General features: G+C 68.7%; 96 protein-coding genes and 1 pseudogene. 58 read left to right on the forward strand and 39 right to left on the reverse strand.

All coding sequences use genetic code 11. The features are described from left to right. Positions 1-15: 15 nt before the first annotated feature. Positions 16-411 carry a c-type cytochrome gene (locus LR948_RS13615; protein WP_232754623.1) on the reverse strand — a complete coding sequence of 132 codons (396 nt, stop codon included), beginning with the start codon at positions 409-411 and terminating at the stop codon, positions 16-18. Positions 412-646: 235 nt separating this feature from the next. Here LR948_RS13615 and LR948_RS13620 point away from each other — a divergent pair, with 235 nt between their 5' ends. Continuing rightward, positions 647-1,063 (forward strand): helix-turn-helix transcriptional regulator, encoded by a 417-nt coding sequence (locus tag LR948_RS13620; protein WP_232754624.1) that lies wholly within the window; start codon positions 647-649, stop codon positions 1,061-1,063. 393 nt (positions 1,064-1,456) lie between these two features. Here the strand turns inward: LR948_RS13620 and LR948_RS13625 are convergent, their stop codons facing one another. After that, positions 1,457-1,762 (reverse strand): methyltransferase, encoded by a 306-nt coding sequence (locus tag LR948_RS13625; protein WP_232754625.1) that lies wholly within the window; start codon positions 1,760-1,762, stop codon positions 1,457-1,459. Between the two features lie 178 nt (positions 1,763-1,940). After that, positions 1,941-2,876 (reverse strand): cation diffusion facilitator family transporter, encoded by a 936-nt coding sequence (locus LR948_RS13630; RefSeq protein ID WP_232754626.1) that lies wholly within the window; start codon positions 2,874-2,876, stop codon positions 1,941-1,943. A gap of 71 nt (positions 2,877-2,947) precedes the next feature. Between LR948_RS13630 and LR948_RS13635 the strand changes: the two genes are divergently transcribed. Both LR948_RS13635 and LR948_RS13640 read left to right on the forward strand, forming a co-directional pair. After that, positions 2,948-3,376 (forward strand): helix-turn-helix domain-containing protein, encoded by a 429-nt coding sequence (locus LR948_RS13635; RefSeq protein ID WP_232754627.1) that lies wholly within the window; start codon positions 2,948-2,950, stop codon positions 3,374-3,376. Positions 3,377-4,104: 728 nt separating this feature from the next. Further along, the gene (locus LR948_RS13640; RefSeq protein ID WP_232754628.1) at positions 4,105-5,361 is read left to right on the forward strand and encodes a hypothetical protein; all 1,257 of its coding nucleotides are present in this window, start codon (positions 4,105-4,107) and stop codon (positions 5,359-5,361) included. A 1,398-nt stretch (positions 5,362-6,759) separates the two neighbouring features. Here LR948_RS13640 and LR948_RS13645 read toward each other — a convergent pair. Then, on the reverse strand, positions 6,760-7,449 hold the full coding sequence (locus LR948_RS13645) for a hypothetical protein (RefSeq protein WP_232754629.1): 690 nt from the start codon (positions 7,447-7,449) through the stop codon (positions 6,760-6,762). 233 nt (positions 7,450-7,682) lie between these two features. Between LR948_RS13645 and LR948_RS13650 the strand changes: the two genes are divergently transcribed. The 6 genes from LR948_RS13650 (at position 7,683) to dctP (ending at position 15,451) form a co-directional block, all read left to right on the forward strand. Further along, entirely contained in the window at positions 7,683-8,633 is a 951-nt protein-coding gene (locus LR948_RS13650; RefSeq protein WP_232754630.1) for a site-specific integrase, read from the forward strand. Positions 8,634-8,726: 93 nt separating this feature from the next. Continuing rightward, a complete protein-coding gene (locus LR948_RS13655; protein ID WP_232754631.1) occupies positions 8,727-9,212 on the forward strand; it encodes a flavodoxin family protein in 486 nt (161 codons plus the stop codon). A gap of 402 nt (positions 9,213-9,614) precedes the next feature. After that, complete coding sequence (locus LR948_RS13660) at positions 9,615-12,158, forward strand: AMP-binding protein (RefSeq protein ID WP_232754632.1); 2,544 nt, start codon at positions 9,615-9,617, stop codon at positions 12,156-12,158. Positions 12,159-12,507: 349 nt separating this feature from the next. Further along, positions 12,508-13,011: a TRAP transporter small permease subunit gene (locus LR948_RS13665; RefSeq protein ID WP_232754633.1), complete on the forward strand. Its 504-nt coding sequence runs from the start codon at positions 12,508-12,510 to the stop codon at positions 13,009-13,011. Continuing rightward, a complete protein-coding gene (locus tag LR948_RS13670; RefSeq protein ID WP_232754634.1) occupies positions 13,001-14,326 on the forward strand; it encodes a TRAP transporter large permease subunit in 1,326 nt (441 codons plus the stop codon). Before LR948_RS13665 ends, LR948_RS13670 begins: the two co-directional genes overlap by 11 nt. A gap of 30 nt (positions 14,327-14,356) precedes the next feature. After that, positions 14,357-15,451, forward strand: a complete 1,095-nt coding sequence (gene dctP / locus LR948_RS13675) for a TRAP transporter substrate-binding protein DctP (protein WP_232754635.1) — start codon at positions 14,357-14,359, stop codon at positions 15,449-15,451. Between the two features lie 870 nt (positions 15,452-16,321). On the opposite strand, the gene LR948_RS13680 is transcribed toward dctP, so the two are convergent. Then, positions 16,322-17,704 (reverse strand): MFS transporter, encoded by a 1,383-nt coding sequence (locus tag LR948_RS13680; RefSeq protein ID WP_232754636.1) that lies wholly within the window; start codon positions 17,702-17,704, stop codon positions 16,322-16,324. Between the two features lie 1,189 nt (positions 17,705-18,893). Between LR948_RS13680 and urtA the strand changes: the two genes are divergently transcribed. The 5 genes from urtA to urtE all read left to right on the forward strand — a co-directional run bounded on the left by urtA (position 18,894) and on the right by urtE (position 24,933). Next, positions 18,894-20,180: an urea ABC transporter substrate-binding protein gene (gene urtA, locus LR948_RS13685; RefSeq protein WP_232754637.1), complete on the forward strand. Its 1,287-nt coding sequence runs from the start codon at positions 18,894-18,896 to the stop codon at positions 20,178-20,180. A gap of 63 nt (positions 20,181-20,243) precedes the next feature. Beyond that, the gene (gene urtB, locus LR948_RS13690; RefSeq protein WP_232754638.1) at positions 20,244-22,181 is read left to right on the forward strand and encodes an urea ABC transporter permease subunit UrtB; all 1,938 of its coding nucleotides are present in this window, start codon (positions 20,244-20,246) and stop codon (positions 22,179-22,181) included. Positions 22,182-22,191: 10 nt separating this feature from the next. Beyond that, complete coding sequence (urtC, locus tag LR948_RS13695) at positions 22,192-23,448, forward strand: urea ABC transporter permease subunit UrtC (protein ID WP_232754639.1); 1,257 nt, start codon at positions 22,192-22,194, stop codon at positions 23,446-23,448. Then, a complete protein-coding gene (gene urtD / locus LR948_RS13700) occupies positions 23,445-24,203 on the forward strand; it encodes an urea ABC transporter ATP-binding protein UrtD (RefSeq protein ID WP_232754640.1) in 759 nt (252 codons plus the stop codon). Before urtC ends, urtD begins: the two co-directional genes overlap by 4 nt. Beyond that, positions 24,184-24,933: an urea ABC transporter ATP-binding subunit UrtE gene (urtE, locus tag LR948_RS13705; protein ID WP_232754641.1), complete on the forward strand. Its 750-nt coding sequence runs from the start codon at positions 24,184-24,186 to the stop codon at positions 24,931-24,933. Before urtD ends, urtE begins: the two co-directional genes overlap by 20 nt. 103 nt (positions 24,934-25,036) lie before the next feature. Here the strand turns inward: urtE and LR948_RS13710 are convergent, their stop codons facing one another. Continuing rightward, on the reverse strand, positions 25,037-26,425 hold the full coding sequence (locus LR948_RS13710) for a cell wall metabolism sensor histidine kinase WalK (protein WP_232754642.1): 1,389 nt from the start codon (positions 26,423-26,425) through the stop codon (positions 25,037-25,039). Positions 26,426-26,749: 324 nt separating this feature from the next. Here LR948_RS13710 and LR948_RS13715 point away from each other — a divergent pair, with 324 nt between their 5' ends. Then, positions 26,750-27,334, forward strand: a complete 585-nt coding sequence (locus tag LR948_RS13715) for an acyl-homoserine-lactone synthase (RefSeq protein WP_232754643.1) — start codon at positions 26,750-26,752, stop codon at positions 27,332-27,334. 40 nt (positions 27,335-27,374) lie between these two features. Here LR948_RS13715 and LR948_RS13720 read toward each other — a convergent pair whose 3' ends face one another. Further along, complete coding sequence (locus LR948_RS13720) at positions 27,375-27,731, reverse strand: hypothetical protein (protein ID WP_232754644.1); 357 nt, start codon at positions 27,729-27,731, stop codon at positions 27,375-27,377. A 194-nt stretch (positions 27,732-27,925) separates the two neighbouring features. On the opposite strand from LR948_RS13720, the gene phnC reads away from it, so the two are divergent. The 5 genes from phnC (at position 27,926) to LR948_RS13745 (ending at position 32,626) form a co-directional block, all read left to right on the forward strand. Then, positions 27,926-28,735 carry a phosphonate ABC transporter ATP-binding protein gene (phnC, locus tag LR948_RS13725; RefSeq protein ID WP_232754645.1) on the forward strand — a complete coding sequence of 270 codons (810 nt, stop codon included), beginning with the start codon at positions 27,926-27,928 and terminating at the stop codon, positions 28,733-28,735. Between the two features lie 64 nt (positions 28,736-28,799). Further along, positions 28,800-29,711: a phosphonate ABC transporter substrate-binding protein gene (gene phnD, locus LR948_RS13730; RefSeq protein ID WP_232754646.1), complete on the forward strand. Its 912-nt coding sequence runs from the start codon at positions 28,800-28,802 to the stop codon at positions 29,709-29,711. Between the two features lie 107 nt (positions 29,712-29,818). Then, positions 29,819-30,697 (forward strand): phosphonate ABC transporter, permease protein PhnE, encoded by an 879-nt coding sequence (phnE, locus tag LR948_RS13735; protein ID WP_232754647.1) that lies wholly within the window; start codon positions 29,819-29,821, stop codon positions 30,695-30,697. Continuing rightward, positions 30,694-32,007 carry a phosphonate ABC transporter, permease protein PhnE gene (gene phnE, locus LR948_RS13740; protein ID WP_232754648.1) on the forward strand — a complete coding sequence of 438 codons (1,314 nt, stop codon included), beginning with the start codon at positions 30,694-30,696 and terminating at the stop codon, positions 32,005-32,007. Before phnE (LR948_RS13735) ends, phnE (LR948_RS13740) begins: the two co-directional genes overlap by 4 nt. Position 32,008: 1 nt before the next feature. Beyond that, positions 32,009-32,626, forward strand: coding sequence for a chloramphenicol acetyltransferase (locus tag LR948_RS13745; protein ID WP_232754649.1), 618 nt, complete (start codon positions 32,009-32,011; stop codon positions 32,624-32,626). A gap of 46 nt (positions 32,627-32,672) precedes the next feature. On the opposite strand, the gene phnF is transcribed toward LR948_RS13745, so the two are convergent. Continuing rightward, positions 32,673-33,410 (reverse strand): phosphonate metabolism transcriptional regulator PhnF, encoded by a 738-nt coding sequence (gene phnF / locus LR948_RS13750; protein WP_232754650.1) that lies wholly within the window; start codon positions 33,408-33,410, stop codon positions 32,673-32,675. A gap of 82 nt (positions 33,411-33,492) precedes the next feature. Between phnF and phnG the strand changes: the two genes are divergently transcribed. The 3 genes from phnG to LR948_RS13765 are packed head-to-tail and all read left to right on the forward strand — an operon-like array spanning position 33,493 to position 35,614. Then, on the forward strand, positions 33,493-33,948 hold the full coding sequence (phnG, locus tag LR948_RS13755) for a phosphonate C-P lyase system protein PhnG (protein WP_232754651.1): 456 nt from the start codon (positions 33,493-33,495) through the stop codon (positions 33,946-33,948). Further along, positions 33,948-34,511 (forward strand): phosphonate C-P lyase system protein PhnH, encoded by a 564-nt coding sequence (gene phnH / locus LR948_RS13760; protein WP_232754652.1) that lies wholly within the window; start codon positions 33,948-33,950, stop codon positions 34,509-34,511. The genes phnG and phnH overlap by 1 nt, the downstream gene beginning before the upstream one ends. Further along, the gene (locus LR948_RS13765; protein WP_232754653.1) at positions 34,511-35,614 is read left to right on the forward strand and encodes a carbon-phosphorus lyase complex subunit PhnI; all 1,104 of its coding nucleotides are present in this window, start codon (positions 34,511-34,513) and stop codon (positions 35,612-35,614) included. Before phnH ends, LR948_RS13765 begins: the two co-directional genes overlap by 1 nt. On the opposite strand, the gene LR948_RS13770 is transcribed toward LR948_RS13765, so the two are convergent. Next, positions 35,611-35,781 carry a hypothetical protein gene (locus LR948_RS13770; RefSeq protein WP_232754654.1) on the reverse strand — a complete coding sequence of 57 codons (171 nt, stop codon included), beginning with the start codon at positions 35,779-35,781 and terminating at the stop codon, positions 35,611-35,613. The genes LR948_RS13765 and LR948_RS13770 overlap by 4 nt on opposite strands. Before the next feature lie 113 nt (positions 35,782-35,894). Between LR948_RS13770 and LR948_RS13775 the strand changes: the two genes are divergently transcribed. The 7 genes from LR948_RS13775 (at position 35,895) to LR948_RS13805 (ending at position 41,810) form a co-directional block, all read left to right on the forward strand. Further along, complete coding sequence (locus LR948_RS13775) at positions 35,895-36,752, forward strand: alpha-D-ribose 1-methylphosphonate 5-phosphate C-P-lyase PhnJ (RefSeq protein ID WP_232754655.1); 858 nt, start codon at positions 35,895-35,897, stop codon at positions 36,750-36,752. Next, positions 36,749-37,573, forward strand: a complete 825-nt coding sequence (phnK, locus tag LR948_RS13780) for a phosphonate C-P lyase system protein PhnK (protein ID WP_232754656.1) — start codon at positions 36,749-36,751, stop codon at positions 37,571-37,573. The genes LR948_RS13775 and phnK overlap by 4 nt, the downstream gene beginning before the upstream one ends. Before the next feature lie 19 nt (positions 37,574-37,592). Beyond that, positions 37,593-38,276, forward strand: a complete 684-nt coding sequence (phnL, locus tag LR948_RS13785; RefSeq protein ID WP_232754657.1) for a phosphonate C-P lyase system protein PhnL — start codon at positions 37,593-37,595, stop codon at positions 38,274-38,276. Next, on the forward strand, positions 38,273-38,917 hold the full coding sequence (phnN, locus tag LR948_RS13790; RefSeq protein WP_232754658.1) for a phosphonate metabolism protein/1,5-bisphosphokinase (PRPP-forming) PhnN: 645 nt from the start codon (positions 38,273-38,275) through the stop codon (positions 38,915-38,917). Before phnL ends, phnN begins: the two co-directional genes overlap by 4 nt. Positions 38,918-39,011: 94 nt before the next feature. Beyond that, entirely contained in the window at positions 39,012-40,199 is a 1,188-nt protein-coding gene (locus LR948_RS13795; protein WP_232754659.1) for an alpha-D-ribose 1-methylphosphonate 5-triphosphate diphosphatase, read from the forward strand. A 201-nt stretch (positions 40,200-40,400) separates the two neighbouring features. After that, positions 40,401-40,733, forward strand: coding sequence for a helix-turn-helix transcriptional regulator (locus LR948_RS13800; protein ID WP_232754660.1), 333 nt, complete (start codon positions 40,401-40,403; stop codon positions 40,731-40,733). A 27-nt stretch (positions 40,734-40,760) separates the two neighbouring features. Further along, a complete protein-coding gene (locus LR948_RS13805; protein ID WP_232754661.1) occupies positions 40,761-41,810 on the forward strand; it encodes a permease in 1,050 nt (349 codons plus the stop codon). Positions 41,811-42,022: 212 nt separating this feature from the next. Here the strand turns inward: LR948_RS13805 and LR948_RS13810 are convergent, their stop codons facing one another. The 3 genes from LR948_RS13810 to LR948_RS13820 form a co-directional block, all read right to left on the reverse strand. Further along, positions 42,023-43,312: an O-antigen ligase domain-containing protein gene (locus LR948_RS13810; RefSeq protein ID WP_232754804.1), complete on the reverse strand. Its 1,290-nt coding sequence runs from the start codon at positions 43,310-43,312 to the stop codon at positions 42,023-42,025. A 164-nt stretch (positions 43,313-43,476) separates the two neighbouring features. Continuing rightward, positions 43,477-44,940: a hypothetical protein gene (locus LR948_RS13815; protein ID WP_232754662.1), complete on the reverse strand. Its 1,464-nt coding sequence runs from the start codon at positions 44,938-44,940 to the stop codon at positions 43,477-43,479. A 118-nt stretch (positions 44,941-45,058) separates the two neighbouring features. Beyond that, the gene (locus LR948_RS13820) at positions 45,059-45,676 is read right to left on the reverse strand and encodes a response regulator transcription factor (RefSeq protein ID WP_232754663.1); all 618 of its coding nucleotides are present in this window, start codon (positions 45,674-45,676) and stop codon (positions 45,059-45,061) included. A gap of 342 nt (positions 45,677-46,018) precedes the next feature. Between LR948_RS13820 and LR948_RS13825 the strand changes: the two genes are divergently transcribed. The 4 genes from LR948_RS13825 to LR948_RS13840 all read left to right on the forward strand — a co-directional run bounded on the left by LR948_RS13825 (position 46,019) and on the right by LR948_RS13840 (position 51,833). Beyond that, positions 46,019-47,314, forward strand: coding sequence for a WecB/TagA/CpsF family glycosyltransferase (locus LR948_RS13825; RefSeq protein ID WP_370634965.1), 1,296 nt, complete (start codon positions 46,019-46,021; stop codon positions 47,312-47,314). Between the two features lie 112 nt (positions 47,315-47,426). After that, the gene (locus LR948_RS13830) at positions 47,427-48,311 is read left to right on the forward strand and encodes a UTP--glucose-1-phosphate uridylyltransferase (RefSeq protein ID WP_232754665.1); all 885 of its coding nucleotides are present in this window, start codon (positions 47,427-47,429) and stop codon (positions 48,309-48,311) included. Between the two features lie 106 nt (positions 48,312-48,417). Next, complete coding sequence (locus tag LR948_RS13835) at positions 48,418-48,930, forward strand: molybdopterin-dependent oxidoreductase (RefSeq protein ID WP_232754666.1); 513 nt, start codon at positions 48,418-48,420, stop codon at positions 48,928-48,930. Between the two features lie 41 nt (positions 48,931-48,971). Beyond that, a complete protein-coding gene (locus LR948_RS13840) occupies positions 48,972-51,833 on the forward strand; it encodes a PAS domain-containing hybrid sensor histidine kinase/response regulator (RefSeq protein ID WP_232754667.1) in 2,862 nt (953 codons plus the stop codon). A 59-nt stretch (positions 51,834-51,892) separates the two neighbouring features. Here LR948_RS13840 and LR948_RS13845 read toward each other — a convergent pair whose 3' ends face one another. Further along, positions 51,893-53,119 (reverse strand): polysaccharide biosynthesis/export family protein, encoded by a 1,227-nt coding sequence (locus LR948_RS13845; protein WP_232754668.1) that lies wholly within the window; start codon positions 53,117-53,119, stop codon positions 51,893-51,895. A gap of 202 nt (positions 53,120-53,321) precedes the next feature. Between LR948_RS13845 and LR948_RS13850 the strand changes: the two genes are divergently transcribed. The 4 genes from LR948_RS13850 (at position 53,322) to LR948_RS13865 (ending at position 57,549) form a co-directional block, all read left to right on the forward strand. Beyond that, positions 53,322-54,557, forward strand: coding sequence for an oligosaccharide flippase family protein (locus tag LR948_RS13850; RefSeq protein WP_232754669.1), 1,236 nt, complete (start codon positions 53,322-53,324; stop codon positions 54,555-54,557). Positions 54,558-54,560: 3 nt separating this feature from the next. Then, positions 54,561-55,484, forward strand: a complete 924-nt coding sequence (locus LR948_RS13855) for a glycosyltransferase family A protein (RefSeq protein WP_232754670.1) — start codon at positions 54,561-54,563, stop codon at positions 55,482-55,484. Positions 55,485-55,496: 12 nt separating this feature from the next. After that, on the forward strand, positions 55,497-56,486 hold the full coding sequence (locus LR948_RS13860) for a glycosyltransferase family 2 protein (protein ID WP_232754671.1): 990 nt from the start codon (positions 55,497-55,499) through the stop codon (positions 56,484-56,486). A gap of 61 nt (positions 56,487-56,547) precedes the next feature. Continuing rightward, positions 56,548-57,549 carry a glycosyltransferase family 4 protein gene (locus LR948_RS13865; protein ID WP_232754672.1) on the forward strand — a complete coding sequence of 334 codons (1,002 nt, stop codon included), beginning with the start codon at positions 56,548-56,550 and terminating at the stop codon, positions 57,547-57,549. A gap of 184 nt (positions 57,550-57,733) precedes the next feature. Here LR948_RS13865 and LR948_RS13870 read toward each other — a convergent pair whose 3' ends face one another. From LR948_RS13870 to LR948_RS13915, 10 genes are all read right to left on the reverse strand, one after another. Next, the gene (locus LR948_RS13870) at positions 57,734-59,179 is read right to left on the reverse strand and encodes a TRAP transporter large permease (protein WP_232754673.1); all 1,446 of its coding nucleotides are present in this window, start codon (positions 59,177-59,179) and stop codon (positions 57,734-57,736) included. Between the two features lie 3 nt (positions 59,180-59,182). Further along, entirely contained in the window at positions 59,183-59,869 is a 687-nt protein-coding gene (locus tag LR948_RS13875; RefSeq protein ID WP_232754674.1) for a TRAP transporter small permease, read from the reverse strand. Positions 59,870-59,965: 96 nt separating this feature from the next. Next, complete coding sequence (locus tag LR948_RS13880) at positions 59,966-60,991, reverse strand: DctP family TRAP transporter solute-binding subunit (RefSeq protein ID WP_304621977.1); 1,026 nt, start codon at positions 60,989-60,991, stop codon at positions 59,966-59,968. A gap of 213 nt (positions 60,992-61,204) precedes the next feature. Continuing rightward, positions 61,205-62,536, reverse strand: coding sequence for a sigma-54 dependent transcriptional regulator (locus LR948_RS13885; protein ID WP_232754675.1), 1,332 nt, complete (start codon positions 62,534-62,536; stop codon positions 61,205-61,207). Between the two features lie 7 nt (positions 62,537-62,543). Next, a complete protein-coding gene (locus tag LR948_RS13890) occupies positions 62,544-64,430 on the reverse strand; it encodes an ATP-binding protein (protein ID WP_232754676.1) in 1,887 nt (628 codons plus the stop codon). 43 nt (positions 64,431-64,473) lie between these two features. Further along, positions 64,474-65,316 (reverse strand): 3-keto-5-aminohexanoate cleavage protein, encoded by an 843-nt coding sequence (locus LR948_RS13895; protein WP_232754677.1) that lies wholly within the window; start codon positions 65,314-65,316, stop codon positions 64,474-64,476. Beyond that, entirely contained in the window at positions 65,309-65,518 is a 210-nt protein-coding gene (locus LR948_RS13900) for a hypothetical protein (protein WP_232754678.1), read from the reverse strand. Before LR948_RS13900 ends, LR948_RS13895 begins: the two co-directional genes overlap by 8 nt. A gap of 209 nt (positions 65,519-65,727) precedes the next feature. Then, entirely contained in the window at positions 65,728-66,999 is a 1,272-nt protein-coding gene (arsJ, locus tag LR948_RS13905) for an organoarsenical effux MFS transporter ArsJ (protein ID WP_232754679.1), read from the reverse strand. Then, positions 66,996-67,994 (reverse strand): ArsJ-associated glyceraldehyde-3-phosphate dehydrogenase, encoded by a 999-nt coding sequence (locus LR948_RS13910; RefSeq protein WP_232754680.1) that lies wholly within the window; start codon positions 67,992-67,994, stop codon positions 66,996-66,998. The genes arsJ and LR948_RS13910 overlap by 4 nt, the downstream gene beginning before the upstream one ends. Then, positions 67,991-68,836, reverse strand: coding sequence for a helix-turn-helix domain-containing protein (locus LR948_RS13915; RefSeq protein ID WP_232754681.1), 846 nt, complete (start codon positions 68,834-68,836; stop codon positions 67,991-67,993). The genes LR948_RS13910 and LR948_RS13915 overlap by 4 nt, the downstream gene beginning before the upstream one ends. A gap of 173 nt (positions 68,837-69,009) precedes the next feature. On the opposite strand from LR948_RS13915, the gene LR948_RS13920 reads away from it, so the two are divergent. After that, the gene (locus LR948_RS13920) at positions 69,010-70,155 is read left to right on the forward strand and encodes an iron-containing alcohol dehydrogenase (protein WP_232754682.1); all 1,146 of its coding nucleotides are present in this window, start codon (positions 69,010-69,012) and stop codon (positions 70,153-70,155) included. Here LR948_RS13920 and LR948_RS13925 read toward each other — a convergent pair. Further along, positions 70,147-71,040 carry a hydrogen peroxide-inducible genes activator gene (locus tag LR948_RS13925; RefSeq protein ID WP_232754683.1) on the reverse strand — a complete coding sequence of 298 codons (894 nt, stop codon included), beginning with the start codon at positions 71,038-71,040 and terminating at the stop codon, positions 70,147-70,149. The genes LR948_RS13920 and LR948_RS13925 overlap by 9 nt on opposite strands. Positions 71,041-71,292: 252 nt before the next feature. Between LR948_RS13925 and katG the strand changes: the two genes are divergently transcribed. Next, positions 71,293-73,509 (forward strand): catalase/peroxidase HPI, encoded by a 2,217-nt coding sequence (katG, locus tag LR948_RS13930; RefSeq protein WP_232754806.1) that lies wholly within the window; start codon positions 71,293-71,295, stop codon positions 73,507-73,509. 341 nt (positions 73,510-73,850) lie between these two features. On the opposite strand, the gene LR948_RS13935 is transcribed toward katG, so the two are convergent. Then, positions 73,851-75,029, reverse strand: coding sequence for a pyridoxal phosphate-dependent aminotransferase (locus LR948_RS13935; protein WP_232754684.1), 1,179 nt, complete (start codon positions 75,027-75,029; stop codon positions 73,851-73,853). Between the two features lie 336 nt (positions 75,030-75,365). Between LR948_RS13935 and LR948_RS13940 the strand changes: the two genes are divergently transcribed. The 3 genes from LR948_RS13940 (at position 75,366) to LR948_RS13950 (ending at position 78,555) form a co-directional block, all read left to right on the forward strand. Continuing rightward, the gene (locus LR948_RS13940; RefSeq protein WP_232754685.1) at positions 75,366-76,334 is read left to right on the forward strand and encodes an ABC transporter substrate-binding protein; all 969 of its coding nucleotides are present in this window, start codon (positions 75,366-75,368) and stop codon (positions 76,332-76,334) included. A 115-nt stretch (positions 76,335-76,449) separates the two neighbouring features. After that, positions 76,450-77,484 (forward strand): proline/glycine betaine ABC transporter permease, encoded by a 1,035-nt coding sequence (locus tag LR948_RS13945; protein ID WP_232754686.1) that lies wholly within the window; start codon positions 76,450-76,452, stop codon positions 77,482-77,484. 12 nt (positions 77,485-77,496) lie between these two features. After that, positions 77,497-78,555 carry a glycine betaine/L-proline ABC transporter ATP-binding protein gene (locus LR948_RS13950; RefSeq protein WP_232754687.1) on the forward strand — a complete coding sequence of 353 codons (1,059 nt, stop codon included), beginning with the start codon at positions 77,497-77,499 and terminating at the stop codon, positions 78,553-78,555. Between the two features lie 851 nt (positions 78,556-79,406). Here LR948_RS13950 and LR948_RS13955 read toward each other — a convergent pair. Next, a complete protein-coding gene (locus LR948_RS13955; RefSeq protein ID WP_232754688.1) occupies positions 79,407-80,483 on the reverse strand; it encodes an NAD-dependent epimerase/dehydratase family protein in 1,077 nt (358 codons plus the stop codon). Positions 80,484-80,749: 266 nt separating this feature from the next. On the opposite strand from LR948_RS13955, the gene LR948_RS13960 reads away from it, so the two are divergent. The 4 genes from LR948_RS13960 (at position 80,750) to LR948_RS13975 (ending at position 86,892) form a co-directional block, all read left to right on the forward strand. Beyond that, complete coding sequence (locus LR948_RS13960; protein ID WP_232754689.1) at positions 80,750-81,211, forward strand: (2Fe-2S)-binding protein; 462 nt, start codon at positions 80,750-80,752, stop codon at positions 81,209-81,211. Between the two features lies 1 nt (position 81,212). Then, positions 81,213-83,453 (forward strand): xanthine dehydrogenase family protein molybdopterin-binding subunit, encoded by a 2,241-nt coding sequence (locus tag LR948_RS13965; protein ID WP_232754690.1) that lies wholly within the window; start codon positions 81,213-81,215, stop codon positions 83,451-83,453. Between the two features lie 564 nt (positions 83,454-84,017). Then, on the forward strand, positions 84,018-85,505 hold the full coding sequence (glpK, locus tag LR948_RS13970; protein ID WP_232754691.1) for a glycerol kinase GlpK: 1,488 nt from the start codon (positions 84,018-84,020) through the stop codon (positions 85,503-85,505). 145 nt (positions 85,506-85,650) lie between these two features. Continuing rightward, the gene (locus LR948_RS13975) at positions 85,651-86,892 is read left to right on the forward strand and encodes a lytic murein transglycosylase (protein WP_232754692.1); all 1,242 of its coding nucleotides are present in this window, start codon (positions 85,651-85,653) and stop codon (positions 86,890-86,892) included. Positions 86,893-87,107: 215 nt separating this feature from the next. On the opposite strand, the gene LR948_RS13980 is transcribed toward LR948_RS13975, so the two are convergent. Further along, positions 87,108-88,229, reverse strand: a complete 1,122-nt coding sequence (locus tag LR948_RS13980) for an N-acetylglucosamine-6-phosphate deacetylase (RefSeq protein ID WP_232754693.1) — start codon at positions 88,227-88,229, stop codon at positions 87,108-87,110. Continuing rightward, positions 88,226-89,077 (reverse strand): BadF/BadG/BcrA/BcrD ATPase family protein, encoded by an 852-nt coding sequence (locus LR948_RS13985; RefSeq protein WP_232754694.1) that lies wholly within the window; start codon positions 89,075-89,077, stop codon positions 88,226-88,228. Before LR948_RS13985 ends, LR948_RS13980 begins: the two co-directional genes overlap by 4 nt. Positions 89,078-89,176: 99 nt before the next feature. Between LR948_RS13985 and lexA the strand changes: the two genes are divergently transcribed. After that, complete coding sequence (gene lexA, locus LR948_RS13990; RefSeq protein WP_232754695.1) at positions 89,177-89,875, forward strand: transcriptional repressor LexA; 699 nt, start codon at positions 89,177-89,179, stop codon at positions 89,873-89,875. On the opposite strand, the gene LR948_RS13995 is transcribed toward lexA, so the two are convergent. Beyond that, a complete protein-coding gene (locus LR948_RS13995) occupies positions 89,832-91,946 on the reverse strand; it encodes a ComEC/Rec2 family competence protein (RefSeq protein WP_232754696.1) in 2,115 nt (704 codons plus the stop codon). The two genes, lexA and LR948_RS13995, sit on opposite strands and share 44 nt — an antisense overlap. Positions 91,947-92,028: 82 nt before the next feature. On the opposite strand from LR948_RS13995, the gene gltX reads away from it, so the two are divergent. From gltX to LR948_RS14015, 4 genes are all read left to right on the forward strand, one after another. Then, positions 92,029-93,441 (forward strand): glutamate--tRNA ligase, encoded by a 1,413-nt coding sequence (gene gltX / locus LR948_RS14000; protein WP_232754697.1) that lies wholly within the window; start codon positions 92,029-92,031, stop codon positions 93,439-93,441. A gap of 89 nt (positions 93,442-93,530) precedes the next feature. Then, entirely contained in the window at positions 93,531-94,826 is a 1,296-nt protein-coding gene (gene gltA / locus LR948_RS14005; RefSeq protein ID WP_232754698.1) for a citrate synthase, read from the forward strand. 204 nt (positions 94,827-95,030) lie between these two features. Then, the gene (locus tag LR948_RS14010) at positions 95,031-95,543 is read left to right on the forward strand and encodes a hypothetical protein (RefSeq protein WP_232754699.1); all 513 of its coding nucleotides are present in this window, start codon (positions 95,031-95,033) and stop codon (positions 95,541-95,543) included. Between the two features lie 28 nt (positions 95,544-95,571). Beyond that, positions 95,572-96,357, forward strand: a complete 786-nt coding sequence (locus LR948_RS14015) for a hypothetical protein (RefSeq protein ID WP_232754700.1) — start codon at positions 95,572-95,574, stop codon at positions 96,355-96,357. A gap of 117 nt (positions 96,358-96,474) precedes the next feature. Here the strand turns inward: LR948_RS14015 and LR948_RS14020 are convergent, their stop codons facing one another. The 5 genes and pseudogenes from LR948_RS14020 to LR948_RS14040 all read right to left on the reverse strand — a co-directional run bounded on the left by LR948_RS14020 (position 96,475) and on the right by LR948_RS14040 (position 101,163). After that, a complete protein-coding gene (locus LR948_RS14020; protein WP_232754701.1) occupies positions 96,475-97,251 on the reverse strand; it encodes an enoyl-CoA hydratase-related protein in 777 nt (258 codons plus the stop codon). 75 nt (positions 97,252-97,326) lie between these two features. Beyond that, on the reverse strand, positions 97,327-97,797 hold the full coding sequence (locus LR948_RS14025) for a cytochrome c-type biogenesis protein (RefSeq protein ID WP_232754702.1): 471 nt from the start codon (positions 97,795-97,797) through the stop codon (positions 97,327-97,329). After that, positions 97,794-99,758 carry a heme lyase CcmF/NrfE family subunit gene (locus LR948_RS14030; protein WP_232754703.1) on the reverse strand — a complete coding sequence of 655 codons (1,965 nt, stop codon included), beginning with the start codon at positions 99,756-99,758 and terminating at the stop codon, positions 97,794-97,796. Before LR948_RS14030 ends, LR948_RS14025 begins: the two co-directional genes overlap by 4 nt. Before the next feature lie 326 nt (positions 99,759-100,084). Beyond that, positions 100,085-100,549, reverse strand: a pseudogene (locus tag LR948_RS14035) (holin family protein); the annotation flags it as partial. After that, positions 100,540-101,163: a holin-associated N-acetylmuramidase gene (locus LR948_RS14040; protein WP_232754704.1), complete on the reverse strand. Its 624-nt coding sequence runs from the start codon at positions 101,161-101,163 to the stop codon at positions 100,540-100,542. The gene LR948_RS14040 and the pseudogene LR948_RS14035, both read right to left, overlap by 10 nt. 559 nt (positions 101,164-101,722) lie before the next feature. On the opposite strand from LR948_RS14040, the gene LR948_RS14045 reads away from it, so the two are divergent. Next, positions 101,723-102,148 (forward strand): cupin domain-containing protein, encoded by a 426-nt coding sequence (locus tag LR948_RS14045; RefSeq protein WP_232754705.1) that lies wholly within the window; start codon positions 101,723-101,725, stop codon positions 102,146-102,148. Between the two features lie 381 nt (positions 102,149-102,529). On the opposite strand, the gene LR948_RS14050 is transcribed toward LR948_RS14045, so the two are convergent. From LR948_RS14050 to zwf, 4 genes are all read right to left on the reverse strand, one after another. Next, a complete protein-coding gene (locus LR948_RS14050) occupies positions 102,530-103,093 on the reverse strand; it encodes a PRC-barrel domain-containing protein (protein ID WP_232754706.1) in 564 nt (187 codons plus the stop codon). Positions 103,094-103,266: 173 nt separating this feature from the next. Next, on the reverse strand, positions 103,267-104,856 hold the full coding sequence (gene pgi, locus LR948_RS14055; RefSeq protein ID WP_232754707.1) for a glucose-6-phosphate isomerase: 1,590 nt from the start codon (positions 104,854-104,856) through the stop codon (positions 103,267-103,269). Positions 104,857-104,860: 4 nt separating this feature from the next. Then, the gene (gene pgl, locus LR948_RS14060; protein ID WP_232754708.1) at positions 104,861-105,538 is read right to left on the reverse strand and encodes a 6-phosphogluconolactonase; all 678 of its coding nucleotides are present in this window, start codon (positions 105,536-105,538) and stop codon (positions 104,861-104,863) included. Continuing rightward, entirely contained in the window at positions 105,535-106,986 is a 1,452-nt protein-coding gene (gene zwf / locus LR948_RS14065; protein ID WP_232754709.1) for a glucose-6-phosphate dehydrogenase, read from the reverse strand. The genes pgl and zwf overlap by 4 nt, the downstream gene beginning before the upstream one ends. 289 nt (positions 106,987-107,275) lie before the next feature. On the opposite strand from zwf, the gene LR948_RS14070 reads away from it, so the two are divergent. The 3 genes from LR948_RS14070 (at position 107,276) to LR948_RS14080 (ending at position 109,369) form a co-directional block, all read left to right on the forward strand. Next, complete coding sequence (locus LR948_RS14070; RefSeq protein ID WP_232754710.1) at positions 107,276-108,217, forward strand: nucleoside hydrolase; 942 nt, start codon at positions 107,276-107,278, stop codon at positions 108,215-108,217. Further along, positions 108,214-108,828, forward strand: coding sequence for a glutathione S-transferase family protein (locus LR948_RS14075; protein ID WP_232754711.1), 615 nt, complete (start codon positions 108,214-108,216; stop codon positions 108,826-108,828). Before LR948_RS14070 ends, LR948_RS14075 begins: the two co-directional genes overlap by 4 nt. Before the next feature lie 91 nt (positions 108,829-108,919). Then, positions 108,920-109,369 (forward strand): GNAT family N-acetyltransferase, encoded by a 450-nt coding sequence (locus tag LR948_RS14080; RefSeq protein ID WP_232754712.1) that lies wholly within the window; start codon positions 108,920-108,922, stop codon positions 109,367-109,369. Positions 109,370-109,395: 26 nt separating this feature from the next. Here the strand turns inward: LR948_RS14080 and LR948_RS14085 are convergent, their stop codons facing one another. After that, complete coding sequence (locus LR948_RS14085) at positions 109,396-109,938, reverse strand: cyclic nucleotide-binding/CBS domain-containing protein (protein ID WP_232754713.1); 543 nt, start codon at positions 109,936-109,938, stop codon at positions 109,396-109,398. A 100-nt stretch (positions 109,939-110,038) separates the two neighbouring features. Here LR948_RS14085 and LR948_RS14090 point away from each other — a divergent pair, with 100 nt between their 5' ends. After that, positions 110,039-111,460, forward strand: coding sequence for a YdiU family protein (locus tag LR948_RS14090; RefSeq protein WP_232754714.1), 1,422 nt, complete (start codon positions 110,039-110,041; stop codon positions 111,458-111,460). 50 nt (positions 111,461-111,510) lie between these two features. After that, positions 111,511-112,458 (forward strand): CorA family divalent cation transporter, encoded by a 948-nt coding sequence (locus LR948_RS14095; protein WP_232754715.1) that lies wholly within the window; start codon positions 111,511-111,513, stop codon positions 112,456-112,458. The last annotated feature ends 535 nt before the right edge of the window (positions 112,459-112,993 follow it).

Genomic DNA, 112,993 nt, shown 5'->3' on the forward strand with positions numbered 1-112,993 from the left:
CGGCGGGTCCGCATCTCACTCGAAGGCGGTGGTCACATAGACCGCGATGTTGAGGATCTCCTCGTCCGACAGCTCCTTTGCATGCGGGATCATGAGCATCGAGTTCGGGCCGATCTTCTCGCCCGAGCGATAGGTTTCGAGCCGATCGACCAGATAGGCGACCTCCTTGTCCGACAGGCGCGGATAGCTCGCAACGCCCTGGGCCTTGGGGCCGTGGCAGTTGCGGCAGACCGCCTGGTAGGCCTTCTCGCCCTGGGCGGTATCGGCTTCGGAGACGTCGATGTCCCGAATTTCGGCGGTCTCCGCGCCGGCGGCTGCGCCTTCCGCCCCGGCGGTGTCGGATGTGTCGCCGGCCTGCGCCGCGCCCCCGCCGAAGGCGGCGAGCGCCGCTAGAAGCAGTGGTAGTCTCATGGGGTCCTCCTCCTGATTTGGCCCCACCGAGCCGGCGCCTTGTCGGGGTCCGGACCTGGGCGGGCCGCTCAAGGAATTAGTGCTACGCATTCGGCCACACCGTTCAAGCCGCTTCTGCCCGACCGGCCGACCGCCAAGGTCGACCGGCCGAAGACCTCTCATCGGGATGCGCCCGAGAAGGACTTCACAGCGCCTCATAAAATCAAGCATCAAGATACCAGCTTCAGAGGATCACATGACCAACAGCCCAACCGCCCGCCTGATCGCAGAAGCCGTCGATGCTTCGGGGAAAACCCAGCGCGAGATCGCAGAAGAAGTCGGCTTCCCTCGACAGAATGTCATCAGCATGCTGCGCTCAGGCGAAATGCGCCTGCCCGTCGATCGCGCCCCTGCCCTCGCCCGTGTGCTTGGGATTGATGAGAAGCTCCTGATCAGCACCGCGATGACGGAATACATGCCTGAGACTTGGAATGCGCTCACAGGCGCAGGCTCAGCCTTTCCCGAAATCCAGATTAACGTGAAGGGCCCCGCGCCCGTGATGGAGCGGTTCAAGGCGATCTGCGCGGCCGAGCGGCGCACGTATGCCGGCATGCTAGAACGGTTGATGTCCGGGTATGATCCTGAATTGGATAAGCTTCTGGATGAGATCTGACGCTACTGAGCTTGCGCGGGGGAGGCACATCGCCTTCCCCGCGCCTTTTCTGAGCAGCCTGACAAGGCTCCACATAATAGGCACCACGCTCAGCATACTCCTCGAAAGCCCATCAATAGAAATTACTTTCCGAGCGGCATTCTGAGAGCAGCGCAATCCGCGCGCCTTTCCTGGGCTGAGGCATCATACGCGTGCTAGTTGTTACCTGTGTGGAGCTGGTGCTTTGAGCGGACAGCCGTCCTTCGCTGCGATCTGAACCAAAGACCGCTCCGCGGACAAAACTGCCGTCGGTGCAACGTCAGCTTTCGGTGTCAATCATAGCACGCCATATAAGTGTGGAACGCGGTTGAGGGATCGCCGGTATGGCTTCCCGTAGATCTTTTCCATCCACCGCTATTCTGCGAACGGAGTGAGCGCAAAGCCGACCACGCCGCCCATCGCGATGATCCATACGGCGGGAGAAGCGGACAGGATTGCCCACCCGACCAGGATACCCATATCAGCCACGTATTGCGGATTGCGCACCCAGCGGTAGAAGCCGTCGGTTTTCAGCTCGGCTTCTGCGCCGCTGGTTGCATCGAGGCCAATGCCCAAGGCCGCAGGCCAGACCTCGGCGTTACCTGCCAGGAGCAGCGGCCGGCAAATGCCCCATCGAAGCCAATGCGGCCAATCCAAGACATTCCAGTCGCCGCAGCCCACGACAATAGCGCCTCCGAAAACCGCAAGGGGCGGGGACCAGACCATGAACTGCCTGAGCCAGTTCACCCGTTGTGATGGCCAGAGACGGCGAGACGGAATATGATCGACCAGACCAGCATTGCGATCAGAACGGTTTCACAGAAAAGCGCGACGGCCAGCGCAACGGACGCAAAGTCGCTCATCCGTGCCGCTCCTCGCCATGTCCACGCCCGCCGAACTCGGACGGGTCATCGCACGTGTGGCGCGCGCATTCCAGTTCCAGCGTCGTATGCTCGATGTCAAATCTCTCGAACAGTGCGGCCTTGATCCGCTCCTTGACAGCGTCGGCGTCGGACCAACGGCCCTCGGATATGACGACATGCGCGTCCAGTGCAGTTCGGTGTTCGTCCATCTGCCAGAAATGCGTGTGGTGGATGCCGGTCACGCCGTCGATCCCGCGCACTGTATCCAGAACCGCATCCGTCTCGGTCTCGGGGGGCGAACCGAGCATCAGAATGCGGATCACCGGGCCGATCCCGCGAAACGATTGCCACAAGATGTAGCCCGCGATCAGGATGGTCACGAGCGGGTCGATCAGCCGCCAGTCGTAGAGCAGGATCAGCGTGCCCGCAACGATCACGGCGAGCGAGCCGAGCGCGTCGGCCACGTTGTGCAGGAACGCCGCGCGAATGTTCACGCTGGATCTGGACATGGCATAGGTCAGCGCGGCCGTCACCGCGTCCACGACCAGCGCGACCCCCGCGATGATGACGATCAACCAGCCCTCGACCGGCTGCGGATGGGCAAAGCGCACCGCCGCTTCGTAGAGCAGGACGAGACCGATCACGATGAGCGTGGTGTAGTTGATGAGCGCGGCGACCACCTCGACCCGACCGTAGCCGAACGTCATGTCAGCATCGCGGGGTCGCCGCGCGATCTTGCGCGCCGCGAAGGCGATGATCAGCGAGATCGCATCGGAGAAGTTGTGCAGCGCGTCCGCGATCAGAGCGAGTGAGCCGGAGGCGATGCCGCCGAGAATTTGCGCGACCGTCAGACCAATGTTGACCGCAATGGCGGCGAAAACCCTGCGGTCGCCAGCCTCGGGATTGACGTGATGATGATGGCCGTGACCCATGACGGCTCCTTTCGACTCGTATCGTTTCAGGGTAGATACGATCTACAGCGACTGTAGGTTCAAGAGGCGACATGAAGGAATATTCCATCGGGCAGATGTCGCGCCGGACGGGCGTGAAAGTGACGACGATCCGCTACTACGAAAGCCGGGGCCTGATCCCTTCGCCCGCGCGGACCGAGGGCGGGCAACGCCGCTATGATGACGCGGCACTCGAACGGCTCACGTTCCTACGTCACGCGCGGGAACTGGGCTTTGGTCTCGATGATATCGCCGATCTGATGGCCCTTGCCGAAGCTCCGTCGGAGGACTGCACGCCCGCCCACGAGATCGCACGGAAGCAACTTGCGGCGGTTGACCGGCGTATGAAAATTCTCGCGCAGCTTCGGGAAGAACTGGGACGAATGGCCGATGCAGATGATCCGGGCCAATCCGGAAAATGTCGTGTAATCGAAGTTCTGGGGGATCACCGACTCTGTATTGGTGCGCATACTACGCCATGAGCAGGACGGTGTCTGCTCACGGGTATGCAGACGAATGTCCGTAACCAAACGTTTGCTGCGCTCTGACGAAGGAGCAGGTAGGGCTCGAAGCTGGCGTTCGCTACACCAGCGCGTGAACGTCGGGTCCGGGCCGAAATTGCAATCGTGCGAAGCCAGGACTCCAAGGTTTCGATGCTACTGCTGGTGTGCAACCGAAGTGGCCCTTAAGGCAAGCCCATCCTCACCTAGGACTTCCTGTTTTAGGCTCCGCGGCCCTGTTTCCTTCCCGTCTCCGTAGACAGCGCATTTCACACCGTGCAGGGTGACCAGCGGGTCGTCGCAGCTTCGCCTCCCCCCCCCCAACCAAGTGGATAGTCTCTCAGCCCCGCGTGGCGCAGGTCAGCGCTGTTGCCAAGGCTCTGGTGCAACTTGATCAAGCTAGAGCAATGCGAGGCGGACCAAGCATCACCAGCCGATCTTGCGCTTCACGGGCTAAGCAGCTTGCATGACCGGAGGCAACCAGACCACAATGCCGCTGAGGCGCTGTCAAAGCTTCACTGAATGCGACGACCGGCAACCAGCGCGGTGTTGTCCGCCCGGAGCGAAAAAAGCACTCAGTGAAGCTTTCTACGTGATTGACGTTTCAGCAAGGCATTCTCTACCACCCGCGAGAGAGACGAAGAAAGCTACTAAGCCTCGTGTAGCGGCCGCGTCAGATTATCTGTCCCATACGCAGGTCAGGAGAAAAGATGAAGCCCGACTTCGACATACCGATCGAGACTAACGTGCGACGCGATGTCGACAGACTCGCGGCGGACGAGCTCCAGCTCCACTATTTACTTGTAGATGCGTCTGGCAGGCAAACGGTCACCAAGGGCCGTCTTCTCGCACTGCCGATGATCGATCTCAACCAATACCGGTGCCGGGCAGTGTTCGATTGGATCGAATTCAAGGTGACCTTGGGACGCGAGCTCTACGCCGTCCACGTCGGGAACAGCTTGAACGGCGCAATCAACGAGCCCAAGCTTGGCAAGGCTTACGTTTACGGACCCAACCTCGAACGACATCATAGTGGGAATACTTTCAGGATCCGGATGTTCGACCCGAGCAGTCGGCGCATGAATGCCGCGCTGCAGCATCTGAGGTGGAAATACGGGTCGAGAACAGCATCGCTACGTCTGGGACATAAGATCACAGGAGTCGAAATCTCTATCGATTTTTACCCGATCCCGACCCATGCCGAGACAGACGATGGTATGCTGTTGCTTCGAGCGCAGGCATCAGAGTTACTCAGGAAGCACTTCCGGCTCGACCCCTCGTTCCGCACGAGGGGAGATTTCGATCATTTCGACGAAATGCCCCGATACAGAGATGACGTGGGCACGAAGAAGATGGTTTCCGCTCCGCCCGGCTTGATCCCCGAAAATCTCAAAGAGTTCCCGAAGGCCCTGCTCGGTGCAGATCGCGTGAAGATGCACCGAAAGCCGCCGTTAGACTCAACAGTCTACGTCGGAGCCAAGACAGTAAAAAGCGTGCAAAGACCGATCTTGTTCCGACTGCAAGACAAAGTTGCAGATCAGCGGGGAGTGGGTGACGACAACTTCATCGCTCTTGAACTGAGGGACCGGCGCTCTCGGATCGAGATCTGTCTGCTTGACGTTCCCGATTACGACACGATGAAAGATTTCGGCATCCAAACGATGGATGACCTCACTAACAAAGACTGGGGGAAGCTGCGCAAGAAGTTCTTCAACTTCCAGTTCCCGACGCTTGCCATGGAAGATGACGGAACCGCAAACGGCGACGAGCTCGAGATCTTCAAGAGAACCGGCGTAATCGGACTGGACCTTCACCACCGCAGCGTCATCGAGAAGACGAGAGCAAACTGGGATCGCCAGAACGGACATCGTCCTAGAAAGATGCGGGAGAACGGGCACTGCCGTGCCTTCTCGGAACTCAACCAGAAGATCACGAGAGCGATGGAGAAGCTGGGTGCCAGCCTCTAAGGATTGATGCCCACGTATTACAGCGCGATGCAATTCGCCCTCCCCGTCTATGGTCTCTGAAATAGGCTGGCGCCCGTTTCGACCGAACACTTGGGCATAGCCACGGAAGCTCGAGCACATGTCTGAGCGCGCGCCTATGCCTGAGATTGGGATCTTCACTGAAGGAGGCTGCGCACGCGACGTGTTCGCGAGCAAGAGATACGGGTCGATGAAGTGACGCAGGAGGATGGTGCCAGCATCTTGATGGTTGCTCGCTGGAGTGGCGTTCTGCCGACCCGGTGGTATCGTTGGTGCCGTCTGATGTCGGATGGAGGAACAATAGAGGTGTCGGAGGATGACGAGGTGACCGGTAATCGCACCGTCCGGCAGGTGGAGGAACGCGGCAGCGAACTCGAGCGGCAGCCTGGCCGCACTACAATGAGGGTCGGTTCTTCTTGAAGTTGCCGGACAAGACGCTCCAAGAGACCGGGCGTGGCGTGCGCAGTGGCAGCTGAAGGTCGGTTCCCGAAGAGGTTCGTGGCTGAGACCCTCGGCGACTTCCATCGAACCTGCATCCTCAGTCAAACGGGAACACGAAGCCGCGTTGGCGATGCCACAAGGTGCAACACGCGGCTCTCCTTCCGTTGATCGATACGCCGGTCGCGAAGCGTCCGACCTAGGGCTACTACCGGATCACGGTAATGCTAAGCCGGCGCCTTGGAGCTACAGGTGCTGCGCCCGTGAACCACAAGCGCGTCTATCGCATCATGATGGCTCGCAATCTCCTGCTGACGGGCAGATGCACCGAACGTCCAGACTTGGCCCACGAGAGGAAGTTGATCACGCGACGCTTGAACGTCCCCCGACATTCCAACGGCTTCAAGTTCGCATGGTGGAGAGAGGAAATCACCCCCCTGCATACGTCCCTTAACTCAGTTAATAGGAGAGCACGTTTGGGATCTCTGCCGCGCAGGCTCACACGAGGACTTGGTCCTTGCAAGGAAGGGTTACCCCGCACGGTTCGGTCAGGAGACGGTAGTAGCGCAGACTAATCGGGCCGTGAAAAAAAGTGGCGGAGCTTCCTGTCGGCGAACTGTGCGAGGACACCGTTCGAAGGCCTTGCAGGCACTTCCCGCCGCGGCAAAGAGCTGTGAGCATCGCGACGCGTCCAAGGACAGCCGGCACGACGTGAGCGTTTAAAACAGCGACGCGTTCGGGCCCAACCACTCCTTGGACCAGCATGGCTCCCGAATTGAGCTATCAGTCAAGGGCGCAAGCAAGCATGAAGTCAATCGCCCGCCCTCTAATGCGATGCTCGCCAGGGCGGCAGGCAGCTTCACTGGCTGGCTCGGTGAGATTTGTGAAGTCGTGGTGTGCGCGATTACTCTCGGAGCGCGCCTGTGCGCAGCATAGCCAGCCTTAGGGACTGGTGCGCTTTAGGGCTCGTGATACCGTATCCGCTCTCCAGAGATTGCCACGTGTCGTTCGTAGTCCATCCGCGTTGGCGCGTTCGGCTAGCTTGGCGAGCGTCACGGTCTGACCTCCTGCCTCGAGAGTGCTCTTCAGTCGCTTCAATGGCTGCGCTGCTTCATCGGCGGCCTTACCGCGTGATTTCGCAGATGCAGCATTCGCCGCCTCTGTCTGCCTATCTTCTGACGATCGACGCTTCCGTTTCGGAGCATTACCCACAATGACGAAGCGCGGGTTCAACTGACGAGAAACGAGAGTCGAGACTGCACGCGAAGACAAGCCGCCCAGGTTCATCTTCTGGCGGATGCCGATGATATTCTCTGCGTGCGGTTCGAGCTCAAGATAAAGCTCTTTTGCAGCTTGAACGCTGCCACATGGGCGGAACAGACGACTGAGATCATCCAGCATGACACTGCTGCCTTCTTCCAGTAGATCCTGCAAATTTGGAAGATCACCCAAGCCGCCTATCCTGCGCGCGTAGTCAGATCTGAAATCGATACTCGCCTTACCGTCATTTGCCGCTTCCCAAGCTTTGAGGTTAGCTATCTGCTGACGTATGGCAGGATGATCAAAACTGAGCTTACGCACACCGTGGGTCGCAAGCAGGTATCCAACGAAGTGCTTTCTCAACTGCGTCATTGCATTTGCGTATCTACTACATGGGCTAATTGCAATATCCAGCTTCCAGCCGGACTAAAACCCCTAAAGCGAACATGCGATTCAGATACGGGATACGTATGGGAACCGTTGGGGTTGACGTCAGACTCATGGGCGACGCACAGAAATATTTTTCAGAATTTACAGGACATTGAGCCCGACGGACGTGTTTCCCGATGCTATAATAGTCGAGCAAGCAACAACAAGAGGTGCCCATGCCCCGCATCGAGAATCCTACCATCGCTGACGCCTGTGACACCTGGCTCAAGACCTGCAAGCGCAACCAGCTCGAAGCCGCGACGCTGAAGGCGTATCGCAGCCACGCCAAGGTCCACATCGAGCCACGGATAGCTGAGAAACTGGTCGCGGATCTCACACGCGGCGATGTGCGGGATTTCATGGACGAGATGCTCGATGATGGCTTGTCGCAAGCGATCGTAAAAAAGGTCATGGTCAGTTTGCGGGCGATCTTGTCGGAGGCTGTCGAGCGGGAATGGGTCGATCACAATGTCGCCGCCGAGGTGAAGATGAAGCGGCGGCGCAGGACAGATCAGGATGAACGCATCATCCCCACGAAGGACGAGATCCGGCTCATCCTCAACAACGCCCCTGCTTCGCATCGCGCGATGTTCGTCACTGCGATTTTCACGGGCATGCGCATCTCAGAACTTCGCGGCCTGACTTGGGATCATGTCGATTTCGGACGTGGTCTCATTCTTGTGCGGCAGCGAGCCGACGAGAGCGGGCAGATCGGCAAACCCAAGAGTCAGGCTGGATACCGCGACATACCGATGACCCCGCTCGTTCGGGGAACACTGGAAGAATGGCATTCGACAGTTCCGGCGGCGGCGCAGCGGCTCGTCTTCCCTAATGGTGCCGGCAAGGTTCAGAACTACGCCAACATCTACAATCGAGTTTTCAAGCCGATGTTGATCGCGAACGGCATCGTGGGCGAAGACGGCACCGCGAAGTTCGGCATTCACGCGCTGCGGCACGCGGCGGCATCGCTCTTCATCGAGCAGGGCTGGAACCCCAAAAAGATCCAGACGCTACTGGGGCACGCATCGATCAACATGACGATGGATGTCTATGGCCATCTTTTTGAGAATGCAGAAGAAGACGTCGCAATGTTCGAGAAACTCGAGACTGATCTTCTGGCGGCGTGAGCAACGCTCAAGTCTTGGCCGACGGTTGGCACGCGAACACGCAAGCTTAAGCGCCTCATTTGACACGACCGAAGCTTGGATTAACGTGCGGACATGACTGAACTTCTTGTGGTGTATCACTCGAAAACCGGTGGAAGTCGACAGATGGCGGAAGCCGCCGCGACCTCGGCGAGAGATGAGGTCAAAACGGTCGTGAAGACTGCCCATGACGCGAGACCCGACGATTTACTCGCCTCCGACGGCTACATCTTCTGTGCACCCGAGAACTTGGCAGCGATCGCCGGGGTCATGAAAGACTTCTTCGACCGCTGCTACTACCCGCTCCTGGGAAAGATCGAGGGACGCCCCTACGCACAAATGGTTTGCGCCGGTTCAGACGGTGAAAACGCCGCGCGACAAACCGCCCGGATCGCGACAGGGTGGCGCCTAAAAGAAGTGCAAGCTCCGCTCATCATCTGCACCCACGCACAAACTCCTGAGCAGATCTTGGCAGAGAAGACCATCTCGGACGAAGATCTAGCGCGTTGTCGCGAACTCGGCTCAGCCATGGGCGCCGGGCTTGCTATGAAGGTGTTTTGAGCTGCAGGAAGCGTGTTGGCTGTTCCGCAGAAGCCCGGACCGACGCCTCCTTCGATGCTCGCTGCCGCTTGCAGAGGACCACCCAAAGTCCCGTGCAGATCTCAATGCCCAGCCTGCCCCTCCTTGGCTCAGGACAGGATTGAAAATCCTCGTGTCGGTGGTTCGATTCCGCCCCCGGGCACCATTTTTCCTACAGCAGAAAAACTTAGCGCAGCGCCGCCCGACGTGCGTCCTGCGCGGCTCGATCAGCCGCTCGCCGCCCCCCTCCTTTGCACAGCATCTCACCACCCAAAGCGCTTGCGCCCCCCCACCTGCCCCTCTCTCCCCCGACCCCAATACTTGACTAAAACACTCTGACGCCGTAGCGGGCGGCGCAACCGATCCTGTTGCGAAGGCCGCCCGATGTTCTACGACCCCGACGCCCTTGCCGCGCATGGCGCGCGGACGGCGCTGATCGCCGGTGACGGCGCCATGAGCTACGCCGAGCTCAATGCCGCCGCGGGGCGCTTTGCGGCGCGGCTGCCGAAGGGGCGCGGGCTGGTGGCTGTCGAGATGACCGCCACGAAGGAGTGCATCGCGGGGTATCTCGGGGCGCTCCAGGCGGGGCATGCGGTGTTGCCGCTGCCGGCGGGGGAGCGCGAACAGGCGACCGCGCTCGAGGCGCGGTTCCGGCCGGTCGCCTCCTGGCGGCGAAGCGGCGGGCGAATGCGGCTGCTGACGCATGCCATCCCCGTCGAGCCGCACGAGGAGCTGGCGCTGGTGCTGATGACCTCGGGCTCGACCGGCCAGGGGCGCGGGGTGCGGCTGTCGCGCGGGGCGCTCGCGGCCAATGCGGAGGCCATCGCCCAATACCTGCAGATCACGCCCGAGGACCGCGCCGCGCTTGTCCTGCCCTTGCATTATTCCTACGGGCTCTCGGTCCTGCATTCGCACCTGGCGCGCGGCGCGAGCCTCTGGCTCTCCGAGACGCCGATGCTCGACCCGGGCTTCCTGCCCGCGCTCGAGGCGGCGGAGGCCACCAACCTCGCCGGGGTGCCGCACAGCTTTCGGCTGCTCGAGGCGGCGCTGGAGGGCGGCGCCCTGCCCGGCACGCTCTCCTGCCTGACCGTCGCGGGCGGGGCCATGCCGCCGGGCGAGGTCAGCCGCTGGCAGGCCCGCATGGCGGCGCGCGGCGGGCGCTTCGTGGTCATGTATGGCCAGACCGAGGCCACCGCGCGCATCGCCTATCTGCCGCATGAGGCCGCGGCCGAGGCACCCGAAGCCATCGGCCAGGCGATCCCCGGCGGCGCGCTGTCGCTCCGGGACGAGACCGGACAGGAGACCGAGGCGCCCGGCGCCGAGGGCGAGCTGATCTACCGCGGGCCCAACGTGATGATGGGCTACGCCGAACGCGCCGAGGACCTGAAGCGCGGGGCCGAGACCGAGGCGCTTGCGACCGGCGACATGGCCCGGCGCGGCACCGACGGCCTCTACCGGATCACCGGGCGGCGCAGCCGGATGTCGAAGATCGCGGGGCTGCGCATCGGCCATGACGCGCTGGAACAGGCGCTGGTCGCGCGCGGGCACGAGGCCGCGGTCTGGGGCGACGACGCCCAGATCTGGGTCGCGGCCCCGGCCCCGGACGAGGAGCTGCGCGCCGAGGTGGCAGCACTGGCGGGCATCGGCGCGCAGCATGTGGCGCTTCTGGACTGCCCCGAGCTGCCCCGCCGCGCCAACGGCAAGATCGACTATCCCGCGCTGAAAGCGCAGGCCCGCCCGGCGCCCCGGGGCGGCGACCTGCTGGCGCTCTTCGAACGCAGCTTCCCGAACCGCAACATCCGGCGCAGCGATAGCTTCCACAGCCTCGGCGGCGACTCGCTGCGCCACGTCGAGCTCTCCCTGGCGCTCGACACGCATTTCGGCGGGCTGCCCGAGAACTGGGAGCGCCGGCCCATCGCCGAGCTCGAGGGCGCGCGCTCGGCCAAGGGCAGCTCGGTGCCCATGCCGCTTCTGGCGCGGGCGCTGGCAATCCTCGCGGTGGTCGTGGCGCATCAGACCTTCTGGCCGGTCTACGGCGGGGCAGCGGCGATGATCGTGCTCCTGGGCATGTCGGTGGCCGAGCACCGCGCGGGCGCGCTGGCGCGGCGCGACGTGACGGGCTTTCTCGCGCCGCTCTCGCGCGTGCTGATCCCCTATTTCCTGGTGCTCGCGGGCTTTGCGCTGGCCTGGCAGCAGGTGCCCTGGGCCTCGGTGGCGCTGATCGGCAATTTCGCCGTCACCGTGCCCGAGACCGGGCTGATGCTGCCCTATCTCTACTGGTTCGTCGAAGCCTATGTGCAGATGTGCCTGCTGCTGGTGCTGCTCTTCTGGCCCGCACCGATGCGGCGCTGGCTCTCGCGCTCGCTGTTCGGCACCGGCCTGGCGCTTCTGGCGCTGGGGGTGGCGCTGCGCATCACCCTGCCCGAGGTCTGGCCCCTGCCCGCCGGGCGCTCGCAGTTCTCGGTGCCTTGGGTCTTCTACCTCTTCGCGCTTGGCTGGTGCATCGCGGCGGCGGAGAGCCTGCCCCGGCGTCTCCTGGTCCTGGGCGCGGCGGCGGTGATCCTGCCCATGGCTGCCTGGCTCGGGGGGAACTGGTATGGCTCCTGGTCGAAATACCTCGGCCTCCTCGGGCTGACGGGGCTGCTGCTTTTCGTGACCAGCGTGCCGCTGCCCCGGATGGGCGTGCGCGGGGTGATGCTGCTCGCGCAGGGGGCTTTCCCGATCTACCTGCTGCACCGGCTGGTGCCCGAGGTGCTGATGCCGCCCTTGGCGCCTTACCTGTCCAAGGAGGTCTTCGACCTTCTGGCGGTCCTCGGCGGGGTGGCGCTGGGGCTTGTCGCGGCGCAGGCCCTGAGCTGGGCAACGCGCCGGGTGACGGGCTGGTCGCTCTACCGGAGGGAGAGCGGGCCTGTGACGCAGGGCGGCTGATCCTGTGCGCTAGAGGTTGGGCGACGGGGGCCGATCGGGAGGCCTGCGCCCGGCTGGTTCGGCACCTCGCGCGGCCCTACAATGCACTGCTATGGGCGCGTCTGGCGCCGCTCCAAGCGGATCGCGCGGGCCCCCGCCCACCGGCCAAACCGCCGCCTCACCAAGCCCCGCACCCCCGCGCCAACCTTCCCTCACCGGAAGCTCCCAAGCGCCTCACGCAAAGCGCGAGCACGGGGAAATCAACCCCGGAAATTCGCAAACCTGACCTCGCGTAATCCTTTAGACACATCGAGTTGCACGCCGTTCTTATTGCTGACAGCTTGCGCGCAATTTCAAGGAGGAGACCCCAGTGCGACGGGCCATCGACGCGCTCAACGAAGCCGTGGGCCGGGTCATCGCGACCCTGGCCATCGTCTTTGCCGGCATCATCATCTTCGACGTGGTGATGCGCTACGCCTTCAACGACCCGACCCGCTGGGCCTTCGACGTCTCGAAGCAGGTCTACGGGTTCTATTTCATCCTGCTGGGCGGCTATGCGCTGCGCCACCAGGCGCATGTGCGGGTCGACCTTCTGACCGAGCGCTTCGGGCCGCGGCTCGCCAAGGTTGTGGACCTGGCGGGCTATGCGATCTTCTTTTTCCCCTTCACCTGGGTCTTCACCACCCGCGCCTATGACTTCGCCATGACCTCCTGGGCGCAGCGCGAGGTGACCTATGGCGCCGTGGCGGTGCCGGTCTACCCGCTGAAGGCGGCGCTCTGCCTCGGGGCGGCGCTTTTGATGATCCAGGGGGTGAGCGAAGTGCTGAAAATCGTGCTCGGAGACCGCAAGGAGGAGCTGACCGATGGGCGGTGAGACGATTGCAGTGGTGATGTTCGGGCTCCTGGTGCTGGGCCTGATGATGGGCCACCCGCTGGCCTTCGTCCTGGGCGGCACCGCGGTCCTGGGCGCGGTGATCGCCGGCAAGACCATGGTGCTGGGCATCGTGATCAACCGGATCTTCGGCGATGTGCTCGACAATTACACCCTGATCGCCATCCCGCTGTTCGTGTTGATGGCGCAGTTCCTGTCGAACTCGGGCGTGACCGACAAGATGTTCGAGAGCCTGCGGCTCCTGATGTCGAACGTCCGCGGCGGGCTGGCGCTGGCGGTGGTCTTCATCTCGATCCTGCTGGCCGCGACCACCGGCATCATCGGCGCCTCGATCACCGTCATGGGGGTCATGGCGCTGCGCCCGATGCTGTCGAACGGCTATTCCCCGACGCTGACGACCGGCGTAATCGCCGCCTCGGGCTGCCTCGGCATCCTCATTCCGCCGTCGATCATGCTGATCCTCATGGCCAGCTATTCGCCGCTTTCGGTGGGCGAGCTTTTCGCTGGCGCGATGATCCCGGGCGTGGCGCTCGGCATCCTTTACGCCGCCTGGGTGGCGATCCTGGCGATCATGCGCCCGGACATGGCGCCCTCGGTGCATCCCGACGACATGCCGCCGCGCCGCGACCTCTACCTGATGCTCGCCAAGGAGGCGCTGCCGCCGCTCCTCTTGATCTTCGGCATCCTGGGCTCGCTCCTGGCCGGGATCGCCACGGCGACCGAGGCCTCGGCCATCGGCGCGGCGCTGGCGCTCTGCATCGTGATCGCGCGCGGCCGCTTCAGCCTGCCCTCCTTCTACGAGGCGCTGCGCGAGACCGGCAAGACCAGCGCGATGATCCTCTTCATCGTGGTCGGCGCCACGGCCTTTACCGGGGTCTTCAACATCACCGGCGGGCTGCGCGCCACGCAGGAGCTGATCCGCAACCTCGACATGGCGCCCTGGATGCTGCTGACGGTGATGATGCTGATCGTCTTCGTGCTGGGCGCCTTCCTCGACTGGACCGGCATCGTGCTTCTGAGCTTCCCGATCTTCCTGCCCATCGTGCAGGAGATGGAGGGCGTGAACCTCTTGTGGTTCGTGGTGCTCATGGCGGTGGTGCTGCAGACGAGCTTTCTCACCCCACCCTTCGGCTATGCGCTCTTCTACCTGCGCGCCATCGCCCCGAAGGAGGTCCGCACCTCGCATATCATCAAGGGCGTGCTGCCGTTCATCGGCCTGATCGTCCTGATGTGCCTGGTGGTCGCCCTGGTCCCCGAGACGGTGACCTGGCTGCCCCAGGTCCTCTACGGCCAATAGCCGCCAAGTCATTCACCAAGGGAGATAGAGATGACCGCCACCTTCAAGCCGCTTGCCGCCGCCACGGCGCTGGCCACCTGCTTCGGCGCCGCCGCCGAGGCCCAGGAAAGCTGGACCATGACCACCACCTGGCCCTCCTCGCTGGAGCTGATCGAGTTCGACCGGCATTTCGTCGATCTGGCCAACAAGCTGGTAGGCGACGAGCTGACCATCGAGTTCTTCGAGGGCGGCAGCCTGGTGCCCTCGGGCGAGGTCTTCAGCGCCGTGCAATCGGGCACCGTGCAGGCCGGCGCCGACTGGCCGGGCTACTGGGCCGGCCGCGACGCCGCCTTCACGCCGCTGGCGACCACGCCGTCGCTCTTCAACGCCGTCGACTACGTGAACTGGATCAACGAATGGGGCGGCGACGAGCTCTATGACGAGGTCTACGGCCAGTTTGACATGGTCTACCTGCCCTATGGCGTGACCAACAACGAGAGCGGCTTCCACACCAACAAGGAGCTGGTCACCCTCGAGGACCTGCAGGGCATGCGCCTGCGCGTCTCGGGCAACGAGCAGGGCCGCATCCTCGAGCGTCTCGGCGGCAGCCAGGTCTCCATGGCCGGCGGCGAGGTCTACCAGGCGCTCGAGCGCGGCGTGATCGACGGCGGCGAGTTCTCCACGCCCAACGTCGACTGGTCGGCGGGCTTCCAGCAGGTCACCTCGAACTGGTCGACCCCGGGCTGGCACCAGTCGGCCTCGGTCTTCGGCGTGATGATCAACAAGAGCGCCTGGGACGCGCTGAGCCCCGAGACCCAGGAGAAGCTCGAGATCGCGGCGGATGCCACGATGATGTGGTCGCTGGCCTTCACCGAGAAGCGCGCCACCGAGGCCTATGCCAAGTGGGACGAGGCGGTGCAGATCGACCGCTATTCCGACGAGGCGCTGGAAGAGGTGCAGACCGTCGCCAATGAGGTGATCGTCGAGGTCTCCTGCGAGAACCCCTCGGCCGCCAAGGTCTACCTGTCGATGGTGGAATACCTCGACAACTACAAGCAGTGGCGCGAGGCCTCGGCCCCGTTCAACCTCGGCCGGACGCCCAACGGCCCGGCGATCGAGGACCTGCAGAACTGCGCCAACGGCTGAGGCCGGTTGGCGTTGAGAGTGAGGCTGGGGCCGCCTTCGGGCGGCCCTTTGTTGTTGGGGGGGTGGTGTGGGGTGCCCTGCACCGTTGGTGCTATTTGGGCGGCGGGTGGCGCGAAGTCATCTCAGGATGCTCCGGGTTCTGGGCAGGCTGCCTGAGACCCCATCCGCGCGCGCCGTGACACCCAAGAAGGCGTCACCGCCTCCCTTTCTCTTGCCAGCTTTCCAACCCGCCCCCTCCCACCTCAACGCTCTCGCACCACAGGGCGCGCGCCGGACCGGGGGCCGGCGCTGCCGCCCTCTGAGCGAGGCGCTTTATCCCAGCAAGGTCAGGACTAAAGGCGAACTAGGCACGCCACCCCAAGGAGCGCCGGCCCAAGGGGCCGGTCCGGCGCGCGCCCGGCACCTTCGGTGCTATTCGGGCGCAAGTCGGGCGCAGCTACCTAAGGCTGGTCCGAGTTCTGCGTGGGGTTTGTGGGTCCCCATCCGCGCGGCGCAACAGCGCAGAAAGCGGCACCGCCTCCGAGGCTCTTCCCAGCCTGCCAAACCGCCCTTTTCCCGCTCAAAGCTCTCGCAACACAGGGCGCGCGCCGGACCGGGGGCCGGCGCTGCTGCCCTCTGAGCGAGGCGCTTTATCCCAGCAAGGTCATTGCTCACTGTAAGCTATGCACGCCATCCCAAGGAGCGCCGGCCCATCGGGCCGGTCCGGCGCGCGCCCGGCACCTTTGGTGCTATTCGGGCGCAAGAGGGGCTCGGATGGTCACATTGGGGCGCTGTTTTCACGGGACAGCGGCTTTGTTGGGCTCGGGGAGAGAGTGTCCGAAACCGAAGGTGGACGTTTCAGCGGAATGAGCGTGCCAACACCACTTCGGGCTAGCGGCTTTCGCCATCTTGCTTGTCCTCTTGGCTCTCCGCTGTCTCTGCGGCGTCTTCTGACCGACCATCGGACGCACCCCGCTCCTCCGCAACGCGCTCGGCCCGCTCCGCCTCCTCAGCCTCAGCCTCCGCAGCCGCCGCCGCCTCGCTCTCCTCCGCGCTCCACTCCTGCGCGGCGGTCACCGCCACGGCGGACGCCGTCGGCACGAGGTTCACGTAGTCGCCGGCCTCCTCGACCGAGGGCGCCTCGCGGCGGGTCATGCGGAAGAGGCACCAGCCCGCGATCCCCGCGAAGACCAGGCCCAGGAACAGCCAGAAGCCCTCGTTGCCAATCCACTCCATGATCTGGCCGGTCAGGAGCGGGCCCAGGACCGCGCCGAGCCCGTAGATGAACAACAGCCCCCCGGCGGCCGCGGGCATGTCCTCGAGCTCGAGATAGTCGTTGGTATAGGCCATCAGCAGCGAATAGAGCGGGCTCGCGGTCCCGCCCATGACGAAGCCCGCGACCAGGAGCCCGCCGAAGCCCGGCTGCAGCACCCAGGGCGTCAGGCAGGCCAGCGCGCCGATCGCCGAGACGCCGAGGATCATGAAGCGCCGGTCGATCCGGTCCGAGAGCCAGCCGATCGGCACCTGGAAGACGATGGAGCCGATGAAGATCATCGCGATGAAAGTGGTGACCCGCGCGGTGCTCAGCCCCGCCGCGGCGCCATAGACCGAAGCCATGCCGAGCTGCGCCGCAAAGACGCAGCCGAGAAGCAGCGTGCCCACCGTGCCGAGCGGCGACTTGCCGTAAAGCGCCCGGAGGCTCATCGGCTTGATCGCATCCGCCGCGGGCACCGGGCTCGCCGACAGAAGGATCGGCGCGAAGGAGAAGGAGACCAGGATCGAGGCCAAGACGAAGGGCGTGAAGCCATTGGCCTCGGCCACCCCCACGAGCCCCTGCGCGCCCACCATGCCCAGCGTCTGCGCCAGCATATAGGCCGAGAGCACCGTGCCCCGCGTGCGGTTCGTCGCCTTGTTGTTGAGCCAGCTCTCCGCCGAGACATAGACGCCCGAGAGGCAGAACCCCAGCGCCAGGCGGATCAGCACCCAGGCCCAGGGCTCGACCAGGAGCGGAAAGGCGATGAGCCCCGCCGACATGAAGGAGCCGAGCGCCGCGAAAACCCGCACGTGGCCGACGCGCCGGATCAGCACCGGCGCCACCCGCGAGCCCACGAGGAAGCCCAGGAAATAGGCCGAGGTGACGACGGAAAGCTGGGTGGTCGAGAAACCCTCGAGCCCGCCGCGGATGCCCATGAGCGTGCTCTGCATGCCGTTGCCGATCATGATCAGCAGGATGCCGAAGAGCAGCGCCCAGACGCCGAGAACCGTTTTCAGCATGGCAGTCCTTTCACCGGCGCGATTGGCTGACCTTCCGTTGCGCCAAGCAAAACCGAGCGTGGAGGGGGTTGCAACCAGTTCGCGCGGGCGGGGGTTGGCGAGCTTTGTGCGGCGCTCCGGCTGGTGTGCGGCGTCTCTCACCGGCGCCACGCTCTACGCCTCTCTCACTAAGCCGCACCTCTCGCCCGTAGCCCCCGGCAGCCACGCCTATCGCTCATAGCTCCCCGGCAGCCACGCCTCTCGCCCGTAGCTCCCGGGCGGCCACGCCTCTCGCTGATAGCCCCCCGCAGCCATGCCCGCGCAACGGATGCCGCCCCGCCGACACCCCGCGCACTAAAGGGCGCGCTGCGACGGCACAGAATGCCTCACCCTCTCATGCCCCTCTCCCAACCTCCTAATCCACTCCCCCGCCCCGCTCGAAACTCTCACAACAGAGGGCGCGCGCCGGACCGGGGGCCGGCGCTACCGACCTCCGAGCGAGGCGCTTTATGGCAGCAAGGTCAGGACGAGCGATGACTTAAGCGCTTCGCCCACAAGAGCGCCGGCCCAAGGGGCCGGTCCGGCGCGCGCCCGGCACCTTCGGTGCTGTTCGGGCGCAAGAAGAGAGGGCGTGGTCTCGGCTCTCTCGAACCGCACACCACGCGAGCCATCCCCAAGCCCCAGCCGCTGCGCCCCGACAAGCTCACCCTCTGCCCCGTCCACAAGCTCACCCGCGGCCCCGACCACAAGCGCATCCGCCGCCACGGCCACAATCGCACCCGCCGCCACGGCCGCAAGCGCACCCTCCGCCCAGGCCAGAAGCTCACCCTCCGCCCAGACCACTAGCGTTCCCTCCGCCCTCGCCACAGGCTCACCCGCCGCCCCGACCACAATCGCATCCGCCGCCCCACCCAAAACCTCCTCACCCCCCCCAACCCAAAAACTTCGCACTCTGCCTCAATGCCGCGCGCGGCCCTAGGCATTTGGCCAATGTTTGGGCATCCGGCCCCTCTCCCACCCCCCGAGCCCCTCGCCGCGCTGGGAATGCCGCGCGGCAAGGCGGCCTAAAAAGCGGGTCCGGGCGACACCGCGGGCGGCAAGGCGCCGCCGCGGTGCCTGGACGGCGCCCCCAAGGCCCGGACAGATGTCCCCGCCCGAGGGCAAGCGCCGGAGCAATGGCCCTCGGGCCCCATATCCGCAGGGGGATAGGATGACTGCACTCAGAACTGGATTGATCGCCGCCGCGCTGACCGGCGCGGCACTGCCCGCACTGGCCCAGGAGACCAGCTGCCCGGTCAAGGTGGGCGTGCTGCACTCGCTCTCGGGCACCATGGCGATCTCGGAGACCACGCTGAAGGACACCATGCTGATGCTGATCGAGCAGCAGAACGCCGCGGGCGGCGTCCTGGGCTGCGAGATCGAGCCGGTGGTCGTCGACCCGGCCTCGGACTGGCCGCGCTTCGCCGAACTGGCGCGGCAACTGCTGACCGTCGACGAGGTCGACGTGATCTTCGGCAACTGGACCAGCGTCAGCCGCAAGTCGGTGCTGCCGGTCATCGAGGAGCTGAACGGGCTCCTGTTCTACCCGGTGCAATACGAGGGCGAGGAAAGCTCGAAGAACGTCTTCTACACCGGCGCCGCGCCGAACCAGCAGGCGATCCCGGCGGTGGACTACTTCCTCGAGGAACTGGGCGTGGAGAAATTCGCCCTGCTCGGCACCGATTACGTCTACCCGCGCACCACCAACAACATCCTCGAAAGCTACCTGCAGGACGCCGGCATCGCCGAAGAGGACATCTTCGTGAACTACACGCCCTTCGGTCATTCCGACTGGTCGACCATCGTCTCGGACGTGGTGGGCCTGGGCGAGGACGGCTCCATGGTCGGCGTGATCTCGACCATCAACGGCGACGCCAACGTCGGCTTCTACACCGAGCTCGCCGCCCAGGGCGTCAGCGCCGACGACATCCCCGTGGTGGCCTTCTCGGTCGGCGAGGAAGAGCTGTCGGGCCTCGACACCTCCAACCTGGTCGGCCACCTGGCGGCCTGGAACTACTTCATGTCCGCCGAGACCGAGGCCAACGCCGAGTTCATCGCCGCCTGGCATGACTTCATCGGCGACGCCGAGCGGGTGACCAACGACCCGATGGAAGCCCATTACATCGGCTTCAACATGTGGGTGAACGCGGTCGAGGCCGCCGGCACCACCGAGGTCGACGCCGTGCGCGAAGCCATGTGGGGCCAGGAGTTCCCGAACCTCACCGGCGGCACCGCGGTCATGGGCACCAACCACCACCTCGCCAAGCCGGTGCTGATCGGCGAGATCCGCGAGGACGGCCAGTTCGACATCATCTCGGAGACCGAGGAAGTGCCGGGCGACGCCTGGACCGACTACCTGCCGGGCTCGGCGCCGCTGACATCGGACTGGGAAGGTCTCGAGTGCGGCATGTACAATACCGAGACCGAAAGCTGCGTGCAGCTGACCTCGAACTACTGAGGCGACTTGCGGGGGCGCGCGACAGGGCGCGCCTCCGCACCCCAAGAGGAAGGTTTTCCCCGCATGTTGCGCGCATTCGTCCTGGCGCTGGCGCTTGCCTTTGCGCTGCCCGTCGCGGCCCAGGCCCAGACCCCGGACCTCGGGGCGGTCCTGAGCGAGAACGCCGAAGAGATCGCCAAACCCTCGCGGCGCAGCGTCGGCCCGGTGATCGAGGCGCTGGTGGCCTCGGGCGCGCCCGGCGTGGCGGAGTTCCTGGCCCGTTGGCAGGAGCGCGAGGTCTACCAGCGCGAAAGCGACGGGCGCTTCGTCTACATCGAAGACGGCCGGATGGTCGGTGTCGCCGATGGCGCCGACCTCGGCGCCGCGCCCGAGGACGGGCTCGACCAGATCCGCCCCAACGGCGGCGTCCGCCGCGAGATCGCGGGCGCGCTGGTGCAGTTCCAGCTCTCCGCCCCCGACCCCGCCGAGAGGCGCGCGGCGCTCGACGCGATTTCCTCGGACATGGCGCGGGACCAGATCGCCCCGCTCGAAGCCTCGATCCCGGGCGAGGAGCTGGCCGCGCTCAAGGCCCGGAAGACCCGGCTTCTCGACATGCTGACCGCGCGCTTCGGCAGCGACACCGAGGCCCGCACCGCGGCCATCGCGCGGATGTCGAGCGGCGTCTCGGTCGAGCTGCGCGGCGTGTTGAACCAGATCCTCGAGGTCGAAGAGGGCCGCGGCGCCACCCTGCCCCCAGACGCCAACCTCGCGCGGCTGCGCGTGCCCGGCAGTGACCTCGGCATCGAGGCCGCCTATGCCGAGCTGGTCAAGGCGGACCTCGCCCCCGCGCCGCAAAGCGCCGAGGACCTGCGCCAGGCGCTCGCCGCCCATATCGAGGGCGGCAGCGTCGGCGGCCTGCCCCTGGCGCGGCTCTCCGATCCCGAGGCCCGGCGCGCGGCCTATGACGCCCTGGCCGCCGAGGGGCGCGTGGCGCCTTTCGTGGGCCCCGCCGAAATGATGGCCGCGGTCGAGGCGCATGTCTTCTACGCGCTCTACGAAGAGCCCGACGCCGCGGTCACGACAGCCGCCGCCGAGGCGCTCGCCGCGGTCGAGACCCGGGTGGCGCTGAGCGAGGCGGTGGACATCTCGCTCGACGCGCTGTCGCTCGCCTCGATCTACTTCCTCGCGGCCATCGGCCTGGCCGTGACCTTCGGGGTCATGGGGGTGATCAACATGGCCCATGGCGAGTTCATCATGATGGGCGCCTATACCGGCTACGTGGTCCAGCAGGTGATCCCCGATTACACCGTCTCGATCCTGGTCGCCCTGCCCCTGGCCTTCGCGGTGACCTTCGCGGCGGGCGTCGCCATGGAGCGGCTGGTGATCCGCTGGCTCTATCACCGCCCGCTGGAGACGCTGCTGGCGACCTTCGGCATTTCCATCGCGCTGCAGCAGCTCGCCAAGAACATCTTCGGCACCCAGGCCCGCCCCTTCACCGCGCCGGACTGGCTGGCGGGCAGCATGGTGATCTCGGACGTGATCTCGATCTCCTACATCCGCATCGCGATCTTCGTGCTCGGCCTGCTGTTCCTGGGGCTCCTGCTGTTCATCCTGAACCGCACGCGGCTCGGGCTCGAGGTGCGGGCGGTGACCCAGAACCCGCGCATGGCGGCCTCCATGGGCATCAACCCCGGGCGCATCAACATGCTGACCTTCGGGCTCGGTTCGGGCATCGCGGGCATCGCCGGGGTCGCCATCGGGCTCTACGCCCAGGTCACCTCGGAGATGGGCGCCAACTACATCGTGCAAAGCTTCATGACCGTGGTCGTGGGCGGCGTCGGCAATGTCTGGGGCACGCTCGCCGGGGCCACGCTGATCGGCTTCTTCCAGAAGGGCATCGAATGGTTCAATCCCTCCAACACGCTGGCCGCGCAGACCTACATGATCCTCTTCATCATCCTGTTCATCCAGGTCCGGCCGCGCGGCATCGTCGCGCTCAAGGGCCGGGCGGCGGGGCAATAGGCGCATGGGCATGACTCCCTCTTCCCGCCCCTCGGGCCTGGCCGCGCTGATCCGCGCCACGCCCTCGCTGCCCTGGTTCCTGGGCGCGCTGACGCTCTTCACGCTGCTCGTCACCACCCTGTCGGAGGCCCTGGGCACCGGGCTCGTCTCGACCTCCTTCCTCAAGGTGCTGGGCATGACGCTCTGCTTCTGCCTGGCGGCGCTGGCGATGGACCTGGTCTGGGGCTACTGCGGCATCCTGAGCCTCGGCCACATGGCCTTCTTCGGGATCGGCGGCTACGCCATCGGCATGTGGCTGATGTATGCCCGGACCGAGGCCATCGTCGCCGAGAGCCTGGCCAACCAGCTCATCCCGCCGACCGAGGCCGAGATCCGCGACGCCATCGGCGCGCAGATCTTCGGGGTCGTGGGCGCCTCGGAGCTGCCCTGGATCTGGGGCCTCGCCCATGCGTTGCCGCTGCAGCTCCTGATGGTGGTCCTGGTGCCGGGCCTTCTGGCGCTGGTCTTCGGCTGGCTCGCCTTCCGCAGCCGCGTCACCGGCGTCTACCTGTCGATCCTGACCCAGGCGATGACCCTGGCGCTGTCACTCTGGCTGTTCCAGAACGACAGCGGGCTGCGCGGCAACAACGGGCTCTCGGGCCTGCAGAACATCCCCGGCTTCGAGGCCCTGCCGCAGGCGCAGGTGGCGCTGTTCTTCTTCTGGGCCTCGGCGCTGGCCTTGGGCCTCGGCTACCTGCTCTTTGCCTGGGTGGTCGCGGGCAAGATGGGCGGGGTGATCCGTGCGATCCGCGACGACGAGACCCGGGTGCGGTTCCTGGGCTACCCGGTCGAGGGCTTCAAGCTCTTCGTCTTCACCCTGAGCGCCGTGGTCGCGGGCATCGCCGGGGCGCTCTATTACCCGCAGGCGGGCATCATCAACCCGGGCGAGATCGCGCCCATCGCCTCGATCTACCTCGCGGTCTGGGTGGCCATCGGCGGACGCGGGCGGCTTTACGGCGCGGTCCTCGGCGCGGGCTTCGTGAGCCTGGTCTCGACCTGGTTCACCGGCGGCGGCGCGCCGGCGATCGACCTCGGCATCTACCGGATCGACTGGGTCGACTGGTGGCTGGTGCTCCTGGGCCTGTCCTTCGTGCTGGTCACGCTTTTCGCGCCCAAGGGGCTGGGCGGGCTTGTCGACCTCTGGACCGCGCGCCAAGCGCCCGAGCGCCACGGCAGCGACCTCGGCCCCGACGAGGGCGCGCTGCGCGAACCGGAGGCCGAGCGATGAGCACCGCGCATCCCAAGGCCCAGCTTCTCGAGGTCTCCGGCGTCTCGGTCAGCTTCGACGGCTTCAAGGCGATCAACAACCTGTCCTTCTCGATCGGCCCGGCCGAGCTGCGCGCGGTGATCGGCCCCAACGGGGCGGGCAAGACCACCTTCATGGACATCATCACCGGCAAGACCCGGCCCGACGCCGGGCGGGTGATCTGGGGTCCGCGCAGCCAGTCGCTCCTGGCGCTCTCCGAGGCGCAGATCGCCCGCGCGGGCGTCGGGCGGAAGTTCCAGCGGCCCACCGTCTTCGAGGACCAGAGCGTCGAGGACAACCTGATGATGGCGCTCAAGGCCGACCGCCGCCCCTTCCGGGTGCTCTTCTGGCGCCCCGAGAGCCGCGACCGGGAGCGCATCGCCGAGCTGGCCGAGACCATCGGCCTTGCCGGCATGCTGGGCCGCCGCGCCGGAGAGCTGAGCCACGGCCAGAAGCAATGGCTGGAGATCGGCATGCTGCTCGCGCAGGACCCGCAGCTCCTGCTGGTCGACGAGCCCGCCGCGGGCATGACCCCGGCCGAGCGCGAGCACACCACCGCGCTGCTGCGCAGCCTCGCCGAGCAGCACGCCATCGTGGTCGTGGAACACGACATGGAGTTCGTCCGGCGCCTTGGCTGCAAGGTCACCGTGCTGCACGAGGGCGCGGTGCTGGCGGAAGGCTCGCTTGACCATGTGACCCGGAACCAGGAGGTGATCGATGTCTATCTCGGCCGCTGAGCCCCGGACCGACGCCCGCGCCGAGGCGGCGCCGCTTCTCGCGGTCTCGGACCTGGTGCTGCACTACGGGCAGAGCCGCATCCTGAACGGCATCTCGCTGACCGCCCGCGCGGGCGAGGTCACCTGCGTCATGGGCACCAACGGCACCGGCAAGACCTCGCTTCTGAAGGCGATCAGCGGCAGCCACCCGGCCAGCGGCGGTTCGGTCATGCTCGAGGGTCAGGAAATGCTGCGCCTGCCCGCCTATCGCCGCGCCCGCGCCGGGATCGGCTATGTGCCGCAGGGCCGGGACATCTTTCCGCTGCTGACCGTGCGCGAGAACCTCGAGACCGCCTTTGCCTGCCTGCCCGCGAGCGAACACGCGATCCCCGAGGAGGTCTTCACCCTCTTCCCGATCCTGAAGGAGTTCCTCGGGCGGCGCGGCGGCGACCTCTCCGGCGGGCAGCAACAGCAGCTCGCCATCGCGCGGGCGCTGATCACCCGGCCGAAGCTCCTGCTGCTCGACGAGCCGACCGAGGGCATCCAGCCCAACATCATCCAGCAGATCGGCGAAGTGATCGACTACCTGCGCGCCCGCGGCGACATGGCGATCGTGCTGGTCGAGCAGTATTTCGACTTCGCCTATGGGCTGGCCGACCAGTTCACCGCCCTGCAGCGCGGCAGTGTGGTGCTCTCCGAACGCGCCGAGGCGGTGGATCGGGCGGAGCTTCTGCGGCTGGTCTCGGTCTGAGGCTCCGCGCGGGGCGCCGACCCCGCGCGCAACCTTTCCCCGGAATGACAAAAAGGCGCCGCGGCGCCCTGCCCTTTTGGCCCTGTCAGATTGTGTCGTCCGCTCAGGCGGCGACGACGCTCGAGGATTCGATCGGCTCGGGCTCGCGCGCCAGCTCGATGAAGAAGGTCGTGCCCCGCCCGGTGCTGGTGGTGAACCAGATCCGCCCGTCGTGGGCGTCGATGATCCGCTTCGACAGGCTCAACCCCAGCCCGGTGCCTTCGTGGCGGCGGGTCTCCAGCGGGCCCGCCTGCTGGAACTCCTGGAAGACCTTGTCGCGGAACTCTTCGGGGATGCCCTCGCCGTTGTCGGAGATGGCGATGCGGATCATGTCGCCGCTGGGGCGCAGCGCCACGTTCACCTCGCCGCCATCCTTGCGCGAGAACTTGGTGGCATTCGACAGGATGTTGGCGATCACCTGGTTGAAGCGCGTCTTGTCGATGCGCGCCCAGAGCTGGGCATCCGGCACATCGACCTTCAGGGCCACCTCGAGGTTCTCGGCGAAGGGGCGGAAGCGCTCGACGATCTCGGTCATCAGCTCGCTGAGATCGGCGTGCTCCATGTTGAAGTCGAACTTGCCCGCCTCGGCCTTCTGCAGAAGCAGGAGGTCGCTGACCAGCTCGGCCAGCCGCCGGCTGTTGCGGGTCGCCACGTCGAGCGGGCCACGCATCTTCTCGGGGGCCTCGCCGAGCGCGCCGGTGTTGATCACCTCGAGCGCGCCCTTGATCGAGGTCAGCGGCGTGCGCAGTTCGTGGCTGACCGTCGAGAGGAACCGGGTCTTGGCCTGGAAGGCCGCCTTGGTGCGCTCGTGCTCTTCTTCCAGCGCCTTGCGGCTGCGCAGGTTGGCGTTGTAGCCCGCGATGAAATTCCGGGCGCATTCCAGAATGAAGGCCAGGACGAAGATCACCGTGAAAAGATGCAGCCAGATCTCGGAACTGATCGGCGGGCGTTCGATCCAGACGTCCCGGACGGGAATGTAGAGAATTGCCGCGACGTAAATGGACAGCCGCAGCGCCAGCACATTCAGGAAATGGCGATTGTTCATCGCCGCGAAGATCGAGGCCGAGAAGAGCAGGAACATCGACAGGAAATGCCCGTTGTCGGTGCCCTGCATTCCCGCAAGCGTGATTGAGAAGCTGGCGATCACCACCGCGCTAAAGGCGGTGCCGATATAGAGGCTGATCATGGCAATGCGCACATGTCGCGCATTCCACGCCTTCACGGACAATATGTTGCGAAAACAGATGGCGTCATAAAGCTCGGCGGCCAGCACCAGCCCCATGAAGATGATCGCCGTGCGCCAGCTGTAGTAATAGCCCGCAAGCACGTTTGCGGCGGTGTAGATAATGATGCGTTGCGCGAAGAGGATGCGCCCGATCCGGGCGTATTCACGCAGCCTTCGACGGTCGGCCCAAAGCTCGATTTCGCGACCAAAAAGCGCAGGTAGCGGCATTTCAGGCTCTCTCGTCCGGTGATTTCATGCACCACAATACAACGAATACTTTCACATTTGAGAACAATGACATTGAAGCTGTTCGAAAATGTGGCCAAAGTATGGATAAAAAAGAGTGATTGTGGTGTGTTACCCCGCAACCTCCGGCATTGGGGCAGAAACGTGACATTAGTCCATCGTAAGGCGGACATCGTGTTTCCCGAACTCGAGCGCGACCCGCTTGAGAGGGAGATTCGCAAGGAGACCGCCAGATCATCGCGGGAAAATTCCGTTCCCGACGCGCTGAAATCCAGCGAGCCGCGGCTGCGTTCGACGGTTCTTTCGGTGCACAATCAACATCATTACGGCGAATTGTATCTCGACTTCCTGCGGGCGCGCCACCGGGTGTTCATCCAGGGCAAACAATGGGATCTGCCCGAGGAGCGCGGGCTGGAGTTCGATCAATACGATACGCCGCAGGCGCGCAACATCGTTGTGCACGAGTTCGGCGAGGTCATGGCCGGGATCCGCATCCTGCCGACCAAGGCGCGCTGCGGCTGCTACAGCTACATGCTGCGCGACGCCCAGAACGGGCTTCTGACCGACATCCCCTCTTACGTGCTCTATGAAAAGGCGCCGGTGGTCGACCACATCTGGGAGGCGACGCGGCTTTTCCTGTCGCCCGAGGTGCCCTCGGACCGGCGCATTGGCGTGCAGACGCGGCTGATGGGGGCCATGGCCGAAGCCGCCGTGGCCGAAGGCGCGACGCATGTGATCGGCATCGTGCCGGCGGTCTTCCAGCGCTGGATGGCGCGGCTGGGCATGGGCGCCCTGCCGCTGGGCCCCCGGCTCGAGATCGACGGCGACCGCACCCAGGCCGCGGCCATGCATGTGGCGGCGGTGGCCACGCCGAAGCGGCAATTGCACTGACATCATGTTCGGCGCGGCCGGGCAGAGACGCCCGGCCATCTCAAAGCGTCTCGTCTCGCGCGGGGTCCGCCGGGCCGCCGCGCGTGTCGGCGGGGGCGGCCTTCGGCGCCATCTCCTGCCAGCCCTCACCCATGGCGACGATGCAGGCCTGGCCGTTGGCATAGCTCTGCACCAGCGTCCAGGCGCCGCTCTCCGGCCTGACCCAGACCTCAAGCACCACGTCCGGCCCGCGGATGCCGCGGTTCTCGAGCCGCGCGCCCTGGCTCCGTTCGAGCCGCTCGACCATCTGCGCGCGGGGCGCGCAGAGCACATCGGCGATCCGCGCCGCCGCCGGGCCCGGCTGGGCGGCAAGAACGGTCAGCGCGAGGCAGGCCGGGATCGGGCGCGGCGTGGTCATGGCCCGAGCCTAGCACCGCCGCGCCGTCATGTAACAGTTTTCTGACAAGCCCCCGGCGCGCCCTTCCCACGCCGCGCAAAGCCCCCGCGCCGTTACAAATCCGACATCGAAACGTGACCGAGACGTCTCACAACTGTCGCTGTTCCGTTGTCTGCCGCCGGTAGGTGCCCCCCAACGACGAACAGGGGGTAGCAATGCTGACGATTGACGCGCTGACCAAGCGCTTCGGCCCGAAGACGGCGGTCGACGCCGTGTCCATCCAGGTCGACAAGCCCGCGATGATCGGCATCATCGGCCGCTCGGGGGCGGGCAAATCCACCTTCCTGCGCATGCTCAACCGGCTGACCGACGCCAGCGCCGGGCGCATCCTCTTCGAGGGCGAGGAGGTCACCCGCCTCTCGGGCCGCGCCCGCCGCGCCTGGCAGTCGCGCTGCGCGATGATCTTCCAGCAGTTCAACCTGGTGCCGCGCATGGACGTGGTCTCCAACGTGCTGCACGGCACGCTGAACCGCCAGCCCAGCCTGGCGACGATGTTCAACCTCTACCCCCAGGCCGACATTCACCGCGCCATCGAGATCCTCGACCGGCTCGGCATCGTCGAGGAGGCGCCGAAACGCGCCGAGGCGCTCTCGGGCGGGCAGCAGCAGCGGGTCGCCATCGCGCGGGCGCTGATGCAGGACCCCGCGGTGATCCTGGCCGACGAGCCGATCGCCTCGCTCGATCCGATGAACGCCCAGGTGGTCATGCAGTCGCTGCGCCGCATCCACGAAGAGGACGGCCGGCTGGTGATCGCCAACCTGCACACGCTCGATACCGCGCGGCGCTACTGCGACCGGGTGATCGGCATGCGCGACGGCCGCGTCGTCTTCGACGGCACGCCCGCGCAGCTCACCGCCGGGGTCGCCCGCGACATCTACGGCGCGGGGGCGGATTTCTCGGAAGCCGCCACCTCGACCGCGCTCGAAACCCTGGACAGGTCCGCCCGACAGCGGGTCCCGGCCTGAGCCAGTATCCCGCCCGCAGGAGCCGCGGGCCCATCCGTTCATCACGACGTCAATGGAGAGACAGATGAAGACCACCCTTGCCTTCGCCCTCGCGGCCGGCACCTGCCTCGGCACCACCGCCATGGGCCAGGAGATCGACGAGTTCCGCATCGGCATCCTCGGCGGCGAGAACGCCCAGGACCGGCTGAACAGCTACAGCTGCCTGCAGGACTATGCCGCCGAGGCCCTCGGCGTCGAGGTCAAGCTCTTTGCCCCGGCCGACTACAACGGCGTGATCCAGGGTCTCCTGGGCGGCACCATCGACATGGCCTGGCTCGGCGCCTCGGCCTATGCGGCGACCTACCTGCAGGCCCCCGAGGCGGTGGAGCCGGTGCTGGTGAAGGTCAACAACGACGGCTCGATCGGCTACCACTCGATCGGCTTCGCCCGGAAGGACGCGGGCATCGCCTCGCTCGAGGACATGGCCGACAAGGTCTTCGGCTTCGGCGATCCGAACTCGACCTCGGGCTACCTGATCCCCTCGATCGAGATCCCCCAGGAGGGCGCCGAGATCACCATGGAGCCCGGCGAATACTTCGCCGACGTGGTCTTCACCGGCGGCCACGAACAGACCATCGTCGCGGTCAACAACGGCGACATCGACGCCGGCGTGACCTGGGCCGACGGCCAGGGCAACTGGGAAGACGGCTACAACTCCGGCGCGCTGCGCAAGGCCGTGGACGCGGGCCTCGTGGACATGAACGAGCTGGTCCAGATCTGGCAGTCCAAGGTCATCCCCGAGGGCCCGGTGGTGCTGCGCCAGGCCCTGCCCCAGGAGGTGAAGGCCACCATGACCGAGCTGGTCGACGGTCTGCACGAGCGTGACGAGGACTGCGCCTACGGCGTGGCCGCGGGCGACACCCTGGGCTTCCAGCCGGTGACCCACGACACCTACCTGTCGATCATCGAGGCCCGGAAGGCGGCGATCGGCGGCTGATCCCGCCCGACGCCCCCGACCGGCGCGCGCCCCGGGCCAGGCACAGGCCCCGGGGCGCGCGCGCGCCAGCGCCCAGACCGACGCCGACCCGACCGAGGCCCCCGACAATGACAGACGTCCCCCCGACCGCCCCGGACCGCGGGCCGGTCCACCAGGTCCGTGACAGCTACATGGCCGAGCTGCAGCGCCGCCGCCTCTACGGCGGGCTGACGCTGATGATCTTCGCCCTGCTGATGGTCTCGGGCTTCATGGTCGCCAACGACCGCAACGCCGGCGGCTTCTGGTCCGGCATCTCCCAGGTCGGCGACTACCCCGCCGAGGTCCTGGCCGAGGCCTGGGCGATGCGCGCCGATCTGCCCGCGCTCCTGGCCGAGTTCTTCCCCGCCCTGATCGAGACCCTGAACATCGCCGCCGTCTCCACGCTGATCGGCGCGGCGGCGGGGCTTCTCTTGTCGCTCCTCTCCACCCGCGGACTGGCGCGCTGGCCGCGGCTCATCGGGCTCTTCCGCCGGATCATGGACGTGATGCGCGCGGTGCCCGAGATCGTCGTGGCGCTGATGCTGATCTTCGTCCTGGGCGGCGGGCCGGTGCCGGCGATGATCGCCATCGCCATCCACACCGCCGGCGCGCTTGGCAAGCTTTTCTCCGAGGTGGCCGAGAACGCCGATCTGAAACCCGTCGAGGGGCTCGCCTCGACCGGCGCCACCTGGGCGCAGCGGATGTGGCTGGGCGTGTTGCCGCAGGTCGCGCCGAATTACCTGAGCTACGCGCTCCTGCGCTTCGAGATCAACATCCGCGCCTCGGCGATCCTGGGCTTCGTCGGCGCCGGCGGGCTGGGCTACGAGCTGCGCAACGCCATGGCCTGGGGCCCCGGCCGCTTCGACGAGGCGGCGGCAATCTTCCTGTTGCTCTTCGGCGCCATCGTCTTCTTCGACCAGCTTTCCAGCCGCACCCGCAACCGCCTCACGGAGGGGCAGCGCGCATGACCACCACGACGCTCGAGACCGCCCGGCAGGACGCCGATAGGCTCTTCGCCCGCAAGCGCCTGACCGCGCTGGCCCTGCCGGTGCTGGTGCTGGCCTATTTCACCTATATCGTCTTCGCCTTCGACATCCCCGGGCTCGCCAAGCGCGCGGATTGGGACAACGCCGTGACGCTGGCCTCGGACAGCTGGTCCTACAAGGTGCATGTCACCCGCGACGCCCGCTCGGGCGAGATGGACTACGCCGTCGAGGGCGAGCGCAAGGGCGCCTATCCCGAGGGCGCGCGCCCGGCCTGGGTCACCGGCGAGGAGACCCTGAGCGTGGCGCTCGGCCCCGCCCACGAGGTGCGGCTCCTGCCCGGCAACCGCACCGAGGTCGCGGTGCCCGGTCACCCGCTGATCGAGATCGCCACCGAGGGCCGGGAGGTCACGACCAACCTCACGGACACGCCGCCCGACTGGATCAGCGCCTCCTCGCGCCGCGTGGCGATCACCACCGAGGAAGGGCGGATCACCGTCACCGGCACCAAGACCGAGATCTTCAACTATTTCCCCGGCTGGGAGCTCTTCTTCTTCACCTTCGAGAGCCCCTATCACGGCCACAGCCTGGGCCGGATCCTCTGGGGCGAGCGCATCGACCCGGCGCGGGCCAACCTCGTGGGCGCGTTGCAGGACGTCTGGAACAACCCGATGTGGCGCCACAAGGACGTGGCCTGGGCCATCGGCGAGACCATTCTCATGGCTTTTCTCGGCACCTTCGGCGCGGCGCTGGTCGCCCTGCCGCTGGCCTTCCTCGGCGCCAAGCGCTTCGCGCCGCTGACCTCGCTGCGCTTCGCGATGCGGCGGATCTTCGACTTCGTGCGCGGCGTCGACGCGCTGATCTGGACGGTGGTCCTGTCGCGCGCCTTCGGGCCCGGCCCGCTGACCGGCGCGCTGGCGATCCTGGTCACCGATACCGGCACCTTCGGCAAGATCTTCTCGGAGGCGCTGGAGAACGTCGAGGAGAAGCAGATCGAGGGCGTCTCCTCCACCGGGGCCAAGCCCCTGCAACGCTACCGCTTCGGGGTGCTGCCCCAGGTGGTGCCGGTGCTCCTGAGCCAGATCCTCTATTTCCTGGAATCGAACACCCGCTCGGCCACGATCATCGGGGCGATCACCGGCGGCGGCATCGGGCTGATGCTGACCCAGGCGATCCAGACCCAGAAGGACTGGGAAGAGGTCGCCTATTACATCGTGCTGATCGTGCTCATGGTCATGGCGATGGACTGGCTCTCGGGCAAGCTGCGCGGGCGGCTGATCAAGAGGTCGCAGTGACATGGCCCGGCTGAGCCCCGACCGCCCCTATCTGCACCCCGAGTGCGAGCTGACCGAGAGCACCTTCGGGCGCTACGTCGAGATCGGCCGCGGCAGCCGGATCGCCTATGCGACGCTCGGGGATTATTCCTACTGCGACCGCTACGCCGATATCGCCAACGCCGAGGTCGGCAAGTTTGCCAATATCGCGAGCTTCAGCCGCATCGGCGCGACCGACCACCCGCTGGAGACGGCGGCCTGCCATCACTTCCTCTACCGCTCCTCGGACTACTGGGACGACGCGGATGTGGACGCCGAATTCTTCGCCCGGAGGCGGGCGCGGCTGGCGCGGATCGGGCATGACACCTGGATCGGCCATGGCGCTTTGGTGAAACCCGAGGTGACGCTGGGCCATGGCGCGGTGGTCGCGGCGGGCGCGGTGGTGACCCGCGACGTGGCGCCCTACACGATCGTCGCGGGCACCCCGGCGCGCGAGATCCGTCGCCGCCAGCCCGCGGATCTGGCCGAGCGGCTCATGGCGCTGGCCTGGTGGGACTGGGACCACGCAAAGCTGCGCGCCGCGCTGCCGGATTTCCGGGCGCTCTCCGCCCCGGCTTTCCTGGAGAAATACGGGGGCTGAGGCGCGGGGCGCGGCCTGTGCGCCCCCTGACCGACCCTCGCCCGCCTCAGCCCTCGGGGCCCAGCGTCAGCGTCACGCGGTCGCCCGCGAAGAAGGTCCGGCCGAACTCCACAGGCACGCCCTCGGGATCGATGTTCACGCCGGTGGACCGCAGCAGCGGCGCGCCCTCGCGGAGTTGCAGGTGCAGCGCCTGGGTCGCATCGGCCAGGACCGCCGTCAGCCGCGTGCTGGCGCGGGTGAAATCCGCCACGCCCGCGCGGCGCAGCGCCGGAGAGACGCCGGGCTCCTCGGCCAGCGCCTCGGCGAGGCCGGGCAGCCGCGCGGCGGGAAAAAGGCTCTCGAAGACCGCGATGGGCTGGCCGTCCGAAAGCGACAGCCCGTGGTAGGCCACCACCGGATCCCCCGGCGCGAGCTCGAGCGCCCGGGCCTCACCCTCGGTCGCCGCGCGGGTCTCGATCTGCAGGGGGCGCTTCTCGGGCTGCCGCCCCGCCGCCAGGAGGTTCTCGCGGAAGCGCACCCGCCGCCCGATCGGGTAATCGGTGGGCCGCGCCGACACGAAGGCGCCTGCGCCGCGGCGGCTGCGCACCAGCCCCTCCTCGGTCAGCGCCGCCAGCGCGTGGCGCACCGTGTGGCGGTTCACCCCGAAGCGTTCCGACAGCGCCGCCTCGGTCGGCAGCTTGTCCCCCGGCGCGTAGCGCCCGTCCGAGATGTCCGAGCGCAGCGCCGTGGCGATGGCCTGCCAAAGCGGCGTCCGTCCGCCGGATCCTGTCTTCGCGTCACGCAAGTTTCACAAAACTCCTCTGGCCTCGCAGGGGGCAATCTGCGATGATTTGTATAGTTGTCTAGTATAACGCGGATTTGTCGAGATGGAAGAGCCAAACGCAGAAACCGCCGCCCGGAAGGTCCGGATGGGCCGCCTGGCCAAGGCGCCCGAAGGCCGCGTGGCGGCGCTGCTCGATGCCTGCCTGGACCGACCCGGCTTCGACTGGCTGCGCGCCCCCGAGATCGGCAGCGTCATGGTGCGCGGCCGCGCCGGCGGCACCGGCCAGCCCTTCAACCTGGGCGAGGTCACGGTGACCCGCTGCGCGCTGCGGTTGGCCTCGGGCGAGGTCGGCCACGCCTACCTCAAGGGCCGTCGCAAGGCCGATGCCGAGGCCGCGGCCCTGGTCGACGCGCTGATGCAGACGGATGCGGCGGCGCGCCTGCAAAGCGGCGTGCTGGAGGTCCTCGAGGACGAGGCTCGCACTGCCCGCGCCAGCCGCGCCGCCCGCGCCGCGACCACCAAGGTCGATTTCTTCACCATGGTCCGGGGAGAGGATTGATGCAGGCCCATACCCTTGAAGGCGGTTTCGCCGCCCCGCCGCGCGAGGCCGCGCAGGCCTTTCGCAGCCTGATGGAGGCCATGGCCCGCCCCGGCACGATCCACGCGCTCGCGGGCGCATCCCCGCCGGCGCCGCTTTCGCCGGCGGCGGGCGCGGTGCTGCTGACGCTGGTCGACGGCACGACGCCGGTGCATCTGGCGGGCGCCGCCGATTGCGCCGAGGTGCGCCAGTGGCTGGCCTTCCACACCGGCGCGCCCGTGGTCGGCCCCGCCGAGGCCGCCTTTGCGCTCGGCACCTGGGAGGCGCTGGCGCCGCTCGACCGCTTCGCGCTGGGCACGCCGGAATACCCCGACCGCTCGGCCACGCTGATCGTAGAGCTGCCGCATCTCGCCGCCGAGGGCGCGGTGCTCTCGGGTCCCGGCATCGAGACCACCGCCGCGCTGTCGCTGCCCGAGACCCGGGCCTTTTCCGAGAACCGCCGGCACTACCCGCTCGGGCGGGATTTCCTCTTCACCTGCGGGGCCCGGCTGGCTGCCCTGCCCCGCTCCACGGAGGTGCGCTGATGTATGTCGCCGTCAAAGGAGGCGAACGGGCGATCGACAACGCCCACGACTGGCTCGCCGAAGAGCGCCGCGGCGATCCTTCCGTGGCCGAGCTTTCGGTCGCGCAGATCCGCGAACAGCTCGCGCTGGCGGTGAACCGGGTCATGGCCGAGGGGTCTTTGCAGGACGCCGACCTGGCCGCGCTGGCGATCAAGCAGGCGCGCGGCGACCTGATCGAGGCGATCTTCCTGATCCGCGCCTATCGCACCACCCTGCCGCGTTTCGGCGCGACCGAGGCGGTCGACACCGGCGCCATGGCCTGCGACCGGCGCATCTCGGCCACCTTCAAGGATCTGCCCGGCGGGCAGGTGCTGGGGCCGACCTTCGACTACACCCACCGGCTGATCGACTTCGCGCTGGCCGCCGAGGGCACCCCGCCGGAACAGCCCGGCCCCGAGGCGCCGGAGGGGGCCGAGCAGCCGATGCCGCGCGTCATGGAGTTCCTCAACCGCGAAGGGCTGATCGAGACGCCCGAGCCCGGCGAGGAGACGCCGCGCGACGTCACCCGCGAGCCGCTGGAGCTGCCCGCCGACCGGGCCCTGCGCCTGCAGGTCCTGAGCCGTGCCGACGAGGGGTTCCTGCTCAGCCTCGCCTATTCGACCCAGCGTGGCTACGCCCGCAACCACCCCTTCGTGGGCGAGCTCAGGATCGGCACGGTGCCGCTTGAGATGGAGGTGCCCGAGCTGGGCTTCTCGGTCGAGATCGGCGAGATCGCCCTGACCGAATGCGAGACGGTCAACCAGTTCACCGGCTCGAAATCCGAGCCCCCGCAGTTCACCCGCGGCTACGGGCTGGTCTTCGGCCAGAGCGAGCGCAAGGCCATCTCCATGGCGCTGGTCGACCGGGCGCTGCGCTGGGAGGAACTGGGCGAGGACGACCAGGGCGCCCCCGCCCAGGACACCGAATTCGTGCTGTATCACGCCGACAACATCCAGGCGACGGGCTTTCTCGAGCACATCAAGCTGCCGCATTACGTCGACTTCCAGTCCGAGCTGGAACTCGTGCGGAAGCTGCGCCGCGAAAGCGCCACCCGCCCGGCGCGGGAGGCGGAAGAATGTGCCTAGTCCCGGTCGTCCCAGTCGTCATCCCCGAGGCTCTCGTCCTCGGGTTTGCCGGTCGGAAACTCCAGAACCGTGTTCAATCTGCTGTTTTCGTAGAACACACCAAGACACAACCGGCCGACCAAAAACGCCGCGAAACCCAGCAAGACCAAGATGAGGGTCCAGTCCATGAATGCTCCATCGTTCAATGCGGACACCAGCTAGGACGCATTTGTGGCGATTGCATGGCGGCGCGGGAAATCGCGTCTAACACGAAAGTCTCCCTGCCGCGAAAGGTCCAGTCATGACCCAGGACGCCTATAATTTCGCCTATCTCGACGAAGAGACCAAGCGCATGGTGCGCCGCGCCATCCTCAAGGCGCTTGCGGTGCCGGGCTACCAGGTGCCCTTCGCCAGCCGCGAGATGCCCATGCCCTACGGCTGGGGCACCGGCGGGGTGCAGGTCTCGGCGGCGGTGATGACGCCCGAGGACCGCTTCAAGGTCATCGACCAGGGCGCCGACGACACCACCAATGCGGTCTCGATCCGCAAGTTCTTCGAACGCACCGCGGGCGTGGCGACCACCACCCGCACCGAGGAGGCCAGCGTCATCCAGACCCGTCACCGGATCCCCGAGACGCCGCTGCGCGAAGGCCAGATCCTGGTCTACCAGGTGCCGATCCCCGAGCCGCTGCGCTTTCTCGAACCGCGCGAGAGCGAGACCCGCAAGATGCATGCGCTGCAGGAATACGGCCTCATGCACGTCAAGCTCTACGAGGACATCTCGCGGCACGGCCATATCGCCACCGCCTATGCCTACCCCGTAAAGGTCGAGGGGCGCTACGTCATGGACCCCTCGCCGATCCCGAAGTTCGACAACCCCAAGCTCGGGCGCTCGGCGGCGATCCAGCTTTTCGGCGCGGGGCGCGAACAGCGGATCTACGCGCTGCCGCCCTTCAGCGCCGCCGAGAGCCTCGATTTCGAGGATCATCCCTTCGATCCATCCAAGGCCGACCACCCCTGCGCGCTTTGCGGCTCCGAGGACAGCTACCTCGACGAGGTGATCACCGACGACGCGGGCGGGCGGATCTTCGTCTGCTCGGACACCGATTATTGCGAGACCCGCCAGGCGCGCGGCTATCGCGGAAAGGATGCCGCATGACCGAGACCCTGACCCAAACGGCTCCAGGCCGGGCGGCGCCCCCCGCGCCCGCCGCGCCGCTCCTGTCGGTGCGCGACCTCGGCAAGAGCTACGGCGCCCATATCGGCTGCGCGGGCGTGGGCTTCGACCTCTACCCCGGCGAGGTCATGGGCATCGTCGGCGAAAGCGGCTCGGGCAAGTCGACGCTTCTCTCCTGCCTGGCGGGCCAGCTTGCCCCCGACCGCGGCGAGGTCGTCTTCGACACCCGCGAGGATGGCCCGCGCGACATCCTCACCATGTCCGAGCCCGAGCGGCGGATGCTCTCGCGCACCGACTGGGCCTTCGTGCACCAGCACGCCCGGGACGGCCTGCGCATGGGCGTCTCGGCGGGCGGCAACGTCGGCGAGCGGCTCATGGCCGTCGGCGCCCGGCACTACGGCGAGATCCGCGCGACCGCCGCCGACTGGCTCGGCCGGGTCGAGATCGACACGACGCGGATCGACGACCGCCCCGGCACCTTCTCGGGCGGGATGCAACAGCGTCTGCAGATCGCCCGCAACCTGGTGACCGGCCCGCGGCTGGTCTTCATGGACGAGCCGACCGGCGGGCTCGACGTCTCGGTGCAGGCGCGGCTCCTGGATCTTTTGCGCGGGCTGGTGCGCGACCTCGGGCTCTCGGTGGTGATCGTGACCCACGACCTCGCCGTGGTGCGGCTCCTGGCCGACCGGCTCATGGTGATGAAACTCGGCCATGTGGTCGAACAGGGGCTGACCGACCAGGTGCTCGACGATCCCCAGCACGCCTATACCCAGCTGCTCGTCTCGAGCGTGCTGCAGGTCTGAACCGACAAGGAGAGACAAGATGATCGAGATTTCTGGCCTGTCGAAGACCTTCACCCTGCACAACCAGGGCGGCGCGGCGATCCGGGTGATGCAGGGGGCCGAGCTCTCCGTCGCCCCGGGCGAATGCGTGGCGCTGACCGGGGCCTCGGGCTCGGGGAAATCCACGCTGATGCGGATGATCTACGGCAACTACCTGGCCGAGGCCGGGCGCATCCGGGTCGGCGACACGGATGTGGCCCGCGCCGCCCCGCGCGAGATCATCGCGCTTCGCCGCGAGACGCTGGGCTATGTCAGCCAGTTCCTGCGGGTGGTGCCCCGGGTGCCCACGCTCGAGGTGGTGGCCGAACCGCTGCGCGCCACCGGCGTCTCCGCCGAGGCGGCGCGCGAAAAGGCGGCCGCACTTCTGGAGATGCTGAATATCCCACAGACGCTCTGGCAGCTCTCGCCGACCACCTTCTCGGGCGGCGAGCAGCAGCGGGTGAACATCGCGCGCGGCTTCGCCTTCGCCTATCCTGCGCTGCTGCTGGACGAGCCGACGGCGAGCCTCGATGCGACCAACCGCGCGGTGGTGCTGGAGCTGATCGAGGCCGCCAAGGCGCGCGGCGCGGCCATCGTGGGCATCTTCCACGACGCCGAGGCCCGCGCCCGGGTCGCCGACCGCGAGGTCGATGTGACCGGCTTCACCCCGGGCTGCGCGGCATGAGCGGGGTGGTGACAGCGGGCGCCGATGCATCGCGCGCGGGCCAGGGGGACGTCCCCGAGGCTTCGCGGGGCCCCGGCGGCACCAAAGCCCCCGCGCCGGGCCGGCTGATCGCCGTGGTCGGCCCTTCGGGTGTCGGCAAGGACAGCGTCATGGCGGGGCTCGCCGCGGCCGATCCGCGCTTTCGCCTGGTGCGCCGGGTCATCACCCGCGAGGCGGGCCTCGGTGGCGAGGACTTCGAGCCGGTCTCGGAAGCGACCTTCGCCGCCCGGCAGGCCGCCGGGGCCTTCTGCCTGAGCTGGCATGCGCATGGGCTGTCCTACGGCATCCCCGCGGCCACCCGTGCCGAGGTCGCGGCCGGGGAGACCCGGCTCGCCAACCTCTCGCGGCTCGTCCTGCCAGAGGCCGCGACTTGTTTCCCGGGGCTAGAGGTCCTGCATATCACCGCGCGCCCCGAGACCCTGGCCCGCCGCCTTGCCGGGCGCGGCCGCGAAAGCCTCGAAGAGATCGCCGCGCGGCAGGCCCGCGCCGCCCTGCCCCTGCCCAAGGGGCTGCCCGTCACCGAGATCGCCAACGACGGCCCGCTGACACAGACCGTCGCCCGCGCGCTCTCCGCGCTGACCCGGGCGCGGGTGACCCCATGACCCGCCGTCCGCCCATGCCCCGCTTCGCAGGCCGCTCCAAAGCTGTCATGACTGTCAGCCAGAGCGGCCCGTGCCCCAACCGGAAGGGAGAGCCATGAACTCGCCGATCCATCCCGCCCCCCGCGCCGCCGATCCCGCGCTGGCCGGCCCCCTCTGCCTCGCCAATGCCCGGCTGGTCCTGCGCGACCGGGTGATCCCCGGCGCGCTGCATCTCGAAGGCGGAGAGATCGCCGCGATCACCGAGGGCACCACCCTGCCGCGCGGCGCGGTGGACTGCGGCGGCGACCTGCTGATCCCGGGGCTCGTCGAGCTGCACACCGACAACCTCGAGCGGCACATCGAGCCGCGCCCCTCGGTCGACTGGCCGCATCTGGCTGCGCTTCTCGCGCATGACGGTGAGCTGGCCTCGACCGGGATCACCACGGTCTTCGACGCGCTGCGCGTGGGCTCGATCCACGGCGGCAAGGCGCGCTACCACGAATATGCCCGCCAACTGGCCGACGAGCTGCTGGCGCTGCGCGCCAAGGGCGTCCTGAAGATCAGCCACTTCCTGCACCTGCGGGCCGAGATCTGCTCGGAGACGCTGCTCGAGGAGCTGGCGGGATTCGGGCCCGAGGACCGGGTCGGCATCCTGAGCCTGATGGACCACACCCCCGGCCAGCGGCAGTTCCGCGACCTCGGCCAGCTGCGCACCTATGTCGCCAAGAAGCGCGGCATGACCGAAGAGGATTTCGTCGCCCATGTCGCCCATCTGAAGGAGCTGCAGGCCCAGAACGGCGCGGCCCACGAGGCCGGCGCCGTGGCCGAGGCGCGCCGCATCGGCGCGGTGCTGGCGAGCCATGACGACACCAGCGCCGACCACGTCCGCACCTCGCGCCGCCACGGCGTGCGCTTTGCCGAGTTCCCGACCACCGTGGAGGCCGCCGAGGCCTGCCGGGAAGAAGGCATCGCCATCATGATGGGCGCGCCGAACATCATCCGGGGCGGCTCGCATTCGGGCAATGTCTCGGCGCTGGACCTCGCCGAGCGCGGGCTGCTCGACATCCTGTCCTCGGACTACGTGCCTTCGGCGCTGCTGTTTGCGGCGCTGCGGCTGGCGAAGGTCTGGGACGACCTGCCCCGCGCGGTGGCGACGGTGACCGCGGCACCCGCCGAGGCGACGGGGCTCAGCGACCGGGGCGAGCTCGCCGAGGGCCGGCTGGCCGATGTGGTCCGGGTCAGCCAGGTCGAGGACCTGCCCGTGGTGCGCGGCGTCTGGAGCCGGGGCCGGCAGGTGGCCTGAGCGGGGCGGCAACTGACCTTATAGACACGGAAGCCCGCCGCAGCCCACGCGGCGGGTTTTCTTTTGCGACTCTGAGCCGCCGTGGCGCGCGCACGCAAGGCCCAGCACCAACTCCCTGTTTTCTCACCACTTCTCTTTCACTTCCCGCTCCGCGTCCTCAATTACCTTTACAAAACTAGTTTTATAGTTATGAATCACCCCATGAGCACCACGACACCCCCCGCCCGCGCGCTGGCCGCGCTGGGGCATGACGCCCGCCTCTCGATCTTCCGGCTCCTGGTGAAAGCCGGGCCCGAGGGCCTGCGCGTCGGCGAGATCGGCGCGCATCTCGGCCTGCCGGCCTCGACCCTGGCGCATCACCTCTCGACCCTGGTCGAAGCCGGGCTCGTTGCGCAGGAAAAGCGCGGCCGCGAGGTGGTGAACCGCGCCGATTACCCGGCCATGACCGGGCTCGTCGACTTCCTCACGGCGGAATGCTGTGCGGGCGTCGCCCCTGCCGCGACCGACACGCCCTCGGACGCGGGCGCTGCCTAGAGGCCCCACCCCACTTCGGAGACCCCGATGACCGATCTGCCCCTTCCCGGCCCCGCGCCCCGCCGCCTGGCGCATCACCTCTGGACCCGGCAGAAGGTCTGGCTCGCCTCGGCGGCGCTGCTCCTCGCCCTCACGCTGACCGACCCCGGCCAGGCGGGCGAGAGCGCCCGCTTCGCCGCAGCGGCCCTGGCCGAGACCGCGCCTTTCCTGCTGCTCTCGGTGCTCATGGCGGCCTGGGCCAATGCCACCGGGGCCGACCACCTGATCGCCCGGGCCTTCACCGGGGCGCCGCTTCTGATGATCGGGCTCGGGGCGCTGGCGGGGGCGCTTTCGCCCTTCTGTTCCTGCGGGGTGATCCCGCTGATCGCGGCGCTCCTGGCCATGGGCGTGCCGCTCTCGGCGGTCATGGCCTTCTGGCTCTCCTCGCCGATCATGGACCCTTCGATGTTCCTGCTGACGACCGGCGTCCTGGGGCTGGAGTTCGCGCTCGCCAAGACGCTGGCGGCGATCGGGCTGGGGCTCTTCGGCGGGCTGGCGGTGCATGCGCTGGCACGCGGCGGGGCGCTCTCCGATCCGCTGCGCGCGGGCGTCGGCAACGGCGGCTGCGGCGGGGCGAAGCTGCGCACGCCGCAGCCGGTGACCTGGCGCTTCTGGCCCGACCCCGAGCGGCGCGCGCGCTTTATGCGGACTAGCGTCGAGACCACGCTGTTCCTGGCCAAATGGCTGCTGCTGGCCTTCCTCATGGAAAGCCTGATGCTGGCCTATATCCCCGAGGAGACGATCACCCGCACGCTCGGCGGCGGAAGTTTCCTGCCGATCCTCGCCGCGACGCTTGTGGGCGTGCCCGCCTATCTCAACGGCTACGCGGCGCTGCCGCTGGTCGGCGGGCTGATCGACCAGGGCATGGCGCCCGGCGCGGGGATGACCTTCCTGGTCGCGGGCGGGGTGACCTCGATCCCGGCGGCCATGGCGGTCTGGGCGCTGGCGCGCTTCCGGGTCTTCGCGATCTACATCGCGCTGTCGCTCTCGGGCGCGTTCCTGACGGGGGTCCTGTTCCAGCTCTGGCTGGCACTCTGAGCCACGCGAGCCCTTGATAAGGCTCGAAAAAATTAACGGCCCGCACCTTTCGGTGCGAGCCGGTTTCGTCGGGTCCCGGGTGCAATGGAAGCCCAACGGGAACATCCGCAGTGGTGAAAGCTCGGCGCACGAAATGCACGCATGTTTTTGAATTTGACGCGGATCAGCGTCAGCTGTGGCAGAGCTGCCACGGCTGGCACACAGGGTGCAGATCACCCCGGCTGGCCGACCATCCTGTCATCCTTCGCGCCCTGCCCCGCGCGGCGCGCCGCGCCCTCCTCGGCCAGTTCGCGGGCATGGATGCCCAGCACGATCAGCCCGGGCCAGAGCATGTAAGCCTCGATCTCGATATTCTCGCCGAAGGACAGCAGCACCAGCGTCATCACGATGCCCAGGGGCAGCGCCCCACGCGGCCCGCGCGCGGCATCCATCAGCGCCAGCACCGTCTGCCAGACCAGCGGCACGAGCAGCGCGAAAAGCCCCACGAGCCCCTTCACGAACAACAGCCCATACCAGGTGTGATGGCTGCCGATCGGCATGTATTCCACCAGGTGCGGGCCGGGCTGCACGGTGCCATGGCCGAACCAGACCGCCTCTTCGCGCCAGCGCTCGCCGGCGATCCGCTGCAGCGTGGCGCGCACGCGGGTGCTGTCGGCCCGGGCGTTCTTGAAGGCATAGACCGCGCTTTGCGCGCCCTGCACCAGGGTGCCGCCGACGATGGCGAAACCGGTGGCGCAGGCGGCCAGGAAGCTCCAGGCCCAGCCCTTGAGGATCAGGGGCATGAGGCGCGGCCCCATGGTGCAGGCCACGAGCCCCACGAGCCCCATGCGCGACTTCGAGGCCAGGATCATCAGGACGCCCGCGGCGATGCCGATGCTGCGCCAGCGGATGTTCTTTTCCTCGAGCGCGAAGAGCACCTGCACCACGCCCAGGAGCGCCGCGAAGGGCGACCAGGGGGCGTAGAACTGCCAGCGCGGCGTCCAGGAGGCCGGGTCGAAGGTGAAGAAATAGACCGAGAAATACTCCGGCCCCGGCCCGCCGACGGCCTTCAGCGGCGAGGTGAAGATGCGCTCGGGCAGGCCGATGTAGGGCGCCGCCAGAAGCACCGGCGCAAGGCAGAGCGTCCAGAGGCCGATCACGCATTGCCCGCGCGCCAGCACCTCGCGGCGCAGGGGCAGGACCGCGCCGGCCAGCGGAAACAGCGCCATGAGCGCCCAGCCCTTGGCCCAGCCGATCGAGCTCTTGATGGTCTTTTTCATGCCGAGCCCCCAGTCGAGATGCCCGACCCAGAGCGCGACCAGCATGACGACCATGCCGAGGATCCAGGCCCAGACCACCGGCGGGACGGGCCCCGTGGCGCGCAGGTCGGCGCGGATCGCCGGGCCGAGGTAGAGCGACAGGAGCGCCAGCGCGCCCAGGCACCAGGCCAGGACGGGGCCGACGACGTAGAGCGCGCCGAAGGCGTAGAAGGGCCAGGTCCAGATCAGCGCCTTGTAGGCCATGGCCTCGGCGGGGTTGGCGGGCGCCAGCGCGGCGGTGGGCGCGGCGGGTTTGGCGGGACCGTCAGCCGTGTTTGCGGCGGGACTAGCGGGTGTGCTTGCGGCGGGTTTGGTCGGCATGCTCGCGGCGGGATGGCCGGGCACGGCCGCGGCCGTCGAGACGGCGCTCATGCCTGGTCCTCGGGCTGGGCGATGAGCCGTCCGATCACCGCCTGGCGGATCCAGCCAAGCGACAACCCGATGAGCAGCATGATCATGGCCGCGACGCCCGCGGCGATGGCCAGCTTGACCCGCGGCGAGGACGGCCCCTCGGGCAGCGAAGGGTCCTCCAGCACCTGCACCAGCGGATAGGAGGCGTAGATGTCGGTCTTGCTCGATTCCGCGCGGGCGATGGCGGAGGCAAAGACCGCCTCGGCGACGTCGAAGTCGCGCTGCATGTCCTCGAGCCTTGCGGCGGCAGGCGCGGCCTCGGCCAGCCAGGCCGTCTCGGCGGAGAGCGCCTTGTCGCGGGCGGCGTGTTCGGCGGCGAGGCCCGCGCGCTCGGCCTCGAGGCGCACCAGCTCGGCCAGCAGATCGGCCCGCGCCCCGTCGGGCGAGAGGTCCAGCCGGTCGAGCGCGGCGGCAGCCAGGCCGGTCACCTGCCCGCCCCGCGCCAGCGCCGCGGCGCGCGCGGCCTCGGAGGCGGCGGCGGCCTGGGCGACGCTCGGATGCCGGGGGCCGAAGCGCGAGCGCATGTCCGCGAGCGTCGCGCCCTGGGCCGCGGCCTCCTCCAGCATGGACATGTATTCGCGGTCCGCGAAAAGCCGCAGCGAGGCCGCCGCGAGATCCGCCGACATGCCGAGCCGCAGGACCAGCGCCTCGACCGCGCGGGATTTCTGCGCCAGCCGCGCGGCCAGGTCGTCGAGCGCCCGCCGGTCGCCGTCGATCCGGGCGACATGCTGGCGGTATTGCTCGGCCGAATGCAGCCCGGTCTCGCGCTGCAGCTCGGTGATCGCGGCGCGGGTGGCGGCGACGGTCTCCTGGTAGTCGCGGATCGCGCCCAGCCCGCCGTCGGCGCGCACCCTGAGCTCATCCTCGCGCAGGCGGTCGATCTCGGAGAAGAAGGCCGATAGCAACGCCTCGGCCTTGTCCTGGGCGGCCAGCGGCGTGCCGCCGGTGATCTCGAGGTGAATGAGCCCGGTCTGGTCGACCAGCGTGATCCGCGGCCGCCCGAAATCGCGCAGCGTGCCCCCGAGCTGCGCGGCGGCGGCGGCGAGGATGCGGTCGGCGCCGATCAGGCGCTTGTAGGTCTCGGTCGGGCTGACGGAATTGTTGGCAAAGGCCGAATGCGCGTAGGACGAGGCCTGGCCGATCTCGGCGAGGTTGACCGAGGCCGAGGCGCCCGAGCCCGGCAGGATCAGCGAGGCCTGGCTAACGTAGCTCGGCGGCGTGGTGGTCAGATAGCCGGTGATCGGCGCCCAGACGCCCGCGGCACTTAGAATGAAGACCGCCGCGTAGCGCGGCAGCCGGCCCGCGTCGCCCAGCCGCCCGCCGACCAGAAGGCGGCGGAAGGACAGGCTGCGCAGCGGCTGGCGCAGAAGCGCGATGGCAGAGGGGCGCGGACGATCGGGGGTCTCGGTCGCGAGGGTCATGGGCAAATCTCCTTTGCCCGTTCTTTACCCTTATGGCGCCCGCGATGACCCGCACGCGGGGGCATAGGTCGGCACACCGGAGGCCAGAGCGCCTAGCCGATGGGATAGGAAGGAGGGCTCAGAAGATCTCTTCTTCCTTGGCCAGAAGCGCCGCCTGGGTGCGGTTCTTCACGTCGAGCTTCCGAAACAGCGTCTTCATGTGCAGCTTGATCGTCGGCTCGGTCAGGTCGAGGTCGCGGGCGATTTCCTTGTTGGACTTGCCCTCGAAGACGCCTTTCAGAACCTCGGTCTCGCGCTGGGTGAGCTTGTCGACGATCGGATGGCTCTCGCGCTCGGCCTCGGCGGTCATGAATTGGATCGGGGCGTATTGCTCGCCCATGGCCATGAACTTGATCGCGCTGACCAGCGACTTGGCCGCCAGCGTTTTCGGCACGAAGCCCGCCGCCCCCATGGCCAGCGCCTTCTCGGCGATCTCGCGGGAGGCCTCGCCCGAGATGATCGCGACCCGCTGGTCGCGCCCGTCGAGCGTCAGCGCCTTCTCGAGCGAATCGAGCCCGCGCATCCCCGGCATCTTGTAATCCAGGAGCACCAGGTCGTAGCGCCCGCCGGTTTCGATCTTGGCGCAGGCTTCCTCGAAGCTGGCGGCCTGTTCCACATCGATCCCGTCCTCGGCCTCGAGGTAGGCGACGATCATGTCGCGCAGCAGGTCGTGGTCGTCGGCAAAGAGTATTCGCACGTCAGCATCCGTCCCTTTGGATGATCTATTGCGTCTGAATCGCGCGCGATCAAGACACGAAATGCGCGAAAAGCTCTGCCCGGTCATCCGATCGGATAGGCGTTCTCTCCGCTCTCACCCGCAACTAGTCACATTGGTGGTCCGCCTCGCCGAAGGGCGGCCAAGGCTCTCCGCTTGCTCGTCTGGTCTGCAAACCGGTTCCGGACAAAAACACTGAAAACCAGCAAACACCGGAGCTTATGGATCATGAAACACTATTCGCCCGCGCTTTTCCAGTGTGATGCCAGTGCCGCGCTCGCGGGTGCCGCATGGCTGCCACGCGCCTCGGTGATGGATCTCCCTATGGTTGACGCGACCACCGGTGCGACGGTCGAGGCGCTGCTCGAGGGCGCGGCCCGCCGGGTCTTCTTCGTCAACGCCCATACCGCCAACCTGCGGGCCCGCATTCCGGCGCTGGCCGCCGCCTTCGCCCGGGCCGACGCGGTGCTGCCCGACGGCATTGGCGTGGAGCTCGCGGGCCGGATGACCGGCACCCGGCTGACCGAGAACCTCAACGGCACCGACTTCGTGCCCGAGCTGCTGCGCGGCGCGGCCAAGCGCGGCCTGTCGGTCTTTCTCTTCGGCGGCACGCCGGGCACCGCCGAGGCCGCGGCGGCGAAGCTCTGCACCATGATCCCGGGCCTGCGCATCGCGGGCACCCGCGACGGCTACGAGGGCGCGCAGGACGATGCCGCGGCGCTGGCTGAGATCAACGCCTCGGGCGCCGACATCCTGCTGGTCGCCATGGGCGTGCCGAAGCAGGAGATCTGGATCGACAAGCACAGCGCGGCGCTCACCCCGCGCCTGCAGCTCGGCGTCGGCGCGCTTTTCGACTTCCTGGCCGGCAATGTCGCCCGCGCGCCCATGGCGCTGCGCCGCGCGCGGCTCGAATGGGTCTGGCGGCTGGCGATGGAGCCCCGCCGCATGGCCGGGCGCTACCTCCTCGGCAATGCCACCTTCCTGGCCCGCGCCGCGCGCCATGCCCTGGCGGGCGTCGACCGCGCCCAGGTCATCAAGCGCGGGCTCGACCTGGCGGTCAGCCTCTCGGCACTGCTCCTTCTGGCGCCGCTCCTGCTGCTGGTCGCCGCCGCGATCAAGGCCGACAGCCGCGGCCCGGTCTTCTTCAAGCAGACCCGCGTCGGCAAGGACGGCGTGACCTTCGGGGTCTACAAGTTCCGCTCGATGTTCACCGACGCCGAGGCGCGCCGCGCCGCACTGCTGGCCACCTCCGACCGCGAGGGCGTCTGCTTCAAGGCCCGCCACGACCCGCGCGTGACCCGCGTCGGCCGGCTGCTGCGCCGCCTCTCGGTGGACGAGCTGCCGCAGATCCTCAACGTGCTGAAAGGCGAGATGTCGATCGTCGGCCCGCGCCCGGCGCTGCGCGAAGAGGTCGCCGCCTACCCTGCCCGCGCGCTGGGACGGCTGCGGGTGAAACCCGGCATCACCGGCCTCTGGCAGGTCTCGGGCCGCGCCGACATCGGCTTCGATAAGATGATCGACATGGACCTGGCCTATGTCCGCGCCAAGAGCCCGCTGCTCGACCTCCTGCTCATCGCCATGACCTTCCGGGCGGTGATCTCGGGCCGGGGCGCCTATTGAGCCCCTTCAGCCGCCATTAACCCTGCTTCTGGCCCATCCCCCCGGGCCTCAGCCTTCCTTAACCCCGATCGCCTATCCCCATCTGCAATCCCCGATCCAGAAAGGCCCCACGATGACCCATATCCGCAAAGCCGTCTTCCCCGTCGCCGGTCTTGGCACTCGCTTCCTGCCCGCCACCAAGTCGGTCCCGAAGGAGATGCTGCCCTTGGTCGACCGCCCGCTCATCCAATACGCCATCGACGAGGCGCGCGCCGCCGGCATCGAGGAGTTCATCTTCGTCAGCGCCGCCGGGAAATCCGCGCTCGAGGATTACTTCTGCACCGCCCGCGCGCTCGAGGCGCAGCTGCGCGAGGCCGGCAAGACCAAGGCGCTCGAGGCGCTGGAGGCGACCCGCATGCCCGAGGGCGCGATGACCATCCTGCGCCAGGACCAGCCGCGCGGCCTCGGCCACGCGGTGCTGCTGGCCCGCCGCCTGGTCGGCGACGAGCCCTTCGCGGTGCTCCTGCCCGACGACGTGATCCGCGGCGCTACCCCGGCCCTGTCGCAGATGGTCGACGCCCATGCCCGGACCGGCGGTCACATGGTCGCCGCCATGGATGTGCCCCGCGCCGAGGTCGGCGCCTACGGCGTGCTCGACTGCGGCGAGAGCCGCGGCCGCGTCACCCGCGCCCGGTCGCTGGTGGAAAAGCCCGACCCGGCGCTCGCGCCCTCGACCCGCGCGGTGATCGGCCGCTACATCCTCGAGCCCTCGATCTTCGACGAACTGGCGCGCCTCGGCCCCGGCTCGGGCGGGGAAATCCAGCTCACCGACGCGATCAACCGCGACCTGCCCCGCGCCGGCGTCAGCGGCTACCGCTTCGAGGGCGAGCGATTCGACTGCGGCTCGGTGCGCGGCTTCGTCGAGGCCACCCTGGCCTTCGCGCTCGACCGCAGCGACCTCGGGGAGGGGCTGGAGAGCCGGCTGGCGGCGCAACTTGGCCTGCGACCGGCGGCCTGAAGCGCGAAACCTATCCCAAAGGATAGGCTTCGATCCGCAAGCGCGCGTGAAATCTTCGCGTGAATCTGACAGTCCATGGGCACCGTTTTAGGAGAGTTCCATGCGCATGAATGCACGATCCCTACCCTTGAGCCTGTGCGGCCTCGCCCTTTCGGCGTCGCTGGCCCAGGCCGAGGCGTTGCCGATGCCCGAGGGGCCCGTCGTCCTGACGATCAGCGGCGCCATCTCCGAGACCAACGTCGAGGAGACCGCACAATTCGACATCGCGATGCTGAAAGAGCTCGAAGCCCGCGATGTCGAGACCAAGACCATCTGGACCGAAGGCAGCCATGTCTTCACCGGCATCTCGCTGAGCACCCTGCTCGAACACGTGGGCGCCGAGGAGGGCACCATCCGTGCCACCGCCATCAACGACTACACCGTCGAGATCCCCACCTCGGACGGAATCGAGGATGGCCCGATCGTGGCCTACGAGATGGACGGAAACGCCATGTCCCGGCGTGAAAAGGGCCCGTTGTGGGTTCTTTATCCCTATGATGCGAACGCTGAATACCGAACCGAGGTGATATACTCGCGCAGCATCTGGCAACTCGATAGGATGGAGATCGTCGAAGAGTGACGTCGTATTCTCGGCGCACCGCAGTCGAGAGGCGATCCATTATGGTCAAACCCGGTCAGAACCGCCAATCAGGACCCTGGCTCCTGGTGGCGATGGCCTCGTTGTGCATCCTCGTCATGGCCTTCCTCGTGCGGGAGGTCTGGCAGGACCTTCAACTGCTCAGCACGGCGGAATCGGACAACGTCCAATGGACCCTCTCGCAGGCGGAGGTCGAATACCTCGAATACAAGCGCGCGCTGGAACACGCGGAAACCGCCGAGCCCGCCGACACCGATGCCGCCCTGGCGCAGGTCCGGCTGGAGTTCGACATCTTCTACAGCCGTATCGCCACGCTGACCCGCGGCTCGATCTATTCCGACATGCAGGCCGAGCCGCGCTACGCCGCGGCGCTCGCCGCGATCCGGGTCTTTCTCGACGACACGATCCCGATGATCGACGCGCCCGACCCCGAGCTGCGCGCCGCCCTGCCCCAGATGATCGCCCGCGCCGAGGCCGAACGCCCGGTGGTGCGGCTCATGGCCAACACCGGGCTGTTCTTCTTCGCCGAACAATCGGACGCCCGGCGCACCGCCATCGCCTCGACCTTCGTGCGGCTGGCGCTGGTGACCGTGGCGCTGGTGGTGGCGCTGGTGCTGCTTTCGACCCATGCCTATGCCGCCAACCGCCAGACCGAGCGGCGCGGGGCGGAACTGGCCTCGGCCTATGCGCGGCTCAACACCATCCTCGGCTCTTCGCTCGACGGGGTGGTGGTGACCGACCGCACGGGCCGCATCCTCGAGTTCAACGCCGCCGCCGAGACGATCTTCGGGCATAGCGCCGAAGAGGTCTACGGCCGCACCATCGGCGAGGTCATGGTCCCCGGGCACCTGCGCGAGGCCCATGACGCCGGCATGGAGCGCATGGCCGAGGGCGGCGAGTACCACGTCGTCGGCCAGGGCCGCGTGCGGCTCGAGGGGATCCGCAAATCCGGCGAGGTCTTCCCTGTCGAACTGGCGCTGCAGGTCGCCGAGGACGGCGACGACCAGCTGGTGATCGGCTTTCTGCGCGACATCTCGGCCCGCGTCGCCGCCGAGCGCGAACTGGTCGAGGCCCGCGACCGGGCGCTGGCCGGCGAGCGCTCGAAATCCGACTTCCTGGCGGTGATGACCCACGAGATCCGCACGCCGCTCAACGGCATCATCGGCAATCTCGGGCTTCTGGAAGAGACCCGGCTGACCGATCAACAGGCGCGCTACATCGGCAACATGAAGCTCTCGGGCGATCTGTTGATGCACCATGTCGACACGGTGCTCGACATCTCGCGCCACGAATCCGGCAAGACGCGCTTCGTGATGAAGCCGGTGCACCTGGGCCGCTTCCTGCAGAATGTCGTCGACGGCCAGTCGGGCAACGCGGGCAAGAACGGCAACCGGCTGGAATGGTCCTGGACGGGCCCGCGGCTCGACTGGGTGCTGCTCGACGAGATGCGGATGCAGCAGATCCTGCTGAACCTCGTCGGAAATGCCATCAAGTTCACCCACCAGGGCCGCATCGCGATCGAGGTCGAGGTGGTCGACCAGGGCCCGCCGCCGCGGGTGGAGTTCCGCGTCATCGACACCGGGCTCGGCATCTCCGAGGCGGATCTGCCGCATGTCTTCGACGATTTCCACACCGCCGATTCCTCCTTCCACCGCAAGACCGGCGGCACCGGGCTGGGCCTCGGCATCGCCAAGCGCTTCGTCGAGGGGCTGGGCGGCGAGATCGGCGTCGAAAGCACGCTCGGCGAAGGCAGCGTCTTCTGGCTGCGCCTGCCGCTGGAGCCGACCGAGGCGCCCGCCGACACCGGGCGGCCGCACCACGAAAGCACCCCGCAGGCGCGGCTCGAGGTGCTGGTGGTCGAGGACAACGAGATCAACCGCCAGGTCGCCCGCGAGACCCTGCGCGGGCTGGGCCACAGCGTGACCGAGGCCGAGAACGGCGCCTCGGCCCTGCGCATCGCCGAGGCGCAGCGCTTCGACATCATCTTCATGGATGTCTCCATGCCGGTCATGGACGGGCTCGACGCGACCCGCCACATCCGCGCCGGCACGGGCCTGTCGCGCGACGTGCCGATCGTGGCGCTCTCGGCCAATGTGCTGGCCGACGCGCGGCAGCGCTTTGCCGATGCGGGCATGAGCGATTTCCTCGGCAAGCCCTTCTCCAAGACCGAGCTGCGCGAGGCCATCGCGCGGAACGTCAACGGCGTCGGCGTGGGCGACACGCGGCAGGCGGTCGATGCCGCGCCTGACGGGAGTGCGGCTTTGGCGGGAGGCGCGCAGGGGCTGAACGGCAAGACGCCGCTTTCTGAGGGGACCTCGGTGAACGGGGCCGGTCCGGTTGGGCTTGCGGGCGGCGCGTCCGATGTGGGCTCTGCTCCCGGCGCGGCTGCGCAGCACGCCGATGCGGGAGGATTTGCCGCCCACAGCCCCGGAGCGCAGCCCTCCGATGCGGCCACATTCTCCGCTCCGAGCGCGGCCTCCGAAACAGGCCCCGCCCCCGAACCGCTGGCCCCGCCGGTCCCGCCGGAGGGCAAACCCGCGCCGCCAACGCGCGCCCATCGCCCCCCGGCCCCCGAAGAGGTGCAAAGCGCCTTCGACGACGTCATGGCGCGCTACGAGACCCGCTTCCGGCAGGAGCGGCGCGAACTTCTGCACTGGCTGAAGTCCGAACCCGAGGACAAGAAGGAGATCGCCGCCCGCTGCCACAAGATCGCCGGCAGCGCCGCGGTCTTCGGCCAGCTCGGCCTGCGCGACCGGCTTCTTGCGGTGGAACTGGCCGCCGAGAAAGACGACGCCCCGGCCCTCAGCGCCGCCATCGCCCGGGCGACGGAAGAGCTGGAGGATGCCAGCGCCGAGGCCGGCCCGGAAGGCGGCGGCCTGGTCTGAGGGCAGGCGTGTCGGGTGGGGGTTCTAGCTGACAAGCAGCCCCACGACCTCCGCCCGCCTTACCTCACCAGGATCGCCGCCGGGACCACGATGCCCAGCACCCGGCCGATCTCGGCGATATTGGTCACCGTGCTGTCGTAGCAGGCGATGGAATCGCCGGGCAGCACATAGGGGTCGTAGTCGTCGCGGTCGGGCCGCCGCAGCATGTCCTCGATGTCGCGTTCGATCACCGTGGAGACGCCGCTCACCGGGTTGCGCGTGAACAGCACCGCCGAGCGGTTGGCGCTGGTCGACCGCGCGCCGCCGACGCAGTTGGTGTCCACCACCGCCTGCATGTGGCGCGTGCCATAGGGCACCTCGCGGACCTCGCGGCCGATGGCCGAGGGCGCATTGGCGGTCGCGGGCTGGGTCAGGTTCGACAGGAACAGCGTCACACCCGGCGGGCTCACCGGGCTCGGGCGCATCAGGTCGTCCTGGAAGCAGTTGCGCGAAGGCACCACCACCTCGTCATCGGCCAGCAGCATGACGTCGCCGACGTGCCGCCCCTCGAAGACGCCGCGCATGTCGACCCGGTAGACCGAGCCGCCGCGCCGGACCTCGACCGCCGAGAGGTCGGCGTCGGGACGGATGCCGCCCGCGGCGCGGATCGCGGCCGAAAGGTTGCGCCCCTCGGTCGAGGCGCCGAGCGCCTCCTGCCGCGCCCGGTCGAGGCTTTCCGCCGCCACCGCGCCGATCTCCAGTGCGCGGGGCTCGAAGACCGCGCCCGAGACGCCGACCGAGATCGAGGCGAAATCGGTCACCCGGACCGAGACCAGCGGCGCCTCGGAATAAAGCCCCGCGCGCAGGAGCCCGGCCACCAGGTCGGTCTCGATCGCGCCGGTCGTGCGGCCCTGGGCGCGGATCGGCCCGAGGAAGGGCAGCTTCAGCGCCCCGTCGCGCGAGACCACATAGGCGCCGTTGAAGACCTCGTCCTCGCCCACGCGGATCGCCACCAGGTCGTTGCGCGACAGCCGCTCGCCGCGCAGCACCTGCGGCACCCCCGCGGCGAACTTCGCGCCGCCCGAGAGCACGCCGCCGCGATAGGGCAGGCAATCGGCGGCGTTCATCTCCTCGGCGCGCAGGTAGAGCGGCTCGGGCGCCCGGGGCGGCGGCGTGCGATACTGCGCCTGGTAGCCCCGCCCCTCGGCCACGGGCTCGAGGTTCCGCGGCGGGCTGAGCGATGAACAGGCGGCCAGCGCCAGCGCGCTGAACCCGCAAATGAGCTTCGGAAAAATCTTCGGTGCCATGCGAGCCCCGGCTGCAATTGTCCCTCGTGCAGCGGGTTCAAACCCCCGCTGCCCGCCTCTCCCGGCGCGCCGGGATGCCCCGGCTATCCCTTCGGACAGGCGCGTGTCCCTTGGCGCATCCGCCCTCCCCGTCCGGGGCCGGGACGGACCCGCGCTGGCCCGGCTAAAACAACCGTGCACCAGAACCTTAGGACCCCGCCCTATGCCCCGCAACTCGTCAATCGCAACCCTCGCAAAGAACCTCGCCGCCTATGGCGCGTCGGAGGCAGCCGCCAAGGCGTCGCGGCTCTTCGTGGTGATCGCGGTGGCCCGGGTCATGGATGTCCGCGAGGTCGGGATCGCCGCCGCCGCGCTCGCCGCCGCCGACATCCTGAAGGCGCTGACCGAGAACGGCGTAACCCAGCGCATCATTGCCGCCCGCGAGGAGAACCTCGAGGCGACCTGCGCCACCGCCCACCGGATCTTCTGGACCTGGTGCCTGGGGCTCTTCGCCGCCCAGGCCGCGGTCGCGGGGCTGCTTTATGCCGCCGGCGGCAGCGCCGCGGTGGCGCTGCTGATCCTGGTGCTGGCGGGCGAATATCTCTTCATGCCGGCGGGCCTCGTGCAGGCGGCGCTGGCCATGCGCGAGGGCCGGATGCGCCGCACCGCGGCCATCGCCGGCGGCCAGGTGGTCATCGCGAACCTCCTCTCGGTCGCGCTGGCGCTGGTCTGGCCGGTCGCCCTGGCGCTGATCCTGCCGCGCCTGCTGACCGCGCCCTTCTGGCTGATCGCCATGCGCCGCCTGCGGCCCTGGCAGCGCGACCGCGCCGCGGGTTTCGCACCCATCAAGCCCTTCCTGGCCTTCGGCTGGGCCGTCCTCGGGGTCGAGATCGTCAAGGCCGCGCGGCTGCAGGCCGACAAGCTGATCGTCGGCGCGCTGCTCGGCGCCGAGACGCTGGGCCTCTACTTCATGGCCTTCAACGCGGGCCTGAGCCTCGCCAACTCCTTCTCGGTGGCCTTCGCGACGGTGCTCTTCCCGCATCTCTGCGCCCAGGCCGACCGCGCCGGAGCCCTGCGGGAAAGCCTGCTCCTGTCGCTTGGGCTGATCGTGCCCGCGGTGCTGGCCCAGTCGCTGCTCGCGCCCTGGTATGTGCCGCTGCTCCTCGGGCCCGACTGGGCGGAGCTGTCGCACCTGGTCTCGATCCTCTGCCTCGCGGCCATCCCGACGCTGATCTGGACCGCCGCCGCCGGCTGGCTGCGCAGCTCCAACCGCGCCGAGATCGAGTTCGGGGCCACCCTGGTGCTGACCCTCGCGGTGATCGCCAACACGCTGGTCATGGCCCCGCACGGGCTGACCGCCATCGCCCTTGGCTACCTGGGCGTGAGCACCCTGACCATGGTCGGCGCCTCGCTGCCCGCCCTCGCCTTCGCTTTCCTCTCCTCGCCGCAAAGGGCCTGAGCCATGCCGCGCATCTCCGTCATCATCCCCTGCCTGAACGCCGCCGCCACGCTGGAGGCCACGCTCGACAGCATCGCATGTCAAAGCTTCACCGACTGGGAAGTCTTGGTCATCGACGACGGCTCGACCGACGCCACCTGCGAGATCCTGGCCCGCCGGGCCGCCGCCGACCGCCGCATCCTCTGGACCGCCAACCCCGGCCGGGGCCCGAGCGCGGCGCGCAACCACGGCGCCCTGGCGCTGGCGCGCGGCGAGATCATCGCCTTCTGCGATGCCGACGACATCTGGGCGCCGGGCAAGCTCGATGCGGTGAACCGGGCAATGAACTACCCCCGCCTCGACGCGGTCTTCGGCCAGATCGCCTTCTTCCAGGCAACGCCCGAGGACGCCCGCTCGGTCTCGACCGTGCCCGTGGGCCGGGTCACCATCCCGATGCTGCTCGGCGAGAACCCGGTCGGCACGCTGTCGAACCTCTCGATCCGCCGGGCGGCCTTCGCCATGGCGGGCGGCTTCGACGCCGGCATGGTCCACAACGAGGACCTGGACTTCCTGGTCCGGCTGGTCGGCGAGGGCTGCGAGCTGCGCGGCCTCGACGGGCTGCACCTCTACTACCGCGCGAGCCCCGCGGGCCTGTCCTCGGACCTGCGCCGGATGCAGGCCGCCCGCGCCCGGGTGATCGAGACCGCCCGCCGCTACGGCCACCGCCCCGCCGCCCGCGCCGAGGCCGTCTACCTGCGCTACCTCGCGCGCCGCGCGCTGCGCCTCGACCTGGGCGGCGCCGCCGCGCTGGGGCTGGCCCTGCAGGGCCTTGCGCGCCACCCGCGCGGGTTCCTCTCGCCGGTGCGCCGGGGGCTGGCCACGACGCTCGCCGCCGCCGCCGCCCCGTTCATGCCCCGCCGCCTTCGCCGCGCGCTCTTCACCAACTGAAGGACCAGAGCCATGCACCGCGCTTCCATCATCGTCCCCGCCTTCAACGCCGAGGCCACCCTGGCCGAGACCCTGGCCTCGCTGACCGCGCAGAGCTTCACCGACCTCGAGATCATCGTGGTCGACGACGGCTCCACCGATGCCACCGCCCGGATCGCCCGCGCCCATATGACCGACGCCCGCATCCGGCTGGTCAGCCAGCCCAACCGCGGCCTCGCCGGGGCGCGCAACACCGGCATCCTCGAGGCCCGCGGCGCCTATATCGGCTTCTGCGACGCCGACGACCTCTGGCGGCCCGAGAAGCTGGCCGTGCATGTGGCGCATCTCGACGCGGCACCCGAGGTCGGGCTGAGCTTCTCGGGTTCGGTGCTGATCGACGACGCGGGCCGGCCCACCGGCCACGCCCAGAAGCCGCGTCTGCGCCAGATCGACGCCGCGCATGTCTTCAAGCGCAACCCGATCGGCAACGGCTCGGCGGCGGTCATGCGCCGCGAGGCCGCCGAGGCGCTGGTCTACTACCCGCGCCACGCCGGCACCCGCGCTTGCGTCTTCGACGAGACCTTCCGCCAGTCCGAGGACATCGAGTGCTGGATGCGCCTCATGCTGACCACCGGCTGGAGCATCGAGGGCGTGCCGGGCCTGCTGACCGCCTACCGGGTGAACGGCGCGGGCCTCTCGGCCAACACCGAGCGCCAGCACGACGCCTGGGAGCGTATGGTCGAGAAGCTGACACCCCTGGCGCCGGAGTTCTTCGCGCGCGTCACCCCCGCCGCCCGCGCCTACCAGCTGCGCTACCTCGCCCGCCGGGCGGTCAGCGCGCTCGACGGCCCGCGCGCGGTGCAACTGGCGCTCGGCGCGCTCGCGACCTCGCGCCGGCCGCTCCTCGAGGAGCCGGTGAAGACGCTGACCACGCTGGCCGCGGCGCTGGTCCTCGGCGCCGGCGGGAGCCGCCTCTTGAAACCCGTGCTCGGCCTCTCGCGGGCCGGGGCCCGCCCCGCCTGACCGATCTAGCGCGACCGACCTGCCCCCTCTCTCCGACACTCTGCCCAGAAGGACCCCCGAGATGACCCTGCCCGTGATCCTCCACCTCGTCGACGACACCCAGCCCGGCGGCGTGACCCGCCTGCTCGACCACATCCGGAGCCATCCCGAGCTGGCCCGCGAGGGGCTGCACCGCATCCGCAAGGTCAAGCGCGGCGCGCTCAGCCACGGGCGCTGCGACGCCGATGTCATCGTCTCGCATCTGACCGTGAACTGGCGCGGCCTGCCGGCGCTCATGGCGCTGCGCGCCCTGCATCCCGCCACGCCCCTCGTGCATGTCGAGCACAGCTACACCGAGGGCTTCACCGCGCTGAACGTGCCGCAGAAGGGCCGCTTCCTGGCGCTCCTGCGCACCGCCTATGCGCTCTTTGACCGGGTGGTCGCGGTGAGCCACGCCCAGGCCGCCTGGATGAGCGCCCGCGAGCTGGTCGCCCCCGAGGCGCTGGTCACCATCCGCCCGACCGTGGACCTCTCCGCCTTCCGCGCCCTGCCCGCGCCGCAGCGCCGGGCCCGCGTCCTGGGCGCCCTGGGACGGCTGGCCCCGCAGAAGGGTTTCGACATCCTGATCGAGGCCTTCCGCGCCGCGCCCGAGCTGGACCTCGAGCTGCGCGTCATCGGCGAGGGGCCCGAGCGCGCCCGCCTCGAGACCCTGGCGCGCGGCGATGCCCGCATCCGCTTTGTCGGCCATGCCGCCGATCCGGTCGCCGCCATGGGCGGGCTCGATGCGGTGGCCATGCCCTCGCGCTGGGAAGCCTTCGGCATCGTCGCAAGCGAGGCCCGCGCCGCCGGCCGGGCGCTGCTGGCGGCCCCGGTCGACGGGCTGCGCGACCACATCGAGGACGGCGCCACCGCGGTGCCCAACCTCTCCATCGCCGAATGGCGCGAGGCGCTGCGCGACCTCGCCACCCGTGAGATTTCCGCCCTGCCCGACTGCGCGTCGCGCCGGGTGGAAAAGGACTTCGTCGCAGGCTGGAGCCGGCTCCTCTCGGGGCTGGTGACGGTCCTCGAGGCGAAGGCCGCGTAGCGAGCACCCCGCTGCGTTCCATGCCGAAAGGCGTGGGTCTGGGCGGGCCTCAAGCCCGCCCAGAGGCTATTTGAGGCCCCGGTTTTCCGCGGGTGCGCGCTCAAGGTGATGCCCCCGGCCCCGCAAAGGAAAACGCCACCCCGGTCTCCCGGGATGGCGCAGGTGTCCGGGCAAGTTGCCGCCCCTAGTAGGTGATGATCTCCGGCCCCATGAAGGTCGTCGGCAACCAGGTCGAGAGCCAGGGCACATAGGTCACCAGGATCAGGAAGACGAAGAGCACGGCGAGGAAGGGCAGCGCCGCGCGCACCACGTTCATCACCGGCATGTTCGCCACGCCCGAGGTCACGAAGAGGTTCAGACCCACCGGCGGGGTGATCATCCCGATCTCCATGTTGACCACCATGATGATGCCCAGGTGGATCGGGTCGATGCCCAGCTCGATCGCGATCGGGAAGACCAGCGGCGCCACGATCACGATCAGGCCCGAGGGCTCCATGAACTGCCCGCCGATCAGCAGGATCACGTTCACGATCACCAGGAACATGATCGGCCCGAAGCCCGCGTCGAGCATCGCCCCGGCGATATGCTGGGGGATCTGCTCGTCGGTCAGCACGTGCTTCAGGATCAGCGCGTTGGCGATGATGAACATCAGCGTGATCGTGAGCTTGCCGGCCTCGAAAAGCGTGTCGCGGGTGTCGCGGTGGAAGAAGGCGGTGATCAGCGCATGCGGCTTCTGCAGGAGGGTGGATTTCTCCTGCCGCGGCGCGGCGGCGGCGGAGAGCGAGCCCTCCTCGACCATCTTGGTCATATCCGCGCTGCCCGACCGGCCGCCGTCGGCGGCCAGAGGCCCCATGTCGCGGTAGACGAAGGTGGCGATCAGGAAGGCATAGACCGAGGCGACGGCCGCGGCCTCGGTGGGCGTGAAGATGCCGCCGTAGATGCCGCCCAGGATGATCACGATCAGGAACAGCCCCCAGGCCGCCTCGCGGCCCGAGGCGAAGACCTCGCCCCAGCCCTGCCACTCGCCGCGCGGCAGGTCGCGGACCCGCGCGATGACATAGATCGTGGTCATCAGCATGAGGCCCGCCATGAGCCCCGGGATCACGCCCGCGAGGAACATCCGCCCGACCGAGACATCGGTGGCCGAGGCGTAGACGACCATCACGATCGACGGCGGGATCAGGATGCCCAGCGTGCCCGCGTTACAGATCACCCCGGCGGCGAACTCCTTGGAGTAGCCGACCTGGCGCATGCCCGCGATCACGATCGTACCGATGGCCACCACGGTGGCGGGCGAAGAGCCCGAGAGCGCGGCGAACATCATGCAGGCGAAGACGCCCGCGATGGCCAGCCCGCCCGGCAGATGGCCGACGATGGCGATGGAGAAGCGGATGATCCGCGCCGCCACCCCGCCCGTCGACATGAAGGAGGAGGCCAGGATGAAGAAGGGAATGGCCAGGAGCGTGTAGTGCCCCGCCATGGCCTGGTAGAAGCTCTGCGCGATCGAGGCCAGCGAGGTGTCCGAGAAGGCCAGCAGGAACAGGATCGAGGACAGGCCCAGCGAGACCGCGATCGGCACGCCGATCAGCAGAAGGCCGATCACCATGGAAAAGAGAATGATGACATCCATGGATCAGGACTCCTCGGCGCGGGATTTCTGGCGGGCCTCGGCGACGTCATCCTCGGCCTCGTGGCTGACGATGAAGGCCGCGCGCTCGCCGCGCAGGACGGCCACGAAGGCCTGGATGAAACGGTAGGTCAGCAGCGCCACGCCGACGGGCAGCATGGTGTAGCCCACCACGCGCGGCAGCTTCTCGTATTCCTCGCCCATGTTGATGAGCGGTTCGAGCCAGCGCAGGAAGGGCACCATGGGCACCTGGTCGGTGATGTACCAGGCCTGGTCGCGGGTCTGCTCGAAGCCGGTCGGGAACCAGCGCCCGCTGGTGCGGTCCAGGCTCGCGTAGGGCGCCCAGTAGTCCCAAGCGCCCTTCATCAGCAGAAGCGCGTAGACGATGCAGATCAGCCCCGCCAGGATCGTGAGCCAGCGCCGCGGGCCCGCGCCCATGACGTTCAGAAGCGCGTCGACGCCCAGGTGCGCGGTGACCTTCACGCAGTAGCTGACCCCGAAGAGCACCAGCCAGGCAAAGAGGATCAGCGTGACCTCGAGGCCCCAGATCAGCGACGAGTTGAAGAGGTAGCGCAGGACGACGTTCACGAAGGTCACCAGCGTCATCAGCCCCAGAAGGATCGCGATGGCGGTGCGTTCGAAACCGTCGACGGCGCGGGCGAAGGCCGATGTGCCGGTCGGATGGGTAGACATGGTCTCCTCCCCCAGAGACGTGCCGTGGATTGCGCGGAACGGCGCAAGAGGCCGGCCCCGGGAATGCGGGGCCGGCCCTGTGGTGATGTCAGGAGATCAGGAGCCGGTGACCTGCGCGTTGAACTCCTGCGCGGCGTCGATGTTCTCCTGGCCGACGTCCTCGACGAACTGGTCCCAGACGGGCTTCATCGCGTCGACCCAGGCGCCGCGCTGCGCGTCGTCCAGGGTGCGGACTTCGCCGCCGGCGTCCAGGATGGCCTGGCGGGCTTCCTGGTTGGTGTTGAAGGACTCGGCGTTGCGCGCCTCGGTCACTTCGGCGAGGATCGTGGTGAACTGCTCGCGCACCTCGGGGTCGAGACCGTCGAGCCAGTCAACCGAGGTCACCACCAGGTAGTCGATGATGCCGTGGTTGGTCTCGGTGATGCCGTCCTGCACCTCGAAGAACTTCTGGCCGTAGATGTTGGACCAGGTGTTCTCCTGCCCGTCGACCACGCCCTGCTGGAGCGCGCCGTAGACCTCGGAGAAGGCCATGGGCTGCGGGCTGGCGTTCAGCGCTTCCATCTGCGCGACCAGCACGTCGGAGGGCTGCACGCGGAACTTCAGCCCCGAGGCGTCCTCGGGCGACATCAGCGGCACATTGGCCGAGAACTGCTTCATGCCGTTGTGCCAGAACTCGAGCCCCTGCAGGCCGCGGCGCTGCATGCTGTCCTTCATCGCCTGGCCGGTGTCGGAGTTCTGGAAGGCGTCGACCGCGTCGATGTTGGCGAACATGAACGGCAGGTCGAAGAGGCGGAACTCCTTGGTGAAGGCCTCGAACTTCGACAGCGAAGGCGCGGCCAGCTGGACGTCGCCCTGCAGCATCGCCTCGAGCACCTGGTCGTCGTTGTAGAGCGTGGAGTTCGGATAGACCTCCATGCAGGCGGTGCCGTCCATCTCGGCGTTGACGCGCTCCTGCAGGAGCGAGGCGGCAATGCCCTTGGGGTGGCGGTCGGTGTTGGTGACGTGGCTGAACTTGATCACCATCTCGCCGTCGTCGCACTGACCGGCACCCTGGGCGTCCTGCGCCTGGGCGGCCGTGGCCATCAGGCCGAGTGCGATCGCGGTGGTCGAAAGAAACTTCATCTTATCCTCCCAAAGATTTCGGCCGGACTGGCCGGTCGAGCAGCCGGCACAGGCCGGCAGCCGACAGGAAGCATGGTGCCACGGACACATGCAAATCGCGCAGAGCAAAATCGTGATTTTTTTCCGCTCCTTGGCGGGAGGATGTTCCCAAATCCACCCATCGGCCCGGCGGCGCGGGTGGAAACCCACACGGGGGCGGCCCTTCCGGTGCCGTCAGCCGGGGCTGAGGTAGTCCTCGCGGCGCAGACCGTGCTTCTGCATCTTCTCGTAAAGCGTCTTCCGGGCGAGGCCGAGCGATTCGTAGGTCGCCTTCAGGTTGCCGGCGTTGGCCACCAGCGCGGCGGCGATGGCGTCCTTCTCGAAGCGGTCCATGCGTTCCGACAGGCTTTGCCCGCCGGGGTCGCGCGGCGCCTCGTCGAGCCCCAGGAGATACAGTTCCGCGGCATTGCGCAGCTCGCGCATGTTGCCGGGCCAGGGGCGTTCGGTCAGCCGCACCAGCACCTCGGGCGGCACCTCGGGGGCGGGCCGGCCCATGCGCTCGGCGGCCTGGTCGAGGAAGGCCACGAAGAGCCGCGGCAGGTCCGAGGCGCGCTCCGAGAGCGTCGGCAGATGCAGCGTCACGGGGTTGATGCGATAAAGCAGGTCGTCGCGGAAGGCGCCCTCGGCCACCCGCGCCTCGAGGCCGACGCGGCTCGAGGCCACGAAGCGCGCCTCGAGCGGCACCGGCTCGCTGGCGCCCAGCGGCAGGATCGCGCGGTCCTCAAGCACCCGCAGGAGCTTGGCCTGGACCGCCAGCGGCGTGGAGCTGATCTCGTCGAGAAAGATCGTCCCGCCGCGCCCGTGTTCGAGCCGCCCCGCCCGGCCCCGCGAAAGGCCCGGGAAGGCCCCCGCGACATAGCCGAAAAGCTCGGCCTCGACCTGGTCGGCGGGCAGCGCGGCCAAGTTCACCGTCACGAAGGGCCGGTCGGCCCGGTCCGAGGCGGCATGCAGCGCGCGGGCGACATGTTCCTTGCCGGTGCCGGTCTCGCCCACGATCAGCACGTCGAGCGCGCTGGCGGCGATGGTGCGGATCTTGCGCTTGAGCCCCGCGATCTCGGGGCTCTGGCCCAGGACCAGGTGCTCGATCAGGTCCTCGCCCTGCGAGGTCTCGCGCATCTGCCGCAGCTCCAGCGTCATGGCGCGTTTCTCCAGCGCCCGCGCGACCGAGGAGGTCAGCCGCTCGGCGGCAAAAGGCTTCTCGATGAAGTCATAGGCGCCCTGCCCCAGCGCCTCGACCGCCAGCGGCACGTCGCCATGGCCGGTGATCAGGATGACCGGCAGGTCCGGGTCGACCTCGAGCGCGGCGCGCAGCAGCGCCAGCCCGTCCATGCCCGGCATCCTTATGTCCGAGACCACGACGCCCGCGAAGCCCTGGCCGAGCCGCGCCGGCGCGCCTTCGGGGCGGGCCAGCGCCTCGACCTCGTAGCCGGCCAGCTCCAGCGTCTGGCTGACCGAGTGGCGGATATCCTCGTCGTCGTCGACGAGCAGCACCTGCACCTTGGTCATTCCGCGCTCATTCCGCCGCCATCTGTCTGTCCGTCGCCTGTTTCAGCGTCACGATGATGCGCGCGCCGTGGCCCGCGCGGTTCTCGGCGCGCATGGTGCCGCCGAAGTCGCGCAGGATGTTGTAGCAGATCGACAGGCCGAGCCCGAGCCCCCGGCCGACCTCCTTGGTGGTGAAGAACGGATCGAAGATCTTCGGCAGTGCCTCTTCGGGGATGCCGGTGCCGTTGTCCTCGACGGTCATGGCGACCTGGCCCGCGTCCTCGGTCAGGGTGATCGTCACTTCCGGCGCGCGGCCCGGCGGCACGGCGTCGAGCGCGTTGCCGACGAGGTTCATCACCACGTGCTGCAGCCGCGTGGCGCCGCCCGCGACCCAGAGGCCGCGGCGCCCGGAAATCTCGATCCGCGCGCCCGAACGTTCCACCCGCGCCGCGATCAGGGCCAGCGCCTCGGAGAGCACGCTGTCGAGGTCCACCGCCACCACGTCGTCGCCCGAACGCCGGGCAAAGCGGGTCAGCCGCTTGGAGAGCTGCGCCATGCGTTCGGTGAGCCGCAGGACCCGGGCGATGTTCTCGGCGGCGCGGTCCGCCTTGCCGGCCTCGTAGAAGGCGGCGGCGTTCTCGGAATAGGTGCGGATCGCGGTCAGCGGCTGGTTGAACTCGTGGCTGAGCGCCGCCGACATCTGCCCCAGCGCGGCCAGCTTGCCGGCCTGGATCAGCTCGTTCTGGGTCTGGCGCAGGGTCTCTTCGGCGGTGCGGCGGTCCTCGACCTCGACCTGGAGCTGGCGGTTGGCCTCGGTCAGCTCGGCGGTGCGGCGGGCGACGCGGCGCTCGAGCTCCTGCTGGTTCTGCTCGCGGTCGGCGAGCCGCTGGATCAGCCGCGCGCGGCGTTGCAGCCCCAGCGCCGCCAGCGCGGTCAGCGCGATGCCCGCGGCGATGAGGGCCGCGGCCAGGGTCCAGACCTGCTGGCGCACCGGCGCGTAGTCATAAAGCAGGTGCAGCTGCCAGCCCTCGGCGGCCATGGGCCGTTCGTGCGACAGGTAGCTTTGCGGCGCGCTGCCCTCGCCGATGCCCGGCGCGCGCAAGAGCGGCGCGCCCCAGCCGCCGCCGGCCTGCCCTTCGAGCGGCGCGGGGCCGATGCGCTCGAGCTCGTATTTGCGGGTCTCCTCGACCCGGGCGCGGGCCTCGGGGGGGATCTCCTCGAGCGCGGTCAGCCGCAGCCCGGGCTGGGTGGCGAAGATCACCACGCCGGCCTCGTCGCTGACGAAGACCGGATGCGCGCCCTCGCCCAGCACCGCCTCGAGCGCGGCGATCGAGACCTTGACCACCACAACGCCCAGGACCTCTCCGCCGGCGCCGTCGCGGATCGGGGCCGAGAGGTAGTAGCCGCGCAGCCCCGAGGTCGTGCCCAGCGCGAAGAAACTGGCCGGGGCGCCGTCCATGGCCTCCTGGAAGTAAGGGCGGAAACCGAAGTTCCTCCCGACGAAGCTCAGTTCCTCGGCGTAGTTGGAGGCCGCGACCGTGGTGCCGTCGGGGGCCATGACATAGGTGTCCGAGGTGCGCGCGATGCGGTTCCATTCCGCCAGCTCGCGGCCCAGCGCATCGAGGTCGCCGGGACGCGGCGCGCCCTTCATGGCGGCGACGACGCGGGGATCGCGGGCGTAAAGCGGCGGCAGCGCGCGGTATTGGCCGAGCCAGCCCTCGATGGTGGCCTCGCTCTGCGCCAGGAGCGCCTCGGCGTCGGCCTCGGCCCGGTCGTGGATCAGCCCGGTCAGCGCCCGGAAGACGATTACGCCCAGGAGCAGGACACCGATAAAGGCGGCGCCCAGCGCGGGCATCAGCCCGCGCGGCCCGCCCCGGCTCGCGCCTCGGGGCGCGGTATGTCCCTTGCGCGCCATGGGATCTTGTAGCGCCTCGGCCCGGGCGATGGGAAGCGCGGCGTCAGGCCGCCCGCAGGCCCAGGATCTCGCGCGCCTGTGCGGCGGTGGCCACCGGCCGGTCGTATTTCGCGCAAAGCTCGGCCGCCCGCGCGATCAGCGCCGCGTTCGAAGGCGCCAGCGTCTCGCGGTCGAGCCGGACGTTGTCCTCGAGGCCCGCGCGGGTATGGCCGCCGGCTGCGATGGCCCATTCGTTGACCTTGATCTGGTTCGCGCCGATGCCCGCGGCGCACCAATTGGCCCCGGGCGCGCGGCGGCGGAAGAGGTCGACGTAAAGGTCGAAGACCTCCTTGTCGGCGGGCATGGCGTTCTTCACGCCCATGACGAACTGCACGTAGAGCGCGCCGTAAAGCCGCCCCTCCTCGTGCATCTTCACCGCCTGCAGGATGTGGCTGAGGTCGAAGGCCTCGACCTCGGGGGTGATCTCGTGGGTGCGCATCTCCGAGGCGAGCCAGTCCACCAGGTCCGGCGGGTTCTCGTAGACGCGGGTCGGGAAGTTGTTCGACCCCACCGAGAGCGAGGCCATGTCGGGGCGCAGCGGCAGCATCCCGCCCCGCGCCTGGCCCGCGCCCGAGCGCCCGCCGGTGGAGAACTGGATGATCATGCCGGGGCAGTGTTTCTCCAGCCCTTCCTTCAGGCGCGCGAATTTCTCGGGGTCCGAAGAGGGCGTGGCGTCGTCGTTGCGCACATGGGCGTGGCAGATCGCGGCGCCGGCCTCGAAGGCTTCCTGGGTGGATTCCACCTGTTCGGAGACGGTGATCGGCACCGCGGGGTTGTTGTCCTTGGTCGCCACCGATCCGGTGATCGCGACACAGAGAATGCAGGGTTTGCCGGCCACGTCAGACATCGGGGAACACCGTCTTTTGTTTTTGTTGAAGGGGATGGGCGCGACCCTGGGGCCGCGTGGCGCGCGCAGGCGCAAGGGCCGGCACCGGGCGCGGCAGCCGCGCGGGGTCGAGCGCGGCAAGCGCCGCTGCGGCGCGGTCGAGGAGGGCCTTGGCCCAGGTCGGGCGCGGCGCGGCTTTGCGCCGGGGTGCGGGGCGGCTCATCGCAGGCCCCGCGGGGTCGAGGGTCGCATTCTTGCGCGAAGCGTCATCGGGAAGTCAGGTCCTGGCGTCATGTCGGCGCCAGACATTACCCATATTTCGACCCGGGGCAACCAGGCGCGCCGGAGCGGGCGTCCGGGGCGGGGTTTCGCGGGGCCTGTGGAGGGCGTGGTGGCGGCGTGAAGATGGCTGCCGGGATGGGCCGCACACTCTCAGGCCGCCCCGCCCTCCACTTCGGGCCGCAGCCGCCGCGCGGCCAGCCAGGAGACCCCGAGGAAGACCGAGGCCATGCCCAGGCAGGCCGGCAGCCCGCCGAGCTGGTAGCTCACCCCCGACATCAGCGTGCCGAGAAGCCGCCCCGCCGCATTGGCCATGTAGTAGAAACCCACGTCCATGGTCACCCGCTCTCCGCCCGCGAAGGCCAGGATCAGGTAGCTGTGCAAGGCCGAGGTCACCGCGAAGATCGCTCCGAAGACCAGGAGCCCCGCGACCAGGCTCACCGTCAGCCAGGTCCCGGGCGTGCCCGCCAGCGCCACCGTCACCGCGAGCAGGAGCGGCAGCGCGAAGAGCCGCCCGGTCCAGGCGCGGGCCTCGGGGATCAGCTCGGCCTCGGGGCGTTCGGCGGCGCGCAGGAGCTTCGGGGCCGAGGCCTGCACCGCGCCGTAGAGGATCGTCCAGACCGCCATGAAGCTGCCGATCATGAAGAAGGCCGCGCGGTTGCCCGCCTCGGAGCCGTCGGACAGCACCGCGTAGAAATAGATCGGGATGCCGACCACGAACCAGACGTCCCGCGCGCCGAAGAGGAACACCCGCGCCAGCGACAGCCGGTTGATATTGGCGTGCTTGGAGAAGACCTCGGCGAACTTCGCGCTCTTGCGCCCGCCCGGCAGCCCGCCCGGCATCTTCAGCGCCACGCCCGCGAGGATCAGCGCCAGCACGGCGGCCATGGCCAGGACCGAGGTCACGAAGCCGAACGTCGCCAGGAGCCCGGCGCCCAGGAGGAAGCCCAGGCCCTTCACCGCGTTCTTCGAGCCGGTCAGCACCGCAACCCAGCGGAAGAGCCCGCCCTGCCCCGTGGGCGCCAGCGACTTCACCGCGCTCTTGGCCGAGGTCTTGGAGAGGTCCTTGGCCACCCCGCTCGCCCCCTGCACCGCCATGACATAGGCGACCGAGGCCCAGAGCGCCCAACCGGGATCAAGCGCCGCCAGCGCCAGGAGCGCCGCGACCTGCAGCCCGAGCCCGGCATAGAGCGTCGAGGTCATCCCGAAGCGCGCCGCGATCCAGCCCGCGCAGAGGTTGGTGATGACCCCCGCCAGCTCGTAGAGCAGGAACAAATAGGCCAGCTGCACCGGCGAGAAGCCGAGCGTGTGGAAGTGCAGGAGCACCAGCATCCGCAGGGCGCCATCGGTCAGCATGAAGGCCCAATAGGCCGCGGTGACCGCGACATAGGCGCCAAGCGCGTTCTCGGGACGGGCGGCGCTCACAGGCTGTCCCCGACCATGCGGGCCACGTCCACCAGCCGGTGGGCATAGCCCATCTCGTTGTCATACCAGGCGTAGACCTTCACCTGGGTGCCCGCGACAACCATTGTCGAGGGCGCATCGACGATGCCCGAGCGGGTGTCATTGGTGTAATCGGCCGACACCAGCGGCCGGGTCTCGTAGCCCAGGATGCCCCGGAGCGGCCCGGCGGCGGCGGCCTCGAAAAGCCCGTTGATCTCCTCGGCGGTGGTCTCGCGGGCCACCTCGAAGACGCAGTCGGTGATCGAGGCGTTCAAGAGCGGCACCCGCACCGCGTGGCCGTTCAGCCGGCCCTTGAGCTCGGGGTAGATCAGGGTGATCGCGGTGGCCGAGCCGGTGGTCGTCGGGATCAGCGAATTGAGCGCCGAACGCGCGCGGCGCAGGTCCTTGGCGGGCCGGTCGACGATGGTCTGGGTGTTGGTCACGTCGTGGATCGTGGTGATCGAGCCGTGCCGGATGCCGATCGCCTCGTGGATCACCTTGACCACCGGCGCGAGGCAGTTCGTCGTGCAGGAGGCGGCGGTGACGATGTCATGCGCCGCGGGGTCGTAGATGTCCTGGTTGACGCCATAGACCACATTGGCGGTCGGCCCGTCCTTGACCGGGGCCGAGACCACGACCTTCTTCACCCCGGCGGCGAAGTAAGGCGCGAGCTTGGCCTCGGACTTGAAGACCCCGGTGCAGTCGATGACCACGTCGACGCCCTCGAGCGGCAGGTCCTCGATGCGGCTGGCATTGTGGACCGGCAGCCGGGTGCCGTCGATGGTCAGGCTCTCGGCATCGGCGGAGATATCCGCGTCCCAGCGGCCATGCACGGTGTCGAACTCCAGAAGATGCGCGTGCATCTCCGGGTCGCCCACCGCGTCGTTCAGCCAGGCCACCTCGGCGCCGCTGTCGAGCAGCGGCTTCAGCGCCAGTTTGCCGATCCGGCCAAGGCCGTTCAGCGCGTAGGTGGTCATGCGGGCTCTCCTGTTTCTGACTGGCCGATCTCGTCAACGGCGCGCTGCAGCGAGATGCGGTCGAGCGTCTCGAGCGGCAGCGCCGCGAAGGCCAGGATGCGGTTTCTGAGGGCGCCGTAGGCCTGCTGGAAGGCCAGGCTCTTCTCGGCCTCCGCACCCTCGGCCTTGACCGGGTCGGGCATGCCCCAGTGGGCGCTGACCGGCTGGCCGGCCCAGGCGGGGCATTCCTCGTTGGCGGCGCGGTTGCAGACGGTGAAGACGAAGTCGAAGCGCGGCACCTCCGCGCCCTGGAACTCAGCAATGGTCTTGGCGCGCAGGGCGCTCACGTCATGGCCCTTGTCGCGCAGCACCGAGACCGCGAAGGGGTTCAGCTCCGAGCGCGGCCGTGTCCCGGCCGAGAAGGCCTCGAAGCGGTCGCCGGCCTCGCGGCGCAGGATCGATTCGGCGAAGATCGAGCGGGCGGAATTGCCGGTGCAAATGAAGAGCACCCGGTATTTGCGGTCAGCCATGAGGCCTGGTCCTTCGGTCAGCGCCGCCGCGCCGGGGGCGCAAAGGTCCGGGCGGCCCTGGCAGCAGTCGGCAAAGAGGAACTCCATCAGCCCCCGCGCCCGCTCGGCATCGAGACGGTAGAGCAGCGACCGGCCGGATCGGCTTTGAGTGATCAGACCGACGTGACGCAGCGATGACAGATAGGAGGAGAGCGTGTTGGCGCGGGTCTCCAGCGCCTCGGCCAGCTCGCCCGCGGGCACCGCGTCGGGATAGCGGCGCACCAGGAGCCGGAAGAGCTTCAGGCGGTGCGGATGGCCAAGCGCGGCGAGTTGGTCTTCGGGATTTGATTCCATATTTCGCGAATACTCGAAATGATTACCGCCTGTCCAGCCCCGATGAGCCCGCGCGGGGGTGCAAAACCACGGGTTTGTCACAGCGCCATGACGGTGCGGCCCCGGCCTGCGCATCCTCGGCTTTGCGCATGGGCGGCTTTCCCTCGCCGCAGGACCCCCTAGGTTCTGCGCATATGGAGATGTTTTCGCTCGCCCTGCCCCGCCATGTGCTTTTTGGCCGGGGAGCCGCCGATCAGGCCGTCGCGGCCTGCCTGTCCCATGGCACCCGGGTGCTGATGCTGCGCAGCGCCTCCGCCCCCGGTGCGGCACAACTGGCGCGGCGGCTCGAGGCCGAGGGCGCCGATCTGACCTTGCAAGACCACCGCGGCGAGCCCGAGCTGCCCGCGCTCGAGGCGCGGCTTTCGGAACTGGCCGAGGCCCCGCCCGAGGTAATCCTGGCCGTCGGCGGCGGCTCGGTGATCGACATGGGCAAGGCGCTGGCGGCGCTCCTGCCCCAGCCCGAGGGCCCGCGCGCCTATCTCGAGGTGGTGGGCGACGGGCGGGCGCTCGACCGCGACCCGCTGCCGCTCATCGCGCTGCCGACCACCGCGGGCACCGGCTCCGAGGCGACGCGAAACGCGGTGATTGGCGTGCCCGAGGCGGGCCGCAAGGTGTCGCTGCGCGACAGCCGGATGCTGCCCCGCTGCGCCATCGTCGACCCGGCGCTGACCGACGGCAGCCCGGAGGGCGTGACGCTGTCCTCGGGGCTCGACGCGGTGGCGCAGGTGATCGAACCCTATCTGTCCTGCCGCGCGACCCCGGTCACGGATGCGCTCTGCCGCGACGCGATCCCGCGCGGAATCGAGGCGCTTTACTGGCTGATGAACGAGGACCACCCCAAGGCACGGGACGAGATGGCCTATGTCAGCCTGATCGGCGGCGTGGCGCTGGCCAATGCCGGGCTCGGCGCGATGCACGGGCTGGCGGGCGTCGCGGGCGGGCGCACCGGGCAGGCGCATGGGGTGATCGTCGGGCGGCTGATGGGGCCGGTCCTGCGCGCCAATGCCGAGGCGCTCACCGAGGCGCAGGCGCCCACCGGGCGGATCGACTACGTGCTGCGGGTGCTGGCCGACCAGTTCGGGGTGCCCAAGGTCGGCGCGCTCGACGCGCTGCAGGACTGGATCGACGACTGCGGGCTGCCGCCCTTCGAGGCGCCCCGCGCCGAAGCCGAGCTGGAGGACTGGGCGGCGGCTTCGGAAAGCGCCTCCTCGATGCGCGGCAACCCGGTGCCGCTTGATCGCGAGACGCTGGTGGGCGTGCTGGCCCGCGCCTCATCCTGAGCGCGCCGCGCGGCCCACGACCCCGGCCAGATCGGCGAAACGCTCGGCCAGCGGGCTCGAGCTGCGCCAGATCATCCCCACCTGCCGCTTCGGGCGCGGCGGCGCGAAGCGCGCGACCGAGACCCGAGCCGAGCGGGTCTCGACCGGGACCGCCATCTCGGGGATCAGCGTCACCCCGATGCCCGCGCCCACCATCTGCACCAGCGTTGCCAGCGAAGACCCCTCGAGCCCCTCGCGCGGCAGGTTCGGCGTCATGTCGCAGAAGGACAGCGCCTGATCGCGGAAACAGTGCCCCTCTTCGAGGAGCAGGAGCCGCATCCGCGCCAGCGCCTCGCCGTCGGGCACCGGCAGGTCCGCCTCGGCCTCGGGGCGGATCAGCACGAAATCCTCGTCGAAAAGCGCCATTTCCTCGAGCCCGGGCTCGGAGACCGGCAGCGCCACGATGGCGGCGTCGAGCCGGCCCTCCTTCAGCTCGGTGATCAGCCGGCGGGTCAGGGTCTCGCGGATCTGCAGGTCGAGCGCGGGAAAGGCGCGGCCCAGCTCGGGGATCAGACGGGGCAGGAGGTAGGGCGCGATGGTCGGGATCACCCCGAGCCGCAGCCGCCCCGACAGCCCGCTGCCCGCCGCGCGGGCCATGTCGCCCAGCTCGTCCACCGCGCGCAGGATGTCGCGGGCGCGGGTCACGAACTCCTCGCCGAAGCCCGTGAGCCGCACCGCCCGCGCGCCGCGCTCGAAGAGCTTCATGCCCAGCGCCGCCTCCAGCTCCTTGATCTGCACCGAAAGCGCGGGCTGGGAGACCGCCGAAGCCTCGGCCGCGCGACCGAAATGGCCGTGCCGGGCCAGGGCGTCGACATAGCGGAGCTGTCGGAGGGTGAGGTTTGCCATAATCCCAGATTATCGGAACGATGCCGAAATACAAATTAAACTCATGGCGCCCCGGTGCTATCTTATGTCCAGCGCAGGCCCCGCCCTGCCCGGTGCGGCAGGAGATGCGTCAACCCGGATGACACCGCGGCCTGCGATGATAGATGTGACCCAGGTTTTCCCGAACCCGCGCCTTTCGCGGTCTTCGGAAGCGACAGCCAGACCATGGCCCGCAAGGGCCAGATGACAGCCAAGAGAAGGAGAGAGTCGATGATGGACGGAAACGATCTGGGCGGCTGCCCGGTCATCCATGGGGTATCGACCAAGGGCCGGTTCAGCGGCACCACCAACCGCGACTGGTGGCCGAACCAGCTGAACCTGAAGATCCTGCACCAGAACCAGCCCGTGGGCGACCCGATGGGCGGCGACTTCGACTATGCCGAAGCCTTCAAGACGCTGGATCTCGACGCGGTGAAGGCAGATGTCGCCAAGGTGCTGACCGACAGCAAGGACTGGTGGCCGGCGGATTACGGCCATTACGGCCCCTTCATGATCCGCATGGCCTGGCACTCGGCGGGCACCTACCGCACCGGCGACGGCCGCGGCGGCTCTTCCTCGGGCAGCCAGCGCTTCGCGCCGCTGAACTCCTGGCCGGACAACGGCAACCTCGACAAGGCCCGCCGCCTGCTCTGGCCGGTGAAGCAGAAATACGGCGCCGCGCTGAGCTGGGCCGACCTCTTCATCCTGGCGGGCAATGTCGCGCTCGAGACCATGGGCTTCAAGACCTTCGGCTTCGCCGGCGGCCGCGAGGACATCTGGGAACCCGAGGAAGACATCTACTGGGGCTCCGAGCAGAAGTGGCTCGCCACCTCCGACGAGGAGAACTCGCGCTACGCCGAAGGCCGCGCGCTGGAGAACCCGCTGGCGGCCGTGCAGATGGGCCTGATCTACGTCAACCCGGAAGGCCCGGACGGCAACCCCGACCCGCAGGCCTCGGCGCATGACATCCGCGAGACCTTCGCGCGCATGGCGATGAACGACGAGGAGACCGTCGCGCTGACCGCCGGCGGCCATACCTTCGGCAAGATGCACGGCGCGGGCGACGCGGCCCATGTCGGTGTCGAGCCCGAGGGCGGCCAGCTCGAGGCCATGGGCTTCGGCTGGACCTCCACCTTCGAGAGCGGCAAGGGCAAGCACGCCATCACCTCGGGTCTCGAGGGCCCCTGGACGCCGACGCCGACGCAGTGGGACATGAGCTACTTCGACACGCTCTTCGGCTACGAGTGGGAAGTGGTGAAATCCCCCGCCGGCGCCAACCAGTGGCACCCGAAGAACCTCCGCGAAGAGGACATGGCCCCGCAGGTCGACGGCTCGGACGAGAAGGTCACCCCGGTGATGTCCACCGCCGACATGGCGATGAAGGTCGATCCCGCCTATCGCGCGATCTCCGAGCGGTTCCACAAGAACCCCGAGGAATTCGCCGATGCCTTCGCCCGCGCCTGGTTCAAGCTGACCCACCGCGACATGGGCCCGAAGGTCCGCTACCTCGGCAAGGAAGTGCCCTCCGAGGACCTGATCTGGCAGGATCCGATCCCGGCGCGCGACCACGAGCTGGTGGACGCCAAGGACATCGCCGAGCTGAAGGCGAAGCTGCTCGAGTCCGGTCTCAGCACCCGCGAGCTGGCCTATACCGCCTGGTCCTCGGCCGCGACCTACCGCGGCTCGGACAAGCGCGGCGGCGCCAATGGCGCGCGTATCCGGCTGGCGCCCCAGAAGGACTGGGAGGTCAACGAGCCGCAGCAGCTTTCCAAGGTGCTGGAGGTGCTCGAGGGCCTGCAGAAAGCCTTCAACGAGGCGCAGTCCGGCGGCAAGCGCATCTCGCTGGCCGACCTGATCGTGCTGGGCGGCAATGCCGCGATCGAGGAGGCCGCGAAGAAGGGCGGCCATGAGATCGAGGTGCCCTTCACCCCCGGCCGCATGGACGCCAGCGCCGAGCAGACCGACGCCGACAGCTTCGACGTGCTCGAGCCCGGCGCCGACGGCTTCCGCAACTACCTCAAGACCGGCTACACCGTGCCGACCGAGGAGCTGCTGATCGACCGGGCGCATCTCCTGACGCTGAGCGCGCCGGAGATGACCGTGCTGGTCGGCGGCATGCGGGCGCTGGAGCTGAACACCGGCGGGTCGAAGCACGGCGTGCTGACCGACCGTCCGGGCGCGCTGACCAACGACTTCTTCGTCAACGTGCTGGACATGGACACCGAGTGGAAGCCGCTGTCCGACGACGCCCAGGAGTTCGAGGGCCGCGACCGCGCCTCGGGCGAGGCGAAGTGGACCGCAAGCCGCGTCGACCTGGTCTTCGGGTCGAACTCGCAGCTGCGCGCGCTCTCCGAGGTCTATGCCGAGAACGGCCACGAGAAGAAGTTCGTGGCGGACTTCGTGAAGGCCTGGACCAAGGTCATGGACGCCGACCGCTTCGACGTGGCCTGAGCCGCGTCGGGGGCCTTGGTGGTCCCTTGCGAGTGAAAGACGCCCCCGGGGAGACCCTCGGGGGCGTTTTTTGTGCGGGGTGTGGTGGTGTGAGGGCCAAGTTTACGCGCACCCTGCCCGGCCGTCCCCTCTTTGGCGCGGAACAAGGGCCGCAGGCCCGCCGCGCCAGCGCCGGTCCGGCCCGATGGGCCGGCGCTCTTGCGGGTGGCGCGCCTCGCTTGTCGCGAAGAAGAACCTTGCCGGGATAAAGCGCGCCGATCGAGTGTCAGCGGCGCCGGCCCCCGGCCCGGCGCTGGCGCTCCGTTCGGGGCGGGAGTTAAGGGACGCAGAGCCCCCGCGCCTCACCCCGCGCGCAGCACCCCCGCGATACGCTCCAGCGCCTTTTCGATGTTCGCCTCGGAATTGGCGTAGGAGAACCGCAGGTAGCCCTCGCCGTTCTCCCCGAAGGAGGTGCCGGCCACGCTGGCCACCCCGGCCTTCTCCAGGAACAGGTCCTGCGCCGCCCGCGCGTCGAGCCCGGTGCCGGTGATATTGGCGAAGGCGTAGAAGGCGCCGCCGGGATCGGGCGCGCTGACCCCGGGCAGCGCGTTCAGGCCTTCGACGATCAGCGCACGGCGGCGGTCGAAGGCGGCGACCATCTCGGCCACCGCGTCCTGCGGGCCGGTCAGCGCCGCGAGCCCGGCCTGTTGCGCCGCGGCGTTCACGCAGCTGTGGTCGTTGATGCAAAGCCGGGTGACATGTTCCACCGCCGCCTCGGGCCAGACCGCGTAGCCCAGCCGCCAGCCGGTCATCGCGTAGGTCTTGGACCAGCCGTCGAGCAGGATGAGCTGGTCGGCGATCTCGGGGTATTGCAGGAGCGAGACATGTTCCCGCCCGCCGTAGAGCATCTGCGAATAGATCTCGTCGGAAAGAACGGCCACATGCGGGTGCGCGGCCAGCCCGGCGGCGAGCTTGTCGATCTCCTCGCGGCTGGTGACGCCGCCGGTCGGATTGCCGGGTGAGTTCAGGATCACCAGGCGGGTCTTCTCGGTGATGCGCGACAGGATGCTCTCGGCGGAGATGCCGAAGCCCAGCGCCTCGGAGGGCGCATAGGGCACGGGCGTCGCGCCCGAGTAGCGCACCAACGAGCCGTAGATCGGGAAGCCGGGGTCGGGATAGAGGATCTCGGCGCCGGGCTCGCCGAACATCAGGACCGCGAAGAACATCGTGGGCTTGCCGCCGGGCACCACCACCACGCGGCCCGGATCGACCGAGACGCCGTGCCGGCGGGCGAGGTCCTCGGCCACCGCGGCGCGCAGCTCCGGCGTGCCGGCGGCGGGGGTATAGCCGTGATGGCCGGCCCGGAGCGCCTCGGCCCCGGCCTCGACGATATGTGCGGGCGTGGGGAAATCCGGCTGGCCGATCCCGAGGTTGACGATGTCGCGCCCCTCGGCGGCAAGCGCGCCCGCGCGGGCCAGGACGGTGAAGGCGGATTCGGTGCCGAGCCGCGAAAGGCTCGCGGCGAATCTGAGCGAAGACATGGGCGGGCTCCCGGTGCGACGGATGTTCACGGTCTGGATCGGGATCTAGCAGGCGCGACAGGCGCGCGACAATGCGTCTCGGCGCGGGGCGCTTGAAGGACGCGCCACAAACTGCTGAAAATAATCAACAATCACCAGAAATCGACCCTGGCCGTCCAAGTCCCGGAACCGGTCCGATTGCGACAGGTAATGTCGTTTTCCGACAATTCACCCCTTTTTTCGGCGGAAATCCACCGATACCTTCGACGCTTGGACGGTCCCGCGGACCGCCCCAGCGGCGGTTTCGCGGACCCGGATGAACGCACAAGCAACGCACAAGCAAAGATCAGGGAAACCATGAACAAACTTGCCTATACCTCCGCCGCGCTGGCGCTCTTCGCAGCCCCGGCGCTCGCTCAGGAAGAGTGCGGCCAGGTGTCGATCACCGAAATGAACTGGGCCTCGGCCTCGGTCGTGACCAATGTCGCCTCCTTCATCATGCAGCAGGGCTACGGCTGCGAAGTGCAGGTCGTGCCCTCCGACACCGTGCCCGCGATCACCTCGCTGGTGGAGAACGGCGAGCCCGACATCGTGACCGAGCTCTGGACCAACTCAACGGGCGAAGCCTACCGCAAGCTGGTCGAGGAAGGCCGCGTCCAGGAGCTGGGCGACGTGCTGCAGCCCGGCGGCGTCGAGGGCTGGTGGGTCCCGGCCTACCTGGTCGAGGAACACCCCGAGCTGAAGACTATCGACGGCGTGCTGGCCAACCCCGAGCTGGTCGGCGGCATGTTCCACAACTGCCCCGAGGGCTGGGGCTGCCGGATCACCAACGACAACCTGATCCCGGCCTTCGGCGTCGAGGAATCGGGCCTCGAGGTCTTCAACCACGGCTCCGGCGAGACGCTGGCGACCTCCATGGCCTCGGCCTTCGAGAACGAGGAACCCTGGTTCGGCTACTACTGGGCGCCGACCGCGCTTCTGGGCTCCTATGACATGGTCTCCGTGGACATGGGCCCCTACAACGAGGCCGAGCACAAGAAGGCCACCCAGAAGGACGCGACCGACGTGGGCAAGACCTCCTACCCGGCCGCCCCGGTGAAGACCGCGGTCGTCTCGACCTTCGCCGAGGAGCACCCGGACCTGACCGAGTTCCTCGCCACCATGACCTTCCCGACCGACGTGATGAACTCGGTCCTGGGCTGGATGGACGAGAACTCCGCCTCCGCCGAGGAAGGCGCGGTCTACTTCCTGACCACCTACCAGGACATCTGGACCGAGTGGCTGAACGACAGCGCGACCGAGAACCTGCAGGCCGTCCTGCAGTAAGGCGCGTCACGCAGTCTTGCCGGCGGGGCAGCTTAGCGCTGCCTCGCCGCTTTTGTTTTACGCCCGGGGGTCCGCGCGGTCCCGGGGCCAAGGATACAAACTAGGGAACACGACCATGGCGACCTACGACTGGGTGTTCAACACACTGGGGCTCCGCGATTGGTGCGACGGAAGCGGCGGCGGCGGCGCGCCGATGTCGATGTCGGACCTGATGAACAAGGCCAAGGGTGACGCGCCCGAGGTCTCGATCTGGGACACGCCCTTCCCCTCGATGGATGCACTGAACGATTCCTGCGAGGCCTTCCCGCAGTCCCGCGAGGTGACCAAGGGGCTCGAGCAGGGCTTCCTCGGCATCAAGGACGCGCTCTCGCTGGTGCTCGATCCGATCACCCAGCCACTGAGCTGGGCGCTGGAATACGCCCTCTGGGCCTTCCAGGGCATCCCGTGGTGGATCATGATCCCCTTCCTGGCGCTGGTGATCCGGCTGATCAGCCGCTCCTGGGGGCTGACCGCCTTCGTCGCCGGCTCCTTCGCCGCCATGGCCTTCATCGACTATTACGACTACGCCATGCAGACGCTGGCGGTGATCTTCGTCTGCGCCTTCATCTGCGTGCTCCTCGGTGTGCCCATCGGCATCGCCATGTCGCGTTCGGACCGGCTGCAGGCGGGCATGATCCCGGTTCTGGACATGCTCCAGACGCTGCCGCCCTTCGTCTATCTGATCCCGCTGATCTTCCTGTTCTCGGTGACCGAGCCGAAACTCTACGGCATCGCGATCATCCTCTATGCCATCGTGCCGGTGATCCGCCTGACCAACCTCGGCATCCGGCTTGTCGACAAGGAGGTGATCGAGGCCGCGGACGCCTTCGGCATGACCAAGCGGCAGAAGCTCTACGGCGTGCAGATCCCGCTGGCGCTGCCCAACATCATGGCCGGCGTGAACCAGACGATCATGATGTCGCTCGCCATGGTGGTGATCGCCTCGCTGGTCTCGGCGCCGGGTCTCGGCGTGCTCGTCCTGCGCGGCATCCGCAACCTCGAGCTGGGCGTGGGCCTGGTCTCGGGCCTGGGCATCGTGCTGCTCGCGGTCATCCTCGACCGCTCCACCAAGGCGGCGCTGGCGCGCGTCAACGCCGCGCAGAAGCATTGAGGAGGACCGGACATGGCTGATCCCAAGATTTCGATCCGCAAGCTCTACAAGATCTTCGGCACCGACCCGCAGGAGGCCCTGCGCCACGCCAAGGACGGGATGCACAAGGCCGAGCTGCTCGACCAGCACCGGCACGTGTTGGGCCTGCGCGACATCAACGTCGACATGCAGGCCGGCGAGATCACCGTCATCATGGGCCTTTCGGGCTCGGGCAAGTCGACGCTGATCCGGCACCTGAACCGGCTGATCGAGCCCACCGACGGCGAGGTCTGGGTCGATGGCTCGGACATCATGACCTACTCCGAGGCCAAGCTGCGCGAGATGCGCCGCAAGAAGATGTCCATGGTGTTCCAGAAGTTCGCGCTTCTGCCGCACCGCACGGTGCTGGAGAACGCCGCGACGCCGATGATCGTCGACGGGGCGCCGCGCGCCGACTGGGAGGCCGAGGCCACCAAGTGGCTCGACCGCGTCGGGCTCGAGGGCCAGGGGCCGCAGTTCCCCCACCAGCTCTCGGGCGGCATGCAGCAGCGCGTGGGCATCGCCCGGGCGCTGACCTCGAACTCCGACATCATGCTGATGGACGAGGCCTTCTCGGCGCTGGACCCGCTGATCCGCACGGACATGCAGGACCTGCTGATCGAGCTGCAGCGCGAGCTGCAGAAGACCGTGGTCTTCATCACCCACGACCTCGACGAGGCGCTGAAGCTGGCCGATCACCTGGTGATCCTGAAGGACGGCGAGGTGGTGCAGCAGGGCGAGCCGCAGCACATCCTGATGCATCCCAACGATCCCTACATCGTGGACTTCATCTCGGACATCAATCGCGCCCGGGTGCTGCGCGCCCGCACGGTAATGCAGGAGACCGAGGCCGACCCCGGCAATGCCGACGGCGAGGTCGACGAGAACGACACGCTGGAAAGCGTGATCGCCAAGGCTGAGGGCAATGCCGACCTGACCTACCGCGTGACCCGCGAGGGCCGGCAGACCGGCGTCCTGCCGATGCGCGACGTGGTCACCGCGCTGGTGCCGACGGAAGCCTCCGACGACGGGGGCATCCGGAAGGCCTCGTGATCGGGGCTGAGGCCGGGTGGGTTTTGGCCTGCCTGGTGGAGAGTGAGGGGGCCGTCGCGCGGAGGTGCGGCGGCCCTTTTCGTTTGGGCGCGCGTGGGGGGCGGCGTGGGACTGCCCGGTAGTGACTGAGAGCGCCGTCGCGCGGAAGTGCGGCGGCCTTGTTCGTTTGGGGGGCGTATATGTGTGCCGCGTGGGCCTGCGCGGCGCGACAGCGCGGAAAGCGTCACCGCCTCCACTCCCAGTCCTCACCTCCCAAATCGCCCCCTCCCCGCTCAAAGCTCTCGCCCCAGAGGGCGCGCACCGGACCGGGGGCCGGCGCTGCCGACCTCCGAGCGAGGCGCTTTATCCCAGCAAGGTTAGGACTAGCGATGAACTAAGCGCGTCGCCCACAAGAGCGCCGGCCCAAGGGGCCGGTCCGGCGCGCGCCCGGCACCTTCGGTGCTATTCGGGCGCTAGGGGGTGCGCTTTTGGTAAATGATTGGCGTGAGATGCGATGGAGGATGGGAAAAGCCTCCGCGCGGCGCGACGGCTGGAGGGGAGTGACGTGCCTGCTGTGCAGCGTGCTCGCGGTCCAGCCCGCACTCATCGACGGTTGCCACGCAGCATACCAAAGGGCGCGCGCCGGACCGGGGGCCGGCGCTGCCGACCTCCGAGCGAGGCGCTTTATCCTCGCAAGGTCAGGACTAGCGATCAGCTAGGCACGCCATCCCAAGGAGCGCCGGCCCAAGGGGCCGGTCCGGCGCGCGCCCGGCATCTTCGATGCTATTCGGGCGCAAGGAGGTGCGAGGGGTGATGGGGTTGGTGCTTTGGGCTGTCTAGGTGGGCCAGCCAGCCCCCGCCCCCCCCAACTCTCAAACCCGCGTGAAATACCCCTCCTCGATCATGTAATCGAACATCTCCCGCATCGACTGGCCGAGCGGGCGGTAGCTCACGCCGAGCGCCTGGCGGCTCTTGGAGTTGTCCGCCCGGAAGGGCACGCCGACGTTGCGCGCGACGTAGCCGCGCTCGAGGCCCGCCTTGGGCGCGATCAGCCAGACCAGCCATTTCGGCGCGGCGCTGCCGGGCAGCGGGAAGCGGTCGCCGAACTCCCCGACCAGCTCCTGCGAGGCGGCGTAAAGATCGGTGTCATGACCCGAGGTGATGTGGCGCCCCTGGGCCTCGGGCAGGAAGCCGGCGGCGATATGGGCGTCGGCCACGTCGCGCACGTCGACCATGCCGATCCCGAGCCGCGGCGCGCCCTGTTTGAACTCGCCGGTGCCGAGACGCTCCATGATGGTGAAGCTCTCCGAGGTCGGCTTGCCGCCAATCGCGGGGCCGATCACCAGGCTGGGGTTCACCGTGACCAGCCGCCAGCCATCCTGGCTTTCGGCGATGGCCCAGGCCTCGCGCTCGGCCACGGTCTTGGAATAATTGTAGGGCTGATACTCGAGCGAGGCGCTGGTGTTCCAGACATCCTCGGTTAGCACCCCGCCCGGGGCCGCGGCGCATTCGCTGTTGTCGGTGTAGATCGCCGCGCAGGAGGAGGTCACCACCACGCGGGTCACGCTCTCGGTCTTGGCGGCCTCGGTCAGCACGTTGCGGGTGCCCTCGAGCGCGGGATCGACGAGGTCGCGCTGGGGATCCTCGAAATCCGAGGTGAAGGGCGAGGCGGTGTGGAAGACCACGCCGCAGCCCGCCATGGCCTCGGCATAAGAGCCGTCCTCAAGGAGATCGGCCTTGAAGTAGCGGATCGTGCCCGGGGAATCCTCGGCCAGGGCGTCGAGGTGGCGGGTCTTCTCGGCCCGCTCGGGGTCGCGGATCGGGGCATGCACGGTGGCGCCGGCCTGCAGGAGGCGCTGGACGATCCAGCCGGCCACATAGCCGGTGGCGCCGGTCACCAGCACGGGTTTTTCGGTGTCGATCACGGGGTCGCGCTGCGTCTCGCTCATGGGGTGTCCTTTGATTGGCTGAGGGCCGGAGCGGCTCCGGCGCAGGGGGGCTTTCAGACCGAGCGCAAAGCGCGGGCCCCGGGTTCCGCGCAATCGGCCGCGCGGGCGATCACAGAGCCGCGTGCGGCCCTGCCCTCGGGCCCCTCACAACCGCCCCGCGACAGCCCCGAAACCGGCCCCCACGTCAGCCCAGAAGTGATCGCGCCGCGATAGGCGCGCCTGCCCTGAGGTGCTAGGCTTTTGCCAAACCCACGGAGGGATCACGGATGAAACTCACGGTGAACGGCACCGAGCACGAGGTCGACGTCGAGGACGACATGCCCCTGCTCTGGGTGCTGCGCGACGAACTCGACATCAAGGGCGTGAAATACGGCTGCGGCATCGCCCAATGCGGCGCCTGCACGGTGCATCTCGACGGGGTGGCCGTGCGCAGCTGCCAGATCCCCGCGGGCAGCCTCGCGGGCTCGGAGGTGACCACCATCGAGGGGCTCGGCACGCCCGAGGCGCTGCATGCCCTACAAGCCGCCTGGATCGACCACCAGGTCGCGCAATGCGGCTACTGCCAGTCGGGCCAGATCATGCAGGCCGCCGATCTGCTCTCGCAGGTGCCCGAGCCGACCGACGCCGACATCGACGATTTCATGGGCGGCAACCTCTGCCGCTGCGGCACTTATGTCCGCATCCGCGCCGCGATCCACAGCGCCGCCCTCAAGATGAAGGAGGCCTGAGATGAGCCGCATCGGAACCATCGCGCGGCGCAGCTTCCTGGTCGGCGGCCTTGTGGTCGCGGGCGGCGTCGCCTTCGGCACCTATACCGTCCGCAAGCCCCATGCGAACCCGCTAAAGCCCGCCCCCAAGGGCAGCGCCGCGCTCACGCCCTACGTGCGCATCGACGCCGAGGGCGTGACGCTCATCACGCCGCGCGCCGACAAGGGCCAGGGCGTCTACCACGTTCAGGCCGCGCTCATCGCCGAGGAACTGGACGTGGCGCTCGAGGATGTGCGGATCGACCCCGGCCCGCCCGCGCCCGCCTATTGGAACACCGCGCTGGCCGCCGAGGCCTCGGAATTCCTAGTGCCCGCCCAAGGCGCCATGCGCAGCATGACCGAAGGCGCGTTCAACGGCGTGATGAAGGTCATGGGCATGCAGATCACCGGTGGCTCGACCACCGTGGCCGACGGGTTCGACAAGCTGCGCGCCGCGGGCGCCTCGGCCCGCGAGACGCTGAAGCTCGCCGCCGCGCGCCGCAGCGGCGCGGATGTGACCAGCCTCAGGACCGAGAACGGCGCGGTCGTCCTGCCCGACGGCAGCCGCCTGGCCTACACCGACCTCGCCACCGACCTGCAGGACATCGAGGTGGTGCAGGACGTGCCGCTTCGCGCCCCCGAGGACTGGCGCTACATCGGCCACGAGATGCAGCGGCTCGACATCGTCGCGAAAAGCACCGGCACCCAGCGCTACGGCATCGACGCCGAGATCCCCGGCATGGTCCACGCCACGGTGCTCTTGAACCCCGCCCAGGGCGGCGCGCGCGAGGATTTCGACGCCGCCGAGGCGCTGAAGATGCGCGGCGTGACCGACATCGTGCCGATCACCGGCGGGCTCGGCATCGTCGCCGACAACACTTGGCGCGCCTTCCAGGCCGCCCGGGCGATCCGCGCCGACTGGGGTCCGCCCGCCTATCCGCTCGAACAGGAGGACCACTGGGCGGCGCTCTCGGCCTCCTTCACCGAAGAGGCGCTCGACAGCCGCAAGCGCGACGACGGCGATGTGACCGCGGCCCTGGCCGAGACCACCCCCGTCGAGGCCGAATACCGCGCGCCCTATCTCGCCCATGCCCCGCTCGAGCCGATCTCGGCGGTGGTCAAGATCGATGCCCAGGGCGCCGAGGTCTGGACCGGCACCCAGATCCCGCGCTTCGTGCAGAACAACGTCGCGCGGCTCGCCGGGATCGACCCCGACCAGGTCCGGCTGCATGTCGCCATGATGGGCGGCTCCTTCGGCCACCGGCTCGAGGACGAGGTGGTCAAACACGCCACCGAGATCGCCCTGCAGATGCCCGGCACGCCGGTCAAGCTGACCTATTCGCGCGAAGAGGACATGATCCACGACTTCCCCCGCGCCATCGCCATGGCCCGGCTCAAGGGCAGCGTCCGCGACGGGCGGGTCGAGGCCATGGATCTCGGCATCGCCCAGCCCTCGGTCATGGCCTCGCAGATGGGCCGCCAGGGGCTCTCGGCCCCAGGTCCCGACAGCCAGATCGTCGCCGGCGCCTTCGAGCAGCCCTTCGCCCTGCCGCACCAGCGGATCTCGGGCTACCGGACCGAAGGTCTGGCGCCGGTCTCCTCCTGGCGTTCGGTCGGGGCCTCGGCCAACGGGTTTTTCTACAATGCCGCGCTCGACGAGCTGATCCATGCCGCCGGCACCGATCCGTTTGAGGAGCGTTTGCGGCTGGCCTCGGACCCGCTCGCCCGCGCGGTGCTCGAGGCGGTGGGCGAGATGTCGGACTGGTCCGGCCCCGCGCCCCGGCCGGGCGTCGGCCGCGGCGTGGCCTTCGTGAAGAGCTTCGGCGTGCCCACCGCCGAAGTGATCGAGGTCGAGGACAGCGAGGACGGGCTGCGCCTCACCCGCGCCTGGATCGCCGCCGAGGTCGGCCGCGTGATCGACCCGGTGAACTTCGAGAACCTCTGCCAGGGCGGCATGATCTGGGCGCTCGGCCACGCGATGAACTGCGAGGTGACCTTCTCGGGGGGCGTTGCGGGCCCGGACAACTACTACGCCCATTCCGGCATGCGGATCTGGCAGGCCCCGGAGATCGCGGTGCGCGGGCTCGAGAACGGCGACCGGGTTCTGGGCATCGGCGAACCCCCGGTGCCCCCCGCCGCGCCCGCCCTCGCCGGCGCGATCTTCGCTGCGACCGGCACGCGGCTCAGAGAGATGCCCTTCGAGAAATTCGTCCGCTTCGCGTGATGAGGGGGAAGGCCGGGGGCGCTGCCCCCGGACCCCCGGAGTGTATCTGGCCCAGTCATTGGGGGCTTGGGTTGGTGTGGCGCGTCGGGCCTGAGCGGGCCTTGTTGCGGGTTTGGTTCTCCGGGGGGCGCGGTGCGCTTGTGGCGCGGGCGGTCGGGGGCTCTGCCCCCGGAGCCCCCGGAGTATTTTGGGCCCGGTCAGGCCTGGGGGTGATGGTGCGGGGTGGCTGGTGTGGCGCTCCGGGCCCGAGGGGGCCTTTTGCGGGTTTGGGTCTCCGGTGGGCGCGGTGCGCTTGTGGCGTGGCGGGTCGGGGGTTCTGCCCCCGGAGCCCCCGGGAGTATTTTGGGCCCGGTCAGGCCTGGGGCTGGTGGTGCGGGGTGGCCGGTGTGGCGCTCCGGGCCCGAGGGGGGCCCGTTGCGATGGGGCGTTTTAGGGGGTGACGGCGGGCTTTTGAGGCAGGCGGCGCGGTCAGGGGCGCGGGAGGCGGCGGCGGGCATTGCACCTCGGCGCTCCATCGGGTTCTCTCTGGGGCACACGGGAGAGAGAAGACCGGAGGCCCCCCGCATGACCCATATCCTCGCCATCGACCAGGGCACCACCTCGAGCCGGGCGATCCTCTTCGACGACCGGCTGCGCATCGTCGCCACCGCGCAGGAGGAGTTCGAACAGCACTACCCCGCCAGCGGCTGGGTCGAACACGAGGCCTCGGACCTCTGGACCACCACGGCGGCGACCTGCCGCGGGGTGATCGAGAAGGCCGGCCTGCCCGCCGAGGAGATCGCCGGCATCGGCATCACCAACCAGCGCGAGACCACGCTGGTCTGGGACGCCGAGACCGGCCAGGCGGTGCATCGCGCCATCGTCTGGCAGGACCGGCGGACCTCGGCGCTTTGCCAGGAGCTGAAGGCCGCGGGCCACGAGGAGATGGTCACCGACCGCACCGGGCTGCTGCTCGATCCCTATTTCTCGGCGACCAAGCTCAAGTGGATCCTCGACGAGGTCGATCCCGACCGGTCGCGGGCGACATCCGGCAAGCTTCTGTTCGGCACCGTCGACAGCTACCTGATCTGGAAGCTGACCGGCGGGCGCACCCATGCCACCGATGCGACCAACGCCTGCCGCACGATGCTCTACGACATCCGCAAGGGGCGCTGGTCGAGCTCGATCTGCAAGCTCCTGGACATCCCCATGGAGATGCTGCCCGAGGTGCGCGACAGCGCCGCCGACTACGGCACCACCCGCGCGGATCTTTTCGGCCGCGAGCTGCCGATCCTCGGCGTGGCGGGCGACCAGCAGGCGGCGACCATCGGCCAGGCCTGTTTCGAGCCGGGCATGCTGAAATCCACCTATGGCACCGGCTGCTTCGCGCTGCTGAACACCGGGCCCGAGCCCGTGCGCTCGGAGAACCGGCTCCTGACCACCATCGCCTACCAGCTCGACGGCAAGCCGACCTATGCGCTGGAGGGATCGATCTTCATCGCCGGCGCCGTGGTGCAATGGCTGCGCGACGGGCTGAAGATCATCCGCGAGGCCAAGGAGACCCAGCCCCTGGCCGAGAAGGCCGACGAGAGCCAGAACGTCGTGCTGGTGCCGGCCTTCACAGGGCTCGGCGCGCCCTATTGGAACGCCGAATGCCGGGGCGCGATCTTCGGGCTGACGCGCAACTCCGGCCCCGAGGAGTTCGCCCGCGCCGCGCTGGAAAGCGTCGGCTACCAGACCCGCGACCTGCTCGACGCCATGCGCGCCGACTGGGCCGGCGAAGGCGCCGCGGCCACCCTGCGCGTCGACGGCGGGATGAGCGCCTCGGACTGGGCGATGCAGTTCCTGGCCGACATCATCGGCGCCGATGTCGACCGGCCCGAGGTGCTCGAGACCACGGCCATGGGCGCGGCCTGGCTCGCCGGCATGCGCGCGGGCATCTATCCCGACCAGGCGGGCTTTGCCGAGATGTGGGCGCTGGACCGGAAGTTCGAGCCGGGCATGGACGCCGAGACCCGGGAGGCGAAATACGCCGCCTGGACCCGCGCGGTGACCGCGGCGCAGGGGTTCTGAGCGGGGGGCGTTTCGGCGGGCGCGCCCGGGGCCCGAGGGGCCTCGGCGCCCGCCCGCCGGTGCCCCGGCGGTCTCTTGCCGGGCGGGCGGCGCCGCGCCACACTCGGGCGCGAGGCAGATAATTTCACAACTCCCGAGCACCCCCATGACCCTGACCCGCAGAACCTTCACCTCGCTCGCCGCGGCGGGCCTTCTTTCGGCTTGCGGCGGTGGCGCCGGCTTGCCGGTGGCGACGAGCCCCGCGCCGGTGGATGACCCGGGGCTGAGGCCCCAGCCCAATGCCGCCTACGACGCCTGGGTCGCCAGTTTCCGCGGCCGCGCGGCGGCGCAAGGGATCCCCGAGGCGACGCTGGCGCGGGCCTTCCGGGGGGCGGGCTACCTGCCCGGCGTGGTCGAGCGCGACCGCAACCAGACCGAGTTCAAGCGCAGTTTCGAGGATTACCTCAACATCGTCGCGGGCGAGGCGCGGGTCACCACCGGGCGGCAGAAATACGCGGCCTTCTCGGACACCCTCGCCCGGATCGAGGCGCGCTACGGCGTGCCGGCCTCGGTCGTCACGGCGATCTGGGGCGTGGAGAGCCGCTTCGGCGCGCGGCGCGGGGACATCCCGGTGGTCTCGGCCTCTTCGACCCTGGCCTTCGACGGGCGGCGCGGGGCCTTCTTCGAGGCCCAGCTCCTGGCCGCGCTGCGCATCCTGGCGCGCGGCGACACCACGCCCGAGCGGCTGACCGGCTCCTGGGCCGGGGCCATGGGGCACACGCAGTTCATCCCGACCACCTTCCAGGCCCATGCGGTGGATTTCACCGGCGACGGGCGGCGCGACATCTGGGCGGAGGATCCGACCGACGCCTTGGCCTCGGCGGCGGCCTATCTGGCCGACAGCGGCTGGCGGCGGGGCGTGCCTTTGCTGGTCGAGGTGACGGCGCCCGCGGGGCTGCCGACAGGGCGCGGAGCGCGGCGGGCGACCTCGGCCTGGGCCGCGGCGGGGGTGCGGCCGGCGCGCGGCGGCAGTCTGCCCGAGCTCGGCGAGGCGGCGCTCTTTGCACCCGCGGGCGCGGGCGGGCCGGCCTTCCTGGCCTCGCGCAACTTCGACGTGGTCCTGCGCTACAACAACTCTGAGAACTACGCGCTGGCGGTGGGCTACCTGGCCGCGCGGATCGCGGGCGCGCCGCCGCTCTCGGCGAGCTTCGGGCCGGATGAATACGGGCTGACGGTGGAGGACCGCCGCCGCCTGCAGGAGCGGCTGACCGCGCGGGGCTTCGATACCGGCGGCACCGACGGGGTGATCGGGCCCAAGACCACCGAGGCGATCCGCGCCTACCAGGCGGCGCAGGGGCTGGCGGTGACGGGCGAGCCGTCGCAGGCGCTCTTGCGAGGGCTGGGCTGAGGCAGGCTGGCGGTTTGGTCCAAGGCGGGCGCGGTGCAGTTTTGACCGCTCGCTGACGGGCGCTTCGGGGCGCGGCAATTGGCCGGACCGGCGCGCCTGGTCACCGGCTGGCCGCGCATCAGGCATTGGGGCGCGCAACCTCTGCAGGACCGGCCTGTCGCGCCCTCCGGCCCTCCCAGCCGCACCACCGCACCCGAACGCCCGCGCGCCCCGCGTCACCCCACCGGCAACGGCACCAGCGCCAGACCCTCAGGCCCCTGCCGCAGACGGATCGGACGGCCCGCGTCGCCGGGGCGCAGCCGCCCTGCGCCGACGTGCAGCTCGGCCGCCTCGGCGGGCAGCCGGGTGGCGCGCGCCAGGGCCCAGGGCAGCGGCGCGTGGCAGGCGCGCATCAGGACCGAGACCGCCCGCGCGAGGTCCAGGTCCGCCCCCGCCAGCGTCCCGTCCTCGAGCCGCAGCTCTCCGCCCGCGCGCAGGATGCGCCTCCCGTTCAGGGTGAACTCCGCGGCCTCGGTGCCGGCCACGGCCATGGCATCGCTGACCAGGAAGATGCGCGGATTGGCGGCGAGCGCCACGCGCATCGCCTCGGGCGCCACGTGCACGCCGTCGGCGATGAGCCCGGCCCAGACGCCCTCGGCCAGCGCCGCGCCGGTCAGTCCCGGTGCGCGCGCGCTCAGCTGGCTCATGGCGTTGTAGAGATGCGTCACGCCGCGCGCCCCGGCGCGGATATAGGCCCGCGCGGTCTCGGCGTCGCAGGCGCTATGGCCAAGCGCCACGTAGACCCCGGCCTCGGCGAGCGCGGCGACCTGCGCCTCGGTGACCGACTCGGGCGCCAGCGTGACCTTCAGGCAGGGCAGATCGCGGGCGGCGGCGAGGAGCGTCGCGAGGTCCTCCTCGGTCATCGGGCGGATCAGCCCGGGATCATGCGCGCCGCATTTCTCGACCGAGAGATGCGGGCCCTCGAGGTGCAGCCCCGCGATGCCCGGCACCCGTGCCGCACAGGCCTCGCGGGCGGCGGTGATGGCGGCGCGGGTGACCTCGGGGGTGTCGGTGATCAGCGTCGGCAGAAGATGCGCGGTGCCGAGCCGCCGGTGCGCGCGGGCGATGGTCTGGAGCGTCGCGGCGCTTGGATCGTGGTTGAAAAGCACCCCGCCGCCGCCGTTCACCTGCAGGTCGACGAAGCCCGGGGCGAGGATGTCGCCTTCGAGGTCCGCCGTCGCGCCTCCGCCCGGGTCGGCCTCGGGCAGCCGCCGGCCCCCTTCGAAACTAACGGGCTGCGGCTCGTGCAGGTCCCAGCCGTCGAAGAGCCGGGCGTTGAGATAGGTGATCCGGGTCATGCGAGGCTCTCCGCGAAATCCGCCGCGAGGCGCAGCGCGCCGTCGAGCGGGCGGCCCGCGGCGGGGGTGAGGCCCGGGCGGAAGGCCTCGGGCAGGAAAGGCCCAAGCGCGGGGCCGAGCCCGCCGGTCAGGCAAAGCGCCATGCCCGGGCGGGCGCCGATCTCGCGGGCGGTCTCGGTCAGCGCGCCCGCGGCTTCGGAGAGGATCGCGCGGGCGGCGGGGTCGCTCTCCTGCGCTTCGGTGACCCATTCGGCCAGCGCCGCGATCTCATGCGGGGCCCGCGCCTGGGCGTAGGCAATCACTTGCGCGGGCGGGCCGATTTCGCGCGTGATGCGGCGGCTGAGCGGGCCTTCGGGCGCCCTTCCCTCGCTCACTGCCAGCGCGGTCCTGAGGGCGGCGCGGCCAACCGCGTAGCCCGAACCCTCGTCGCCGAGCCGCGCGCCCCAGCCGCCAGCGAAGCGCGCCTGACCCTCGCGGCGGAGCCCCACGAAGGAGCCGGTGCCCGCGTGCAGGATCATGCCGTCACCCCGGGGGCCAAGGGCGCCCCAGAGCGCGGCGCGGCGGTCCTCCTCGACCCGGACGCGGGCCAGCGGCAGCGCGGCCTCGGCGCGGCGGGCGATGCTGTCGTCGACGACGCCGGCCAGGGCGCAATAGGCGGGCACCTGCGCCAGCGACCGGCCCAATTGCGCCTCCAGCGCGGAGAGCCCCTCGGTCAGGACATTGAGTCCGCCCGTAAAATCGCTCGAGAGGTTGCAGCCGCCCAGGGTCACCTCGGCGCGGCTCGCGCCTTCGGCGAAGAGCATTCGGCAGCGCGTGCCGCCGCCATCCACGGCCAAGAGCGCGCGCATCACGTCACCCCGCACAAGATCTGGTCGATTCGCGCCTGTGTTGACACAAAACGCGAACGCACGTAGAACAAAAGCGGACAGGCTGCAGGAATTTGTGTCATGCTGACCAAGAAACAACTCGATCTCCTCGACTTCATCAACCGGCGCGTGCTGCGCGACGGGGTTCCCCCCAGTTTCGACGAAATGAAGGAGGCGCTCGACCTCCGGTCGAAGTCGGGCATTCACCGGCTGATCACCGCGCTCGAGGAACGCGGCTTCATCCGCCGTCTCGCCCATCGCGCCCGCGCGATCGAGATCGTGAAGCTGCCCGAAAGCCTTGGCGGCAGCGCCACGCATGGCTTCGAGCCCCGGGTGATCGAGGGCGACCGCCCCGACGGGCGCCCGGCCAATTCCGACCCGGTGGAGCCGGTGCATGCCAGCGAGCTGCCGCTTCTGGGCCGGATCGCCGCCGGCATGCCGATCGAGGCGATCAACGACGCGCCTCCGGGCATCGCGGTGCCGGGCAGCATGCTCTCGGGCGCGGGCCGGCATTTCGCGCTGGAGGTGCGCGGCGACTCGATGATCGAGGCCGGGATCAACGACGGCGACGTCGTGGTGATCCGCGAGACGACCGAGGCGCAGAACGGCGACATCGTCGTGGCCCAGGTCGAAGGCTACGAGGCGACGCTGAAACGCTTCCGCCGCAAGGACGACATGATCGTGCTCGAGGCGGCGAACCCGGCGTACGAGCCCCGCGTGCTGCCGCGCGGCTCGGTCAAGGTTCAGGGCCGTCTGGTCGGGCTGATCCGGACCTATTGAACCAGCGCGCCGTGAGCCCCGCGAGCCTTTCGCGGGGCGCGGGCGCGCCTTGCACCCAAAGCCGCGGGCCCGAGCGGGCGGCGGCGGTGACCTCGCGCAGGGGCGCCTCGGTATCGGCACTGTCGCGGTAAAGCGCGACGGGCCCGGTCAGGGCCAGGCTCTCGGGTGTATAGGCGCGGCAGCTTGGGGTGGTCTCCAGGGGATAGCGGCTGACCAGGATCTCGCCCTTTTTGCATCCGGTGAACCCCGCCAGCGCCTGCCGGTCGCCGAGGTGGGTGACGCGCGTGGCCGCAGGCCAGCGCGCGGCGGCGCGGGGCTGATCGGCGGCATCGCCGTCATTCTCGAGCCAGAGCCGCGCGGCGAAGCCCGCGCCCGCCGGGCGCGAGAGCGCCCTGCCCCTTTGCGTCATCTGTCCCACCAGCACCCCCTGCCGGTCGATCAGGAGCCAGGGCCGCTCGGCCCCGGACCAGAGGAGCGCCGCCAGCGCTGCGGGCGCCAGCGCCAGCAGACGCAACCGGCCGAGCGTCAGCAGCACCAGCAGGAAGGCCAGGGTGATCAGCGGCAGCACCATCTCGGGCGGCGCGCGGATCTGGCCGAGGGCGCCGGGCAGGCCCGCCACCCGCGCCGCGACGCCGAGGATCCAGTCGAGCCCCCAACCCATGGCCCGGAGCGGCAGCGCCTCGAGGCCGAAGGGCATCATCCCCAGCGCCAGTAGGCCCAGCGGCATGACCCAGAGCCCCATGAGCGGCACCGCCAGGAGGTTCGCCAGCAACCCGTAATGGGCGAGGATGTTGAAATGCGCCATGGCGATGGGCGCCGTCGCCCCGCCTGCGACCAGCGAGGACAGGACCAGCGCGGCGGGGCCCCGGGCGAGCCGCGGCAGGCGCCGCTCGATCCCGCTGTCGCGCCAGGCCGCGAAGGCCGCGACCAGCGCGCCGGTGGCGGCGAAGGACATCTGGAATCCGGGCGAGAGAAGCGCCTCGGGCCGGGTGACAAGGATCACCAGCGCGGCCAGTGCGACCGAGCGCAGCGACAGCGCGCGGCGGTCGAAAAGCACCGCGAGGCACATGATCGCCACCATGACGAAGGCGCGCTCGGTGGCGACATTGGCGCCCGAGAGCGCGAGGTAGCCCGCCCCGGCGCCCAGCCCCGCAAGCGCGGCGATCTTCTTGACCGGCCAGGTTTGCCCGACCCCCGGCAGGGCCACCAGCCCGAGCCGCACCACGGCGAAGACGAGCCCCGTCAGCAGCCCCATGTGCAGACCCGAAATCGCCAGGAGATGCGCGAGGTTCGCCTGCCGCAGGTCGCGGGTGACGGCCCGCGGGATGGCGCTGCGGTCGCCGGTCAGGATCGCCGCGGCGACAGCGCCCGCGGGCCCCGGCAGCCCCGCCTGGAGGCGCGCCGAGACGCGGTGGCGCAGCGCGCCCAAGGTTGAGGCCCCGGGCTCGGGCGGGGCCAGCAAGAGAACCGGGCTGCGCGTGTAGCCGACGCCGCCCACACCCTGGAACCAGGCGTGGCGGCGGAAGTCGAAGCCGCCGGGCTCCACCGGGCCGCCGGGGGCGGAAAGATGGCCGGTCAGGATCACCCGCTGCCCGGGGCGTGGGGCGAACCAGCCCTGCGCGCCGTGCAGCGAGACGCGCACCCGGCGCGGCAGCGCCTCGGGCGCGTGCCAAGGCAGCACCACCCCGTCGAGCGTCAGCCGCAGCTTGTCCGAGGCGGAGCGGTCGATCTGGACGATGCGCCCCTCGATCGGGCCGTAATAGCGCCCCTCGATCACCGGGCCCGCGACCAGATGCGCCCGGCTGCCCGCCAGCGCCAGCCCCAAGGCCGGCAAGACCAGCGCGCAGATCAGCGCCCGGGGCACCAGCGCCACCCGCAGCGCGACGCCAAGCCCCGCCAGCCCCAGCGCCCAGAGCGCGGCCAGCGCCCAGAGCGGCGGCTCCACCCGGAGGGCGAAATAGAGCCCGATGCCGGCGGCCAGCGCCGCCACGCCCCAGGCGAAGAAGGCCCCGGCCTGCCGCGCCAGCAGATCCGCCAGGAAATCCGCCACGCTGCCCCCGATGCGGCCCATGCTTGTCCTCTGTCCGTCGCGCCGCTAAGGCTCGCGCAACCAGGATGCGCCCCCTCTCTTATGGAAAGGTTAATCGCCGCTCATGTCGGACAGGATCGTCACCCGTTTCGCCCCCTCGCCCACCGGATATCTGCACATCGGCGGCGCGCGGACGGCGCTGTTCAACTGGCTTTTCGCCCGCGGCCGGGGCGGCAAGTTCCTCCTGCGGATCGAGGACACCGACAAGGCGCGCTCGACCCCCGAGGCGACCGAGGCGATCCTCAAGGGGCTCGACTGGCTGGGGCTCGACCATGACGGCGAGGTGGTCAGCCAGGCCGCCCGCGCCGAGCGCCACGCCGAGGTCGCCCATGCGCTGCTGGAGCGCGGCATGGCCTACAAGTGCTTCTCGACCCAGGAAGAGATCGAGGCCTTCCGCGAAGCCGCCAAATCCGAGGGCCGCTCGACCCTCTTCGTCTCGCCCTGGCGCGAGGCCGATCCCGCCGATCATCCGGCGGATGCGCCTTTCGTGGTGCGCCTCAAGACCCCGCTCGAGGGCGAGACGGTGATCGCCGACGCGGTCCAGGGCGACGTGAAGATCCGCAACGACCAGCTCGACGACATGGTGCTGCTGCGCTCGGACGGGACGCCGGTCTACATGCTGGCGGTGGTGGTCGACGACCACGACATGGGCGTGACCCATGTGATCCGGGGCGACGACCACCTCAACAACGCCGCGCGGCAGATGGGCATCTATACCGCCATGGGCTGGCCGGTGCCGGTCTACGCGCATATCCCGCTGATCCACGGGCCGGACGGCAAGAAGCTGTCGAAGCGCCACGGCGCGGTGGGGCTCGAGGAATACCAGGTCATGGGCTACCCGGCGCCGGGGATGCGCAACTACCTGGCGCGGCTGGGCTGGAGCCATGGCGACGACGAGTTCTTCACTGATGCCCAGGCGCTGGAGTGGTTCGACGTCACCGGCATCGGTAAATCCGCCGCGCGGCTCGACTTCAAGAAGCTCGAGAACATCTGCGGCCAGCACATCGCGGTCATGGAGGATGCTGCGCTGCTGCAAGAACTCGAGGGTTACCTCGCGGCAGCCGGTCAGCCTCCCCTGACCGAGGCCCAGAAAGACGGGCTGGGCCGGGCCATGTACTGCCTGAAAGACCGCGCGAAGACCCTGCCGGAACTCCTTGAAAAGGGACACTTTATCCTGACGTCCGCGCCGATCGAGCCGGATGAGAAGGCGGCCAAGGCGCTGGACGATGTATCCCGTGGTATACTGGCAGAATTGACGCCGCAGTTGCAAAATGCTAGCTGGTCGCGAGATCAACTCGAGGCCGTTCTGACGGCTGCCGCGGAGACAAACGGGATCAAGTTCGGCAAGCTCGCAGGGCCCCTGCGCGCGGCCTTGGCCGGGCGCTCCGTCACCCCGAGCGTTTTCGACATGATGCTGGTTCTGGGACGCGAGGAAAGCCTCCTCCGGCTCGATCAAGCGGCGGCCGAACCGGGCTGAGCGCCATGGGCGCGCCGCCGGTCCGGCCGCAGACATAATGCCCGCGCCGGCCCTTCCGGCGCGCAACAGGAAGTACGAAGGGACGACGCATGCCTGACAGCACCAAGAACGCCACGCTTTCCATCGACGGAAACTCCTGGGACCTGCCGATCTACTCGCCGACCGCCGGGCCGGACGTGATCGACATCCGCAAGCTCTACGCCCAGGCCGGGGTCTTCACCTATGACCCGGGCTATACCTCGACGGCGAGCTGCGACTCGACCATCACCTTCATCGACGGTGACAAGGGCGAGCTTCTGCACCGCGGCTACCCGATCGACCAGCTCGCCTCGAAGTCGCATTACCTCGAGGTCTGCTACCTGCTCCTTTACGGCGAGCTTCCCTCGGCGCAGCAGCTCGAGACCTTCGAGGGCACGATCACCCGCCACACCATGCTGCACGAGCAGATGGTGAACTTCTTCCGCGGTTTCCGCCGCGACGCGCATCCCATGGCGATCATGGTGGGCGTGGTCGGCGCCATGTCGGCCTTCTACCACGATTCCACCGACATCTCGGACCCGCACCAGCGCGAGATCGCCTCGCACCGGCTGATCGCCAAGATGCCGACGATCGCGGCCTGGGCCTACAAGTATTCGGTGGGCCAGCCCTTCGTCTATCCGCGCAACGACCTGTCCTACGCGGCGAACTTCCTGCACATGTGCTTTGCCGTGCCGGCCGAGGAATATGTCGTCGACCCGATCCTGGCGCGCGCCATGGACCGGATCTTCACGCTGCACGCGGACCACGAGCAGAACGCCTCGACCTCGACGGTGCGGCTGGCCTCCTCCTCGGGGGCGAACCCCTTCGCCTGCATCGCCGCCGGCATCGCCTGCCTCTGGGGCCCCGCACATGGCGGCGCCAACCAGGCCTGCCTCGAGATGCTCAAGGAGATCGGCTCGCCCGAGCGCATCCCCGAGTTCATCGCGCGCGCCAAGGACAAGAACGATCCCTTCCGCCTGATGGGCTTCGGCCACCGGGTCTACAAGAACTTCGACCCGCGCGCGAAGGTGATGAAGCAGTCCGCCGACGAGGTGCTCGACCTCATGGGGATCGAGAACAACCCGGTCTTGGCGACCGCCAAGGAGCTGGAGAAACAGGCCCTCGCGGACCCCTATTTCACCGAGAAGAAGCTCTTCCCGAACGTGGATTTCTACTCGGGCATCATCCTCGAGGCCATGGGCTTCCCGACCTCGATGTTCACCCCGATCTTCGCGCTCTCGCGCACGGTCGGCTGGGTGAGCCAGTGGAAGGAGATGCTGAACGATCCGCAGAACAAGATCGGCCGCCCGCGGCAGCTCTACCTGGGCAACACCGCGCGGGACTACTCGGACATCGAGACCCGCTGAGGCGGGGAGCTAATCGCGAGAGATTTGAGCCGCGGCACCGAGGGGTGCCGCGGTTTTTTGTTTGGGCTTGGTCGGTTGCTCGGTCGGTGCCCGCTGAAAATATGAAGCTGCCCATAGACAACTTGCCAGCGAACAATCCCGGCGACATAGCGCGAAGTTTTGGGTATACTTTCCCCTTAAAGGTTACTCGAAAGCACTGCTATAATGTCAAAACCTACCTGCTTCGGCTTACTAGCTGCTGCACCCGTGGCTATCGGATTGTTTGTTGTCTACCGCTGGGGCGATACGATTTTAAGCAATAAAGCGCTCTATTCAGCCGCATCTCCCGAGAGCAGCCCACTTAACGTCGATCAGTTGGTCTCTGTAGCAGAAAGCACAAACAACGCCCTAGCATCGTTGGGAATAGGGCTATTCCTTCTTGTTGGCTTCTCCATGTCCAAACGCGACCCTGATGCAACTTACTCCGGGCCCGAAGCAGTCGCTCTATTTCTTTTTATATTGCTTTCATTTTTTCAGTTTTACATTTCCTTCTGGATTCGCTCTGACTTGATCTCAACCTTGAGCTATAGCCTCCAAGAAGGAACTCACCAAAGAAGTGCCTTTCTATTTACGCGAGAACCACTATCAAAAATGGCAACAGCAACTGCTTGTGCATCGATGACTGCCTTATTTTTCTCGGCAAGCAGCCTCAGCACACCAAAAAAGAGAAGTACCTAGGGGAATACATCTAAAAGGCACAACTTCCATGCACCACATCTCAAAAGTTGCCCTCACGATTTTGTCTATTGCGCTAATTGATATTGAGGCCGCATTTGGGCAAGAGGAACGCTGCTCATTCGAGAGCTCCCTAACCACACGGCCTTACGAAAGCGAATGGTCTTTCATTTTGAGCTCTGAGACACCTCTCTCTGAGTTATCTGACCAAATTGGCTGCGACGTTCTACTTAAAGATGATCCAATTGTCACACACCCAGATGGCCGCAATATTGGTAAACTTGTTGGCCTGTTAACAGACTGGAGTGAGGCTGGTGTTGAAAGGCCAGCCCAGAACTCGCCGCCCTATTGGGTTGTCGAGAGCAGTGAAACAGATACAGTCTATCTCGTTCCTCCAGGCGTTCTTTCAATCCGAAACACCAACGAAAATTGGTCAGCTTCAATTCGAAACCTTGAGACCAACGCAATTGCATATGTCGGGAGCGAAGTCTTTATCGCCCCCACTGAAGAACTACGACTAGATCGAGACAGCCACTTAGCAGTTTTCGCATTAATGGGTATGGGATCAAGCAAAATGCAGGTAACTTTTGAGTCCGAACCCGATGGTGCCAGCATCTATATCAAGAAAAAATTCGAGCAAGTAACAAACTTCAGAGCCATCATGGATCGCTTCGACATTATGGACGTGACTCTCAAACTTGACGGGTTCGAAGACTGCGATGGAAATGCACTAATAGTAAACAATGAATTGCCCGGCTATCTCTCCGTGGCGTGCAACTTCGAGGAACTCAACAAATCGAAGTTTCAATCCGAATAACTAGCATCCGCAGAAAACACGGTTCTGCAGATGCTAGTAGAGCCAACAATGCAACAAGGCGTTTGAGCGATAACTTTCGGAGTAGGCTTCAAAGTCGCTAAAGACTTACCCCCCTCGTCACCGCCCCTCAAACGCCGGCGGCCGCTTCTCCAGGAAGGCCACCACGCCCTCCTTGAAGTCCCGGGTCTTGCCGCATTCGCCCTGCAGCTTGGCCTCGAGCGCGAGTTGCTCCTCAAGGTCGTTCGCAAAGCTCGCGTGCAGCGCCTGTTTCACCTTCTGGAAGGCCGCCGTCGGGCCCTTGGCCAGATGCGCGGCGCGGGACTGCCAGTGGCTCTCGAAGCTCTCGTCGGCCACGGCCTCCCAGATCATCCCCCAGTCATCCGCCTGCCGCGCGGTGATCTTCTCGGCGAAAAGCGCGGCCCCCATGGCCTTGGCCAGCCCCATCTGCCGCGGCAGCGCCCAGGTGCCGCCGGCATCGGGAATGAGCCCGATGCGCGTGAAGGCCTGGCTGAAGAAGGCGCTCTCGGTGGCGATCACCACGTCGGCGACCAGCGCGAGGTTGGCCCCTGCCCCGGCCGCGGCCCCGTTGACCGCGGCGATGGTCGGCACCGGGCAGTCGACCACGGCGCGCAGCATCGGCACGTATTCGTCGCGCAGCGTGCGCTCCAGGTCGAGGTTGTTCGCGGTGCCACGGTCGCCCAGGTCCTGGCCCGAGCAGAAGGCCCGGCCGGTGCCGGTCAGCACCACGCAACGGGCCTCTTCGCCGCCCTGTTTCATGGCGTGGGTGATCTCGGCCCGCATCTGGGTGTTGAGCGCGTTCATCACGTCGGCGCGGTTCATGGTGACCACGGCGACATCGTCGCGGACCTCGTAGGTGATCGTCTCGTATTGCATGGGGCTCCCCCTCTCGCCTCGTGTTGCGCGCCATCAAACATGGCCCGCGGGCGAAAGGCAAAGTGCTACGCGGCGTCACCGCCCGAGGAGGTCGTCGAGCCGGCGTTTCTCCTCGGGGCTGAGGCCCTCCTCGGTCTCGGGCCGGGCCTTGGCGCGGCCGCGCAGGTAGCCCGCGCCGAGCCCGCCCGCGATCAGCAGCATCAGCGGCCCGGCGCCCCAGAGCAGCCAGTTCCAGCCGTCGGCCTGCGGGTTCAGGAGCACGTATTCGCCGTAGCGCTCGACGATGTAGTCGACCACTTCCGCGTCGCTGTCGCCCGCGCTCAGACGTTCGCGCACCAGGAGCCGCAGGTCGCGGGCGAGCGAGGCGTTGCTCTCGTCGATCGACTCGTTGCGGCAGACGAGGCAGCGCAGCCCCTCCGAGATCTGCCGGGCCCGGGCCTCGAGGGCGGGGTCCTCCAGCACCTCGTCGGGCTGCACCGCGCCCGCGGGCAGGCCCGGTGCGACGGCCAGCGCCACGGCCAGGGCGAGGCTCCGCAGCGCCCTCATTCCGCCGGCACCTGGCCGGGGCGCGGCTTGCGCGCGCCGGCGGCCACCCGGAAGCGGCGGTCCGACAGGCTCAGCGCGCCGCCCAGCGACATGATCAGGCAGCCCGCCCAGATCCAGTTCGCGAGCGGCTTGATGTAGGTCCGCATGACCCAGCCGCCGTCGTCCTGCCGGTCGCCGATCACCACGTAGACGTCGCGCATCGCGCGGTAGTCGATCGCCGCCTCGGTGGTGGGCATGCGCGCCACCGGGTAGTTACGTTTTTCCGGGCGCAGCTGGGCCACCTCGGCGCCGTCGCGCGCCAGGGTCACGAAGCCCATGACCGAGGTATAGTTCGGCCCGCGCACCCGCTGCACGTCGTCGAGCGTCAGGGTGAAGCCCGCGACCTCGAAGCTCTCGCCGACCTGGACGACGCGGATGTCCTCCTTCTCCCAGGCCATGAGCCCCGCGACCCCGATGAAGAGGATGCCGAGGCCGCCATGGGCCACCGACTTGCCCCAGTCCGCCCGCGGCAGCCGCGCCAGGCGCGACAGGTCGCGGCTCTGCCCGGTGCGCGACCAGAGGTCGACCAGCGCGCCCCCGACCATCCAGGCCCCGAGGAAGAGCCCCACCGGCCCCAGCGCCGAGCGTCCGCTCTGCATCGCCCAGGCCAGCGCCGCCAGCGCCAGCGCCAGCACGAAGACCGGCACGAGGCTTTTCACGAGCCGAGAGGTCTTGCCGCGCTTCCAGGAGATCATCGCCCCGAAGGGCAGGATCAGCCCGAGCGCCACCATGAAGGGCGTGAAGGCCGCGTTGAAGAAAGGCGGCCCGACCGAGAGCTTTCGGTCGAAAGCCATCTCGGCCACCAGCGGCCAGATCGTGCCCACGAAGACCACGAAGGACGAGACCGCCAGCAGGATGTTGTTGGCCACCAGCGCGCTCTCGCGGCTGACCACGCCGAAGACGCCCTTGGCCTGCATGGAGCCCGCGCGGGCGGCGAAAAGCGTCAGCGCGCCGCCGGTGAAGGCCACCAGGATCATCAGGATGAAGACCCCGCGCTCGGGGTCGTTGGCGAAGGCATGCACGCTGGTCAGCACGCCCGAGCGCACGATGAAGGTGCCGATCAGCGAGAAGCCGAAGGCCAGGATCGCCAGGAGGATCGTCCAGGCCTTCAGCGCCTCGCGCTTCTCGACCACGATGGCCGAATGCAGAAGCGCCGCGGCGAAGAGCCAGGGCATGAAGGAGGCGTTCTCCACCGGGTCCCAGAACCAGAAGCCGCCCCAGCCGAGCTCGTAATAGGCCCACCAGGAGCCGAGCCCGATGCCGATGGTCAGGAAGATCCAGGCCGCCAGCGTCCAGGGCCGCACCCAGCGGCCCCAGGCGGCATCGACCCTGCCTTCGATCAGCGCGGCCACCGCGAAGGAAAAGCAGATCGAAAGCCCGACGTAGCCCAGGTAGAGAAACGGCGGATGCAGCGCGAGGCCTGGGTCCTGCAGAAGCGGGTTCAGGTCCTGCCCGTCGAAGGGCGGCACCGCCTGCCGGGTGAAGGGGTTCGAGGTCCAGAGGATGAAGGCATAGAAGGCCACGCCCACCGAGGCCTGCACCGCCAGGACGCGGGCCTTCAGCGTCTCGGGCAGATTGCCCCCGAACCAGGCCGCCATGGCCCCGAAGAGCGCCAGGATCAGCACCCAGAGCAGCATCGAGCCCTCGTGGTTCCCCCAGGTGCCCGAGATCTTGTAGATCAGCGGTTTCGCCGAATGGGAGTTGTTGACCACCAGGTCGAGCGAGAAGTCCGAGGTCACGAAGGCATGGACCAGGGCGGCGAAGGAAAAGCCCACGAGCAGGAACTGCGTGGTCGCCGCCGGTTCGCCGACGGCCATCCAGCCCGACCAGCGTTTGTGCGCGCCGACCAGCGGCACGACGGTCTGCACCACGGCGACCAGGAAGGCGAGGATGAGGGCGAAGTGGCCGAGCTCTGTGATCATGCCCGAATATCTGGCACGAAACGCGGGGCGGGCCAATGGCAACAGGCCCGCCCCGGATCAACTTGTCGCGCTTGTTATTGGCCGCGAGAGGCGCGCCAGGCGGCCAGCGCGGCGTTCGGCTCGGCGGCGGGGGTGTCGGTGTCGGGGGGCTGCGCCGCGGGGCCGGGTTGGGGGTGTGTGTCGGTGGGGTTGTTTGGTTTCGCAAGGCTTGTCGCGGTGGGTGCCGGACTGCCCTCGGGTGTGGCCGGGGTCCAGGCGGAGGTGGTAAGCGTGCCTTCCGGCAAGCGCCGCGTGGAGGCTTGGGCGCCGTCGCCGTCCCCCCGGTCCTCCCCCGAGGCCCCAAGCCCCCCGAGCGCGCGCAGACGCGCCAGCATGTCGGGCAGCGTGGTGATCCCGGCGGCCAGCTCGCGCTGGAAGTCCTGCCCCTTGGCCTGGTGGCGCGCGCCGAAATAGAAGCTCACCACCGCGCCAAGGAGCCACCAGAGCGGCTCCGGCACCAGCGCCACCCCGGCCATGCGCGTGCCGAACCAGGCCGGATCGATCAGCGCCGCCACGAAAAGCCCGATGGTTCCCAGCGCCATGGCCGGGCGCGGCAGCCGGTTCAGCCCGTCGATCAGCCGGTCGAACCAGCCTTTGCGGGGTCGGGCCACTTCGGCTGCGAATTGCGCCAGGGCGGCCTCCTGCAGCGCCTGGGCGCGGGCGGCCTCGTTCTCGGCGCTGGCGCGGAAGACCTGCGCGGTCTCGGCCAGGACATTGCGCCCCGAGCCGAAGATCAGCTCCATCAGCCCCATGCCGCGACCCTCCGCTCGAAGGCCCGCGCGCTCAGGTGGTAGCGCGGGGCGATGAACTCCTCGGCCCGGGTGATCCAGCCGCCCTTGCCGCCCGCGCGGGTGCGGACGTATTTGCGCGAGGCCGGGCGGCGGTCGGCCAGGGCGAAGTAGTAGTTCCGCCGGGCGATCCCATAGGCATCGGAGAGATGCGCCGGGGCCTGGGCGGCGGCCTCCTCGGCGGCGCGCCGGGTGGCCGGGCCGATGATGCCGTCGATGGCGAGGCGCCAGCCCATCTCGCCCAGGAGCCGCTGGAGGATCTTCACCGCCTGGGTCCCTGCATTGACCTGCATGTCGAAGACGCTGGGCTGGAGGGTCTCTGGCAGCCCGTCGATGCCCGGCGCGCGGTAGTAATGCTGAAGGAAGAGGTCGCGGGCCTGGTCGGGCGTGAGGCGGCGGAGGTCGGCAAGCGTGACCTTTCCGTCCCCGTCGAGATCCCGTCCGAGGCGCCGCAGGGTGGTCAGCGTGACCCCGTGCTTCGTCGCCCCGCCGGGGTCGTCGGGGTCGTTCACGAAGCCGCCCTCGCGGGCGACGATGGCCCGGGCGATGCGGTCGATCCGGGGATGGGTCTGGGACATGGCGGGGGTCTCCTGGCGGCGTGAGGGATGGGCGGGAGACTGGCCCTCGGGGCGTTAAGGGTGCGCAAGGGCACCGCGCGGCGGGGGGTTCTTACAGCGCTGCGCCCCTCTTGCGCCCGAATAGCATCGCAGATGCCGGGCGCGCGCCGGACCGGCCCGATGGGCCGGCGCTCCTTCGAGTGGCGTGCTTAGCTCGTAGCTCGTCCTGACCTTATTAGGATAAAGCGCCTCGCTCAGAGGTCAGCAGCGCCGGCCCCCGGTCCGGCGCGCGCCCTCTGTTCCGCGTGCTGCCTGCGGGAGCGGCACCTGCGGTTGGCGTGTCCCACCGGTTGCGTCTGGCGGCGCGCTCCGTATCCCACACGATGGATGCAGCGCATTACAGTCCCGCCATCATTGCCGGTGGCCTTCCCTCTGACCACTGCGATCCACACTAGGCGCCCCCTAACCCGCCTAGGCGTCCCCTGCCCACCAATCCCCGCTCCGGCCTTCCCTTGCCCCGCGCGATCTTGCAGGGTTCCCGCCAGATCAAGCTCACCGCCCCCCACCGGAAAGGACCGCCATGACAGCCGACGGGATCATCGCCCACCTGGGTCTCTCGCCTCACCCCGAGGGCGGACATTACCGCGAGACCTGGATCGGGCCGGGGGCCGAGCGGGCCTCGGGCACGGCGATCTATTTCCTCCTGGCGGCGGGTGAGCGCAGCCATTGGCACCGGGTCGATGCCGCGGAGATCTGGCATTTCTACGCCGGCGCGCCGCTGATCCTGCGCCGGGCGGAGAGCGCCGAGGGCCTGGCCGAACGGCTGGTGCTGGGCCCGGACCTGCTGGCCGGCGAGAACCCGCAGATCGTCATTCCCGAGGGCGCCTGGCAATCGGCCGAGACCACCGGCGACTGGACGCTCGTGGGCTGCACGGTCTCGCCGGGGTTCCGCTTCTCAGGCTTCGAGTTGGCCGCGCCGGGGTTCGACATTCCCGACGAGGTGTGAGCCGCCGGGGCGCGCGGGGAAGTCTGGGACGGCTGCGCCTGGCACCCAAAGCCGTGATCCGGCATCGCGGTGCACGAGAGGCTGTCGCCCCAAGCCCACCACCCGGCCCGCGAAGCACGGAGCGCGGTTTCCGAGAAACAGGAGCGCTTCGCCCAATGACAGGGCACGAAAGCCCTGCCCACGAAGCCCGGAGCCCAGTTCCCCGGAAGCAGGAGCCCTGCGCCGAATGCCGGGCACGAACGCCCTGAGCCCTGAGCCCTGAGCCCTGAGCCCTGAGCCCGCCGCGCACAGATCACCCGCCGAAAAAAGACCGAGGCGCTACCCCCAACAAAAAAGGCCGGGCAAACCGCCCGGCCTTTCCGTCATCTCAAGAGCGCAGGATTACTGCCAGAAGGTCTCGTCGACGCCTTCCATCTCTTCGAGCTGCTCTTCGCTCTGACCCACGGCCAGCGCGTAGTTCACGTCATCCACGGGCACCAGCTGCACGTCGTCGGTGGACATGAAGACGTGCTTGTCGCCCAGGTCGAGGAAGCCGCCGATCTCGATCACGACACCGCGGAATTCGCCCTCGCGGGTGAGGACCACGTCCTCGATGGAGCCGATCTGGTCCCAGTCGTCGGAGACCGAGTCATAGGTCTCTGCGCCGATGTTCTCGATGCCGTCCTCGGCGTTGACCGAATAGACCGGGCCGTCGGTGATGTCGCGGGTGCGGATCAGCTCGGCGTCCTCGGCGATGCCGGCGGCCTCTTTGACCTCGTTCGCCATCTCCTCGCCGGCGTTCTCGGCGGTCTGGGCCGCGTTCTCGGCGGCGTTCTCGGTCGCCTCGGCGCTCTTCTTGATCGCGTCGCCGGTCTGCTCTGCGGCGTTCTCCATGTCCTGGCCGGCGGTGTGGCTGTCGGCAAATGCGGTGCCGGTGGCCAGGGTCAGGGCGAGTGCGGAGGTCATAATGCGAGTCATTCGGAAAGCTCCTTTCTGTCTCTCATGCAACTGGTCCGAGAACACGGGACAGATCGGCTGCGTTCCGAATTAGGCGTAAATAAAAGTCACAAAATTTTCGGAACCCAGGGCGGCCTCATGCATTGCAGGGGCCGCCCGGATTAGCGCATCAGGCCAAAGGCTTAGTCGCCGTCGCGATAGAGGTGCACGAAGTCCACCAGCTGCCGGGTCGAGCCGTCCTTGCCGCTGGCGTCGGCCTCTCCGGTGACCACGGGGCCCAGCGAATTGGCCAGTTCCTTGCCCAGCTCCACGCCCCATTGGTCGAAGGAATTGATGCCGAGGATCACCCCCTCGACGAAGACCCGGTGCTCGTAGAGCGCCACGATCTTGCCCAGCACCTCGGGGGTGAGCTGCGGGTAGACCAGCGTGACCGAGGGGCGGTTGCCGGGGAAGACCCGGTGGCGCGCCTGGCGCTCGAGCTCGGCGCCCTCGAACTGGCCCGCGACCTTGCCCCGCGCCTCCTCGAGGTCGCGCCCGCGCATCAGCGCCTCGGACTGCGCCAGGCAGTTGGCGATCAGCAGGTCGTGGTGGTGGCGCAGGTCCTGCTCGTGGCCGCGCGCGGCCAGGAGGAACTCGCAGGGGATGACCCGGGTGCCCTGGTGGATGAGCTGGTAGAAGGCATGCTGTCCATTGGTGCCGGGCTCGCCCCAGACCACCGGGCCGCTGTCAAAGGGCAGATCGCTGCCATCCATGGCGACGCGCTTGCCGTTGCTCTCCATCTCGAGCTGCTGGAAATAGGCCGGCAGCCGCGCCAGCCGGTCGTCGTAGGGCAGGACCGCGCGGGTGGCATGGCCCAGAACCTGGTTGTGCCAGATGCCCACCAACGCCAGGAGCACCGGCAGGTTCTCGTGCAGCTCGGCGGCCTCGAAATGGCGGTCGACCTCCTGGCCGCCGCGCAGGAAGGCGCGGAAAGCCTCACCGCCCATGGCGATCATCAAGGACAGGCCGATCGGCCCCCACATGGAGTAGCGCCCGCCGACCCAATCGGCGAAGCCGAAGGTGCGCTCGGGCGGGATGCCCCATTCGGCGGCCTTCTCCTGGTTCGAGGAGAGCGCCACGAAGCGACCCTCGGGGCTGACCTCGCGGTCCATCAACCAGGCCCGCGCGGTGCGCGCGTTGGTCATGGTCTCGATGGTGGTGAAGGTCTTGGAGGCCACGATGAAGAGCGTCGTCTCGGGGTCGAGCCCGCGCAGAGTGTCGGCGATGTCGGCACCGTCGACATTCGAGACGAAATGGCAGCGCGGCCCGTCGCAATAGGGCCCGAGCGCCTTGTAGGCCATGGCCGGGCCCAGGTCCGAGCCGCCGATGCCGATGTTGACCACATCGGTCACATCCGAGGCGCGGATCTCGGCAGCGAGGCCCTCCATCCGCGACAGCGTCTCGCGGACCTCGGGCATGACGTCCTCGCCGTCCACATGCACCGGCCCGCCGTCGAGGTTGCGCAGCGCGGTGTGCAGGACCGCCCGGCCCTCGGTCTCGTTGATCGGATGGCCGGTGAACATCGCCTCGCGGCGCGCCTCGAGCCCGCGTTCGCGCGCCAGGGTCAGCAGCGCGGCGCGGATCTGCTCGTCGAGCTGGGTCTTGGAGTAGTCGAAGAACAGCCCCGCCGCCTTCAGGCTGAACTCCGGCCCGCGGTTGGCGTTCTCGTCGAAAAGCGCCTCGATGCGGCGGTCGCCGATCTGGCTGGCAAGGGACTTCAGCGCGTCGAACATGTCTTTACTCCGCCCAGTGAACCGTGGCGCCGTCGAGCACGGCATTAATCGGGGCCTCCGCGTGGGACTTGCCCCGGGCCTTCTCGAGCGCCTCGCGCTTCTCGGGGCCGGTGATCAGGACGTGCTTCGAGAGCGCGCCGTTCAGCACCGGCGCGGTCAGCGTCACCCGCGGCTCGGGCGCGCCGGCGGCGCGCATCGGCATGAGGATCGGCGCGCGCCGGTCGAGCGCCTGCTCCAGCCGGTCGGCGCCGGGAAAGAGCGAAGCGGTGTGCATGTCCGAGCCCATGCCCAGCAGCACCACCGAGAGCGGCAGCTCGGGCGCGATGATCTGGGCGATCTCGTCGAGCCGGTCCTCGGGGGTCTGGCAGGGCATATACATCGGCAGGAGCCGCGCAGCGGCGGCCTTCTCGACCAGCAGGCGCTGGCGCAGGAGCCGGGTGTTGGAGCGTTCGCTCTCCTCGGGCACCCAGCGTTCGTCGGTCAGCATGACGTCGACGCGGTCCCAGTCCAGATCGACCGAGCAGAGGTCGTCGAAGACCGGCCCCGGCGTGGTGCCGCCGGGCACCGCGAAGGCCACCCGCTCGGCGCGGGCCAGCGCGCCGCGCAGCTCTCCGGCGAGCTTGTTGGCGAGGTTGATCGCGAGCATCTCGCGGTCGGCGTATTCTTCCAGGCGGTAGGTCATGGCTTGATCTCCCTCCAGCGGCGGCCGTCACGATGCAGGAGCATCAGCGCGTCCTCGGGGCCCGAGCCGCCCGGGTCGTAGGGCTTCGGCACCTCGTTGCGCGACCGCCATCCCTCGATGATCGGATCGGTCCAGGCCCAGGCGGCCTCGACCTCGTCGCCCCGCATGAAGAGCGTCTGGTTGCCGCGGATCACGTCCATCACCAGCCGCTCGTAGGCGTCGGGCACGGCCTCGCCGTCGGGGCCCAGCGCATCGGCGAAGGTCATGTCGAGCGGCACGTCCACCAGCCGCATGCCCCCGGGGCCCGGCTCCTTGATGGTGACGTCGAGCGTCATGCCCTCGTTCGGCTGCAGCCGGATCGACAGCACGTTGCGGTGCCGCCCGGCCTCTTCGCCGAAGATCGAATGCGGCGCATCCTTGAAGACCACCGCGATCTCGGAGGCGCGCGCGCGCAGCCGCTTGCCGGTGCGCAGGTAGAAGGGCGTGCCCGCCCAGCGCCAGTTCGAGACGTTGACCCGCATGGCGATGAAGCTCTCGGTGCGGGACTTGTCGTCCTCGACGTGCTCGCGGTAGCTCGCCTCGCCGCCGCCCTCGGCGTATTGGCCGCGCACGATGTGATGCGGCTCCACCGGGTCGAGCGCGCGGATCACCTTGAGCTTCTCGTCGCGGACCGCGTCGGGGTCGAACTTCGCCGGCGGCTCCATGGCGATCAGGCACAGAAGCTGCATCAGGTGGTTCTGCACCATGTCCCGCATGGCGCCCGACTTGTCGTAATAGGCGCCGCGCCCGCCGACGCCGACGGTCTCGGAGACGGTGATCTGGATGTGGTCGACGAACTGCGAGTTCCAGAGCGGCTCGAACAGCATGTTGCCGAAGCGCACGGCCATGAGGTTCTGCACCGTCTCCTTCCCGAGGTAATGGTCGATCCGGTAGATCTGCGTCTCGTCGAAGTGCTGCGCCAGCGTGGCGTTCAGCGCCTTGGCCGAGGCCAGGTCGTGGCCGAAGGGCTTTTCCACGACGATCCGGCTTTCGCCGTCGGCCAGCCCCTTGTCGCGCAGCCGCTCGGCGATATTGCCGAAGAGCGAGGGCCCGACCGAGAAGTAGAAGGCGCGCACCGTGTCGTCGCGCAGATGCGACTTCAGCTCCTGCCAGCCGCCGTCGCCCATGGCGTCGACCGCCTCGTATTCGATCCGTTCGAGGAAACTGGAAAGCTGCCCGGGCTCATGCGGGGCGGAGCCGAACTCCTCGACCGCGCCGCGGACCATCTCGCGGTAATCCTCCGAGGACATCTCGGAACGGGCCGCGCCGATGATCTTGGCATCGGGGGGCATCTGTCCGGCGCAGTAGCGGCGGAACAGGCCCGGCAGGATCTTGCGGCGGGCGAGGTCGCCGGTGCCGCCGAAAATCACGAGGTCGAAGGGATCGACCGGAATGACGCGGGAAACCATGATCGAAGCTCCGATTCGTCCTGTGTCGTGTCCTTCCTGCCCAAAGTGCCGCGCCTTCCGCAATGGCAGGCGGGCCGGATGGACAAAATCGTTAGCGCTAACGAACGCCGTGGCCTCCGGTTAGCCGATGCGCGCGCGGAAGTCTAACCCGTTTGTGACAGCCCGGGCCCGCGCCCGTGCAAGCCGGTCACAGCCGCCCTGCCCGCTTCGTCCCGGCCTCGTCCCCCGGCGCTTGCGCGCCCCGGCGCGAAGTGCCACGACTTTTCCGGCGCAAGTGCAGAGGACGCCCATGACCCCCCGCAAGATCATCATCGACACCGATCCCGGCCAGGACGACGCCGTGGCGATCCTTCTGGCGCTCGCCTCGCCCGAGGAGATCGAGGTGCTGGGCGTGACCGCCGTCGCCGGCAACGTGCCGCTGGAGCTGACCGCCAAGAACGCCCGCGTGGTCTGCGAACTGGCCGGCCGGCCCGAGGTGCGGGTCTTCTCGGGCTGCGACCGCCCGCTCGGGCGCGATCTGGTCACCGCCGAGCATGTCCACGGCAAGACCGGCCTCGACGGACCCGAGCTGCCCGAGCCGACCATGTCGCTGGAGGACCGGCACGCGGTGGATTTCATCATCGAGACGCTGCGCGCCGAGCCCCCGGGCACGGTCACCCTTTGCCCGCTCGGCCCGCTGACCAATATCGCCACCGCGCTGCGCCGCGCCCCCGACATCGCCCCGCGCATCGCCGAGATCGTGCTCATGGGCGGGGCCTATTTCGAGGTCGGCAACATCACCCCGACCGCCGAGTTCAACATCTACGTCGACCCCGAGGCCGCCGCCGAGGTCTTTGCCGCGGGCGCGCCGATCACCGTCATGCCGCTCGACGTGACCCACAAGGCGCTGGTGACCAAGCCTCGCAACGACGCCTTCCGCGCGCTCGGCACACCGGTGGGCATCGCCGTGGCCGAGATGACCGACTTCTTCGAGCGTTTCGACCGCGAGAAATACGGCTCCGAAGGCGCGCCGCTGCACGACCCCTGCGTGACCGCCTATCTGATCCGGCCCGAGCTCTTCTCGGGGCGGCACATCAACGTCGAGATCGAGACGACATCGGAGCTTTGCATGGGCATGACCGTCGCCGACTGGTGGCGGGTGACCGACAGGCCCGCCAATGCCACCTTCATGCGCGAGATCGACGCCGAGGGCTTCTTTGCCCTTCTGACCGAGCGGCTGGGCCGGCTGTGAGCGGGCTCCTCCTCTACGGCCACCCGGACTCGGGCCATGCCTGCAAGGTGGCGCTGGCGCTGCGGCTCGCGGGCCTCGACCATGAGACCCGCCGGATCGAGATCTGGGAGCCGCGCGAGACCCGCCCGGCCGCGTTTCTTGCCGCGAGCCCCGCGGGCGAGGTGCCCTGCCTGATGATCGACGGCGCGCCGCATGTGCAGTCGGGCGCGATCCTTCTGGAGATCGCCAGCCGTTTCGGCGTCCTCGGCGGCTCGGACCCACAGATGATGCGCCGCGCCCGCGAGGTGCTGTTCTGGGAGGCCAACCGCATCGGCATGTGCCTGCCCCAGCTCATCGAGGCGCGGCGGCCCGGCGGCGATCCTTTCCCGCCCGGCGCGCTCGACTGGCTCGAGGGGCGTTTTGCCACCGACCGCGCGCGGTTCGAGCTGCTGCTCGGCGCCGGGCCGTTTTTCCACGGCGAGACCCCCGGCATCGCCGATTGCGCGGTCTGGGGCTACGTCCAATGGGTCGAGAAGGCGGGCCAGTCTCCCTCGCCCGCCATGGCGGACTGGGCCGCGCGCATGGCGGCCCTGCCCGGGATGGCCCCGCCCGCCGAGCTCTTTCCCCGCTAGGGGCGAAGCTCCGCCGATCCCCGCCCCGCGCCCCTTTCTTCCGAGGGCCTTATGCCCTAGGGGACGGCAGCACCTCTCGCGAAAGGCTGACATGAAATCGCTGCACCTCGCCGGGCCGGACGACGCGGAAAAGCTTCTGCCGCTGGTCGCCGCCTTCCACCACGAACAGGGCTACGAGACCGATCCGGCGCATCAGGCGGACGCCATCGCGCCGCTGCTCGAGGGCTCGCCGCACGGGGCGATCTGGCTGGTCGGCCCGCGCAAGGCGCCGGTGGGCTACATCGTGATCACCTTCGGCTGGTCGGTGGAGTACGGCGGGCTCGATGCAATCGTCGACGAGGTCTACATCCGCCCCGCCGTGCGCCGGCGCGGCATGGGCAGCGAGGCGCTGAACGAGATCGCCAAGGCGCTCCGCGAGGCCGGCGTCCGGGCGCTGCACCTCGAGGTGGACCACACCGACGAGGACGCCCAGCGCTTCTACGCGCGGTCGCGCTTCAAGCCACGCGACCGCTACATGTTCATGTCGCGGGTGCTGCGCTAGGGCGCGAGACGCCCCGGCAAAGGGCCTCAGGAAATCGAGGCCACCACGATCACCATCAGGATCGAATAGAGCATGATGCCGCCGCCGATCATCCAGATCGGGAAGCTGCGCGTCACGCTGGCCTTGGCAAGCGAAGTCGCCTGGTAGATCAGGTCCGGCCAAGTGTAGCTGACGAAATCGCCCTGGGTGAAGACCATCTTGATCCGCCCCTCGGCGTCGACCACCGGCAGGCGGCGGAAGCGTTCGTTCGACATGATCCGCAGCCAGTCGAGCAGGTCGTCGTCCTCGCGGGCGACGCGCGGCTCGCGGGTCATCACCTCGGCCAGCTTGACCTCGCCGGGGTTGCGCTCCTCTCCGACGATCTTGCGCATGACGTCACGTTCGGTGACCACGCCGGTCACCCGGTTGTCGCCATCCACGATGACCACCGAGCCGTAGTTCTTCTCGTTCATGGCGCGCACCGCCGACAGGACCGTCTCGCCCTCGGTCATGGTGAGCGGCCTGCCCTTGCTCTTGTATTCCGGGCGATCCTTGATCGCCGCGCCGGCGCGGTCTTCCTTGGCTGCCATGAGGGGCCTCCTGCACGTTTACGTTGAACGACAGACCCTAGGGCGGCTTCCGCCGCCGCCCACCTTTGCACCCGGGCGGCACGGCTCATATATCCACCCCATGAGCCTCACGATCCCCTTCGACAACACCTATGCCCGCCTGCCCGAGGGCTTCTACAGCAAGCTCGCCGCCACGCCGGTGGCCGCGCCCTCGCTTCTGGCCTTCAACCGTCCCCTGGCCGAGGAGCTGGGCATCGGCGGCGCCATCGCCCCCGAGGAGGTCGCCGAGATCTTCTCGGGCAATGCCGCGCTGCCGGGCGCCGACCCGTTGGCGCAGCTTTACGCCGGCCACCAGTTCGGCACCTTCAACCCGCAGCTCGGCGACGGCCGCGCGCTGCTTCTGGGCGAGGTGGTCGACCGCGAGGGCAAGCGGCGCGACATCCAGCTCAAGGGCTCGGGCCGGACGCCCTATTCCCGCATGGGCGACGGCCGCGCCTGGCTCGGGCCGGTCCTGCGCGAATACGTGGTCTCCGAGGCGATGCACGCGCTTGGCGTGCCGACCACCCGGGCGCTGGCCGCGGTGCGCACCGGCGAGGAGATCTACCGCGAGACCGCCCTGCCCGGCGCGATCCTGACCCGGGTCGCGGAAAGCCACATCCGCGTCGGCACCTTCCAGGTCTTCGCCGCCCGCCGCGACGGCGCGGCGCTCGAGGCGCTTTACCGCTACACCCTGGCGCGGCATTACCCCGGTGCCGCCGATCCGCACGAGTTCCTCGATCGGGTGATCGCCCGGCAATCGGCGCTGATCGCGCAGTGGATGAGCTTCGGCTTCATCCACGGGGTGATGAACACCGACAATTGCACGCTCTCGGGCGAGACCATCGACTACGGCCCCTGCGCCTTCATGGATGCCTATCACCCCGACCGGGTCTATTCCTCGATCGACCGGATGGGGCGTTACGCCTATTCCAACCAGGCCGATATCATCGTCTGGAACATGGCCCAGCTCGCCACCGCGCTGGTGCCGCTCTGCCCCGACCAGGAGGCCGCGGTGACCCGTTTCACCGAGCAGGTCCACGCAATGCCCGAGCGCATCCGCGCCGACTGGCTGGCCCGCTTCGGCGCCAAGGTCGGCCTCGACGCGCCGACGCCCGAGGACGGCGTGCTGATCGGCGAGCTTCTGAGCCTGATGCAGGCCGAGGGCGCGGATTTCACCAATACCTTCCGGGGGCTCCTCGACGGCAGCGCGCGCGACCAGTTCACCGACCGTGCCGCCTTTGACGCCTGGGCCGCGAAGTGGCGCGAGCGGATCGCGGATCAGCCCCGCGCCGAGGCGCTCATGGCCGGGGCCAACCCCGCCTTCATCCCGCGCAACCACCGGATCGAGGAGATGATCCAGGCCGCCGTGGCAGGCGATGACGCGCCCTTCCACCGGCTGAACGCGGTGCTCTCGCAGCCCTTCACCGATCAGCCCGAGGCGGCGGACCTCGCCCGCACGCCCTTGCCCGAGGAGGTCGTCCCGGCCACATTCTGCGGCACCTGAGCCCGCCCTCCGGGTTCAGGCCTCAGACCCACCGCCGAGCGAGGCCCGCCATGACGCCGATCTGCGCCTTCGACATCGCCCCCGACGGCACGGCCCGTGCGATCGAGCCTGGCGCGGCTTTGCCCGCCGAGGGCTACCGCTGGGTGCACACCGATCTTTCCGAGCCCGGGCTCGAGGACTGGCTCTTCGCCACCCTGCCCGAGCGCGCCGCCGAGGCGCTGCTCCTGCCCGAGACGCGGCCCCGGGCGCTCGCCCATGACGGCGGGGTGATCGCCATCCTGCGCGGGTTGAACCTCAACCAGGGCGAGGACCGCGACGACATGGTGGCGCTGCGGATCTGGGCCGCGCCGCGGCTGGTGGTGACGGTGCGCCGCCGCAAGGTCTTCGCCGCAGACGATCTGCGCAAGCGCGGGCTCGCCGGGCATCTGCCCGCCAGCCCCGACATGTTCCTGACGGCGCTTGCGGAGAACTTCACCCAGCGCATCGAGACCCATGGCGTGGCGCTCGAGAACCGGGTGGATGCGCTGGAGGACCTGTTGTTCCTCGACGACCGCAACCCCGAGGCCCGGGTGATCCCCGAGCTGCGCCGGACGGTGATCCGTCTCGGCCGGTTCCTGGGTCCGCAAGCCGATGCGCTGGCGCGGCTGACCCATGCCGACATGGGCCTGATCGGCGCCGAGGCGCGCGAGGATCTCGACGAGATCGCCGACCGCGCCCGCCGCGCCGTGGAGGAGGTGCAGAGCACCCGCGACCGACTCGAGGCGCTCTCGGACCACCTCGACCAGGCGCGCAACATGCGGCTAGCGAAGAACTCCTACGCGCTGTCCATCGTGGCGGCGATCTTCCTGCCGATGGGGTTTCTGACCGGGCTGTTCGGGGTGAACGTGGCGGGCATGCCCGGGGTCGGCACGCCTGCGGCCTTCGGAGTGCTGACGCTGGCCTGCCTGGGGCTCGGCCTCGCGGTCTGGCTGGTGCTGCGGGCGTTTCGGTTGTTTTGAGGGGGGCTGTTGGGCGCGGGGCGTGGCGCGCCTGGGGTCTGAGGGCGCGGCGCGGCGGCAGTTTGTGGGTGGTTGACGCTGGGCGGTGTTGCGCTCTGCGACGCTAGCTGACTGAGTCTCCGCCGGAGCGGCTGGCTGTAGCTGCCAGCCTTCCGTTTGTTTCCTCGGCATCTGGCGGCCCAGCGTGCGGCGTTTCGCAAAAGTGCTGTCGTGCGACCTCCTGATGACGGTCCAAACCCCTTCCCGAAGACACCTGTCACCACCTCCACCACCCGTTCCCTTCTTGCGCCCGAATAGCACCGAAGGTGCCGGGCGCGCGCCGGACCGGCCCCTTGGGCCGGCGCTCCTTGGGGTGGCGTGCTTAGCTCACCCCTAGTCCTGACCTTGCTGGAATAAAGCGCCTCGCTCGTAGCGTGGCTGCGCCGGCCCCCGGTCCGGTGCGCGCCCTCCGGTGTGCTTGCCGAGAGGGTGGCAGGGGCGTGTGGGAGAGGCGCGCCCTGGGAGCGACCAATGGGCTCGTTGAGCCTGTTGTGTC

The sequence above is a fragment of the Roseivivax sp. GX 12232 genome (assembly GCF_021272185.1).
Taxonomy (GTDB): domain Bacteria; phylum Pseudomonadota; class Alphaproteobacteria; order Rhodobacterales; family Rhodobacteraceae; genus Roseivivax.

What these genes read in the sequence shown, in the direction of transcription:
- LR948_RS13855 (WP_232754670.1), top strand. Translation starts at nt 54,561, where the DNA reads ATGCCGCGCATCTCCGTCATCATCCCCTGCCTGAACGCCGCCGCCACG.
- LR948_RS13920 (WP_232754682.1), top strand. Translation starts at nt 69,010, where the DNA reads ATGGAGATGTTTTCGCTCGCCCTGCCCCGCCATGTGCTTTTTGGCCGG.
- pgi (WP_232754707.1), bottom strand. Translation starts at nt 104,856, where the DNA reads ATGTTCGACGCGCTGAAGTCCCTTGCCAGCCAGATCGGCGACCGCCGC.
- LR948_RS13830 (WP_232754665.1), top strand. Translation starts at nt 47,427, where the DNA reads ATGACCCATATCCGCAAAGCCGTCTTCCCCGTCGCCGGTCTTGGCACT.
- LR948_RS14070 (WP_232754710.1), top strand. Translation starts at nt 107,276, where the DNA reads ATGACCCCCCGCAAGATCATCATCGACACCGATCCCGGCCAGGACGAC.
- LR948_RS13915 (WP_232754681.1), bottom strand. Translation starts at nt 68,836, where the DNA reads ATGGAATCAAATCCCGAAGACCAACTCGCCGCGCTTGGCCATCCGCAC.
- LR948_RS13620 (WP_232754624.1), top strand. Translation starts at nt 647, where the DNA reads ATGACCAACAGCCCAACCGCCCGCCTGATCGCAGAAGCCGTCGATGCT.
- dctP (WP_232754635.1), top strand. Translation starts at nt 14,357, where the DNA reads ATGACCGCCACCTTCAAGCCGCTTGCCGCCGCCACGGCGCTGGCCACC.
- urtA (WP_232754637.1), top strand. Translation starts at nt 18,894, where the DNA reads ATGACTGCACTCAGAACTGGATTGATCGCCGCCGCGCTGACCGGCGCG.
- LR948_RS14090 (WP_232754714.1), top strand. Translation starts at nt 110,039, where the DNA reads ATGAGCCTCACGATCCCCTTCGACAACACCTATGCCCGCCTGCCCGAG.
- LR948_RS14040 (WP_232754704.1), bottom strand. Translation starts at nt 101,163, where the DNA reads ATGTCCCAGACCCATCCCCGGATCGACCGCATCGCCCGGGCCATCGTC.
- LR948_RS13840 (WP_232754667.1), top strand. Translation starts at nt 48,972, where the DNA reads ATGGTCAAACCCGGTCAGAACCGCCAATCAGGACCCTGGCTCCTGGTG.
- LR948_RS13800 (WP_232754660.1), top strand. Translation starts at nt 40,401, where the DNA reads ATGAGCACCACGACACCCCCCGCCCGCGCGCTGGCCGCGCTGGGGCAT.
- LR948_RS14030 (WP_232754703.1), bottom strand. Translation starts at nt 99,758, where the DNA reads ATGATCACAGAGCTCGGCCACTTCGCCCTCATCCTCGCCTTCCTGGTC.
- LR948_RS13895 (WP_232754677.1), bottom strand. Translation starts at nt 65,316, where the DNA reads ATGTCTGACGTGGCCGGCAAACCCTGCATTCTCTGTGTCGCGATCACC.
- LR948_RS13635 (WP_232754627.1), top strand. Translation starts at nt 2,948, where the DNA reads ATGAAGGAATATTCCATCGGGCAGATGTCGCGCCGGACGGGCGTGAAA.
- LR948_RS13745 (WP_232754649.1), top strand. Translation starts at nt 32,009, where the DNA reads ATGGCCCGGCTGAGCCCCGACCGCCCCTATCTGCACCCCGAGTGCGAG.
- LR948_RS13935 (WP_232754684.1), bottom strand. Translation starts at nt 75,029, where the DNA reads ATGTCTTCGCTCAGATTCGCCGCGAGCCTTTCGCGGCTCGGCACCGAA.
- LR948_RS13975 (WP_232754692.1), top strand. Translation starts at nt 85,651, where the DNA reads ATGACCCTGACCCGCAGAACCTTCACCTCGCTCGCCGCGGCGGGCCTT.
- LR948_RS14085 (WP_232754713.1), bottom strand. Translation starts at nt 109,938, where the DNA reads ATGGCAGCCAAGGAAGACCGCGCCGGCGCGGCGATCAAGGATCGCCCG.
- LR948_RS14050 (WP_232754706.1), bottom strand. Translation starts at nt 103,093, where the DNA reads ATGACCTCCGCACTCGCCCTGACCCTGGCCACCGGCACCGCATTTGCC.
- katG (WP_232754806.1), top strand. Translation starts at nt 71,293, where the DNA reads ATGGACGGAAACGATCTGGGCGGCTGCCCGGTCATCCATGGGGTATCG.
- LR948_RS13865 (WP_232754672.1), top strand. Translation starts at nt 56,548, where the DNA reads ATGACCCTGCCCGTGATCCTCCACCTCGTCGACGACACCCAGCCCGGC.
- LR948_RS13770 (WP_232754654.1), bottom strand. Translation starts at nt 35,781, where the DNA reads ATGGACTGGACCCTCATCTTGGTCTTGCTGGGTTTCGCGGCGTTTTTG.
- LR948_RS13850 (WP_232754669.1), top strand. Translation starts at nt 53,322, where the DNA reads ATGCCCCGCAACTCGTCAATCGCAACCCTCGCAAAGAACCTCGCCGCC.
- LR948_RS13960 (WP_232754689.1), top strand. Translation starts at nt 80,750, where the DNA reads ATGAAACTCACGGTGAACGGCACCGAGCACGAGGTCGACGTCGAGGAC.
- phnL (WP_232754657.1), top strand. Translation starts at nt 37,593, where the DNA reads ATGATCGAGATTTCTGGCCTGTCGAAGACCTTCACCCTGCACAACCAG.
- LR948_RS13650 (WP_232754630.1), top strand. Translation starts at nt 7,683, where the DNA reads ATGCCCCGCATCGAGAATCCTACCATCGCTGACGCCTGTGACACCTGG.
- LR948_RS13945 (WP_232754686.1), top strand. Translation starts at nt 76,450, where the DNA reads ATGGCGACCTACGACTGGGTGTTCAACACACTGGGGCTCCGCGATTGG.
- glpK (WP_232754691.1), top strand. Translation starts at nt 84,018, where the DNA reads ATGACCCATATCCTCGCCATCGACCAGGGCACCACCTCGAGCCGGGCG.
- LR948_RS14025 (WP_232754702.1), bottom strand. Translation starts at nt 97,797, where the DNA reads ATGAGGGCGCTGCGGAGCCTCGCCCTGGCCGTGGCGCTGGCCGTCGCA.
- phnC (WP_232754645.1), top strand. Translation starts at nt 27,926, where the DNA reads ATGCTGACGATTGACGCGCTGACCAAGCGCTTCGGCCCGAAGACGGCG.
- LR948_RS13985 (WP_232754694.1), bottom strand. Translation starts at nt 89,077, where the DNA reads ATGCGCGCGCTCTTGGCCGTGGATGGCGGCGGCACGCGCTGCCGAATG.
- LR948_RS13615 (WP_232754623.1), bottom strand. Translation starts at nt 411, where the DNA reads ATGAGACTACCACTGCTTCTAGCGGCGCTCGCCGCCTTCGGCGGGGGC.
- LR948_RS13810 (WP_232754804.1), bottom strand. Translation starts at nt 43,312, where the DNA reads ATGGCCTACAAGGCGCTGATCTGGACCTGGCCCTTCTACGCCTTCGGC.
- LR948_RS13875 (WP_232754674.1), bottom strand. Translation starts at nt 59,869, where the DNA reads ATGTCTACCCATCCGACCGGCACATCGGCCTTCGCCCGCGCCGTCGAC.
- LR948_RS13655 (WP_232754631.1), top strand. Translation starts at nt 8,727, where the DNA reads ATGACTGAACTTCTTGTGGTGTATCACTCGAAAACCGGTGGAAGTCGA.
- LR948_RS13645 (WP_232754629.1), bottom strand. Translation starts at nt 7,449, where the DNA reads ATGACGCAGTTGAGAAAGCACTTCGTTGGATACCTGCTTGCGACCCAC.
- lexA (WP_232754695.1), top strand. Translation starts at nt 89,177, where the DNA reads ATGCTGACCAAGAAACAACTCGATCTCCTCGACTTCATCAACCGGCGC.
- LR948_RS14020 (WP_232754701.1), bottom strand. Translation starts at nt 97,251, where the DNA reads ATGCAATACGAGACGATCACCTACGAGGTCCGCGACGATGTCGCCGTG.
- gltA (WP_232754698.1), top strand. Translation starts at nt 93,531, where the DNA reads ATGCCTGACAGCACCAAGAACGCCACGCTTTCCATCGACGGAAACTCC.
- LR948_RS13775 (WP_232754655.1), top strand. Translation starts at nt 35,895, where the DNA reads ATGACCCAGGACGCCTATAATTTCGCCTATCTCGACGAAGAGACCAAG.
- LR948_RS13870 (WP_232754673.1), bottom strand. Translation starts at nt 59,179, where the DNA reads ATGGATGTCATCATTCTCTTTTCCATGGTGATCGGCCTTCTGCTGATC.
- LR948_RS13890 (WP_232754676.1), bottom strand. Translation starts at nt 64,430, where the DNA reads ATGGCGCGCAAGGGACATACCGCGCCCCGAGGCGCGAGCCGGGGCGGG.
- LR948_RS13845 (WP_232754668.1), bottom strand. Translation starts at nt 53,119, where the DNA reads ATGGCACCGAAGATTTTTCCGAAGCTCATTTGCGGGTTCAGCGCGCTG.
- LR948_RS14010 (WP_232754699.1), top strand. Translation starts at nt 95,031, where the DNA reads ATGTCAAAACCTACCTGCTTCGGCTTACTAGCTGCTGCACCCGTGGCT.
- LR948_RS13900 (WP_232754678.1), bottom strand. Translation starts at nt 65,518, where the DNA reads ATGAGCCGCCCCGCACCCCGGCGCAAAGCCGCGCCGCGCCCGACCTGG.
- gltX (WP_232754697.1), top strand. Translation starts at nt 92,029, where the DNA reads ATGTCGGACAGGATCGTCACCCGTTTCGCCCCCTCGCCCACCGGATAT.
- LR948_RS13950 (WP_232754687.1), top strand. Translation starts at nt 77,497, where the DNA reads ATGGCTGATCCCAAGATTTCGATCCGCAAGCTCTACAAGATCTTCGGC.
- zwf (WP_232754709.1), bottom strand. Translation starts at nt 106,986, where the DNA reads ATGGTTTCCCGCGTCATTCCGGTCGATCCCTTCGACCTCGTGATTTTC.
- phnE (WP_232754647.1), top strand. Translation starts at nt 29,819, where the DNA reads ATGACAGACGTCCCCCCGACCGCCCCGGACCGCGGGCCGGTCCACCAG.
- LR948_RS13980 (WP_232754693.1), bottom strand. Translation starts at nt 88,229, where the DNA reads ATGACCCGGATCACCTATCTCAACGCCCGGCTCTTCGACGGCTGGGAC.
- LR948_RS13880 (WP_304621977.1), bottom strand. Translation starts at nt 60,991, where the DNA reads ATGAAGTTTCTTTCGACCACCGCGATCGCACTCGGCCTGATGGCCACG.
- urtC (WP_232754639.1), top strand. Translation starts at nt 22,192, where the DNA reads ATGACTCCCTCTTCCCGCCCCTCGGGCCTGGCCGCGCTGATCCGCGCC.
- LR948_RS13995 (WP_232754696.1), bottom strand. Translation starts at nt 91,946, where the DNA reads ATGGGCCGCATCGGGGGCAGCGTGGCGGATTTCCTGGCGGATCTGCTG.
- urtB (WP_232754638.1), top strand. Translation starts at nt 20,244, where the DNA reads ATGTTGCGCGCATTCGTCCTGGCGCTGGCGCTTGCCTTTGCGCTGCCC.
- LR948_RS13835 (WP_232754666.1), top strand. Translation starts at nt 48,418, where the DNA reads ATGAATGCACGATCCCTACCCTTGAGCCTGTGCGGCCTCGCCCTTTCG.
- LR948_RS13680 (WP_232754636.1), bottom strand. Translation starts at nt 17,704, where the DNA reads ATGCTGAAAACGGTTCTCGGCGTCTGGGCGCTGCTCTTCGGCATCCTG.
- phnN (WP_232754658.1), top strand. Translation starts at nt 38,273, where the DNA reads ATGAGCGGGGTGGTGACAGCGGGCGCCGATGCATCGCGCGCGGGCCAG.
- phnK (WP_232754656.1), top strand. Translation starts at nt 36,749, where the DNA reads ATGACCGAGACCCTGACCCAAACGGCTCCAGGCCGGGCGGCGCCCCCC.
- LR948_RS13640 (WP_232754628.1), top strand. Translation starts at nt 4,105, where the DNA reads ATGAAGCCCGACTTCGACATACCGATCGAGACTAACGTGCGACGCGAT.
- LR948_RS13660 (WP_232754632.1), top strand. Translation starts at nt 9,615, where the DNA reads ATGTTCTACGACCCCGACGCCCTTGCCGCGCATGGCGCGCGGACGGCG.
- LR948_RS13965 (WP_232754690.1), top strand. Translation starts at nt 81,213, where the DNA reads ATGAGCCGCATCGGAACCATCGCGCGGCGCAGCTTCCTGGTCGGCGGC.
- phnH (WP_232754652.1), top strand. Translation starts at nt 33,948, where the DNA reads ATGCAGGCCCATACCCTTGAAGGCGGTTTCGCCGCCCCGCCGCGCGAG.
- LR948_RS13670 (WP_232754634.1), top strand. Translation starts at nt 13,001, where the DNA reads ATGGGCGGTGAGACGATTGCAGTGGTGATGTTCGGGCTCCTGGTGCTG.
- LR948_RS13825 (WP_370634965.1), top strand. Translation starts at nt 46,019, where the DNA reads ATGGTTGACGCGACCACCGGTGCGACGGTCGAGGCGCTGCTCGAGGGC.
- LR948_RS13955 (WP_232754688.1), bottom strand. Translation starts at nt 80,483, where the DNA reads ATGAGCGAGACGCAGCGCGACCCCGTGATCGACACCGAAAAACCCGTG.
- LR948_RS13910 (WP_232754680.1), bottom strand. Translation starts at nt 67,994, where the DNA reads ATGACCACCTACGCGCTGAACGGCCTTGGCCGGATCGGCAAACTGGCG.
- LR948_RS14080 (WP_232754712.1), top strand. Translation starts at nt 108,920, where the DNA reads ATGAAATCGCTGCACCTCGCCGGGCCGGACGACGCGGAAAAGCTTCTG.
- LR948_RS14045 (WP_232754705.1), top strand. Translation starts at nt 101,723, where the DNA reads ATGACAGCCGACGGGATCATCGCCCACCTGGGTCTCTCGCCTCACCCC.
- LR948_RS13885 (WP_232754675.1), bottom strand. Translation starts at nt 62,536, where the DNA reads ATGACCAAGGTGCAGGTGCTGCTCGTCGACGACGACGAGGATATCCGC.
- LR948_RS14095 (WP_232754715.1), top strand. Translation starts at nt 111,511, where the DNA reads ATGACGCCGATCTGCGCCTTCGACATCGCCCCCGACGGCACGGCCCGT.
- LR948_RS13860 (WP_232754671.1), top strand. Translation starts at nt 55,497, where the DNA reads ATGCACCGCGCTTCCATCATCGTCCCCGCCTTCAACGCCGAGGCCACC.
- LR948_RS13630 (WP_232754626.1), bottom strand. Translation starts at nt 2,876, where the DNA reads ATGGGTCACGGCCATCATCATCACGTCAATCCCGAGGCTGGCGACCGC.
- LR948_RS13795 (WP_232754659.1), top strand. Translation starts at nt 39,012, where the DNA reads ATGAACTCGCCGATCCATCCCGCCCCCCGCGCCGCCGATCCCGCGCTG.
- phnD (WP_232754646.1), top strand. Translation starts at nt 28,800, where the DNA reads ATGAAGACCACCCTTGCCTTCGCCCTCGCGGCCGGCACCTGCCTCGGC.
- LR948_RS13710 (WP_232754642.1), bottom strand. Translation starts at nt 26,425, where the DNA reads ATGCCGCTACCTGCGCTTTTTGGTCGCGAAATCGAGCTTTGGGCCGAC.
- urtD (WP_232754640.1), top strand. Translation starts at nt 23,445, where the DNA reads ATGAGCACCGCGCATCCCAAGGCCCAGCTTCTCGAGGTCTCCGGCGTC.
- LR948_RS14015 (WP_232754700.1), top strand. Translation starts at nt 95,572, where the DNA reads ATGCACCACATCTCAAAAGTTGCCCTCACGATTTTGTCTATTGCGCTA.
- LR948_RS13720 (WP_232754644.1), bottom strand. Translation starts at nt 27,731, where the DNA reads ATGACCACGCCGCGCCCGATCCCGGCCTGCCTCGCGCTGACCGTTCTT.
- LR948_RS13815 (WP_232754662.1), bottom strand. Translation starts at nt 44,940, where the DNA reads ATGACCCTCGCGACCGAGACCCCCGATCGTCCGCGCCCCTCTGCCATC.
- pgl (WP_232754708.1), bottom strand. Translation starts at nt 105,538, where the DNA reads ATGACCTACCGCCTGGAAGAATACGCCGACCGCGAGATGCTCGCGATC.
- urtE (WP_232754641.1), top strand. Translation starts at nt 24,184, where the DNA reads ATGTCTATCTCGGCCGCTGAGCCCCGGACCGACGCCCGCGCCGAGGCG.
- LR948_RS13925 (WP_232754683.1), bottom strand. Translation starts at nt 71,040, where the DNA reads ATGGCAAACCTCACCCTCCGACAGCTCCGCTATGTCGACGCCCTGGCC.
- phnG (WP_232754651.1), top strand. Translation starts at nt 33,493, where the DNA reads ATGGAAGAGCCAAACGCAGAAACCGCCGCCCGGAAGGTCCGGATGGGC.
- LR948_RS13805 (WP_232754661.1), top strand. Translation starts at nt 40,761, where the DNA reads ATGACCGATCTGCCCCTTCCCGGCCCCGCGCCCCGCCGCCTGGCGCAT.
- LR948_RS13940 (WP_232754685.1), top strand. Translation starts at nt 75,366, where the DNA reads ATGAACAAACTTGCCTATACCTCCGCCGCGCTGGCGCTCTTCGCAGCC.
- phnE (WP_232754648.1), top strand. Translation starts at nt 30,694, where the DNA reads ATGACCACCACGACGCTCGAGACCGCCCGGCAGGACGCCGATAGGCTC.
- LR948_RS13765 (WP_232754653.1), top strand. Translation starts at nt 34,511, where the DNA reads ATGTATGTCGCCGTCAAAGGAGGCGAACGGGCGATCGACAACGCCCAC.